The sequence below is a fragment of the Streptomyces sp. NRRL F-2664 genome, assembly GCF_000719345.1.
Classification (GTDB): domain Bacteria; phylum Actinomycetota; class Actinomycetes; order Streptomycetales; family Streptomycetaceae; genus Streptomyces.
In genome coordinates, this window is sequence record NZ_JOFX01000002.1 from 1 (window position 1) to 111,329 (window position 111,329).

Here is a 111,329-nt window from a genome sequence, read left to right on the forward strand (position 1 = left end):
ACGCATCCGAAGCGAGAAAGGCATTCGCTGGGGCGGCAGACCGCTACCGGCCGCGGCCTGACCACCCAACCCGGCAAACCTTCCCGGTCACGGCACTAGACACCTCCACCACACCGGAGGTCTCCGCCATGATCAAGACCCAGCCCTGTTAACAACGCTCGTGATCAATACAGCTAGGCCGCGGGCCGGCGGACTCCCCGGGCCCGTGCCCGTCTGCGGCGCCGTTGCCGGGGGCGCTGCCCCGGGCCCCCGGGTCTCGAACGCCGGCGGGTGGCTGGATGGTGCTGCGGGGGAGGCGTGGTCGGCGGGGTCCGGGCGGGGCGGGGGCGGATAGATTGAGCGGGTGCTCTCTCGTCTCACACGTCTGCCGCGTCCCGCCGCCCTGGCCGTCTGCGCCGCGCCCGTGATCGGGCTGTTCGCCGTCGCCGCCCTCGCGCCGCTGCCCTTCGTGGTCGCCGTGCCCGGGCTCACGGCCGACGTTCTCGGGTCCGACCAGGGGAAGCCGGTCATCACCATCTCCGGGGCCCCGGTCCGGGACACCACCGGCCAGCTGCGGATGACGACCATCCGAGCCACTGGACCGTCCTCGACGATGACCCTGCCCGAGCTCGTCGGCCACTGGTTCAAGACCGACCAGGCGGTCCTGCCCCGGGAGGTCGTCTACTCCACCGGCGGAAGCGACAAGGAGATCGAGCAGCACAATCTGGAGGAAATGGCCAGGTCGCAGTCCGCTGCCGCCGATGCCGCCCTCGGCTTCCTGCGCAAGGACCCCAAGGACGTGAAGGTCGAGCTCAACCTCGCCGACGTCGGCGGTCCCAGCGCCGGCCTCCTCTTCTCGCTCGGCATCGTCGACAAGCTCGACGGCGACGGCAGCGGCGGCGACCTCACCGGCGGCCGCACCATCGCCGGTACGGGCACCATCACCGCCGACGGCAAGGTCGGAGCCGTCGGCGGTGTGGCCCTGAAGACCCAGGCCGCGCGGCGCGACGGGGCCGGCGTGTTCCTCGTACCGCGGGACGAGTGCGCGGACGCGCAGTCTCAGCTGCCCGAAGGGCTGCGGCTGGTGCCCGTCACTTCGCTGACCGATGCGGTGAACGCCCTGCGGGCGCTGAACCGGGGAGAGCCCGCCCCGTCCTGCTGACGTCCCGCCCGGGCTCCATGGCGCGCCAGGCCGGGAAGACCAGCGGGGCGAGCGTGGTGACCAGGTACGTGCCGCCGAAGAGCAGCAGTGCCGTACCCACCCCGAAGCCGTCGACGAGCAGGCCCGCCGCCAGTCCTCCCATCGGCATGGTCAGCTCGCAGCCCGCCGTGGTCACCCCCGCGACCCGGCTGCGCAGCTCCTCCGGGACCTGCTCGTACATCACCGTGGACAGGATCGGATTCAGCATGCCCACGCCCAGCCCGGCCAACGCCATCGTCACCGCGAGCGGCAGCGTCGTGTCGGTGACGGCGGCTACGACGTACCGGGTGGCGCCGGACACCAGGAAGGCCGCCGCGAACACCGTCCGGCGTGGGAACCGCTCGCCCCACGCCCCGTACAGCAGGGCGCCCAGCAGGGCGAAGCCTCCGAAGAGGGAGATCATCAGGCCGATCGTGGTGGCGCCGCCGAGGACGTCGCGGCCGTGCACGGGCAGCAGGACCGAGGACCAGCCCTGGTCCAGGCCGTTGGTCATCATGACCATCACGGTGATGCCCAGCAGCAGCCGTGACCGGGTGAGGAACGCCCAGCCCTCGGCGAGTTCCGCGCGGTAGGCGGCGAACGAGGCCTTGCCCGCGCTCCGTTGCGGCTCGGCGGCCGGTACCCCGCGCAGGAAGGCGGACACGAGCAGCGCCGACACTCCGAAGGTGGCCGCGTCCAGCAGCAGCACCGTCTCGGCACCGAACACCGCGATCAGTACGCCGGCCACGGCCGCCCCGATCATGCGGGCTCCGCGCGAGACGGCGTCGTAGAGGCCGGCGGCCCGGGCGACGGTGGTGCCGGCGTGCTCGGCGAGGTTCGGCAGGAGTACGCCGCGGGCGGTCAGGCCCGGGGTGTGCACGAGGCCGCCGACGGCCATCAGCGCGCACAGCATCCAGAACTCCAGCACACCCAGGTGGTGCAGCAGCGGGATCGCGCCGACCGACAGGCCGCAGACCAGGTCGGAGGCGACGGATACGCGGCGGCGGCCGATCCGGTCGATGACCGGCCCGCCGACCAGGGCGGCCACGATGACGGGCAGCGTGGCACAGAAGGCGACGACGCCGGCCCGGCCGGCGCTCCCCGTGGTCTGCAGCACGAACCACGGGACGCCGATCAGGGTGAGCGAACTGCCGGCGGTGGACACGGCGTTGGCGGCCAGGACGCCGGTCAGCGGACGGCGGCTCATGCGCCGCGGCCCCGCCCGCCGCGGCCGTGGCCGGCGTCGTGGGAGGCGCTGTGGTCGTGGTCGTGGCCGGTGCCGCGGTGGCCGGCGCCGCCCGCTGCCTCGGCGGAGCGGCGCGGGAGGGCATGCGTGTGGAGGCGGACCGTCTCGGTGCCCTCCTCGGCCGGCAGGTCGCGGTAGCTGTTGATCACGTCGTGCAGCCGGTGGACCAGTTCGTCGGTCTGTGCGGCGGTCAGCCGCAGCGTGAAGTCGCTGAAGTCGGATCCGGTCCGCCACTGCGCGGGCCAGGTGTGCGAGGTGGCCAGCCAGGTGTCGACCTCCTGCGCGTGGGTCGCGGCGATCTGGCGCAGGAAGACGTCGGCGGCGGCGCGCGTGGCCTCGTCGCCTTCGTCCACCAGCGTCTCGTCGAAACGGGTGCCGTCGTGGGCGGCCCGCCACCAGCGCTCGCGGCCCTTGCCGTGCTCGGGCGCGTCCTCGACGAAGCCGTGGGCGGCGAGCTGGCGCAGGTGGTAGCTGGTGGCCCCGCTGGATTCGCCGAGGCGCTCGGCCAGCCGGGAGGCGGTCGCGGGGCCGTCCTGGCGCAGGGCGGCCAGGAGGCGCATGCGCAGGGGGTGGGCCAGGCCGCGCAGGGCGCGGGCGTCGAGGGCCCGGACGTCGGGCCGTGCGGACGGCGGGGAGTCCAACGGCTCGGTAGGGGTGGGGGATTGGGCCTTCCTGTTCCGGGTCATGGCGCCACCGTAGAGTTGCAAAGAAATCTATGCAAGGGTTTCTTTGCAACTACTTCCGGAGCGTCTTCTTCCGGCCTCACGTCCGTGTGTCGTCCTCCGCGGCCTGCTGCACCAGCGGGATGATCCGGAACGGCACCGGGTTCTCCATCACGATCGCCGTGGAGGCCCTGACGATGCCGTCGAAGCCGACGACGCGGTCGATCACCCGCTGCAGGTCGGCGTTGGAGCGGGCCACCAGCCGGCACAGCATGTCCCCGTGGCCGGTGGTGGTGTGCAGCTCCAGCACCTCGGGGACCCCGTCCAGGTGGGCCCGTACGTCCGCCCCCTGCCCCTGCTTGATCTCCAGCGTGGCGAACGCCGTCACCGGATACCCGAGGGCCGTCGGATCGACCTGGGGACCGAAGCCGCGGATGACCCCGCTGGACTGGAGTCGGTCCAGGCGCGCCTGCACCGTCCCGCGCGCCACCCCCAGCCGCCGCGAGGCCTCCAGCACCCCGATCCGCGGCTCGCGGGCCAGCAGGACGATGAGCCGGCCGTCGAGTTCGTCGATCCCCATGGGGCCTCCGGTGCCCACGCGTACGCGCGGGTGGTCATAGTGCACAGATGTCTCAGCCAGGGTCGGGCTTCACTGGGCAGTTTGTACAGTCAATCAGGAAACTATTGCGCAGCTTGTGGATCGGCGGGACTCTGCGCTCATGACTGAGTCTCTGGCGAACCTCGAAACCACCCCGCACACCGCGCGTGAGGCAGACCCCTTCCCGGTGAAGGGCATGGACGCGGTCGTCTTCGCCGTCGGCAACGCCAAGCAGGCCGCGCACTACTACTCGACTGCCTTCGGCATGAAGCTCGTGGCCTACTCCGGACCGGAGAACGGCAGCCGCGAGACGGCCAGCTACGTCCTGACCAACGGCTCCGCGCGCTTCGTGCTGACCTCGGTCATCAAGGCGACGACCGACCACGGCCGCTTCCTCGCCGAGCACGTCGCCGAGCACGGCGACGGCGTGATCGACCTCGCCATCGAGGTCCCCGACGTCCGCGCGGCGTACGCGTACGCCGTCGAGCAGGGCGCCCGCGGCCTGGACGAGCCGTACGAGGTCAAGGACGAGCACGGCACCGTCGTCCTGGCCGCCATCGCGACGTACGGCCAGACCCGCCACACCCTGGTGGAGCGCGGCGACTACACCGGCCCCTACCTGCCCGGCTACGTGGCCGTCGAGCCGATGGTTGCGCCCCCGGCCAAGCGCACCTTCCAGGCCATCGACCACTGCGTCGGCAACGTGGAACTCGGCCGCATGAACGAGTGGGTCGCCTTCTACAACAAGGTCATGGGCTTCACGAACATGAAGGAGTTCGTGGGCGACGACATCGCGACCGAGTACTCGGCGCTGATGTCCAAGGTGGTCGCGGACGGGACCAAGAAGGTCAAGTTCCCGATCAACGAGCCGGCGATCGCGAAGAAGAAGTCGCAGATCGACGAGTACCTGGAGTTCTACAACGGCCCCGGTGTCCAGCACATCGCGCTGGCCTCGAACGACATCGTCGCCACGGTCCGCTCGATGCGCGCGGCGGGCGTGCAGTTCCTGTCCGTCCCGGACACCTACTACGACACGCTGGGCGAGTGGGTCGGCGACACCCGCGTGCCGATCGACGAGCTGCGCGAGCTGAAGATCCTCGCCGACCGCGACGAGGACGGCTACCTGCTGCAGATCTTCACCAAGCCGGTCCAGGACCGCCCGACGGTCTTCTTCGAGATCATCGAGCGCCACGGTTCCATGGGCTTCGGCAAGGGCAACTTCAAGGCGCTGTTCGAGGCCATCGAGCGCGAGCAGGAGAAGCGCGGCAACCTCTGACGCCGCCCGCGCGCCTTCAGGCCCCCGGCCCCGGCCGGGGGCCTCGGGCTGCCGTCGGCCCGGTGCGCGCGCGGAAGCGCCGCCGCGTGGTGCCCTCCGGAGGGGAGTGGGCCGACGCGGCGCCCGCCCGTGCACCGGGCCGCACGCGCAGCCCCACCCCCCCCGCGGTGGTGCCGTGCGGCCGCGCCGCCGCCCTTCCGGGCCTGCGGCCCGCGGGTGTCCGCCCGGGCCCGCCCGGGCCGGGTGCGTCAGCGGCGGCCGGACGGAGACGGCTTCGGCGTCGGCGTCGGCGTCGGTTTCGGGAGTTCCGGCTCCACCCAGGGGGTCACCGGCTGCAGGTGCTCCGGACCGCCCGGCGGCGGCTGGCCGATCGCCGCCAGCGCCGCCTTCGCCAGCGGCCCGCGCACCGGCGAGAAGTACGGATTCGTCCGCAGCGCCTCCTGCAGGTGCCGCCGCGCCCCCGCCTCGTCGCCCAGGGCCTGTTCGATCATGGCCCGGTGATAGGCGAAGTCGGCGCTGCGCAGTCCCGGTTCCGTCGCCTTCTTCGCATACTCCAGGGCCGCCGTGTGCTCTCCCGCCCGGTGCAGCGCCCAGCCCAGCGCGTCCGCCGCCTGCATGCTCTTGTTCCGCTCCCACTCCGCCGACAGCCTGCGCACCGCCGCCGCGGGATCCCCGTGGTCCGCCTCGTACAGGCCCACGACCACGTCGTCGTCCACGCCGTTCGCGCCGTCCCGGACCGCCATCGCCGCCACCGCGTCGTACTGCGCGCGCGCCTCCTGGTCGCGGCCCAGCGACTCCAGCAGCTCGCCCAGCTCCCGGGCCAGCTGCGGCACCGGGGTCCGCCCCAGCGCCATCCGGTAGTCCCGCACCGCCTCGCCGGAGCGCCCCAGCCCCGCCAGCGCCCGCGCCCGGCCGGCCAGCGCCTCCGCCAGCGCCGGATCGGTCCGCAGCGCCCCCTCGTACTGCCGCAGCGCCTCCGCCGCGTCCCCCCGCTCCCAGGACAGCTCCCCGAGCCGGTACAGCGCGTACGCCTTCTCCGCGGGCGCTTTCGCCGCGGCCGCCGCGGACTCCATCGACACCACCGCGTCCTCGCGCCAGCCTCGGTCGCGGTACACCTGCGAGGCCTTCATGTGCGCGACCAGCCCCGGCCGCAGCTCCAGCAGCTGCTCCATCGCCTTCTGCGCACCCTTGTAGTCGCCGAGGCCGGTGTACGCGTCCACCAGCACCGGGTACGCCGACCACCGCCGCGGCGAATGCGCCCGTACCAGCTCGCCCCATTTCCGGGCGGTACCGAAGTCCCGCCGGGCATTGGCCAGCGCGCCCATGCCCGTCATCGCGTCGAGGTTGCCCTTCTCCGCCGGGCGCACCTCCAGCGACCGCTTCAGTGCCTTCTCCGCCTTCGGGTACCAGGTCGAGTCCGCGGTGCGCCGCGCCTGTTCGAGGTAGGCGGAGCCCAGCACCGCCCACGAGGCGTCGTCGTCGGCGTGCGACGCCACCCACTTCTCCCGGTCCGCCACCAGCGCCACCACGTCCGCCGCCGAGGCGGGCGCGCCCATCCCCACCGCCGAAGCGGCGCGTTCGCTCGGCCCGGGCGGCCGCGCGTCGTCACCGGTCCGGGCCGGCCGGATCAACAGGGCCCCGGCGATCAGGACCACCGCCACCCCGGCGGCCACGAGCGTCTTGCGGCCGGTGAAGGTCACGGGCGGCGCCGGCGTCTGCGAATCGTCGTCGATACGGTCCATGGGGTCACTGTGCGTCAATATGAAGAGCATGCCGGGGTGTCCGCAGGCGGGCGCGGTCGTGTTCACACCGATGGCCCCGGCTGCCACGCTGGCCCCATGGACGATGACCTCTCCGCACGTCTGCGAGCGAGCCTCCTCGAAGGGCTCCCCGCCGACGCCCTCCTCACCGACCCCCAGGTGACCGCCTCCTACGCCACCGACATGGCAAGCTTCTGCGCCGCCGGCACCCCGGCGGCCGTCGTTCTCCCCCGGACCGTCGAACAGGTCCAGCACGTCATGCGCACGGCCACCGCCCTCCGGATCCCCGTCGTCCCGCAGGGCGCCCGCACCGGCCTGTCCGGCGGCGCCAACGCCACCGACGGCTGCATCGTGCTGTCCCTGGTGAAGATGGACCGGATCCTGGAGATCAGCGCCGTCGACCGGATCGCCGTCGTCGAGCCGGGCGTCGTCAACGCCGTCCTCTCACGGGCCGTCGCCGCACAGGGCCTCTCCTATCCGCCCGACCCCTCCAGCTGGGAGCAGTGCACCATCGGCGGCAACATCGGCACCGCGTCCGGCGGCCTGTGCTGCGTCAAGTACGGGGTCACCGCCGAATACGTCCTCGGCCTCGACGTCGTCCTCGCCGACGGGCGGCTGCTGCGCACGGGCCGGCGCACCGCCAAGGGCGTCGCCGGATACGACCTCACCCGGTTGTTCGTCGGCTCCGAGGGCAGCCTCGGGATCGTCGTCCAGGCCGTTCTCGCCCTCAGGCCCGCGCCACCGCGACACCTGGCCCTGGCCGCCGAGTTCCCCTCCGTCGCCGCCGCCTGTGAGGCCGTGTGCGCCGTCATGGAGGCCGGACTGACGCCCTCCCTGCTGGAGCTGATGGACCGTACGACCGTCCATGCCGTCAACGCCCTCGGCAGAATGGGGCTGCCCGAGGCCACCGAGGCCCTGCTGCTCGCCGCCTTCGACACCGCCCACGCGCCCGAGGACCTCGCCGCCGTGGGGGAGCTGTGCACCGCCGCCGGAGCCACCGCCGTCGTGCCCGCCGAGGACGAGGCGGAGTCGGAACTGCTGCTCCAGGCCCGCCGGATGGCCTTCCCCGCCCTGGAGGCGCTCCGGCCCGCCACGATGATCGACGACGTGTGCGTGCCGCGCTCCCGGCTCGGGGAGATGCTCGACGGGACCGCCGCCATCGCCCGCGCGCAGAGCCTCCTCATCGGCGTCTGCGCGCACGCCGGCGACGGCAACACCCATCCGATCGTCTGCTTCGACCCCGCCGACGAGGACGAGGCGCGGCGGGCCCGCGAGTCCTTCGGCGCGATCATGGAACTGGGCCTCTCCCTCGGCGGGACCATCACCGGCGAACACGGCGTCGGCGTGCTGAAGAAGGAATGGCTCGCCCGGGAACTCGGCCCGGTCGGCGTGGAGATGCAGCGCGCCGTCAAGCAGGCCTTCGATCCACTCGGACTCCTCAACCCCGGCAAGGTCCTCTGACCGTACGAGGCGCAGGCCGCCCGGGTTCCGCAGGGCGCGCGGTATCCGGCGCCCGCCCGGCGTCCGCGCACCGCGCGGCTTCCGGGGACCGCCCGGCTTCCGGGGGCCGTGCGCCATCACAGGTCACCGTCCGCCGACTCGTCCGACGGCCACGGGTCGCGCAGCCACAGGTCGTCGGCCGGGGTCGGGGTGAGCAGCTCGGCCAGCGCCGCGTCCAGGCCGAGCCGCTCGGCCTCGCTGCCGGGCGGGACCGCGCACAGGGTCCGCTCCAGCCAGGCCGACACCGTCGGCGCCGGGGCCTCCAGGAGGGCGTCGCCGTCGGGGGAGCTGAGTGCCATGCAGAGCAGGGCCTCGTTGTCGACCTTCGTGGGCCAGATCCGGACGTCGCCGTGGCCGCACGGGCGGAACACGCCCTCGACGAGCAGCTCGCGGGCGAAGGTCCAGTGCACCGGGGTGTCCGAACCGGTGTGGAAGGTGATGTGGACGGCGTACGGGTCTTCCGCGAGGTAGAGCAGGCGCGCGGGGACCGGGATGCTGCGCTCGGGTGACAGGACCAGCTTCAGTTCCAGCGCGCGCTCGACGGCGGGGTGGTGCATGACGGCCTCACTTCGGTTCGGTGCGTGGGGCCGGATGGCGCCCCGCACCCGCAGAGAGCTCCCATGTGCCCGGGTATGACGCCACTTTCGGCAGCGAACGCGGAATTGGCCGAATCTCGTCGGCTGACCGAAATCCGTCGTGTGGAGTGACGTTCGCTCAATGGCTTGGATTCTCCCGTTACCGGACCTGTCGGCCCACGGTTCTTGGCTATGGTCCTCCCCTTGCACAAGCCTCAAGCCACGATCGGAGTTGGGGACATGACGGCCTCCCCTGGTGACGGCGAGCACGCGGCCCGCGAGGGCTACTACCCGGATCCGTCCATCCCGGGGTACATCCGGTACTGGAACGGCGCGGCCTGGGTCCCGGGCACGAGCCGCCCTGCCCCGGCGGCTCCCGCGCCCGTCCCCGCCCCCGTCCCTGCCCCCGTCCCGGCATCCGCGGCGGCTCCCGCCCCCGCCGTCCGCCCGCCTGCCTCCCCGGCCCCCTCTCCCGTCCCGGACCCCGTCGCCGCGCCCGCCGTCCGCGCCGACGAGACGGGGCCCGTGTTCCTGGACGAGACCTCCGCCACCGAGGCCCTGCCCGAGCCCGCGCCGGACCGGAAGCCGGCGGTGTGGCAGGCCGACCCCGTGCACCAGGCCGGCTTCGGCGGGCCCCGCGACCGCCGGGTGTCCTGGGGCAGCCCGCAGGAACCCGAAACCGAACCGGAACCCGACCCCGCCCCGGCTCCGGCACCCGCCGCCCCCGCCCCTGACGCCGGGCAGCCCTCCGCCCGGCCCGCGGGGGTCTCCCTGGCCCGTACGCCGTCCGCCGCGGCGGCGCCCGCGCGGCTCCACGCACCCTCCACCCCGGGCATCCTGTCGGCGCGCTCCCCGGCCGCGCAGGCCCCCGCGGCGCCGGCCGCGCCGGCATGGCCCGACGCCCCCGGAGCGGGGGGCACCGGCCCCACCGGGGTGACCGCGTCCTGGCCCGAGGCGACCCCCGCTCCCGCCCCGGCCGCCGCGTCCGCCCGGACCCCGGTCGCCGAGCCCCGGCGGCGGGAACCGGAGCCTGCACCGGCCGCCCGGCCCGAGGTGTGGGAACCCCGGACCGCCGGAGTGCGCCCGACGGCCCCCCAGCCCGCCGCGGACGCCGCCCCCGCGGCACCGGAGCCCGGGGGCCGGGCGCCGCGCGGATCCGAGGGGGGCCGCCCGGCCGCCGGTACGGGCCGTACCGGCACGCCCCGGGAGGTCTTCGAGCGGATGGCCGAGCGGGCCGTGCGCCCCGCCGGGGTCGCCCGCCGTGCCCTCGCCCGCGCCGTGGACTGCCTCGTGTACGGCTCTGTGGCCGCCGCCGCCACCCGGCCGCTGCTGCCCGCGGCCACCGCGCACGTCCAGGCCAAGGTGGACACCGCCCGGGCGAGCGGGCGCACCACCACCGTCTGGCTGCTCGACCCCACCATCGCCGGCAGCCTCGCCACCGTCTTCGGCGCCGTGGTCCTCTTCGGCCTCTTCTACGAGGTGCTGCCGACCGCCCGCTGGGGCCGCACCCCGGGCAAGAAGCTGCTGGGAGTCCGGGTGCTGGCCACTGCCACCCTGCGCCCCCCGTCCTTCCGCGCGGCCCTGGGCCGCTGGCTCGTCCACGCCTTCCTGGGCCTGCCCGGCAGCCTGTGGTGCCTGGTCGACCGCCCGCGCCGACAGGCCTGGCACGACAAGGCGGCCGGCACGTACGTGGCCCGCTAGGGGGTGTTGCGAAAGTCCCGCACGGCGCCCACGGCGCCCGGCACGCACTCTCGCCGCACCGGCCGAAGCCCCGAGTACGCCCCGTACGAGGGCCTTCGCCCGGCACGCCGAGAGCACGCACCGAACACCGCGGGCACCGCACAGGACTTTCGCAACACCCCCTAGGGCGCGTCTTTCGGATCATGACGGGCTCGCGGGCGGGTGCGTGCCACGAATGGACGCCGTCCCGTTGCGGGGGCGGCGGGCCCGGGTTCGACTCGGGCCATGAGTACCGACCAGCCGCCGCCGGGCCAGCCGCCCGAGGAAGACCCGTTCCGCAAGAGGCCCGGTGAACCGACGCCTCCGTCGGGCGGTTCGCCGTACGGACCGCCGCCCCCCGGGAGCGGCGGTCCGCCGCCCCCGGGCGGTCCTGGCCCCGGCGGCGGGGGATACCCGCCCCCTCCGCCCCCGTACGGCGGCGGAGGCGACCCGTACGGCGGCGGAGGCGGCTACGGCATGCCCGACCCGCTGGCCGGGATGCCCCCGCTCGCCGACTTCGGCAAGCGGCTCGCCGCACGCGCCATCGACGTGGTGATCGTCGCCGTCCCGCTGTTCCTCATCCAGCTGGCCTTCGGCACGAACCGCTACGTGGTCGAGACCGATCGGGGCGAGGACGTCAGCGAGGTCTTCACCAAGTCGTACAGCGGCAGCGGCCTGTGGATGACCCTCATCTCGATCGTCTTCTACCTCGGCTACGACTGGTTCTTCACCAAGAAGGACGGCCGGACGGTGGGCAAGAAGGCGATGGGCCTGCGCGTCGCCATGCTCAACGACGGCACCGCGCCCGACTCCGGTGCCTCGCTGACCCGGGCCGCCGTGCTCTGGCTGCCGACGCTGATCTGCTGCTTCTGCCTGTGGCCGATCGCGCTGATCGTCTCGATCCTGGTCGACAAGCCGTACAAGCAGGGCCTGCACGACAAGGCCGCCAAGACGGTCGTGGTCCGGGCGACGCCCTAGCCGACGCACCCGCGCACCCGCGACGCGGACGGCCACCCCCGGGGCGGCCGTCCGCGTCGCTGCGTGCCCGCACGGCGGGCGGAGCTCAGTGGTGGACGGGGTGTTCGGCCGAGGCCGTCCGCGCCCCTGCCCTCCGGGCACCCGGCGCCGCCTCCGCCTCGGACGCGGTCGGCGCGCCGGCGCCCGTGCGCGCCGCGTGGCGGCCGCGGTGCCGGGGGACGGGCACGGTGAGGGCGACGAGCAGACCCAGGGCGAGCGCGGCGGCGGAGATGACCGCGACGCCGAGCCCGGTACTCGTCTGCGAGAGCAGCAGCATGGCGATCGTCGACACGATGACCGTGGCGGACCCGTACGCGAGCTGTGCGGCAGTCGGACGCGGCATGGCGATATCCGTCCTCGGTGAGGGGGAGGGGGAGTCGGCTCAACCAACGTCGCGCGTCAAGTGACTCACTGACGGGGATGCCCGGGGCGGGCCACCGGTAAGCGTGACCCAACACACGGTGCCGGAGCACAGGGGGCGCACGGGGTCACTTTCGCGCCCCGACAGGGGGAGAAAGGGGACGGTACGGACGCGTGCGGGGGTCGGGAAGCGCCCTTCGCCCCGTATGGCAGCGGAACGTCCGGATAGCGGAACTCCCAAACCGCATAGTGCAGTTGTAAGGTTCAAGTCAAGGTCTGTCTTTTCTCGCGTCTCTCCGGTCAAATGTCGTCACTTGAGACGCGCGCCGCGCGGAACCCCCCGCTCCTATGGAGAAGTTCCGAACTCAGACGTTGCGGCCGCGGGAGGGGAACACATCAAGTGACCAGCAATTCCGCCAGAAGGCGTGCGATGCGCGCTGCCGCCGTCGCCGTGACCATGGCTGCGTGCGCAACCAGCGCGACCTTCTTCACGGTCACCGCGGCACAGGCCGAGGGCAAGGCCTCGGCCGCCCCGGTGGCCGACCGGCAGGACCCGACCACTCCGGCCAAGGTCGTCGAGCACGACCTGAAGGGCCCGTTCAGCGAGCAGCAGGCCCAGCAGCGCAAGGCCGCCCTGGACCAGGTCCTCCAGGGCAAGAAGGACGTCGAGCAGCGCGGCGCCTCCAAGGTCGTCAAGCTGGACGACAAGAAGTACGTCGAGCTCGGCCGCGAGAAGACCGACAAGATCTTCACGATCCTCGTCGAGTTCGGCGACCAGGTCGACAGCACGACCATGCACGACCCGGACGGCCCCGGCCCCAAGCCGGCCGTGCCGAAGTACGGCGGCACCCCCGGTCCGCTGCACAACACGATCGCCCAGCCCGACCGTGCCAAGGACAACAGCACGGCCTGGCGCAAGGACTTCAGCCGTCAGTACTTCCAGGACCTGTACTTCGCCACCGGCGAGGGCAAGCACTCCCTGAAGACGTACTACGAGAAGACCTCCTCGGGCCGCTACTCGGTCGAGGGCGAGGTCGCCGACTGGGTCAAGGTCCCGTACAACGAGGCCCGTTACGGCTCGAACTACTGCGGCCAGTCCAACTGCTCCAACGTCTGGGACACCGTCAAGGACGGCGTCACGGCGTGGGTCGAGGCGCAGAAGAAGGCCGGGAAGACCGACGCCGAGATCAAGGCGAAGCTGGCCCAGTACGACGTCTGGGACCGCTACGACTTCGACGGCGACGGCAACTTCAACGAGTCCGACGGCTACATCGACCACTTCCAGATCGTCCACGCGGGCGAGGACGAGTCGGCCGGCGGCGGCGTGCAGGGCCCCGACGCCCTGTGGGCGCACCGCTGGTACGCCTACGGCACCTCGGCGGGCAAGACCGGCCCGGACAACAACAAGGCCGGCGGCACCCAGATCGGCAACTCCGGCATCTGGGTCGGCGACTACACGATGCAGCCCGAGAACGGCGGCCTCGGCGTCTTCGCCCACGAGTACGGCCACGACCTCGGCCTGCCCGACCTCTACGACACCTCCGGTGGCGGCGAGAACGGCGTCGGCTTCTGGTCCCTGATGTCGGCCGGCTCCTGGCTCGGCACCGGCAAGGACTCCATAGGCGACATGCCGGGCGACATGACCGCCTGGGACAAGCTCCAGCTGGGCTGGCTGAACTACGACACGGCCAAGGCCGCGACGAAGTCCACCCACAAGCTCGGCGTGTCGGCGTTCAACACCAAGGACAAGCAGGCCCTGGTCGTCGAGCTGCCGAAGAAGAAGGTGCAGACGGACGTCGTCGCTCCCGCCGAGGGTTCCACCCAGTGGTGGAGCAACATGGGTGACGACCTCAAGAACACCCTCACCCGCTCCGTCGACCTGACGGGCAAGACCTCCGCCGCCCTGTCCCTCAAGGGCTGGTGGGACATCGAGGCCGACTACGACTACCTCTACACCGAGGTGTCCACGGACGGCGGCGCCAACTGGACCGCCCTCGCCGGCACCGCCGACGGCACGGCCATCCCGGTCGACGCCGCCGGCAGCCCGTCGCTCACCGGTGTCTCGGGTGCCTGGAAGAACCTGAACTTCTCGCTCGACGCCTACGCGGGCAAGAAGGTCGACCTCCGCTTCCGCTACCAGACGGACGGCGGCGCGGGCGGCAAGGGCTTCACGGCCGACGCCCTCACCATCACCGCGGACGGCTCCGCGCTGTTCACCGACGGCGCCGAGAACGGCGACAACGGCTGGACCGGCAAGGGCTTCTCCCGGATCGGCGCCAACTTCACCAAGGAGTACGCGCAGTACTACCTGGCCGAGAACCGCCGCTACGTGTCGTACGACTCCACCCTCAAGGTGGGCCCGTACAACTTCGGCTTCGGCAACACGCGTCCGGACTGGGTCGAGCACTACCCGTACCAGGACGGTCTGCTCATCTGGCAGTGGGACACCAGCCAGAAGGACAACAACACCAGCCAGCACCCGGGCCAGGGCCTGATCCTGCCGGTCGACGCCAACGCCAAGCCCATGAAGTGGGCCGACGGCACCCTGCTGCGGAACAAGATCCAGCCGTACGACGCGACCTTCAGCGCGTACTCCACGGACGCGTTCACGCTGCACAAGAACGGCGAGGAGCTGTTCCTCAAGCCGAAGCCCGCGAACCTCGTCTTCGACGACCGCAAGGGCAAGTACTACTACGACGAGAACCCGACCGGATCGGTGAAGGTCACTGACACCAACACCAAGATCAAGATCCTGAAGGAGTCCTACGACGGTGAGGTCATGACCGTCGAGGTCGGCCCCTCGAAGTAGTTTCTCGGTAAAACCGCAGGTCAAAGCATGATCGGCCGTCGCCCTCTAGCGGGCGGCGGCCGATCGCGTTTAGATGCCCCGGTACGAGGTTCTTATTGACGGGGGAGATGACATTCATGCCCGGTGGAGGTTTCGTCAGATTGCCAGGCGGCAGCGTGGTCGTCGCGCTCACGCTGCCGAGGCCGTCCGGTGACGGCGGAAACGTCCGGGTGCTGGTGCACGCCGCGAACCGGGCCCGCGCCCTGACCAGGCTGCGGAACCTCGGGATGCGGGCCGTGTACCTGCGGGGCAACGCAGAGCCGCCCACGCCCGACGAGGTGACCGCCGTCCTGCACCACCCGGACGGCCTGCTGTGGCGCGGCGCCCCGGACGCTGCCCAGGAGCTGTGGCACCCCATCCGCGCCCTGCTGGGCACCTCCTAGCCCGCTTCCGGGCCGGGTCCCCGGCCCGCAGCTCCGGCCCGGGCTACGGCCGGGGCCGGACCGTGCCCACGAGGGTCACACCGGCCGTGCGGAGCTCCTCCAGGGCCCGCTCGGTGGTGTGCGGGGCCACCGCCGCCGTCAGGTCCAGCAGGACGCGTGTGGTGAAGCCGGCGCGGGCGGCGTCCAGCGCGGTGGCCTTCACGCAGTGGTCGGTGGCGATACCGACCACGTCGACCTCGGCCACGTGCCGCTCGCGCAGCCAGGCGGCGAGACCCTCGCCGTTCTCGTCGGCGCCTTCGAAACCGCTGTACGCGGCCTCGTAGGCGCCCTTGTCGAAGACGGCGGCGACCGAGCCGGAGGCCACGGCGGGCGCGAAGTTCGGGTGGAAGCCGACGCCCTCGGTGCCGGCCACGCAGTGGACCGGCCAGGAGGTCTCGTAATCCGGCTCGGCCGGCGGGTGCGCGAAGTGCGACCCCGGGTCGACGTGGTGGTCGCGGGTGGCGACGACGTGCCGGTAGCCGGCGGTGGCCTGGCCGATCAGCTCGGTGATGGCGGCGGCGACGTCGGCCCCGCCGGTGACCGCGAGGCTGCCGCCCTCGCAGAAGTCGTTCTGTACGTCGACGACGATCAGTGCGCGGTGCATGTCGCGTGCCCTTCGGCTTGATGGTTGCTGCGGCGGCCCTGTGGTGGGCTCTTCCCCACCCCGCCCCTTCCCACTGTGGTGCACGGCGGCTGCGCCGCGTGGGGGCTCTGCCCCCGGACCCCCGCGCCTCAAACGCCGGCGGGCCGGGATTGCCCGACCGCGCCGCACGGGCTCGCTGCCGAGCGTGCCCGCAGGGCTATACGTACTCCGTGGGGATCACGGCCTCGCCCCGCGACAGCTGGGTCGCCGACAGCGGCAGACCCGCGCGCGCCGCGCGATGCCGGTCCCGGGCCGCCTCCAGCGGCTCGCGGGCGACGACCTCGCCCGCCTTGACCAGGGGGGTCAGCAGCTGGTGGTCGGCCAGGGCCGCGGGAACGGGCCCCACGCCGACGACCTCCGCCTCGGCCACCCCGTCGGCGTCCCGGCGGCGGGCCGCCCACTTGCGGCCGCCGATCGAGGTCTTCCCGCCCGAGGACTTCTTCGCGACCGGCGCCAGCGCCGCCTTCGGGTCGGCCGAGGTGGCCCGCGCCACCAGCTTGTAGACCATGGAGCACGTCGGGTGCCCGCTGCCCGTCACCAGCTGCGTGCCCACCCCGTACGCGTCCACCGGGGCCGCCGCCAGCGAGGCGATGGCGTACTCGTCCAGGTCCGAGGTGACCACGATCTTCGTCGAGGTCGCCCCCAGCTCGTCCAGCTGCTGGCGCACCCGGTGCGCCACCAGCAGCAGGTCCCCCGAGTCGATCCGCACCGCGCCCAGGTCGGTGCCCGCCACCTCCACGGCGGTGCGCACCGCCTCCGCCACGTCGTAGGTGTCCACCAGCAGGGTCGTACCGCGCCCCAGTGAGGAGACCTGCGCGGTGAAGGCGTCCCGCTCGCTGTCGTGGACCAGGGTGAAGGCGTGGGCGCTCGTGCCGACGGTGGGGATGCCGTAGCGGAAGCCGGCCGCCAGGTCCGAGGTGGAGGCGAAGCCGCCCACGTACGCGGCCCGCGCCGAGGCGACGGCCGCCAGCTCGTGCGTGCGCCGCGCGCCCATCTCGATCAGCGGGCGGTCACCGGCCGCCGAGGACATCCGGGAGGCGGCCGCCGCGATCGCCGAGTCGTGGTTGAGGATCGACAGGATCACCGTCTCCAGCAGCACGCACTCGGCGAAGCTGCCCTCCACCCGCAGGATCGGCGAGCCGGGGAAGTACACCTCGCCCTCCGGGTAGCCCCAGATGTCGCCGGAGAAGCGGTACGAGGCCAGCCGGTCCAGCGTCCGCATGTCGACGACGGCCCGCTCGCGCAGGAACTCCAGCACCGCGCTGTCGAAGCGGAAGTTCTCCACCGCGTCCAGTACCCGCCCGGTCCCCGCGACGACCCCGTAGCGGCGCCCCTCGGGGAGCCGGCGGGTGAACACCTCGAAGACCGAGCGGCGGTCGGCGGTGCCGTTGGCCAGGGCGGCCTGCAACATCGTGAGCTCGTAATGGTCCGTGAAGAGCGCTGTCGACGGCACGTCCACCGGCAGGCCCAGGTCCGCAGGGTTCATGGCGGCGATGCTAGCGCACATCTCGTCAAAGTGACGAGATGTGGGTCCCGTTTGTGCAACGGGCCCGCCGCGGTGGCAGCATGGGACGAGTGAGTGTTGCTCCCCTTGAGATCGAACGCACCGAGTCGGCCGAAGAGACCTTCGTGGTCCCGGAACCTGACGTCCCCTGGGTGACCCTGGTGCACAACGACCCGGTCAACCTCATGAGCTATGTGGCCTACGTGTTTCAGGCGTACTTCGGCTACTCGAAGGACGTCGCGCACAAGCTGATGCTCGATGTCCACCACAAGGGGCGGGCGGTCGTCTCGAGCGGCACCCGCGAGGAAATGGAGCGCGACGTGCAGGCCATGCACGGCTACGGCCTGTGGGCGACCCTCTCCCAGGACCGCACCTGATGGGGCGGTCCACCGGGATGTTCGAGTCCCTGAAGGGCGGCGGCGCCGCCATCGCGCTGGACGAGATCGAGATCTCCATCCTGCGCTCCCTGGCGGTCCAGATGCTGGAGCTGATCGGCCCCGGCGAGCCCGAGCCCGCCGAGGACGCCGATCCGCTCGCCGCGCTGTTCGCCGAGGGGCCCAGCGAGCCCCCGTCCGACCCCGCACTGGCCCGGCTCTTCCCCGACGCCTACGGATCTCCTGACGGCACGGGCGACGAGGGCGTGGACCCCGCGGAGCTGCAGGCCCGCTCGGCGGAATTCCGCCGCTACACGGAGAACGACCTGCGCACCCGCAAGCGCGAGGACGCCCTCGCCGTCGTGCGCAGCCTGGACGCGCTCACTCCGGCCGGCGACGGGGCCGCGGTGCTGGAGCTGACCGGCGAGCTGCCGCTGCGCTGGCTCGGCGGGCTCAACGACCTGCGCCTGACCCTCGCCGCCCGGCTCGACATCACCGAGGACGACGAGGGCGCGGCGCTCTTCCGGCTGCCGGACGGCGACCCGCGCAAGCCGATGGTGATGGCGTACCTGTGGCTGGGCGGACTGCAGGAGTCCTTGATCGAAACCCTCTGAGGAACCTCAAGGACGGGCATCGTTCGCTCAGCGGACGCTCAAATCCGGATAACGATCAGATCACCGCCATGCGGTGATCTGTCATGATCGCCGCCCTTTGTCCGGAAATTATGATGCCGTGCGCCACATTTCTCCCCCTCGGGCACCCGTAAGCACGTGATAAATCTTCACGACCGCCGAAGGGACGCCACCCATGTCTCCCGGCCCGCTTGAACCGGCAGACCGCCGGGTGCAACTCCATCCGTATCCGGGGGGATCGAGGACCCGATCCGCAGCCAGCCAAGGCGCGGGTCGGCAGTGGAGAAAGGCGCACCAGACATGACCTCAGTGCAGGTCGAGCAGCACGGCAACACGCCCGGCGAGGGCACCCAGGGCGACAGCGGCGAGGGCTACCACCGCACACTCGGCGCCCGCCAGATCCAGATGATCGCCATCGGCGGAGCCATCGGCACCGGCCTCTTCCTGGGCGCCGGCAAGGCGATCTCCAAGGCCGGACCCAGCCTGATCCTGGCCTACGCCATCGCGGGCCTGGTCATCTTCTTCATCATGCGGGCCCTGGGCGAGCTGCTCATGTACCGGCCCGTCTCCGGCTCCTTCTCGGACTACGCCCGCGAGTTCCTGGGACCGTTCTGGGGCTACGTCACGGGCTGGACCTACTGGCTGTTCTGGGTGGTCACCGGCATCACCGAGGTCACCGCCGCCGCCCAGTACATGGCGTACTGGACGCACGACAGCTTCCCGCAATGGGCCTACGCGCTGATCTTCACGGTCATCCTCTACGGCGCCAACCTGATCTCCGTGAAGCTCTTCGGCGAGCTGGAGTTCTGGTTCTCCATGGTCAAGGTCACGGCCATCGTCGGCATGATCCTGATCTGCGCCGGCATCCTCACCATCGGCTTCTCCGACGCCGCCGACACCGCCACCGTCTCCAACCTCTGGAACGACGGCGGCTTCTTCCCCAAGGGCATCGGCGGCACGCTGATGACCCTGCAGATCGTGATGTTCGCCTTCCTCGCGGTCGAGCTGGTCGGCGTCACCGCCGGCGAGTCCAAGGACCCCGAGAAGACCCTGCCCAAGGCCATCAACACCGTGCCGTGGCGCATCGCCGTCTTCTACGTCGGCGCGCTCATCATGATCCTCTCCGTGGTCCCGTGGACGCACTTCCAGCCGGGCGTCTCGCCCTTCGTCGCCGCCTTCGAGCGCATGGGCCTGGGCGTCGGCGCCGCGATCGTCAACTTCGTCGTCCTGACCGCGGCCCTGTCCTCCTGCAACTCCGGCATGTACTCCACCGGCCGCATGCTGCGCGACCTCGCGCTCAACGGCCAGGGCCCGAAGGTCTTCACCCGGCTCACCAAGGCCGGCACCCCGCTCATCGGCACCACCTTCAGCGCCTCGCTGATGCTGGTCGGCGTCTGGATCAACTACGTCGCCCCCGGCAAGGCCTTCGACTACGTGGTCTCCTTCGCCACCATCTCCGGCATGTGGGCCTGGATCATGATCCTGGTCTGCCAGATCCGCTACCGGGCCAAGGCCGAGCGCGGCGAGCTGCCCGCGTCGAAGTTCAGGGCGCCCGGCGCCCCGTTCACCAGCTGGTTCGCCCTCGCCTTCATCGGCATGGTCATCGTGATGATGGGCGCCGACAAGGACGCGCGCGTCTCCCTGTACTGCGCCCCGCTGTGGGGCGCCGTCCTCGGTGCCTCCTACCTGGTCATGAAGAAGCGCGACCCGCGCGGCGCGGCCTTCACCAAGGCCTCCTAGCAGCCGGTTCCGGCCCACCACCGCGGCCGGGAACCCTGCTCCCGCGGACCTCGCGTCCAGCATGCGGGCCCTTCCGTACCACTCCTCGGTACGGGAGGGCCCGTCTGCTTATCCTGTCGCTCATGCTGACCCTCACCCAGGCCCTGTACGACCGGATCGTCGAGCACGCCCGCCAGGACCACCCCGACGAGGCGTGCGGTGTCGTGGCCGGCCCGGCGGGCACCGGCCGCCCCGAGCGGTTCATCCCCATGCTCAACGCGGCCCGCTCGCCCACCTTCTACGAGTTCGACTCCAAGGACCTCCTGAAGCTCTACCGCGAGATGGACGAGCGGGACGAGGAACCGGTCATCGTCTACCACTCGCACACCGCCACCGAGGCCTACCCCTCGCGCACCGACGTCACCTACGCGAACGAGCCCGGCGCCCACTACGTGCTCGTCTCCACCGCCGACAAGGACGGCCTCGGGGAGTTCCAGTTCCGGTCGTACCGCATCGTCGACGGCGTGATCACCGAGGAAGAAGTGCAGGTCGTGGCCGCCTACTGACCACCATGCGAGCGGGCCGCGTCCACCATGCGGGATCACACTCCAAAGCGGGGACCGGGAATCGTTAACATGACCGCATGGTTCCCCACGACGTGAGCATCGAGACGCCCGGCAGGCTGCTGCTCGTGGCGCGGCTGCACGTCGACCTGTGCCGACTCGCCAGCGCCATCTGTCCTGCTGCCTGAGCACCAGAGCCCCCTCGCGCGGGGGCCGACGAACCGCGCGCCCGCTTCTCCCCCCGCACGCACTTACGCCTACGTCCTGACGACTGGAGCCCAGCCATGGCCATCGAGGTCCGCATCCCGACCATCCTCCGCACCTACACCGACGGCGAGAAGGCCGTCAACGGTGAGGGCGCCACCCTCGCAGACCTGTTCGCGGACCTGGAGACCCGGCACAAGGGCATCGAGGAGCGCATTGTCGACGGCGGCCAGCTGCGCCGCTTCGTGAACGTCTACCTCAACGACGAGGACGTCCGCTTCCTCGACGGCATCTCCACCGCCCTCAAGGACGGCGACAACGTCACCATCCTCCCGGCCGTGGCCGGCGGATCGAAGTAATGCGCTACGACTCCCCGCTGGCCGCGGTCGGCAACACGCCGCTGGTCCGCCTGCCCCGACTGTCCCCGTCGGACGACGTCCGGATCTGGGCCAAGCTGGAGGACCGCAACCCGACCGGCTCGATCAAGGACCGCCCCGCGCTCCACATGGTCGAGCAGGCCGAGAAGGACGGCCGGCTGCAGCCGGGCTGCACCATCCTGGAACCCACCTCGGGCAACACCGGCATCTCGCTGGCGATGGCGGCCAAGCTCAAGGGCTACCGCATCGTGTGCGTGATGCCGGAGAACACCAGCCAGGAGCGGCGCGACCTGCTGGCCATGTGGGGAGCCGAGATCATCTCGTCGCCGGCCGCCGGCGGCTCCAACACCGCCGTCCGGGTGGCCAAGGAACTGGCCGCGGAGCACCCGGACTGGGTGATGCTCTACCAGTACGGCAACCCCGACAACGCGGGCGCGCACTACGCCACCACCGGCCCGGAGATCCTCGCGGACCTGCCGTCGATCACCCACTTCGTGGCCGGCCTCGGCACCACCGGCACCCTGATGGGCGTCGGCCGCTACCTGCGCGAGAACGTGCCCGGCGTGAAGATCGTCGCCGCCGAGCCGCGCTACGACGACCTCGTGTACGGGCTGCGCAACCTCGACGAGGGCTTCGTCCCCGAGCTGTACGACGCCTCGGTGCTCACCACCCGCTACTCGGTGGGATCGGCCGACGCGGTCACCCGGACGCGGGAGCTGCTCCAGCAGGAGGGCATCTTCGCGGGCGTCTCCACCGGAGCCGCCCTGCACGCGGCGATCGGCGTGGGCCGCAAGGCGGCCGCCGCGGGCGAGACGGCCGACATCGTCTTCGTCGTCGCCGACGGAGGCTGGAAGTACCTCTCGACCGGCGTCTACACCGCGGCAACGACGGACGAGGCCATCGAGGTCCTCCAGGGCCAGCTCTGGGCCTAGGGGTCACGGCTCACCCGGGGGCTCCGCCCCCGGGACCCCCGCGCCTCAATCGCCGGCGGGGCTGCAATGCAGCCCGCCCGGCGTTCGAGGACCGGGTCCGGGCGGAGCCCCGGCAGCGCCCGGTCAGTGCGACAAGCGCTCCGCGAGGATCGCCGCATGGCTGGACCCCGGTTCCTTGACCGCGGTCAGCAGCGTCACCGGCCCGCCCCCGACCAGCCCCCGCAGGCGGTCCAGCTCCGCCACCGCCTCCGGCTCCGCCAGCTCCGCCTCGTACCGCCGCCGGAACTCCCCGGCCGACCCCCCGTCGTGGAACCACCTGCGCAGCTCCGTCGAGGGGGTGAGCGCCTTCGGCCACTCGTCGACCGCAGCCGCCGCCTTCGCCAGGCCCCGCGGCCACAGCCGGTCCACGAGGATCCGCAGCCCGTCCGCCTCCGGCTCCGGCGGGTCGTACACGCGCCGCAAGCGGATCTCCGGCATCACCGACCGCCTCCCAGTCCCTTGACCTCGTCCCACACCGCCGGGTCCAGCACCCCCAGCCGCGTCCGGAAGTCCCAGAGCGACACCTCGTCCGGCCGGTCCGCCTCCAGGAAGCCCGCCCGGCCCTGCGCCCCCGGCGTCCCGGGCGGCAGGGGGATCACACCGGCCCGCCGGTCGTCGTACTTGGCGGTGATCCACGCGACCCGCGCCCGGTGCTCCCGTACCGGCCCCACCGCCAGGACCAGACAGGCCCGGCCGTCCACCACAGCCCACAGCTCACCCGCCTGCGGGCGCGGCGGCCGGCCGGTGCCGTGGGCGGGCGGCGCCCGGCGGGGGACGCCCAGCCGCCCCCCGGCGATCAGCATCAGCAGGGCCAGGGCCACGACCGCGGCCACTGCGGGCCACCAGGACGTGTCCATGTTTCGACCGTAGCCGCGCGGGAAGGCCCCGGCACGGCAACGCCCGTGCCAACCGTCGCTCCCCCGGGTGACAGCGCAGGTGATTCCCCCCACAACGGCCTGCCGCGGAGGAGCGACCGGACGTTTCGCGCCTTACGCTCGACCCACGCACGGCCCGCATTCCGTCCACGGACCGTCCACGGAGGTTCACGCTCCATGAAGCTCACCGTCGTCGGCTGCTCGGGGTCGTTCCCGTCCGCGGAATCGGCCTGTTCGAGCTACCTCGTCGAGGCCGACGGCTTCCGGCTGCTCCTCGACATGGGCAACGGCGCCCTCGGGGACCTGCAGCGCCACTGCGGTCTCTACGACCTCGACGCGATCTTCCTGAGCCATCTGCACGCCGATCACTGCATCGACATGTGCGCGTACTTCGTCGCCCGCTTCTACCGCCACGAGGGCGGCCGCTGCGGCACCATTCCCGTCTTCGGCCCCGAGGGCACCGAGAAGCGCCTGACCACCGCCTACGACGACGTTCCCGACGAGCGCTCGATGAGCGAGGTCTTCGACTTCCGCACCCTGAAGCCGGGGACCTTCGAGATCGGCCCCTTCCAGGTCCGCACCGAGCGGGTCGCCCACCCCGTCGAGTCGTACGCCATCCGCATCGAGCACGGCGGCCGCTCGCTCACGTACTCCGGCGACACCGGCGTCTGCCCCGAACTGGGCCAGCTCGCCCAGGGCGTCGACCTCTTCCTCTGCGAGGCGTCCTTCACCCACGGCAAGGAGGACATCCCCGACCTCCACCTCAACGGCCGCGAGGCCGGCGAGTACGCGCACGGCGGCGGCGTCGGCCGCCTCGTCCTCACGCACATCCCGCCGTGGACGGACCCCGCGCAGAACCTCGCCGACGCCCGCGCCGTCTACGACGGCCCCGTCGACCTGGCGTACGCGGGTGCGGTCTACGAGGTCTGAGCCCCCGCACATGCGCAAGCCCCCGCCCTCCCTTCCGGGAGAGCGGGGGCTTGCGCGCGGAGCGGGGCTGCCTACTTGGCCTCGGCCTTCTGCAGCTCGGCGAGCTCCTCGTCGGACTCGCGGCCCGGGGTCGGGAGGTTCCACTTGATGATCGCGAAGCGGAAGATCGCGTAGTACACCGCCGCGAAGCACAGGCCCACGAGGGCGAGCATCCACGGCTTCTCCGCGATGCCCAGGTTCAGCAGGAAGTCGACGAGACCGGCCGAGAAGCCGAAGCCGTCGCGCATGCCCAGGGCCCAGGTGAGCGCCATGGAGACACCGGTCAGCACCGCGTGGATCGCGTACAGCACCGGGGCGATGAACATGAAGGTGAACTCGATCGGCTCGGTCACACCGGTGACGAACGAGGTGAGCGCGAGGGAGAACATCATGCCGCCGACGACCTTGCGGCGCTCGGGGCGGGCGCAGTGCACGATCGCGAGGCAGGCCGCGGGGAGGGCGAACATCATGATCGGGAAGAAGCCGGTCATGAACTGTCCGGCAGTCGGGTCGCCGGCGAGGAAGCGGCCGATGTCACCGTGGACGGCACCGGTGGGGGTGTCGAACGAACCGGCCTGGAACCACGGGAAGGAGTTCAGCAGGTGGTGCATGCCGATCGGGATGAGCGCGCGGTTGGCGACACCGAAGATGCCCGCACCGACGGCGCCGGAGCCGGTCAGCCACTCACCGAGGTTGTGCAGACCCGTGCCCAGGACCGGCCAGATGAGACCGAAGACGATGCCCGTGACCAGGCCCGCCAGGGCCGACAGGATCGGGACGAGACGCCGTCCGCCGAAGAAGCCCGCCCAGTCCGGCAGCTTGGTCCGGTAGAACTTCTGGTACAGCAGCGCGGCGATGAGGCCCATCACCACACCGCCCAGCACGCCCGCGTTGACCGGCGCGTCCACCATGACGATCTTGCCGCCGACGACCTTGGCGACCTGGGGCAGGTTGCTGTCGGTGAAGGTGGCGAGGACCTTCTGGAAGACCAGGTAACCGGTGACGGCCGCCAGCGCGGTGGAGCCGTCCGACTTCTTGGCGAAGCCGATCGCGATCCCGACGGCGAACAGCAGCGCCATGTTGTCGAGGATCGCGCCACCACCGGCGGCCATGTAACCGGCGATCTTCAGCACGAACGTCGGGAAGACGTCCTTGTCGCCGAGCATGTCGTCCGCGCCCAGGCGGAGCAGGAGCGCGCCGGCGGGCAGCACGGCAACGGGGAGCATGAGGCTCCGGCCGATGCGCTGCATGACGGCCATCACGCCAGCGCCCTTCTTCTTCTCCGCCGCGGGGGCGGTAGCCGTGGACACAACTTCCTCCAGTGGGCAAGGCGACGCCGACGGGGAAAGACGGGGGACGGCGACGTCTCAGAAATGGGGGTACACGGGGGCTCTGACAGGCCCGCGTGGTCTACACCAATCGTGGTGTAGACCAGTTGTAGCACGGTGAGGGATAGATAAGGAACCTTCGTTTTCCTGTGGTCTACGCCACACGGAACGGGCGGCGCCGCACCCGCCCCGGCGCCCGCACCTGCGGACAGGGCCAAGGCCCCCGGATCCCTGATCCGAGGGCCTCTCCCGCCCGGGCCCAACGACCCTGCGGGGCAGGCTGCTTACGCCCTGGTGTTGTCCGCCTGCATCGCCGCGATCTCCTCGTCCGACTCCCGTCCCGGCGTCGGGATGTCGAACTTCGTGATCGCGAAGCGGAAGACCGCGTAGTAGACGACCGCGAAGCCCAACCCGATCGGAATGATCAGCCACGGCTTCGTCGCCAGCCCCCAGTTGATGACGTAGTCGATCAGGCCCGCCGAGAAGCTGAAGCCGTCATGGACCCCGAACGCCCACGTCACCGCCATCGACACACCCGTCAGCACCGCGTGGACCGCGTACAGCGCCGGCGCCACGAAGAGGAAGGAGTACTCCAGCGGCTCGGTGATCCCCGTGACGAACGAGGTCAGCGCCACCGACAGCATCAGCCCGCCCACCTCCTTGCGCCGCTGCGGCTTCGCACAGTGCGTGATCGCCAGCGCCGCCGCCGGAAGGGCGAACATCATGATCGGGAAGAAGCCCGTCAGGAACAGGCCCGCGTCCGGGTCACCGCTGAGGAACATGTTGATGTCCCCGTGGACCACCTCACCGTCCGGCTTCGTGTAGCTGCCGAACTGGAACCACACCGGCACGTTCAGGAACTGGTGCAGGCCGATCACCAGCAGCGCCCGGTTCGCGACGCCGAAGATCCCCGCACCCCAGTAGTCCAGGCCCACCAGCCAGTCCGAGAAGCTCTCCAACGCGCCACCGATCGGCGGCCACACCCACAGGCAGAGCCCGGCGAAGCCGATCGCCACGAAGGCCATGATGATCGGGACGAGCCGGCGGCCGTTGAAGAACCCGAGCCAGTCCACCAGCTTCACCCGGTGGTAGCGCTGCCAGAACCACGCGGCCAGCAGCCCCATGACGATGCCGCCGAACACCCCCGGATTCTGGAAGGTGTACTGCGCGAACGTGTCGTCCGGCCCCAGGCAGCCGCCCCCGACGTCCCGCGTCCCCTCGGGGCACGGCACCGGGAACGCGCGCAACACGCTGCGGTACACCAGGAAGCCGACCACCGCCGCCAGCGCCGTCGACCCGTCCGCCTTCTTCGCCATCCCGATCGCGACGCCGACGCAGAAGAGGAGCGGCAGACCGAGATCCGCGTTGAGCAGCGCGCCGCCCGCCGCCGCCATCACCTTCGCGATCTGCGGCCAGACACCCGTGCCCTCGGCGTCGATCAGCCCCAACCGGTTCAGGATCCCCGCCGCCGGCAGCACCGCGATCGGCAGCTGCAGGCTCCGCCCCATCTTCTGCAGACCCTGGTACAGGCTGTTGCGCCGGGACGGCCCTGGTACTGCGGCGGCGCTGCTCGCACTCATCGGCGTCTCCCTGACCGGCCCGGATTTTTGGAAGCGGCAGCACTTGCATGCACACTGGTGTAGACCAGTTGTGGGCAGGTTGCTGCTGATCGTCATCATTCGGCAGGAACCGGACACGCGCCCGCGTAGATGGGCCAACCGTGCGTTACCGTGACAACGCGGGCCGTGCGGGTGGATATCCACGATCCGGCCGCCGAGACTCGTTCTTCGCATCACTCAGGGAGAAACACATGGCCACCAAGGCTGAGAAGATCGTCGCCGGGCTCGGCGGCATCGAGAACATCGAAGAGGTCGAAGGCTGCATCACCCGCCTGCGCACCGAGGTCGTCAACCCCGACCTCGTCGACGAGGCCGCCCTCAAGGCCGCCGGCGCCCACGGCGTCGTCCGCATGGGCACCGCCGTCCAGGTCGTCATCGGCACCGACGCCGACCCCATCGCCGCCGACATCGAAGACATGATGTGACCCGCACCCCCTGAGCCCGGCCCGCCGGCCGGCCAGCACACCGACGGACCCCGTCCCGCACCCCGGACGGGGTCTTCGCGTCGCCGGCCACCCACTAGGCTCGGACACATGTCTCGCATCGACGGCCGTACGCCCGAACAGCTCCGCCCCGTCACCATCGAACGCGGATGGAGCAAGCACGCCGAGGGCTCCGTCCTCATCTCCTTCGGAGACACCAAGGTCTTCTGCACCGCCTCCTTCACCGAAGGCGTCCCGCGCTGGCGCAAGGGCAGCGGCGAAGGCTGGGTCACCTCCGAGTACTCGATGCTGCCCCGCTCCACCAACACCCGCGGCGACCGCGAATCCGTCCGCGGCAAGATCGGCGGCCGCACCCACGAGATCTCCCGCCTCATCGGCCGCTCGCTGCGCGCCGTCATCGACTACAAGGCCCTCGGCGAGAACACCATCGTCCTGGACTGCGACGTCCTCCAGGCCGACGGCGGCACCCGCACCGCCGCCATCACCGGCGCCTACGTCGCCCTCGCCGACGCCGTCGCCTGGGGTCAGCAGAAGAAGCTCATCAAGGCCGGCCGCAAGCCCCTCACCGGAACCGTCGCCGCCGTCAGCGTCGGCATCGTCGACGGCGTCCCGCTCCTCGACCTCTGCTACGAGGAGGACGTCCGCGCCGAGACCGACATGAACGTCGTCTGCACCGGCGACGGCCGCTTCGTCGAGGTCCAGGGCACCGCCGAGGGCGAGCCCTTCGACCGCAAGGAACTCAACGCCCTCCTCGACCTCGCCGCGGGCGGCTGCGCCGACCTCGAAGCCATCCAGCGCAGCGCACTGGGACTCTAGGGGGACTCCCCGTCCAGGCCGGGAGCGCCGGAGCGCCGGAGCGCCGGGCCGCCTCGGGCAACCGCCCGACGCCCCCCGGCGTCCCTACGGACAACGGGCGCACGGTCCAACAGCCGTGCGCCCACCCGTGCCCACCCGCGCCAACCCTGTCAGTCTCGTACACGTCCTCTCGGGAGAACCGCATGAAGCTCCGCACAGCGGCCATAGCCCTGGCAGCCGTCCTCACCGTCCCGGCCCTCACCGCCTGCGACGCCATCTCCACGGCCATGGACTGCGCCAACACGGCGGTCGCCATCACGGACGGCGCGAACGACCTCCAGCAGGCCGTCTCCCAGGCAGGCAACAGCCCGCAGGACGCCAAGAACGCGCTCGACCAGATCGACGCCAACCTCAAGAAGATCGGCGACCAGACGGACAACGCCGACCTCGGCAAGGCCATCGAGTCGATGAACACCGCCGTCAAGAACGTCCGGGCCTCCCTCGACAGCGGCAACACCGTCCCGGACATCAAGCCGGTCGCGGACGCCGCCGGCGAGATCTCCAAGGTGTGCACCCCGGGATAATGGGGGCATGACCTCGACGCCCAGCCGCCTGATCCTCGCGACCCGCAACGCGGGCAAAATCTCCGAACTGCGCGCCATCCTCGCCGACGCCGGCCTGCCCCACGGGCTGGTCGGCGCGGACGCGTACCCGGAGATCCCCGACGTCAAGGAGACCGGCGTCACCTTCGCCGAGAACGCCCTCCTCAAGGCCCACGCCCTGGCCCAGGCCACCGGCCTGCCGGCGGTCGCCGACGACTCCGGCCTCTGCGTGGACGTCCTGCACGGCGCCCCCGGCATCTTCTCCGCGCGCTGGGCCGGCCGCCACGGCGACGACAAGGCCAACCTGGACCTGCTCCTGGCGCAGCTCGGCGACATCGCCGACGAGAACCGCGGAGCCCACTTCGCGTGCGCGGCCGCCCTGGCCCTCCCGGACGGCACCGAGCGCGTCGTCGAAGGCCGCCTCCTGGGCACCCTGCGCCACACCCCGGCGGGCACGGGCGGCTTCGGCTACGACCCGATCCTCCAGCCCCTGGGCGAGTCCCGCACCTGCGCGGAACTGACCCCGGCCGAGAAGAACGCCATCTCCCACCGCGGCCAGGCCTTCCGCGCCCTGGTCCCCTTCATCCGCGCCCTGCTGCCCTGACCGTCCCGGAGACGCCGACGGGCGGTGCTCCTCCTGCGAGGAGCACCGCCCGTTCGTCGTGGGCCCGGTGGGACTCGAACCCACGACACACCGGACCTAAACCGGCGCCCTCTTGCCAGCTGGGGTACGGACCCGTGCGACCACCTTACTGGTCGCCGACGGCGGTTCGTTGCGAAGGGACGGCCTTGCCCGACCGCTTGGCGAAGGTCGGAGTCTGGCTGTGGCACGAGGGGCACAGATAACGCAGGTTCGCCCGCCGGTTGTCCAGCCGGTCGCCGTTCACGTGGTCGATCTCCAGGACGAGTCTCCGGCCGCGCCAGATGTCCCCGATGCCGCATTCGGCGCACCTGTGAGGGACTCCGATGTCGTCGAGGGCTCGGCGGAGGGTAGCCGTCTTGGTGCGTGCGGATCCGTCTTCGAGCCGCCTGAGGATTTCCGCGGCGGACCTGCGGGCGGGGGAGCGGCTGCCGCGGGTGTGGCCCTGGCCCGTGAAGTGCGCGGTCGACAGCCCGTACTCCTCGATGCTCCGCCGTGCCTTGGCACGTCCGGCGCCGTCGAACGGGTGGTGGCCGAGCGCGCGCATGACATCAGCCATGCTCTTCGAGCCGAGGACGGCGGGGGCGATCGCGTCGCGGGCGAACAGGCGCCGCGACATCGGAGTGTCGCGGCGCCGAAAATGCGACGTGTCGATCCCGAACCGTTCGAGAAGCTTGCCGATGTGGACGTGCGCGCTGTTGTAGGGCTCGACGCCCATGGAGGAGAGCATCCCCGCGATGCTGTCCGTACGGGCTGCCGCCTCCCGCAACCGCTCCTCCGTGTAGTGCTGTCGGACCCTCGCGGGGAGCGGCTCGTCCACGAAGTGCGAGGTGTCGATCCCGTAGTGGGCCAACCTGTCACGGAGATACCGGCGGGGGCCTGCCAGGAGCGGGACGTCCAGCAGTCTCAGCAGGTCGACCAGGCTGGTGGCCCGTGGCGCGGTTCGGCTCAGCAGGTCCCTGGTAAACCTGACCTTGCTCACGCCGCCCTCCTCGTCCTGCGGCCGCGGTAGGTGTCTGTGGTCGCGTGACAGTTGGGGCACAGGAGCCGGAGGTTCTCCCGTCGGCTGTCCCACCATTCGCCGTTGACGTGGTCGACCTCGTGCCGGAGGGGCTTGCCGTTCCAGTGGGGACCGACCCCGCACTCGGCGCACTCCTCCGGCACGCCGGCCTTCAGTAAATGCCTCCGCAACCGCTCGCCCGGCACCCTGCCGTCCTCCGGCCTTCTGAGGGACAGCGTCGGTCCCAGGGCCCCTTTGGGCCGGGGAATCCGCGTGGCGGCGAAGTGCGACGTGTCGATGCCGAGGGCTGCGATCCGCCGGGCGATGTGCGTCTGGTTGCCGCCGACGTTGCTGATGCCGAGGCGGTTGACCACGTCGGCGAAGGATGTGGACTCGGCCACCACGTCACGGAGTCGCTCCTCGGTGTGTCGCGCCCATTTTATGGGGAAGTGCGAGTAATCGACCCCGCTCTCCCGCATCTTCGCCCGCACATAGCGTCTGCTGCCCGCGCTGGGCGTGCCCCCGCACCATCGGACGGCGTCGTCCCAGTTGTCCGTCTCGCGAGCCGCGGCTTCCAGCAACTCCCGTGTGAACCTGACCGCCATCTCTCTCCCCTCCCGGCCGCGTGTGCGGCGCTCGTACGGAGCAACGAGGTGATAGTCGGGACGGTCACGGGTGGGGTCGTCCGATAAGCGGAGCGGGGCGTCCCCCCTCAGGGACGACCCGCTCCGGGGGCGGCGGTGTCAGAGGCCGAGGTCCTTGATGATCTTGGCTACGTGGCCCGTCGCCTTCACGTTGTAGAAGGCGTGCTCGACCTTGCCCTCCTCGTCCACGACCACCGTGGAGCGGATGACGCCCGTGACCGTCTTGCCGTACAGCTTCTTCTCGCCGAACGCCCCGTACGCCGCCAGCGTCTCCTTCTCCGGGTCGCCGACCAGCGTGACCCTCAGGCTCTCCTTCTCGCGGAACTTCGCCAGCTTCTCCGGCTTGTCGGGGGAGACGCCGATGACGTCGTAGCCGGCCGCCGCGAGGGCGTCCAGGTTGTCCGTGAAGTCGCAGGCCTGCTTCGTGCAGCCCGGGGTCAGGGCGGCGGGGTAGAAGTACACGATGACCTTGCGGCCCTTGTGGTCGGCGAGCGAGACCTCGTTGCCGTCCGCGTCGGGCAGGGTGAAGGCGGGGGCGGTGTCGCCCGGCTGGAGTCGCTCGCTCATCTGACAGTCTCCTCGGGAGGGGATCGGTACGTCACGAGACTAAGCTGACAGACTGTTCACGGCGGACTACGCCCCCACACGATCACGACCACGACGACGGAGGCAGCGCGGTGTCGGAAGCCAGGACCCCCGCACAGATCGAGGCGGACATCGTCCGCCGCCGCGAGCAGCTCGCCGAGACGCTCGACGAGATCGGCGTGCGCATGCACCCGCAGACGATCATCGGGGACGCGCGGGCCCGGGTCGCCTCGACCGTCGACCGGACCGCCGGGCGTGCCGTCGCCTCCGTGAACCGCCTCGTGACGGACGTGAGCGACGGTCTGCGGCACGAGGACGGCAGCCCGCGGCTGGAGCGTGTCGTCCCCGTCGCGCTGCTCGCGGTGGGTGTGGTGGGGCTGCTCGTGGTCTCGGCGCGCCGCAGGCGCGCATGACCCTGCGGGGTGCGGGGCGCCCTTGGACAGGTAGGTTCGGGGCGTGAGCGAGAACACCACCCACGACAAGCTGCCCATCCGCATGCTGCACGACCGCGTGCTCGTGAAGTCCGACCTGCCCGAGGGCGAGCGGCGCTCCGGCGGCGGCATCCTGATCCCGGCGACGGCCGCCGTGGGCAAGCGGCTGGCCTGGGCCGAGGTCGTCGCGGTCGGGCAGAACGTCCGGACCGTCGAGCCCGGTGACCGGGTGCTGTACGACCCCGAGGACCGGGCCGAGGTCGAGGTGCGCGGGGCGACGTACGTGCTGATGCGCGAGCGGGACCTGCACGCCGTGGCCGCGGAGCGGCTGGAGGGGTCGGAGGACTCGACGGGGCTGTACCTCTGATCCGCTGTCCGATGACCGATGGATGACGACGAGGGCCGGTGGCGGAGGTCACCGGCCCTTCTCGCTGCCGTTTGCTACGGTGGGGAGACCCCCGACGAGACGCGCCGTACCGGGTACGACAAGACGACGCACCCCGTATCGACCGATGTCTCGGAGGTGCCGTCATGGCCTGGGTCCTTCTTCTTCTCGCCGGTCTGCTCGAAGTGGGCTGGTCGATCGGCATGAAGTTCACCGACGGCTTCACCCGGCTGTGGCCCAGTGTGTTCACGGGCGCCGGGATCGTGGCGAGCATGGTGCTGCTGTCCTACGCCGCGAAGACCCTGCCCATCGGTACGGCGTACGGGGTGTGGGTGGGCATCGGTGCCGCGGGTGCGGCCGTGCTCGGTATGGCGGTGCTGGGTGAGCCCGTCACCGCCGCCCGGATCTTCTTCATCTGTCTGCTGCTGGTCGCCGTGGTGGGGCTGAAGGCGACCTCCGGTCACTGACCGCGGGTCGGTGACCCCTGCCCCCGGTCGCTGCCGGCTGCTGCGTCGGCTACTCCAGGAACGCCGACGGGGGGCGGGGGCCTCCGGTCGTCCCGCCGCCGTCCCAGCCGCCTCCGCCGGTGCCCGTGCCGCCGCGGGTGTCGGCGGTGGCGCCGCCGTCGTCGCCCTGGGTGGTGCCGCCGTCGTCCTGGCCGCCCTGGGTGCGGCCTGCGGTGTCCTGGCCGCCTTGCGTCCGTCCGCCGTCGCTGCGGCCGCCGCCGTCCTGGCCTGCGCTGTCGCCGCCTCCGGTGTCGCGGCCGCCCTGGGTGCGGCCGCCTCCGTCCGGTCCGCCGTTGTCCTGGCCGCCGGACGGCGGCGTCGGCCGCCGGGAGGGGGACTGCGTGTCCTCGTCCGGTGTCTGCGGCGGCTGGTTCGACTCCGAGGAGGGGGGCGGGGGCGGTGCGGCGCCCTGCTGGAGGTCGAGGTCGAAGTCGACGGGGTCGGTGGCCTCCAGGGCGCTCTTCGTGTACGCGGCCCAGATGCGGGCCGGGTAGCCGCCACCGCCGATGCGGGGCTCGCCGAGGGCCCCGTACAGGGATTCCAGGCTGCCGGTGTCCGGGTCCTGGCCCATCATGGCGACGACCGTGACCAGGTTCGGGGTGTAGGCGGCGAACCAGGCCGAGCGGTCCAGTTCTCCGGTGCCGGTCTTGCCGGCGGCGGGGTGGCCGGCGGCGAGGGCGGCCGTTCCGGTGCCGTTGTCGACGACGCTGACCAGCATGGAGGTGGTGGTGTCGGCGGCCTCGCGGCTGATGGCCTGGACGGGGGTGCGTTCGGGGAGGGGGATCCTGTCGTCGCCCTTCGCGATCTCCTCCAGGAAGGTGTAGGGGGTGCGGCGGCCGTGGTCGGCGAGGGTCGCGTACGCCTGGGTCATGTCGAGGACGCTGGCCTGGAGGGTGCCGAGCGCCATGGCCGGGCCGACGGCGAAGTTCGGGGTGTCCTCGGGGATGCCCAGGTCGATGGCGGTCTTCTTGACCCTGGCGGTTCCGACGTCGACGGCCATCTGCGCGTAGACGGCGTTGACGGAGAGGTCGGTGGCGGTGTTCACGGTGATGTTCCCGTAGGAGATGCGGCCCTCGTTCTCCGGGGCGAAGCGGATCCGGCCGCCGACGACGGGGCGTCTGTCGTCGCCGTTGTAGAGCGTGTGGGGGGTGATCCGGCGGCCGTCCTGGGTGCGGGAGTCGTTCTCGACGGCGGCCGCGAAGACGAACGGTTTGAAGGTGGAGGCGACCTGGTAGTCGTGCCGGGTCGCGTTGTTCACGTACTGCCGGGTGTAGTCGACGCCGCCGTACATGGCGACGACCTTGCCGGTGGCCGGGTCGATGGAGACGCCGCCGGCCCGCACCACCCGGTCCGCCGTGCGGGTCTGGGGGTCGAGCCTGCTGAGCATCCGGTCGTCGACGGCTTCGACGAAGTCGGCCTGGCGGCGCCGGTCGATGGTGGTGCGGATCCGGTAGCCGCCCTCGGCGAGGGTCTTGTCGTCGAGGATGCCGCGGTCGAGGATGAAGTCCTTGATCGCTTCCACCAGGTAGCCGCGCTGGCCGGACAGACCGGGGGCGGCCCGTACCTTGCCGGGCTCGGGGAACGTCGTGGTCGTGCGTTGTGCGGCGGTCAGCCAGCCCTTCTTGACCATGCCGTCGAGGACGTAGTTCCAGCGGGCGAGGGCGCGGGTGCGGCTCTGCGGGTGGGAGACGACGTCGAAGGCGCTGGGGGAGTTGAGGAGGGTGGCGAGGTAGGCGCCCTCGGCGGTGGTGAGGCCGCCGACATCCTTGCCGTAGTAGGCCTGGGAGGCGGCCTGGATGCCGTAGGCGTTGCGTCCGAAGTAGCTGGTGTTGAGGTAGCCCTCCAGGATGTAGGCCTTGGACTTCTCGCGGCCCAGCTTGACGGCGATGAAGAACTCCTTGGCCTTGCGTTTGATGGTCTGTTCCTGGCCCAGGTAGTAGTTCTTGACGTACTGCTGGGTGATCGTCGAGCCGGACTGGGTGCCTTTGCCGGTGGCCGTGTTCCAGGCGGCGCGGACCATCGCCTTGGGGTCCACCGCCCGTTCGGAGTAGAAGTCCCGGTCCTCCGCGGCCAGTACGGCTTCCTGGACGGTCAGCGGGATCTGCGAGAGGGGCACGTTGACGCGGTTGACCTCGCCGTCGCGGGCGAGCTGGGAGCCGTCGGAGTAGAGGTAGACGTTCGACTGGGCGGTCGCGGCGGCGTTGGCCGGCGGGATGTCGACGAGCAGGTAACCGGCCACGAGGCCGCCGCAGATCAGGAGGGCGAGGAGCAGTGCGGCGCCGAGGAGCGTGCGCCAGGTGGGGAGGAGGCGGCGTGGGCCGGTCCGCCGGGGGCGGGTCTGCTTCCCGGGGCGGTCGGGGCGGCTCGGGCGGCCGGTGCGGTGCGGTGCGCCGGGGTCGCCCCCGCCGTGGGGCGGGGTGTCCGGGTCGCGAGGGGTCCAGCCCGCGGGTGGTGACGGGTCGCTCATCTCCAGGACTCCTCGCCGCTGTTCGAAATATCCACTTCTGTACCTCATGGTGTCTACCCGATGGCCGGTGCCCACCGCCCCGGACGGGGATAAATCGGTCGCGTGGCTCGCCCCTCCGCACTAAGCTCGCGCGCTTTGGCCGACGTAGGAACGACGCGTAAATCGGAGGGGATACGGTGCGCCAGAGAGTGCGCCAGAGAGTGCGCCAGAGCACGCGCCGCGAAGGGCGCGACGGCCTGCGCCAGGACGTACGCGATGACCTGCACCATGACGTGCGCCCGGGAGTGCGGCAGGAAGCACGCCGGAGAGCGGCCCTCTATGCGGCGGTCGCGGCCGGCGGGTTCCGGCGCTACGCCACCTACGGGACGGCGACCGCGGCGGGCGTGTTCACCAACACCGTCTTCGGGTTCATCGTCGCGTTCACGTACATCGCGCTGTGGGAGCAGCGCCCCGGCCTGGGCGGATACGACCAGGCCCAGGCCCTGACCTTCGTCTGGGTGAGCCAGTCGCTGCTGGCCGCCGGGGCGTTGATCGGCGGCGGTTTCCAGGAGGAGCTCCAGGAGCGCGTCCGCACCGGCGACATCGCGGTCGACCTGTACCGGCCCGCCGACCTGCAGATGTGGTGGCTGGCGGCCGACCTGGGCCGCGCCGCCTTCCAGCTGCTGGGGCGGGGGCTGGTCCCGATCGTTGCGGGGGCGCTGTTCTTCCGGCTGGCGCTGCCCACGGACCCGGAACGCTGGCTGCTGTTCCTCGTCTCCGTGGCGCTCGGGCTGGTGGTGAGCTTCGCGGTGCGCTACCTGCTGGGTCTGCTGGCCTTCTGGCTGTTGGACGGGGCCGGGATCAACCTGATGGCGACCGTCGTCTCGATCTTCTTCTCGGGGATGCTGCTGCCGCTGACCGTCTTCCCGGGCGCCTTCGGCGAGTTCGTGCGCGTCCTGCCGTGGGCGGCCATGCTCCAGGTCCCGCTGGACGTACTGCTGGGTGAGCACGCGGGCGCCGGGGACGCGGCAGGGGCGCTGGCCTTCCAGGTCTTCTGGGTCCTCGTACTGCTGTGTGCGGGACGGGTGTTGCAGTCGGCGGCGACGCGGAAGGTGGTGGTCCAGGGTGGCTGAGGCGGTACTGGAGAGGGAGTTCGCGGGCCTGGAGGTGCCGCCGGCGCCGGGCCGGGTACGGGAGGGGCTGCGCGGCTACGGCCTGATCGCCGCCATGTGGATCCGGTCGACGATGACGTACCGGACGTCCTTCATCCTGTCGACGCTGGGGAACGCGGCGATCACGCTCCTGGACTTCGTCGCGATCTCCATCATGTTCTCGCACGTGGACGTCCTCGGCGGGTTCACGCTGCCCGAGGTCGCGTTGCTGTACGGGTCGTGCTCGGCGTCGCTGGGGCTGGCGGACCTGCTGCTGGGGAACACCGACCGGATCGGCGCCAGGATCCGCGACGGTTCGCTCGACACGATGCTGGTGCGGCCGGTGCCGCTGCTGGCGCAGGTCGCGGCGGACCGTTTCGCGCTGCGCCGGCTGGGCCGGATCGGGCAGGGGCTGGGGGTGCTGGGCTGGGCGCTGTGGTCGCTGGAGGTGGACTGGACGGTCGGCAGGGTGCTGCTGGTGCCGGTGATGCTGCTGGCCGGCGGGTCGATCTTCGCGGCGGTGATGGTGGCCGGGGCCGCCTTCCAGTTCGTGGCCGGGGACGCGGCGGAGGTGCAGAACTCCTTCACCTACGGCGGCTGCACGATGCTGCAGTACCCGCCGACGGTCTTCACGACGGACCTGCTGCGCGGGGTGACCTTCATCGTCCCGCTGGCCTTCGTCAACTGGCTGCCCGCGCTGTATGTGCTGGGGCGGCCCGATCCGCTGGGGCTGCCGGGGTGGGCCGCGTTCCTGAGCCCGTTGGTGGCCCTGGCGGTGTTCGTACCCGCGTCGCTGGCCTGGCGTGCGGGAGTCCGTTCGTACCGGAGTACGGGGAGCTGAGCCGTGGTGGATGATGCGCTGATCTCGCTGGACGGGGTCGAGAAGGTCTTCGACGTACGACGCCGGGTGGGTCTGGTGCGCCGGGAGAAACGCCGGGTCAGGGCGGTGGACGGGATCAGTTTCGAGGTCGGTCGGGGCGAGGTGGTCGGCTATATCGGGCCCAACGGCGCCGGCAAGTCGACGACGATCAAGATGCTGACCGGGATCCTGACGCCGAGCGGCGGCCGGCTGCGGGTCGCGGGCATCGACCCGGCGCGGGAGCGGGTGCGTCTGGCGCAGCGGATCGGGGTGGTGTTCGGGCAGCGCACCACGCTGTGGTGGGACCTGCCGCTGAAGGACTCGTACGGGCTGATGCGGCGGATGTACCGGGTGCCGCGGGCACGGTTCGAGGAGAACCTGGAGCGGTGCGTGGACCGCCTCGACCTGGCGGAGCTGCTGGACGTGCCGGTACGGCAGCTGTCGCTGGGGCAGCGGATGCGCGGGGACATCGCGGCGGCGCTGCTGCACGATCCGGACGTGCTGTACCTGGACGAGCCGACGATCGGACTGGACGTGGTGAGCAAGGCGAAGGTACGCGGCTTCCTGCGGCAGTTGAACGAGGAGCGCGGGACGACGGTGCTGCTGACCACGCACGACCTGCAGGACATCGAGCAGCTCTGCGAGAGGGTGATGGTGATCGACCACGGGCGGCTGATGTACGACGGGCCGCTGGGCGGGTTGCATGCGGCGGGGTCGGTGGGGGAGAGCGAGCGGACGCTGGTGGTGGACCTGGAGCGGGAGGTCGCGCCGATCAGCGTGCCGGGGGCGCGGGTGGTGAAGGTGGAGGGTCCCCGGCAGTGGCTGGCCTTCCCGGCCGGGGCGTCGGCGGCGCCGCTGGTGTCGGCGGTGGCGGCCCAGTACCCGCTGGTGGACCTGTCCGTGCGGGAACCGGACATCGAGGACGTGATCGCGCGGATGTACGCGGGGCGTGGTTGAACGGATCCGGCCCGCAGGGGTAGGGGCGGTCTCAGGGTCCGGTCGGGGACGGTCTCAGGGGCGGGACCATACAACTCCCGTCCCTCGGTGCATAGTCTGGTCCGCATGAGTGACGAGAAGCCGTTGCCGGAGTTGAGGGCGTCGGACGCCGACCGGGACCGGGTGGCGGAGCGCCTCAGGGACGCCGTCGCCGAGGGCCGGCTCGACATGGAGGAGTTCGAGGAGCGGCTGGAGGCGGTGTACAAGTCCCGGACGTATGCGCAGCTGGAACCGCTGACGGCGGACCTCCCCGCGGCCGCCGCCCCGGCCGCGGCCCCGTCGGCGGCACCGGCGGTGCCGGCGGCCGGCGCGGCCTGGCCGGGCCGGATCGGCGGTACGGGCACGTCGGCGCTGGCCGTCGCGGTGATGTCGGGCTTCCAGCGCAAGGGGCGGTGGACGGTCCCGGCCCGCTTCGACGCGGTCGCGTTCTGGGGCGGCGGGGAGCTCGATCTGCGCCAGGCGGACTTCGCGCAGCGCGAGGTGGTGATCAACTGCGTCGCCGTCATGGGCGGCATCGAGATCACGGTGCCGCCGGGGGTGGACGTCGATGTCCGGGGCTTCGGCTTCATGGGCGCGTTCGACCAGCGCGACAGCCCGGGCCCGACGGAGCCGGGCGCTCCGCGGGTGGTGGTGACGGGCTTCGCCTTCTGGGGCGGGGTGGAGGTCAAAACCAAGCGCCCCTAGGCTCCCGCCGGGGGTGGCGGTGCGGGTCGGTGGTGCTGGGGCTCCGCCTTGTGGCTCCCGCCCGGGGTGGCCGGTGGTTGCCGGGGCGCTGCCCCTCGGCTGCCGCCGGGGGTGGCGGTGCGGGTCGGTGGTGCTGGGGCTCCGCCCCAGACCCCGCGCCTCAAGCGCCGGCGGGGCTGGGGTGTGCCTGGTCGGGGGTGTGGCTGTTGGGGCGAAACACGGTCATGGCGCGGCGGAGTCGCGGTGCCGGGCAGGGGTGTCTCCTCGGCTCGGCGGGTGCCGTACTTCGCGGTGGTGCTCGGGGGTGACGCCTCGTCCTGCGGGGACACGGACACGGCGGAGTGTCCCCGCAGGACGAGCGCGCGACCTCCGAGTACCGCCGCGATCGCCCGAACGCGCCGAGCCGAGGAGACATTCCGGCGGGGCACCGCCCCACACAGCACCGACACCGAGCAGCAAAATCCAGCCCCGCCGGCGTTTGAGGCGCGGGGTCCGGGGCGGAGCCCCAGCAACCACCGGCCACCCGGGCCCGGGCCCGGACCCCGGTCGGCTGCCCCCGCGGGAGCGGAAGGGTGGGCGCCGCCCCAGCGGGCAGACGGGCCCGGGGGCCGCCCCCGCCGGTCTGCTGCCCCCGCGGGAGCGGACGGGCGTGGCGGGAACTCCACCGGCCCTCCAGGAGTCGGATGCTATGCAGACAAAACCGGCGCCCGGCGCCCCGGGGGAAGGCAGGAGCACGTGGACGACCGCAGCACAACCGGCGGCACAGCCGGAGCCACAGGCGGCGGCACCGCCGCGCCGGCGGCCGCACCGCCCCCACCACCGCCCCCCACCCGCGGAGCGTTCGTGTTCAACGCCACCGACGAGGAGCGCCGCCAAGGCGTGCGCCGGATGAAGGCCACCGCCACCGGCCTGCTGCTCCTCGTCGCGCTGGTCTACGTACTGGCCACGTACGCCGAGCACGCCTGGGGCGCCGGCGCCTGGGCCGGCTACGTCGCCGCCGCCGCGGAGGCCGGCATGGTCGGCGCGCTCGCGGACTGGTTCGCCGTCACCGCCCTCTTCAAGCGGCCGCTCGGCCTGCCCATCCCGCACACGGCGATCATCCCGACCAAGAAGGACCAGTTCGGGGCCACCCTCGGTGAGTTCGTCGGCGAGAACTTCCTCTCCTCCGAGGTGGTCCGCACCCGCCTCCACGCGATCGGCATCGGCGGCCGCCTCGGCACCTGGCTGGCCGAGCCCGCGCACGCCGACCGCGTCACCGCCGAACTCGCCACGGCCCTGCGCGGAGCGCTGACCGTCCTGCGCGACTCCGATGTGCAGGCCGTCGTGGGCGAGGCCATCACCCGGCGCGCGGAGACCGCGGAGATCGCACCGCCCCTCGGCAAGACCCTGCAGAAGATCGTGTCCGACGGCGGTCACCGCCGCGCCGTCGACCTCGTCTGCGCCAAGGCGCACGACTGGCTGGTCACCCACGCGGACTCGATCACGGACGCCGTCCAGGGCGGCGCCCCCGGCTGGACGCCGCGGTTCGTGGACCGCAAGGTGGGCGAACGCGTCTACAAGGAGCTGCTCCGCTTCGTCACGGAGATGCGGGACATGCCGGAGCACCCGGCCCGCGCGGCCGTGGACCGCTTCCTGCGGGACTTCGCGGCCGACCTCCAGTCGGACACGGCGACGCGGGCCCGGGTGGAGCGCCTGAAGTCGGAGATCCTGGCCCGCGACGAGGTCCAGGACGTCATCGCCTCCACGTGGTCCGCCATCCGTTCGATGATCATTTCGGCTGCGGAGGACGAGCAGAGCGAGCTGCGCCTGCGGGTCCGCGCCTCGCTGATCTCGCTGGGGACGCGCCTCGCCACGGACGGGCGGCTCCAGGCGAAGGTGGAGGGCTGGATCGAGGGCGCGGTCGTCTACGTCGTCACCACCTACCGGAGGGAGATCACCTCGCTGATCACCGACACGGTGGCGGGCTGGGACGCCGAGCACACCTCCCGCAAGATCGAGGCCCACATCGGTCGCGACCTGCAGTTCATCCGTATCAACGGCACGGTGGTCGGCGCCCTCGCGGGCCTGCTGATCCATACGGTCTCCCGCGCCTTCGGGGCGTAGGGCTCACGGGAGCGGCAGCTCCAGCTGTGCGTGGCCCCGGGCCGTGACGCGGGGCGGGCGGGGGCGGGCGGCGCCCAGGGCGAGGAGGGTGCGCAGCGCGCCGACCGGTTCCGCCGGCTCGTCCCGCAGGATCCCGGGGGTCGTGCTGACGACGAGGACGCCGCGGGCCTCCAGGCGCAGTCGGCGGCGCAGCGTGGCCTGCCAGGCGTCGCGCGTGTAGTGGTACTCCGCGGAGTCGATCTCCAGGGCCACCCCTTCGTCGGGCCAGTACGCGTCGGGGCTGGCGAGGAAGGCTCCGTCGGGTCCGTAGAGGCGGGCGTTCCAGAGCGGAGTGGGCAGGTCCGTGGCCGCGAGGGCCTCGCGTGCGCGGCCCTCGGCGAGCGAGTGGACCCCGGCGAGCAGTTCGGCGGCCGCCGTCCGGACGGCGGGACGGTGCCGGATGCGGCCCGCGCGCAGCTCCGCGTGCAGGTCGTGGGGGTGGCACCAGCCGCCCTGGACGACGTTCGCGAGGACGGACCGCACCAGGTCCGCGTCGGCGGTGCGGGCCGCGAAGTCGGTGGCGGCCCGTACCGGACGTGTGCTGGGCACGCCGGTGATGGTGATGGTGGGCGGCCAGCGGGTGGTCGAGCAGGGGCGGACGCGGCCGGTGGCCGTCACCGAGCGGGGTGCGCGGACGAGGACGTCCAGTGGGTCGGGTGGTGCGTCGCGGATGCCGAGGAGTGCGAGGGCCGCGCCGCCGGTGAGTGCGGCGGCGGTCCCGGAGAGCGGGTCCGTGGCGGGCGGGGCGGCGTACAGGACGGCGGAGAGGGCCTGCTGCCGGTGGTCGGGCGGGCCGGTCTGCAGGAGGTACACCCTGGGCAGGAGCCGCTGCCAGGGTCCTCCGCGGCGGCTGCGGCCGCTGATGGTGGCGGCCGGGATGCCGGCCTGGCGGAGCTGGTGGTGGGTGGCCAGGTTGAGCTGGCGGTGGGCGATGCGTGTGATCATGCCCCCGGTATGCCCGGTGGCGGGCGGCCGACGCTCACGCCGAGGGGTGGTTCGGGGCGAGGAAGACGACGACGGCGTTCTCCGTGCCGGGCAGCGGCTTCACCTCGTGCCAGCCGAGCCGGTGGTAGGTGGCCACGGTGTCGGTGGCGACGCGTGCGGTCAGCAGCCAGGCCCGGTCGTCGGGGGCGTCGGCGGTGATCTCCGCGAGCAGGGCGCGCCCGGTGCCGTGGCCGCGCGCGTGCGGGCGTACGGCGAGCTCGTCGATCTCCAGGGCGCCGACGAGGAGTTCCCGTACGCGCCGGCGGCCGAGCTGCGCGGCGACGTGTCCGTAGGCGCGGTCGGTGGGGAAGGCGCGGGGGGTCAGCCAGGCGGTGGCGAAGCCGTCGACGCCGAGGGCCGACTGGGCGAAGGCGGTGCGGAAACCGGGGCGCCGGGTGTCGGCGTGCAGCCGTACGGCGAACTGACGAATGGTTTCTGCATCCTCGTTCCACGGCGGCGCGGAGAAGACCTCGCCGTAGGCGTCGGCGAGTTCGTCCGTCAGGTCCAGGACGGCCGGTCCGTAACAGATCACGTGTGCAGCTCCTTGGGCCGGCTCGGGAGGCTCGGGTCGCGAGCGGGTCGCTCGGGGGCGGATCGTCCCCGCCGTGGGGGCGGATCGTTCCTGCCGAGGCCCGAATCTACGCCTGCGCGGTACGGAAGCGGGCATGTCCACAGATCCGGAGGGTGTGCGACAAATCCGACTTCCGTACGGTGTCGTGGACCCCCGTGTCGACCCGCCCCGGCGCGCGTTGGGCCGGGCGTGCGCAACAACCTCCTCAGCCGGGCCCTGATGGGCCTCGCCGCCTGCGCGGTGGCGTTCTTCGTGATCCTGGGGGTCATGGCCGTGCTCCCGCGCCCACTCCAGGACGCGCTTCCGGACAACGTCCTGGGCGGGGCCGCCGTGGTCCTGGCGGTGGCGGCCGCGCGCCGGTTCGCCCGCCGGGCGCGTTAGCCTCGTCCGGTGACGTCCGAACGGCTGGAGGCCCCCACCATGGCGCAGCTCCCCACCTCGCTCGTCGCCGCAGGCGGCCTCGTCGGCGGGTACGCCGCGGCCCGCTGGACGGGGAACCGCCCGCTCGGCGGCGTGGTCCTGGCGGCGGCCGGCACCGTCGCCGCGCGCGCATGGCACCGCCGCACGTCCCCGACGACGACGGCCCTGCTGGGCGCGGCCTACGTCGCCGCCTTCGCGGGCTCCCACCCCCTGGCCAAGAAGATCGGCGCCTGGCCGGCGGTCTTCACCGCGGCCGCCGCCGTGGCCGCCACCACGTACGCCGCCGCGGACCGCTAGGCGGAGGTCCACGGGTCGCGGAGCCGCCGCTAGGGAGAGGCTCCGCCACTGGCGGTGCAGCGACCATAGGTGGTTGCCCAGCCCCGGCGATCGCCCGGGCCGCCGTGCCCGGGCCAGGGGGGCACTGACGACTTCCCCTGTTCAAGCGAATGCTGCGGAGGGCTAGAATCCGAGCCGTTATGACGAACAAGCTGCCCGAGCCCGAGGAGTGGACCCCGCCGGCTGGATCATGGGCATCGTCAGCCGCCAACCGCCGGAGCATGCTCGGCAACAGGAGCCGGGACACATCCCCCGAGCGGGCGCTTCGCTCGCTTCTGCACGCGCGGGGGCTTCGCTACCGTGTGGCCGCCAAACCGCTTCCGAAAATCCGCCGCACCGCGGACCTCGTGTTTGGGCCGACAAAAGTCGCGGTGTTCGTGGATGGGTGTTTCTGGCACGGCTGTCCCCAACATTTTGTCCCACCGAAGACCAACCCCGACTACTGGCGCGAGAAGATCGGCGGCAATATGCGCCGCGACAGGGAGACCGACGCACAACTGGCTGCTGAAGGGTGGCTCGTCCTGCGCTTCTGGGAACATGAAGAAGCGGCTGACTGCGCCGCCGTTGTATGGGACGCAGTCACATCGCGCCGCTCCGGAGCTGGACGGTAGATCCGCTTCCAGCTCAGGCAGGCACGTCGGCAGGTACCGCCATCTCGGCTGCGCGGGGACGGCTGACTCGTGCTGCAGGGGCGAACAGGGTGCCCTCCTTGGCGAGGAGTGAGGAACCAGCGTCCGGATCGTCAGCCATCTGGTAGCCCGAGAGGAGCGAGTCCCGGTGCTCCGGTCGCAGGACAGCTGCGACGGCTCGGCCCACTGCCTCGGCCACCGGCGGTGGGAAAGCATTGCCCACCTGGCGATAGCGTGCGGTTTTGCCGCCGCCTGCGAACGTCCAGTCGCGGAAGCCCTGAACGGCGGCTGCCTGGTCGACCGTGAGCATCGGACCGTCCTTGCGGAACAGATCCCGCTCAGGGACGGTTTGATCCTCGTCATTGGCGACGCCCTTGGCATCCACGCCCAGCGCAGCCCACGCCTTCTTGGCGCGCGTGGGCCCGAGGTCCGCCCCCCCGTGCTTTCGAGAGCCTCCCACGAGCGTGGGTGCAACCAAGAGGCCGCGAGACTGTGCTGTCAGGGCGTTCCGCTCCCAATCGTCGTATGCCTGCGCACCCGTCCGCGTAACACCGTCGGCCGTGTACTCGACGTCCCAGTAAGGTGTGTACCGCTTGCGCATGCTGCTCTGGAGAGTTTCCATCAGCGTTTCTGCCGGCAGGGCGTCCCGAACCGGCCAAACGAAGGCCCCGCTGTTTGCCACGTCCTTGTGAAAAGCGACCAGAATGGCGCGTGGGCGAAGCTGCGGGACGCCGAACGCGTTCGCGTCCATGCGGCGCCATACGCTCCGCATCTTCCGGTCCTGCTGCTGGGGGGTCATAGCGGCGGAGATTTCGGGCACGGAGTATCCGAGACTCTTCAAATCGTTGATGATGGAGCGCCTGTAGTCGATGAAGACCTCAGGCGGCTCCAGGATGCCGCGGACGTTCTCAATGAGGATGGCGCGAGGCTGGAGATCTTCAACGATTCGGAGCATGTCCGGGAAAAGATCCCGCTCATCGTCTTTTCCGAGCTGCTTTCCTGCCAGAGAGAACGGGGGGCACGGTACCCCGCCAGCGAGGAGGTCGATCTTCCGGCCGTGAAGTTTTTCCATCTCTTTTAGCTGCTGGTGCTCAGCGGAGCCGAGAAACTCCCGCACATCGGATGGGCGTAGCGCGTCGACCTTCTCTTGCGTCCAGCCAGGCCAGGTGCCGACGTTTGCCTTCAGAGTCTCGACGGCGTGCCCGTCCCACTCGACCAGTGCCGCGTGGTCGAATCCAGCCTGGTGGAGGCCCGAGGCCTGGCCGCCCGCGCCAGCACAGATTTCAACAGATACCAGTGGATCGTCGAAGTGGGGGCGGGGTCGCCGCGCGGTCATCCCTGGTCTCCTCATGTGTGGCGCGAAACATCCAGTGTGGCAGGTACGCCAGGATGCATCCTCACATGGACCGCCCACATCGGGCGCCAGATCACCTTTTACAGCGACTGGCGCCCGCCTCCCGCTAGGGAGTCCTCACTGCTCGTGCCGAGCCGACCTGATCGGCCCGGCCCTAACGCCGCCTGAGGTGCCGGAGCAGTGCGGCTACATCTGCCGGAGCCAGCCCGGCCGCCACCGAGGGCTCTTCCTGCAGGTCGGCCAGCTGCTGCACAGTCGGGTCGTCAAGGATCTTGCCCATGAACTCCAGCTTCTGGTCAAGGCGGGCCTCCACAACCTCGTCAATCGTCCCGCGGGCCGCCAAGACAGTGACGCGGGTCTCAACGTCAGGCGCCAGCCCCAGGCGGTGGATGCGGTCCAGGCTCTGCAGGTACCTGCCCCCGACGAAGTCGCGGTCCACGTACACCGCGTCGTGGCAGACGTGATGGAGGCTGATCCCTTCACCCAGGGTGGCCGGGTTGGAGACCAACACGTGGCAGTCCTTGCTCTCGCGGAACCTCCGGATCTGGTCATCCCGGTCCGGCGTCCCCCCGTGGACGATGGCGGGCGAGAATTCGGAAAGCAAGCGCTCCAGGGTCCTCAGGCTGCGCACGAAAGTTGACCAGACGAGTGTCTTGCGCCCGTCCTGGGCGTTTTTTCCGATGATCGCTGCAGTTTCTTGGTACTTCGGTGACAGTTCATAGTCGGGTAGATCACGCATAAGCGTGTACAGCGAGTGGCTCCGGGGGATCTCCAGGGGAGGCAGCTGGTAGGCAAGGGGTTCATATCGGCTGCCACCGTCCAATAGGAGGGCCGGGCTGGTGGCTGCCATCAGGAGGCGCAGCGCTGTTTTGCCCAGTGCACTCAAGTCGTCCTGACCCGAACGTGGATTCTGGCTGCCGACCAGGGCCTCGTAAATCTCGGTGTGTAGGGGGGGCAGGTCGACGTAGCGGACGCGGGGCTCCATCGGCGGAAGCCCGAGTTCGAGCTTGGTCGTCCGGGTGAACAGCGGGCGGAGCGTGCGACTGGCCTCTGCCAGGTCGCCTCCGGCCACTGCGCGTGCTACTGCCCGCTGCCCGTGGCCGGGCCAGACGAAGCCGAGAAGGTTTTCCAGGTCCTTCCGGCCATTGGGCGCTGGCGTGCCCGTGAGGATGAGGCGGCGACGGGCCAGCGGCCCCAGCGCCATGCAGGCGGCGCCATAGGTCCCGCGGACGCCGAGTTTCATCCGGTGGGCTTCGTCAAGGATGAGCATGGCAGGTTCGGATTGGAGCCACGCTGTCAGGACCGGGAGCGCGCGGTCGAGACGCTCGTAGTTGACGATGAGGACTTCGGCGTAGTCGTCCATCGTTCCATCGACCACGTGCGGCCGCAGACGGTGGCGGAAGCAAACGGCGGTTTCATATTTCCACGATTCGTAGGCCGACTTGGGGCAGACCACAAGAAGGCGGGAGACATTGCCGCGCGCCTTCTCCGCCGCGTACACCCCAAGTGCTGCGCGGGTTTTGCCCGCCCCCGGCACGCTGAAGTTGGCGCCGTGCTGCAGCGACAGCAGCTTGGCGATGTCCCGTTTCTGGAACTCCCCCAGCTCGGCCTGCCACTCGTCGCCCAGCAGGGGGGGCACATCGTCGGCAGCCATCTCTGCGGCAGCTGCTGCTTCAGGGTCTGCCAGCCGCTGCTCGACCCTGGCCGCATCTTGGATGCTGCCGACGACGAGCTGCTGTAGGTCCGTGGCCCACTCCACGCCGGCCTGGTCCGGCCAATGGGCCAGCTGGTCCACCCGGGTCAGCACGTCGTCAACGTCGGCAACGGCAGTGGTGGGGCTCAGCTGGCCGGCGGTACGGAACCGGGCGGTCAGCTGGACCAGGGCATCGGCATACTCTGCGGACGCTTTGAAGACCACCTTGGTGCGCGACTCGTCGAACTCCAGGCGCAGCGAGGCGCTAGTGGTGCTGCTGCCGGTCACGACGTGCCCCCAGAGACCGCGTCAATCAGCCAGGAGACGCCATCGCCGGGGGCATCGCTGATCTTCTCCGCCTGTGAGGACAGCTTGGCAAGGCTGGCGCGCAGCACGACCAGGGCATCGTCGAAGGCCTGCGCATCGAGGCTCCGGGCGGCACGCGCCTGCACGAGGTCCACCGTGCACTGGTCGATTGCGGAGCAGGCGTCCGCGAGGCGGGCAGGAGCCAGCTGCTTGCGCTTGCGGACCCGGGCGTCACGGCCGGCGTCGTCAATGGCCCTGTCGAAGGCGTTCTTTGCCGCGGAGACGGTCTCGCGAGCAGCCGCCTTCTCCCCCTCCGGGACCTCGGAGCTGTCAGCAACCGCCTTCGCCCGCAGTACGCGGTCGTTGAGTGCCCTGGCAGCGGAGACCTTGGACGCAGTGCCCTTGACGGAAAGCCCGAGGCCAGGGATAGCGATGGCTTCTCCTGCCGTCTGTTCCTCCATCAGCTCCGGAGGAAGGGAACGGGGCAAGTATCCCGCTTTGGCGAATTCCTCATCGATGTGACGGACATCCGTCTTTGAGAACCCGAGCAGGATGGCGCACAGACGCCACTCCTTCAGGACGTCGGCCTCGTCGGCCTCGACTTCGGAGAGGTTCTTGTAGAGCCGCTCCAGTTCTTTCAGCTTCTCCTGGTCCATTTCAAAGTCGATCAGGCTGAGTGAAGCCGCACCAGTCCGGCTGCGCTCAATGAGCTCGCGGATCGCAGCGAGGATCCACCGCTCCTGGTGGTAAGTCTTCGTCTGGATCCGGAACTCCCGGGCGATGTCCTCAGGGGTTCGGCCCAGCTGCGCCTGCTCTTCCATGGCGAGCAGCCGGTTAATGTAGGAGTAGTCACGACGGTGGTCCTTTCGCAGCTGCAAGGACAGCTCGACGGCGTTGATGTCCGCCCAGGTGAAGGATGCTGGGAGGACGCCGACCCGCATGGAAGTCTTTCCAGCCTCCCGCAATGCCGCGGCGCGAGTGTTCCCGTTGACGAGCACACCGTGGTGGGTGACGAGTCCGGGCTCGTTCTGTCCGTACTGGAGAAGGCTTTCCTTCAGCTTGTCGAAGGCCGTGTCGCGGACACGCGGGTCTGACGGGTCCGCTTTCAAGAGGTCGGCGAGGTAGCTCTGGCCGTCCGCGCTGTACGGATCTGCTTCGAGCTGGCGGTCCCGAGCCGGATTGTGGCTCCGCTGCGCGCGGATGCGGTGTGTTCCTGGGTTGAAATAGAGGCTGTCAAGAGGCAGCTCTACTACTTCCACATGGATGGTATTGCCGTTCCAGTCGACACTGACGGTCTCACGGGTTCCACCGGCAGCCTTGACATCCTCAAGCCGCTTGCGGATCAGCTCGCTGAACTCCTCAGCGCGCGGCGGCGGCGCGAATTCCTGGAACACAGTCCACTCCTCTTTTCGGTCGTCTCTTGCGGTATTCGTGCTGCTTCGTGCGACTCGGCTGCTACTCCCGCTCCAAAGCAGCCCGGACGGTGTTCCGCGACGCCCCCGGAAGCGTCTGGAGGACGCCCCACACCCTCTCGAGGGCTCCGCGCGTACGCTGGCCGGCGTCGATATACGAGACCAGGGCGTGCTTTTCGAGCGGGCTCAGGAGGGCGACTTCGGCCAGCACTCCGGCCAGGTCCACCTCGCTCGTGTTGCTGGCCACGCACCTGCCGCAGACGGTCACGAGCTGTTCTTCACCGGTTCCGTCTGCCAGCAGCACCCAGCGGCGGGCAACGGCGAGTTGCGAGGTACCAGACGTCCCATCCGGGTACTTCTCGCCCACGCCGATTCCGCAGGTGCGGCACAGGAAGCTGTCGTCACTCCACACCTTCGCCCGCTGAGTAGAGGTGAGGCTGGCCTTCTGCTTCGAAGCGGTGGCCTGGCCGGGCAGCCAGATGTCGGCTCCCCGGGACACGTACTTCTGCTCCTGCTGCTTGAGCGCTGGATCCTCCCGGTGGGTGTCGATCTGCCAGTTGTGATCCCGGAGTTCGCGTACACGCCGGTCGATCTGGGCAACGTCCGGGAAGGCCTGGCGCAGTTCGGCCTTTGTGAAGACACCGCCGACGCCCACCTGTGTCTCCAGCCAGAGCGCGGCTCGCACCTTTGCCCCGAACTTCAGATCCTGCCAAGAGGGCAGCGCAGTGCTATCAGTACTGTCAGTCATTCCATACTCCGTCCAAAAAAGTGGAAAGTGGAACGAACGGGCTGAATCGGCCGGAGTTCCTCAGCCGACGGAGGTCGACTGGTTGAGAGGGGCAGGACGATGTCCTGGGTGGCCAGCTGACGACTCGGTCATTGTCGCTTGGTGCATGCGGATGCCCGGTAGCTCCTGTGCTCCCCGGGGTCTGCGGTGCCGGATCCGGGAAGCTGCCAACGTTATTTCACATGGCGTCTCGGCTTGTCCAGCCACTTCGGTATTGCCAAATAAATGGCAATGAACCCTTGCCATTTATTTGGCAAGTGCTGGGATCTCGTATTCCGCTGATGCCGGTTCAGTTGAGAAGTTATGGTTCGGGAGGGCGGCAGTTGTGACATGAGCCGCGGGCCGTCTGGGCGCCTCCGCGGAGCAGGAGACTGGCGGCAGTAGGAGGTCTGCATGCTTGAGGGGTGGAGCGAAGTGAGGCAGGGGGATCCGGGGGCGTTGCCCAGCGGCAGTGCGGGACGCGGTGGGTACGCGGCGCGCTATCTGAAGCCGCTGGCCGAGACGGCACGGCGGGGGAGTGCCGGACCGCCAGCTTCTCAGCGCTATGTAGCCCAGATGCTGGCCGAGCGCGGCTTTGAAGTGAGTGAGAGCAGCATGACCCGGTACCTCAAGGGTGACAGACGCCCAGATCTGGCGTTCGTGCGCGCCCTTCACCGTCTGGCGGTAGAGCGCAGCGGGTCGGCCAGGCCAGCCGGAATCGCCTGGGCTGCTGCTGCGGAGGCATACGAGCGCGTCGTCTGGTGCAAGAACTGCGCTGACCTGGACGACGAGCTTGCCGAGCTGCGCAGGGCGGATGAGGCGAGGGCGCAGTCGCTGGCCCGTCTGGCGCAGGAAGTAGCCGGCCTGCGGAAACTCTCAAAGGCCGTGCGGCGGCGAGCGGCGCACCCGCCGGTCCCCCCTTCTGTGGGGGACCGGCGCCGCGAACCATCCGATGTCGACGCAGCTCGGAGCTTCGCCGCTACAGCGTCAGACCTCTACTCCAGCGGCCGGCGGGAGGAAGCTGTGACGGCGTTGGGGGAGGCCGTCAGGTTCCTGACTCCTGAGGAGGCCGTGGCCGTCCTGGAGTTCCTTCACGCCGGGTTGCACACGCAACTCAGGCAATCCCTCACCCAGATGATTGCCCGCGAGCGATCGGCAGGGACAGTGATCGAGGTCGCAGTCGAGCTGAAGGGGCGCCATATGGCCGACCTTGCCGATGGCATCCTGGCGGCGGCGGCCGCCGGTGCGTCTCTGCGCGGCGGATGGGCGTAGGCCGGCCCCGGCTGTGGCCTCTACCAGCGTCGGTAGGGGCAGAAGGGCGGTAACCAAGGGCCGGCGGTCTGACGGTTGGCTGTCGCTTGATCAGGGGGCGGGTTCCCCGTGGCACTCCGCGTACGGCTTGCCCGAGGTGCACCAGCAGGGGGCGGTGGGGGTCGGGGGCCAAGGGGTGGCTTTGCCGCGGGCCGCGAGGGTCGTGGCGTATTCGGCCAGGAGGCTCGGGGAGGCCGGGGAGGTCTTCTCGGAGGCGGCGAAGGCCTCGTACGAGGGGACGCTCGCGGTGACGATCCCGAGATTGGTGGTGCCCGAGGCGGCGAGGGCGCGCAGGGACGTCTCGATGTCGCGCAAATGGGCCTCGTGCGAGGCGTACTCCGATCCGAGCGTCGGGTAGCTGGTCAGCAGCTCGGACAGTTCGCGCTGCGGCCAGTGCAGGATCGCCACCGGGAACGGGCGGGAGAGGGCCGCGCGGCGGTCGCCCAGCTCGGCGCGCAGCCGGGCGATCTCGGCACGCAGCTCGGCGGGGTCGTCGGAGCCCAGGGCCCAGATGCGCTTGGGGTCGTGGAGCTCGTCGAGCGGGATGGGGCCGATGTGGCGGGTGTCGGCGACCATGTCCCAGTCGTCGTGAGGGCGCCCGAGGAGGCGGCGTACCCGGTGGCGGCCCGTCAGGAGGGCGGTGGTGGCCCGGGTCAGCGGGGTCGAGTCCGCGATGAGGAGCGTCGCGGCCTGGGTGAAGCAGTCCTCGGCGGCCTCCAACTCGTCGTGCGCCTCCAGGGCTTCCGCGATGACCTCCCACGGGGCCGGGTCCTTGGGGGAGGCGGCGCGGATGCCGGAGATCAGGGCGCGGGCCTCGGGCTCGTGGCCGTACTCCCACAGGTTCGCCGCCTGGAGGGCCTTGATCAGGTGGGGGTCGGCGGGGGAGGAGGAGAGGAGGCGGTCGTAGAGGGCGCTCGCCCGGTCCCGTTCGTCGGCCAGTTCGAGGTGGGCCGCGGCCTGGAGGAGCAAGGGCTCCTGGTCCTCGGGGTAGCGGGTCGCCGTGCGGATGAGGCGCTCGGCTTCGGCGATGTGCTCGGCAGGCGTGTCGGGGCGCATGGTTCACACCGTACTGCTGCTGGTCAGTTGACGGGGGAGGTCTTAAGGTGCCGCGCGTGCGGGATCGGATACCGGTGGTGGTTCAGGGGCGGGGCCGGCGGGCGCGCCCCGGTCCGGTGGGGGCCCTGTGGGCGGCCGCGGAGCTGGCCGTCACCGTGGGCGTGGTGGTGTTGTTACTGGTGGTGCACCAGGTGTGGTGGACCAACCGGCAGGCCGCCGCCGCGGCGCGCGAGCAGGTCCGGGCCCTGGAGCGGGCCTGGGAGGAGGAGCCCCCCGCTCCCGCACCGCCCGCGCCTTCGTGGCCGACCGACGCCGCCCCCGCGGCCGGGGCGGCTCCGTCCGCCGATCCGGCTGCCTCCCCGTCCCCTCCCTCCCGGCCCGCTCCCGCCGGGTCGCCGTGGGCCGGGCGGGAGCGGGCGTACGCCGTCCTGCGCATTCCGCGGCTCGGCCTGGTCGTGCCCGTCGCGCAGGGCATCGACAGGCGGACCGTCCTCGACAAGGGTTATGCCGGGCAGTATCCGGGGACCGCCGCGCCGGGGGCGCTGGGGAACTTCGCACTGGCCGGGCACCGCAACACCCACGGCGAGCCGTTCCGGTACATCAACCGGCTGCGGGCCGGCGACGAGCTGATCGTCGACCTGCCGGGGCGCCGGTACACGTACGTGGTGGGGCAGACCCTGAGCGAGACGACGGAGCGGGACACCGGGGTGATCGCGCCCGTGCCGCGGAGCGTGGTGAAGCCGGGGTACGGGTACGGCGAGCCGGGCGCGTACATCACGCTGACCACCTGCACGCCCGAGTACAGCTCGAAGTACCGGCTGGTGGTCTGGGGCACCCTCAGGTCCTGACTGCCGCCCAGGTCCCTTGTCGGTGCGCCCGGTTACCCTCGATCGGGAACGGGTGTCGAGGACGAACAGGTCCGAGACGAACAGGTTTCGAGGGGAGGGGGTCCTGTGGTCGGGTCGCGACGCGACGGCATGCCGTCCGCCCGGATCGCCCGGGCCCTCTCCGTGTTCCTCCCGCTGCTGGTGCTGGTCGGGGGTGCCTTCGGCCTGTTCGCCGGTGAGGCCGGGCTGGGTGCCGTGGCCGTGGCCCTCGCCGCGACGGTCGCCGCCGTCGCGGTCGGCGCCGAAGCGATGGCCGCCGCCGCGCGGCTCGTACGGCCCGTACCGCCGCACCGCATACGCACCGCGATCCGTGATCGCGAGCAGCGCACGGCGTTCCTGCCGCAGCGTGATCCCGATGCCTCGGGCCGGTCGCGGCCCAGGGCGCCCGGCCGTCTCGTCCCGACGGCCGCGTAGGGGCGCGCAGTACGCCTTGCCTTCGCCGACTGACCACTGTTGCCGCCCCTCGTGGGTCGTCACGCCGAAATGCACCTCTTTCGACGTTCGACGAGACCCTCCGGAGGGCCCGCGTGTCCGTTTTCAGCCACCTTGTTGCCGAGCTGGGCCGGTTCTTGGAACCGGTACTGGCCGAGTCCGCGACCGCTGCCGCGATCGTGCTGTTCACCGTGCTCGTACGGCTCGCCCTGCACCCGCTGAGCCGGGCCGCCTTCCGCGGGGCGACCCCGGCGGCGGGCTGCCTGCCCCTGCTGCTCCAGCTGCCCGTGTTCTTCCTCATGTACCAGGCGTTCTCGTCGGGCGGTGAGCTGCTGGAGCACCGGCTCTTCGCGGCGCCCCTGGGTTCCCGGTGGACCGAGGCGCTCGGGGAGGGCGGCCCGTTCGGGGCGCAGGGGCTGGTGTTCCTCGCGCTGTTCGGGGCGATCGCGGCGGTGGCCGCGTGGAGTGCCGTGCGCGGACGCCGGACGGCGTCCGCGGCCGCGGCGCAGGCCGCCGTGACCACGGCGACCGCCGGGGGCGCCGTTGCGCGGCGCAGGCCCGCCGGCGGTCCGGCGCTGCCCGAACTGAGCGCCGAGCAGCAGGAGGCCGTGCGCAGGCTGGGCGGCGTACTGCCCCTGCTGTCCTTCGGGACGCTGATCACCGCCGCCGTGGTGCCGCTGGCCGCCGGACTCTACCTGCTGACCGCCACCGCCTGGTCGGTGGCGGAGCGGGCCTGGCTGGAGTACCGCAGGGGGCGTGCCGCCGGGCGGGCCTCCGACCAGCGGCGGGCCGGCGGAGCCGCGCGTTCCAGTCTGTGAACAGGGTCTTGCGGATTGGTCGGGCATCTTGGAGGATCGACCAATCCTCCGATGGCCGCAACCCATCGTCCGGCCCGGGGCATGCCCATGGGCCGACCACCCACGACCACGGGAGAATGCCCATGAAGCTGCTGCGTGTCGGACCGGTCGGATCGGAGCGCCCCGCGCTGCTCGACCAGGACGGGACCCTGCGGGACCTGTCCGGCGTGATCACGGATGTGGACGGCGCCCTGCTGGCCGACGAGTCCGTGCTGTCCCGGGTGCGGGACGCGGCGGAGTCGGGCGGGCTTGCGGCCCTCGACGCCGAAGGGCTGCGGATCGGCGCACCGGTCGGTCGCATCGGCAAGATCGTGGGCATCGGCCTGAACTACTTCGGGCACGCGGCGGAGATCGGCGCGGAGCCGCCGGCCGAGCCGATCCTCTTCCTGAAGGCCGCGGACACCGTGGCCGGCCCCGACGACACCGTCCTGATCCCGCGCGGCAGCGTGAAGACCGACTGGGAGGCCGAGCTCGGCGTCGTCATCGGCAGCACCGCCCGCTACCTCGACTCCGCCGAGCAGGGCCTGGCCCACGTCGCCGGCTACGTGCTGGTCAACGACGTCTCCGAGCGCGAGTTCCAGATCGAGCGCGGCGGCACCTGGGACAAGGGCAAGAACTGCGAGACCTTCACCCCGCTCGGCCCGTGGCTGGTCACGGCCGATGAGATCCCAAACCCGCAGGACCTGGACGTGAAACTGTGGGTCAACGGGGAGCTGCAGCAGCACGGGAACACGTCCGACCAGATCTTCCCGGTCGGCGAGGTCGTCCGGTACCTGAGCCGGTTCATGACCCTGTACCCGGGCGACGTCATCGTCACCGGCACGCCGGCCGGTGTGGCCATGGGCCGGCCCGAGCCGAAGCCGTACCTGCGCGCCGGCGACGTCGTGGAGCTGGAGATCGAGGGGCTCGGCCGCCAGCGCCAGGAGTTCAAGAGCGCCTAGCGAGGACGGGCGGGACGGCCCTCGCGGCGGTCCCGCCCGTTCCGCGTGTCCGCGCCCCTGCGGGTGCGGATGCCGCGGCGGGTAAGGGTGGGGATGCCCCGCGCGTCACGCGATCCCGTGCTCCGGGCTCACGGTGAGCTCGACCGCCACGCCCTCCTGGGAGGACATGCGGGCCGCCTCCAGTACGTCCAGGCAGTGCGCGGCCTCCAGCGCCGTGACCGGGGCCGGCCCGCCCGTGCGCAGGGCCGCCTCCACCGCCGCGTAGTACGCCGGGTAGTCGCCCTGCTCGGTCGGTACCGGGGCGCCGCCGCCGGTCAGCGGGGACTCGCCCGAACCCACCCGCCCCCACAGGTGCGGGGGTTCCTCGCCCCAGGGCAGCCGCCCGTCCGGCCGCAGCCCCTCCCGCAGGGCGCCCTCCTGGGGGTCCAGGCCGTACTTCACGTAACCGGCCCGGGAGCCGAGCACGCGGAAGCGCGGCCCGAGCTGGGCCGCGGTCGCGCTCACGTAGAGGTGGGAGCGGACGCCGTTCGCGTGGGTGAGGGCGATGAAGGTGTCGTCGTCCGTCTCGGCGCCCGGGCGCCGCGTGTCGGTCTCCGCGTAGACCCGTACGGCAGGGCCGAACAGGACGAGGGCCTGGTCGACGACGTGGCTGCCGAGGTCGTAGAGCAGGCCGCCGATCTCCTCCGGGGCACCCGACTCGCGCCAGCCGCCCTTCAGCTGCGGGCGCCAGCGCTCGAAGCGGGACTCGAAGCGCTGGATCTCGCCGAGTTCGTCGCCGGCGAGGAGACGGCGCAGGGTGAGGAAGTCGTTGTCCCAGCGGCGGTTCTGGAAGACGGACAGGAAGGTTCCGCTCCGCTCCGCGAGGTCTGCGAGCGCCCGGGCCTCGGCGGCGGTCGCGGCGAGCGGCTTGTCCACGACCACCGGGACGCCGGCTTCCAGGGCGGTGGTGGCGAGCGGGACGTGGGTCTTGTTGGGCGAGGCGACCACGACGAGGTCGAGGTCGCGCTGCCACAGCTCCTCGGCGGTGGGGGCGGTGTGGACGTCGGGGAACTCCGCGCGGGCCTGGGCCTGCCGGGCCGGGTCGGAGGTGACGACCGTGTCGAGGACGAGGCCCTCCGTGGCGGCCACGAGGGGGGCGTGGAAGACGGAACCGGCGAGTCCGTAGCCGATGACGCCGACGCGGAGCGGTGCGGATGGTGCGGTGGGGGCGGGGGTGCTCATGGTGCCCACTTTGGCAACAGCGTTGCCGAAGTGCAAGGAAGGTGGACAATGGGCCTGTGAACAGGGCTAGCGGGAACCACAACGGCCACACCGGTCACGGGGATGCGCACGGTCGGCGCGGCGGGGTGAACCTGCCCGCGCTGCGCGGCCACAACGACGCCCTGGTCCTGGACCTGCTGCGCGGCGCCGGACCGGCGGGTCTGGGCCGTACGGAGCTCGCCGCCCGCACGGGCCTCACCCCCCAGGCCGTCAGCAAGATCACGGCGCGGCTCGGCGCGGACGGCCTGGTGGCGGAGGCCGGGCGGGCGGCGTCCACCGGCGGCAAGCCGCGCACCCTGCTGCGGCTGGTGCCCGACGTACGGTACGCCGTCGGCGTGCACCTGGACCGCGACGAGCTCAGGGCGGTACGGGTGGACCTGGCGGGCCGCGTCGTCGCCGAAGGCGGCGGCCCGCTGGACTTCGCGGCCGGACCGGAGATGGCGGTGGAGGCGGTCGTACGGGCCGTCGCGCGGGTCGGCGATCCGTCCGGGCCGCCGCTGCTGGGTGTCGGGGTGGCCGCGCCGGGGCCGCTGGACCACCGGGCCGGGGTGATGGGGCGGGTGACGGGCTTCCCGAGCTGGAAGGGCTTCCCGTTGCGGGGGGTGCTGGAGGGGCGGCTCGGCCTGCCGGTGCTCCTGGACAAGGACACCAATGCCGGTGCGGCGGCGGCTGCGGGGGCGTGGCTGCGGGCGCAGTGGTCGGACGCGGACGCGGATGCGGGTGCCGGTGCCGATGTGTACGCGGATGCGGGTGTGGATCGGGATCCGGATCCGTATCCGGGTGCCGAGGGGGGTGCGGGGGTCGTTGCGGGCGGCCGCGCGGGGCGTGGCGCCGTTCTGTATGCGGATGCGCAGGCCGGGCCGGGCGGGGACGTCTACGGCGGTGGGCCGTGGACCTGTGTGTACCTGCATGTCGGGACCGGGCTCGGGGCGGGACTGTGGCTGGGCGGCGGGGTCTACCGGGGTGCGCGGTCGGCGGCGGGGGAGTTCGGCCACCAGGTGCTGCTGCTGGACGGCCCGCCGTGCCGGTGCGGGGCGCGCGGGTGCGTGGAGGTGTTGTGCCTGGAGGCGGTGGCCCGGGGCGATCTGCCGGAGGCGGCGCGGATCGTGGGAGAGGCTGCGGCCAACCTGGTCGCGCTGCTGGATGTGGACCGTGTGCTGCTCGGTGGGCGCGTGGTGGCGGCGGCGCCGGACGTGTTCGTGGCCGGGGTAGGAGCCGTTCTCGCGGCCCGCGCGCTGGATCCGGCCCGGCCGGTGGTCGCCCTGGCGGGGGCGGGGGTGGCGGAGGGGGCGGCGGAGATGGCGCTGGCGCCGTTGTTCGGGCGGGGGTAGCCGTAACCCCAGGACAATCCGGCCTGCGCGCCGCTTCCACGGGCACAGCCCCCGAACCCCGCGCCTCAAACGCCGGCGGGCTGGAGTGGTGCGGGGCGAGGCTGGATCGGGGCGCGCATGGTGCGGCGGGGCCGGGTGCGTGGCGGGTGCGAGATCGGGGCTCCGCCCCGCACCCCGCGCCTCAAACGCCGGCGGGGCTGGAGTGGTGCGGGGCGGGGCTGGAGTGGTGCGCGGCCGGGCTGGAGTGGTGCGGGGCGGGGCCGGGGTGTGCGCGGCTGGGTTGGAGGTGTGGCGGGGCTGGAGTGGGGCTGGATCAGTGCCAGGGTTGACGTCTGGACCGTATGGGCGTAAACCGGGACGGTCCAGGCGTGGTGTGCAGAGGGTCTGCTGGGGGCGTGGGAGGGTGCAGGCAGGCCGGGGTGATTGTCACTTCGTCCGATCATCGTCCTGTCCGGCGAGCAGTGAAGGCCTTCCATGCGACTGCGCCGCAAAGCCCTTGCCCTCACCGTCTTCTTCGCCGCCGCCCTAGCCGCCACCGCCGTGTCCCCCGCCGGCGCGGACATCGGCACCGGCGGGGGTGCCCGCCCCGCGCCCGCTTTCCCCTCCCGCGTGCAGGCCACGTGCGGAGACGGCAAGAGTTCCGCCTTCCCCATCGGCGCACGTATCCGCGGTGGCCCGTCCGTGTACCGCACCGGTGGTGAGCCGCAGACCTGGTTCCTGGACCTGACCAACACCACGGACTCCGAGTGCACGGCCATCCATCCCGTCGTCGTCCTCACCGACAAGGCCCGTGCCCTGCGCCCCGCCCACCTGCGGATGGAGTTCGAGGCCCCGGCCGGCATCCTGCCCGCCGGACTGGAGCGCAGCGACCGGGACGAGATCATCGCCGTCTTCGACGGCGGGGAGGCCTTTCCCGGCTTCACCGTCGGCCCCGGGGGCACCCGCACCGTCAAGGTGAGTCTCGCCTTCGCCCCCGACGCGCCCACGGGTGAGGTCGTCGCCGACGCCGCCCTCGTCCAGCGCAAGGGCGACGACGGGGACTGGATCGGGGAGGCCGGCGGTTACCGGTTCTCCGTCGAGGAGTCCGACGATTCCTTCGAGGGCGGCTCCCTCGCCCACACCGGTCCCCGCGAGTGGACGTACGGTGCCGGTGCCGCGGCCGCCCTCCTCGCCGGGGGCGGTCTGCTGCTGGGCGCCCGCCGGCTGCGCACCGGCGGCCGTGCCCGCACCTCCACCCCCGCCGCTGCCACCCGTACCGGCGGACGAGCCTCCTGACACCGCCCGCGCCCGGAGTCCCGTACGGGGGTTCGGCCGCCCGGCATAGAGTCGCGTCGTGGACAAGAACCTCCAGGACCACCGCCCCGGCTCCCCCGTGCGCTCCGGCATCCCCGAGCACGGCCGCATTCCCAAGTACTACGCCGTCAGGGCGCGGGTCGCCGAACTCCTCGACGACCTCGGCGAGGGCGGGACGCTGCCCACCGAACGGGATCTGGCCGAGCGGTACGAGGTGTCCCGCGAGACCGTCCGGCAGGCCCTGCGCGAACTGCTCCTGGAGGGCCGCCTGCGCCGCTCCGGCCGCGGGACCGTCGTCGCCGGCCCCAAGCTGGAGCAGCCGCTCTCCCTCGCCAGCTACACCGAGGGCGTACGCCGCCAGGGCCGCCGCCCCGGCCGGCAGCTGATCGGACTGGAGCAGTTCCCCTGCCCGCCCGACCTCGCCCCCGGCATCGGGGCCGAGCCGGGCGAGCCCGTCTGGCACCTGGAACGGGTCCTGCTCGCGGACGACGAGCGCGTCGGCCTGGAGAGCACGTACGTCCGGGTGGCCCGGGCACCCCGCCTGGACATCGATTTCACGCCGGACTCCTCCTTCTACGGCTACCTGCGCGACAGCCTCGGCATCTCCTTCGGGGAGGCCGACGAGAAGCTGGAGACCGTGCTCGCCACACCCCGTGAGGCCCTGCTGATCGGCACGCCGCCGGCCCTGCCCATGCTGCTCATCCACCGCTTCTCGCGGGACCAGGACGGTCGGCCGCTGGAACGGGTGCGTTCGCTCTACCGTGGCGACCGGTTCAGTTTCACGGCCCGTCTCGCGGCCGAGTAGTCCAGCAGCAAACCACCCGGAACGACCGAAAAGGTGCGCATTGCAGTCACGGAAAGGTAACGGGTCTGGTCCAAACGTCGGGGGCTGTTCACCGACGAGTCGCCGCGCCGATCCTTCGGAGCCACGGTCCGCGCCCACCGTTGGCGGCGTGAGAGTCATAGTCGTCGGAGGCGGCGTGGTCGGCACCATGCACGCCTGGCAAGCAGTCGAACGCGGCCACCAGGTCGTCCAGATCGAGCGGGAGGCCGAGGCCCGCGGCGCGTCACTGCGCAATTTCGGCCAGATCTGGGTCAGCGGACGGGCCGGGGGAGAGGAGCTCGACACAGCCCTGCGGGCCCGCGAGCTGTGGGAGCGCATCGGCGCCGAGGTGCCCGGCGTGGGCTTCCGGGCGATCGGCTCCCTGACACCGGTCCGCACCGCCCGCGAGTACGCCGTCGCCGAGGCGGCCCTCGCCCGCCCGGACGCCGCGGCCCGCGGCTTCGAGCTGCTCGATGCCCAGCAGGCCCGTACGGTCAACCCGGCACTGCGCGGCGCCTTCGAGGCCGCCCTGTGGTGCGAGCGCGACGCGGCCGTCGAACCGCGCACCGCCCAACTGCACCTGCGCCAGGCCCTGACCACCCGGGCGGCCGGCCGCTACACCTTCCTCCCCGGCCGCGAGGTCCGCGAGGTCACCGGCCCCGGCGCCGTCCGCGACGACCACGGCGACGTCCACCGGGGCGACGCGGTGGTCCTCGCCACCGGAGCCTGGCTCTCCGGGCTGGTCCGCGAACTGGCCCCCGACCTGCCCGTGCGCCGGGTCCGCCTGCAGATGATGCAGACCGCCCCGCTCGGCGAGGCGCTCACCACCTCCGTCGCGGACGCCGACAGCTTCCGCTACTACCCCGCCTACCGGTCCGCCGCACTCGACGAACTGAACGCCGCACAGGCGCAGGCGGCCACCGCCGCCGCGCACAGGATGCAACTGCTGATGGTCCAGCGCCACGACGGCGCATTGACCATCGGTGACACCCACGCGTACGAGCACCCCTTCGCCTTCGACACGCTCGAAGATCCCTACGAGCACCTCACCGAGGTGGTCGAGTCCTTCCTGGGCCGCCCCCTGCCGAAGATCAGGCACCGCTGGGCGGGCGTGTACGCGCAGTGCACCGACACCTCCCGCGTCGTCCACCGCCAGCAGGTCGCCGACGGCGTCTGGCTGGTGACCGGGCCCGGTGGGCGCGGCATGACGTGCGCGCCCGCCATCGCCGAGACCACCGCGAACGAACTGGGCTGGTAAGTCTGATGACCGACACCACCAACACCCCCGACACCACCCACGGCCCCGGGTCCACCGGGACCCCCACCCCCACCGGCACCGGCCAGCTGGTCGTCCTCGACATGGCCGGCACCACCGTCGCCGACGGCGGCCTCGTCGAGCGCGCCTTCGAACGGGCCGCCGAGCACCTCGGCGTAGCGCCCGGAAGCCCCGACCACGCCGAGAAGCTCCAGTACGTGCTCGACACCATGGGCGAGTCCAAGATCTCCGTCTTCCGCCACCTCTTCGGTACGGAGGAGCTCGCCCGGCGCGCCAACGCGGCCTTCGAGGAGGCGTACGGAGAACTTGTCGACGCAGGGCTCGTCACCGCGGTCCCCGGCGCCCGCGCCGCGATCGAGAAGCTTCGCGCCGAGGGCCGGACGGTCGCCCTGACCACCGGCTTCGCCCGCGTCACCCAGGACGCCGTCCTCGACGCCCTCGGCTGGCAGGGCCTGGCCGACCTGACCCTCTGCCCCGCCGACGCGGGCGGCCGCGGCCGGCCCTGCCCCGACATGGTGCTGACCGCGTTCCTGCGCACCGGCGCCGTGGCCGACGTCCGCGACGTCGTCGTGGTCGGCGACACCGCCTACGACATGCTCAGCGGGCAGCGCGCCGGCGCCGGGACCGTGGCGGGCGTCCTCACCGGCGCGCACGACCGCGCGACACTGGTCCGCAACGGCGCGACCCACGTCCTGGACTCCGTCGCCGCGCTCCCCGACCTCCTCCTGGAGTCGGCGTGAGCGGCATCCGCTTCGACGGGGTCAGCGTGGCCTACGACGGCAGCACCGTCCTGGACCGCCTGGACCTCACCGTCGAACCGGGCGAGGTGATGGCACTCCTCGGCCCCTCCGGCTCGGGCAAGACCACCGCCCTGCGCGCCGTCGCCGGCTTCGTACGGCCCGTCGCGGGCCGGGTCCTCATCGGCGGCCGGGACGTCACCGCGCTCCCGCCGCACAAGCGCGGCATCGGCATGGTCGTGCAGCAGTACGCGCTCTTCCCGCACATGCGGGTCGAGGACAACGTCGCCTTCGGCCTCAAGGCCCAGAAGGCACCGAAGGCCGGCATACCCGGCCGGGTGATCGAGGCCCTGGAGCTGACGGGCATGGCCGCCTACGCCCGGCGCTACCCGCGCGAGCTGTCCGGCGGCCAGCAGCAGCGCGTCGCCATCGCCCGCGCCCTCGCCATCCGCCCCGGTGTGCTCCTGCTGGACGAGCCGCTCTCCGCCCTCGACGCGCAGCTGCGCTCCGGGATGCTCGCCGAACTGGCCCGGCTGCACCGCGAACTGCCCGACGTGTCCATCCTGTACGTCACCCACGACCAGGTGGAGGCGCTCACGCTCGCCGACCGGATCGCCGTCATGGACCGGGCCCGACTCCAGGACTGCGGCACTCCGCAGGAGCTGTACCGGGCTCCGCGCACCGAGTTCACCGCGTCCTTCGTCGGCAACGCCAACCTGCTGCCCGTCACGGTGGCCGAGAGCGGCGCGGTCTTCGAGGGCCGCACGCTGGCGCTCGACCGCGGGAGGGCGGCGCCGGGCTCCACCGCGACCCTGTGCGTACGCCCGCACCTGCTCGGCCTCGGCGCCGGCCCGAACGCGCTGAGCGGCACCATCGCCGAAGTGCAGTGGCGGGGCTCGACGCACCGCCTGTACGTCGATGTCGCCGGCCACCGGGTGAAGGCGGACCTCCCCGAGCTGCGGGAGACGCCCGCGCTGGGGGACCGGGTCACGCTGCACTTCGAGCCGCGGGACGCGGTTCTGCTCGCTGCGGGGGTGGCCCGTGCCTGACGCCTCGCGGCGAGCCCTGCCGCCCCTCCCGCCGGAGGATCGGGGCTCCGCCCCGGGCCCCGCGCCTCAAGCGCCGGCGGGGCTGCATGATCGGGGCTCCGCCCCGGGCCCCGCGCCTCAAACGCCGGCGGGGCTGGGAGGGCGGGGCTCCGGCCCGGGGGTGGTGGGTGTCGGCGGGGGGTGGAAGGGATGGGTGGTGCCGCGCAGCGTATGGGCGCTGCCGCCCGTCGCCGTGCTCGCGGTGCTGTTCCTCCATCCGCTCGCGCTCGTCGTGCAGCAGTCCCTCACCCCCGACGGTGGCGGCGGCCCCTTCGACGCCTACGCCCGGGTCTTCGCGTCGCCCGCCTTCCTCGACGCCCTGGGGACCACCGTCCTGCTGGCCGTGGGCGCCACCGCCGGCTGCCTGCTCCTCGGGTTCACGCTCGCACTGATCATCGCCTTCGTGCCCTTCCCCGGGGCCCGGGCCGTCGCGAAGTCCATCGACGTCTTCCTCTCCTTCCCCTCCTTCCTCATCACCCTCGCCCTCCTCTTCGTCTACGGCACCGTCGGTATGGCCAACGGCCTCGTCACCGAGCTCACCGGCGCCGCCGAAGGGCCCTTCCGCTTCCTGGCCACCCCCTGGGGCGTCCTGCTCGCGGAGATCACCTACTTCACGCCCTTTGTGATCCGCCCCCTCCTCGCCGCCTTCTCCCTACTGGACTCCGCCCAGCTGGAGGTCGCCGCGGGCCTCGGCGCCCGCCCCGCCCGCATCGTCCGGCAGGTGATCCTGCCCGAGGCGCTCCCCGCCCTCGGCGCCGGCGGCAGCCTCGTCCTCGTCATGTGCCTCAACGAGTTCGGGATCGTCCTGTTCACCGGGGCCAAGGACGTCACGACCCTGCCGATGCTGATCTACGGCAAGGCCATCCTCGAATCCGACTATCCGGCCGCCTGCGTGGTCGCCGTCGTCAACATCGCGATCTCCGTCGGCCTGTTCGGCCTCTACCGGGTGGTGAGCAGACGTGCTGGTGCATAGCAAGGCCGGCCGCTGGGCGGCATGGTGCCTCTTCGGCCTCCTCTTCCTGCCCCTCTTCGCCCTTCCCCTGCTCGTCGTGGTCGCGGCGTCCTTCGCGACCCACTGGTCCGGCGCCCTCCCCTCCGGCCCGACCACCGCGAACTACGCGGCCGCCGTACGCGGCGAATCCCTCCAGGCGCTCACCACCAGCCTGGTCACCGCCGTCACCGCGAGCCTCCTCGCGCTCACCCTCGGCACCTGGGCCGCGCTGGCCGGCGCCGCACTGCGCCGACGCGGCAGACGCCTGCTCGACGCGCTGTTCGTGCTGCCCGTCGCCGTGCCGTCCGTGGTGGTCGGCCTCGCCGTGCTCGTCGCGTTCAGCCGCCCGCCCGTCCTGCTCAACGGCACCGGCTCCATCGTCGTCCTCGCACACACCGTCCTCGTCACCGCGTTCGCCCACCAGTCGGTCTCGGCGGCGATCGTCCGCCTCGACCCCGCCTACGAGCAGGCGGCCGCCTCCCTGGGCGCCCGCCCCGCGTACGTCCTGTGGCGGGTCCGGCTGCCCCTGCTGCTGCCGTCCCTCACGGCCGCGGCCGGCCTCTGCTTCGCCCTGTCCATGGGCGAGCTGAGCGCCACGATGATGCTCTACCCGCCGGACTGGATGCCCCTGCCGGTCCGCGTCTTCACCGCCACCGACCGCGGTTCGCTCTTCAGCGGCTCCGCCGTCGCCGTGGTCCTGATGGCCGCCACCCTGCTGGTGCTGCTGGCCGTCTCCCGCGTCCGCACCAGGGCCTCGTACCGCTGATACCCGCCGACCCCCCTTCCCCGTAAGGAAGTTCCATGCCCAGAACGCTCGTCCTGCGCACCGCCGGCGCCGTCACCGGCAGCCTCGCCCTCACCGTCTCCCTGACCGCCTGCGGCGGCTCCTCCGCGGCGGACTCCAGGGCCGCCGAGAAGGTCGTCACCGTCTACAGCGCGGACGGCCTCAAGGGCGAGAAGGGCGACGGCTGGTACGACCGGGTCTTCGCCGACTTCACCAGGAAGACCGGCATCGAGGTCAAGTACGTCGAAGGCGGCTCCGGCGAGATGGTGCAGCGCGCCGTCCGCGAGAGGACCAACACCCAGGCGGACGTACTGATCACCCTGCCGCCCTTCATCCAGCAGGCCGACGGCAAGGGGCTGCTCCAGTCCTATGTCCCCCGGGGCGCCGACCAGGTCAACGGCGCGGACAAGTCCACCGAGGGGAAGTGGACCTCGGTCGTCAACAACTACTTCGGCTTCGTCCACAACAAGAAGGAGCTTCCCGAGGCCCCCAGGACCTGGGAGGAGCTCCTGGACGCCCGCTACAAGGGCAGGCTCCAGTACTCCACCCCCGGTGTCGCGGGCGACGGCACCGCCGTCCTCATCAAGGCCATGCACGACTTCGGCGGCAAGGAGCCGGCGATGGACTACCTGAAGAAGCTCCAGGCCAACAACGTCGGCCCGTCCTCCTCCACCAGCAAGCTCGCGCCGAAGACCGACAAGGGCGAGCTGCTCGTCGCCAACGGCGACGTCCAGATGAACTTCGCGCAGTCCAAGTCCATGCCGAACCTGGGCATCTGGTTCCCCGCGAGACAAGGCGGCAGGCCCACCACCTTCGCCCTGCCCTACGCGGCGGGCCTGGTCGACAAGGCCCCGCACGCCGAGAACGGCAGGAAGCTCCTCGACCACCTGCTCGGCGAAGAGGCGCAGAGGCTGGTCAGTGAGGTGGGCGGCGGCTTCCCGGCCCGTACGGACGTCAAGCCCACCGACGCCAACGCCGTCGAACTCACCAGGCTCATGAGCGGAGTGGAGGTCTTCGAGCCGGACTGGGCCGACATCGACAAGAACTTCACCGCGTACGTCGACGCGTGGAAGTCGGCCACCGGAAGCTGACCGGTCGCTTCCCGGTCACCCGGGACCGGCAGAGTCTTCCCTGCATAACGGGTCTGGACCGAGGACCGCACCCTCGGTCCGGGCCCGGCGCATGTCCCCAGCGCCTTCCACGACCACTCCCGGAGGAGTTCGTGTCCCCAGCCGTTCCCGTCGGACGCACCCCCGTCGGACGCACCCTCGCCGTGGCCGCCACCGCCACCGCCCTGCTCGCCACCGCCCTCGGCACCCACCTCGCGACCGCCGCCGCCCTCACCGGCAAGGTCCTCGTCATCGGTGTCGACGGTGCGGTCCTCGACCGCGTCCGAGCCGCCGACGCCCCCCACCTGAAGGGCCTGATGGCCCAGGGGCTGACCGCCCGCAGCACCCTGTACGCGAGCCCGATGGCCGCCACCTCCTCGGGCCCCGGCTGGTCCACCGTCGCGACCGGGGTCTGGCCCGACCGGCACGGGGTGAAGGACAACTCCTTCATTGGCAAGAACTACGCCGCCCACCCCGACTTCCTCACCCGGATCGAGAACGCCCGGCCGACGCTCAACACCTACGCGGCCGCCGACTGGGAGCCCATCACCTCCACCGACCAGAACGGACCGATCTTCTCCGCCAAGGTCGACAAGCGCCTCTCCCTCAAGGGCGACCGCGACGGCTACCGCAACGAGGACCCGAAGATCGCCGCCGCGGCCGCAGCCGAACTGCGCGACCGGAACCCGGATGCCGCCTTCGTCTACCTCGGCGAGATCGACGCCGCCGGGCACTCCCACGGTGCCGCCAGTCAGCAGTACCTCGACGCCGTCGGCCGGGTCGACGCCCTGGTCGGGCAGCTCCTCACCGCGGTGCGGAACCGCCCGACGTACGGCCAGGAGAACTGGAAGATCCTGGTCACCACCGACCACGGCCACGTCCCCTCCGGCGGCCACGGGGGCTCGACCCTCGCCGAGCGGAGCACCTTCGTGATCGCCAAGGGCGCTGGAATCCCGGCCGGTTCGGTCCGCGACGACGTCAAGCTGTCCGACGTGGCCGCGACCGTCCTCGCCCAGGTCGGCGTCAGCACCGCCGGCCTCGACGGAGTCCCGCTCGGCGCCCCGGACGCCGACCCGTTCGACACCGTACGCCCCGCCCTGCGGGGCCGCGTGGACGAGACGGGCATCCCGGCCGATGTGAAGGGCTTCACGCACACCCCGCCGGCCGGCTGGTCCGTCGACAACTCCCGGATGGGCACGGGTGGCGTCACCGAATGGGCCGGGTGGGCCTTCGCGACCGACGAGTTCTGGACCCAGTCGCAGCGCGACCAGTGGCGCGAGCTGAACGTGCGCTCCCGTGACGTCTTCGCCGTCGCCGACTCCGACGAGTGGGACGACAAGGCCCACACCGGCACCTTCGACTCCACCCTCGTCACCCCCAAGTGGCCGGTCACGGGCGGCAGTACCCGCACCCTCGCCTTCCGTACGCACTACCGCCACGAGGCCGGCCAGACCGCCCAGGTCCTCGTCTCCTACAACGGCGCCGCCCCGGCGGTGGTGAAGACCTACACCGCCGACGCCCTGGCCAAGGCGGAGTCCCTGAACCTCCAGGTCCCGGCCGGCGCCACCGACGTCCAGGTCCGCTTCCGCTACAGCGGCGACAACAACTGGTTCTGGACCGTCGACGACGTCCGTCTGGGCTGACCCGCCCCGGCCCCGCCCCGGCCGCCCGCCCCATCGGCCGGGCGGTGCCAGGGCGCCCCGGAGTCCGGGCCGTGGACGTCCCTCCCGTCCACGGCCCGGCCCGGATAGGGTGGAGAAACAGGTGGTACAGACCAGAAGTCGGGGTCGCAGGCACGCGAGAGCGGAGAGCAGTCCAGTGGCAGAGCGCAAGCCGATCGAATCGTGGCTCACCGACATGGACGGGGTCCTCATCCACGAGGGCACCCCGATCCCGGGCGCGGATGCCTTCATCAAGCGGCTGCGCGAGTCCGGCAAGCCCTTCCTGGTGCTCACCAACAACTCCATCTACACCCCCCGGGACCTCCAGGCCCGGCTGTCCCGCATGGGACTGGCCGTCCCCGTCGAGAACATCTGGACCTCCGCCCTGGCCACGGCGAAGTTCCTGGACGACCAGCGCCCGGGCGGCACGGCGTACGTCATCGGCGAGGCCGGCCTGACGACCGCCCTGCACGACATCGGCTACGTCCTCACGGACCACGAGCCCGACTACGTGGTCCTGGGCGAGACCCGCACCTACAGTTTCGAGGCGATGACGAAGGCGGTCCGCCTGATCAACGCGGGCGCCCGCTTCATCTGCACCAACCCCGACGAGACCGGCCCCTCCACCGAGGGCCCGCTCCCGGCCACCGGCGCCGTCGCCGCGCTGATCACCAAGGCGACCGGCAAGCAGCCGTACTTCGCGGGCAAGCCGAACCCGCTGATGATGCGCACCGGGCTCAACGCCATCGGCGCGCACTCCGAGACCAGCGCGATGATCGGCGACCGGATGGACACCGACGTGCTGGCCGGTCTGGAGGCGGGCATGCAGACCTTCCTCGTCCTGACCGGCCTGACGACCGAGCAGGACACCGAGAGGTTCCCGTACCGCCCGACCAAGACGGTCGCCTCGATCGCGGACCTGGTCGACCTGGTCTGACGGGCCTCGGTCGGCGGGCCCCGCGGCCGTCCGCGCGTACTGCGTTCGGGGCGTACGGCTGACACGTACGGCGCCGCTCCGGATGCGCGGCGGCGTGCCGCGCGTGAATCTCCTTGTCGAGGAGGTTCACCATGCGCAGTGTTCCGATCGCTGTCCGCACCGCGACCGTCGCCGCCGTCCTGGCGGCCTGCTCCGCGGTGGCCGCGCCGACCGCCCTCGCGGGCGAGGAGGACCGCGGCGGCCGCGGCAGCATCACCGTCGACCCGAGCCCGGCCCACCCCGGGGCGCAGGTCAAGCTGCGCGTCCACGGGTGCGAGGGCAGCCGCGGAATGGCCAAGTCCGCCGTCTTCGTGGCGGACGCAGCCCTCTACGGGCGGGACGGCGGGCGCCACAGCCCGCTCCACGGTGACGCGATGATCAGTTCGCACGCCTCGCCCGGCCGGCACGCCGTCCGGGTGTACTGCGACGGCGACGAGAAGTTCACCGGTTCCGTCCAGGTGTCCGCCTACCGGCACCCCTCCCACCACGCCTCCCCGATCTGGCCGGTCCACGCCGGCGGCGGCGGTATGGCGGACCGGCCCGCACAGGCCCCCGGCCTGGTCACCGCGGCGAAGAAGGAGCACGACGGCGGCGGCCCCGGCATGCCGCACACGCTGGTCGGCGCGGTGCTCGCCGCGGTGGCCACGCTGGCGGTCGCGGGCCGGGCGCTGACGCTGCGCCGCCGCCGCAGCGGTGAGTGAGGGGACGGGTGCCGCGTGAGCGAGTGGCGGACGGACGACGAGGCCGCCAGGGCCTCCGCCGGCGGTCGGCTGCTGACCTTCGCGGCCTGGTCGGTGTTGGTGCTGGGCCTGTGGCTGTGGGGTCGTGAGCTGACGGTGGCGCCGGCCGCGTCCCCCGGTCGGGCCGGCGGGACGGTGGGCGCGGGCCTTCCGGCCGCGCACGCCCCCCTCGCCGCGTCCCCGCCGCAGCGTGTCGACGTGCCGTCCATAGGCGTCCAGGCCCCGGTGGTCCCGCGGGGCCTGGACAAGGACGGCGCGATCGATCCGCCGCCGTACGACAGCCCGGGCACGGTGGGCTGGTGGGGGCAGGGCGTCCAGCCGGGCGCGGCGGGGACGGCGCTGATGGTGGGGCACGTGGACACGCGCTCCAAGCCGGCGGTCTTCTACGGTCTGAGTTCCGCCCAGCCGGGTGACGCCGTGCGGGTGGTCCGGGCGGACGGTTCGGTCGCCGAGTTCACGATCGAGGACGTACGGGTCTACGAGCGCACGGCCTTCGACGCGCACGAGGCGTACGGTCCGCGGGTCGCGGGCCGCGCGGAACTGCGGCTCGTGACCTGCGGGGGAACGTACGACAAGGCGGCCAAGGCGTACACGGCGAACGTGGTGGTCTCCGCCTACCTGACGGGCGTCGGAGTCCGCCCCGGCACGGCGGCGTGACACCCGGCGCAACGAAGAAGCCCCTCACAGCTTTCACTGTGAGGGGCTTCCTCCGTCTGTGCGCCGCCAGGGACTCGAACCCCGGACCCGCTGATTAAGAGTCAGCTGCTCTAACCAACTGAGCTAGCGGCGCTTGCTGACAGGGAAAACTCTACCCCACCTGTGTGGGTGCTCGTGACCAGCCACGCCCGCCTTGTCCGATTAACCCATGTTTGAGCGGTTTATCGTGCACGATATGTCTGCGCCGACCGCATCTGATGCTTTATCAGGTGCGGCCCCGGTCGACCACCGGAACAGCAGGGGAGTGGACGGAACCGCATGACGATGCAGCCCCCGACGCGTGAGCAGATGCCGATGCCCGCCTTCGAGGAGTACGAGCCCGCGGGCGACTGCGCGTGCCGGGGATGCGCCGAGCGCCGGCGCGCCCTCGCCCGGGCCCGCGCCATACCGCTCCGGGACGGGGGGCACCCCGCGGCGCGCGGCGCCCGGCGGGCGCTGGTCCTCGCCACCGCCGCCGGTGTGGTCCTCGGCGGTGGCGGCGCCACCGCGGTCGCCCTGACCGCACCGGCCACCGGGCCGGTCGCCCTCGACGACCCCGGCAGCCCGCAGGGCGGGCGGACCCCGCTGCACGGCCCGAAGGGCAAGCAGGGCAGCCCCGGGGCCCCCGGCCGGCCCGGCGCCGTGAAGCGGATCGACCGGACGACGATCATCAACCGGGCGAAGCTGTGGCTGGACGCGCAGGTCCCGTACAGCATGTCCGCCTACTGGACGGACGGATACCGGCAGGACTGCTCCGGCTACGTCTCCATGGCCTGGAACCTCGGCTCGAACGAGTGGACCGGCAGCCTCGACAAGTTCGCCACCAGGATCACCAAGGACGAGCTGCTGCCCGGCGACATGCTGCTCTTCCACAACCCGGCCGACCCCACCAACGGCTCGCACGTGGTCCTCTTCGGCGGCTGGGTCGACCGCACGCGCACGCACTACGTCGCCTACGAGCAGACGCGGCCCACGACGCGGAAGCTGGCCACGCCCTACGGGTACTGGGCCAACGCGGCGAAGTACGTCCCCTACCGGTTCAACGGTGTGGCGGGCGGCGTCGTCCCGGAGGCCCCGGGAACCGTCCCCGCACCGCCGGCGGGACCGAAGCCGGGCGACGCCGCGAAGACCTTCCCCGGTGCGGACAAGTTCGCCCCGGGCGCGACCAACGACCACGTCGCCCAGCTGGGCCGGATGCTGATCGAGCGCGGGGCGTACCGCTTCTACCCCAAGGGGGTCGCCGACCGGACGTGGAGCGACCACGACCGGCTGGCCACCCAGGCCTTCCAGCGGGCCCAGGGCTGGACGGGCGCCGACGCCGACGGCGTCCCCGGCGCGCACACCTGGCGCCTGCTCGTCGACAAGCAGGGCAGGAACATCCCGCCGACGGTGGGCGGGGCGCCCGGGCCGGGCGGCGTACGGGCCTGGCCCGGGGCGTCGGTGTTCCGCCCGGGCCAGTCCCACCCGGCCGTCGAGGCCCTCGGCCGGCAGCTGGTGAAGAAGGGCTTCGGCAAGCACTACACATCGGGCCCGGGCGCCCGCTGGGGCGAGGCGGACCGCCGCAACGTCGAGGCCTTCCAGCGCGCGCAGGGCTGGCGGGGCGCCGCGGCCAACGGCTACCCGGGCCCGGAAACCTGGCGCCGGCTGTTCGCATGACGGAGGTAACGATGTACCCCACGCGCACCACGACGACGACGGGCACCCTCCGCGTCCCGGCCGCCCCCGCACCCGCCCCGACCACCTTCGGCTGGGCCACCACGACCCCCACCCTCTCCCTCCGCCTCCCACCCCCGCCGGACCCCACCACCCCGGCGCCGACCGGCGGGGCGCTGCCGGGGGCGAGTGCTCCGCAGTTCGCCCCCGCCGACGCCGCCCGTTCCGGTCGAGCTCTGCCCGGGGTGGCGGCCCCGGAGCCGGCTGCCGCTGCCGCGCCCGCCGTGAGGGCGTCGACGGATCGGGATGCGTCTTCGGCGGGAGCCCCGGAGGCCGCCCCGGCCTCGGTTCTGCGTGCCGTCCCGGCACCCGCCGGGGAGGTTGCGCCCCTCGCGGCAGACCGGTGCGCCGCGCCGCAGGACGAGGCCGGGGCCGGTGCCGAGCTGGACGTCCCGGCCTGGTGCGGCCCGGCAGCGGCACCTGGGCCGCGCGCCGCGTCCGCTTCGACGGGCCGGGCCGGCTCCCGTGCCGGTGCCCCCGAGGTTCCGGCCTCCGTGCCGGACGCCTCGCCGGCGCCCGCCGGGGAGCGTGCGCCGCTCGCGGGAGACCTGCGCGCTGCGCCGCAGGCGCCGGGCCGGGAGGTCGTGCCGTCGTCTGCGGCGGGGCCGGTGGACGGGGCCGAACGGGTCGCCGCCTCCGCGCCCCCCGCCGCCTCGACCCCGGCCGGGGCGGCTTCGCCCTCCGTGGAGGGTCGCCGCGCCGCGCCGCAGGCGCCGGACGGGGCCGGTGCCGAGTTGGACGTCCCGGCCTGGTGCGGCCCGGCAGCGCGCGGCGCATCCGCGTCGACCGGTCGGGTTCCGTCCCGTGCGGGGGCCCCTGCCCGCACGCCGGACGCCGTTCCCTCCCCGGCCGGGTCGCGCGCCGCATCCCCGGCCGGGAATGCGGACGGCGTCGCAGGAGGGTCGCAGGGGGCCGAGGCCGGGCCCGGCCTCGGCCCGGCGCCCGTGGCGGAGCCGGTCGAGGGCGAGGCACGCGCGGGTGCCGCCGCGGTGCAGCCCCGGCGGCCCGTTCCGCCCGGCCCGTATGCCGCGCCGGCTGCGCCGGCGCAGGACGCGCCCGCCGTGGTCCCGGCGCCGGCCGGTGAGGTTCCGGCGCCGGGCCGGGCGGCGGAGCGGGAACTGAGGCCGGCGGGATACGGCACCGGCGCGCCGGCCGCGCCCGTACCGCACGGTGTCGAGCCGACGGTGCCCGCTGCCCGGGAGCAGTCCGAGTGCGAGTCCGACTCCGGGACCGGCGGTCCGGACCTCCCGAACTCCGGCGTGCCCGGCCCCGGGGTGGCCGACATCGTCGCCCTGGCGGTGGCACGCGGCATGGGCACGGCGGAGGAGGACGACGACACGCTGGACCTGCCGAAGGTCACCGCCCCGCACCGCGGCACCGCCGTCACCGAGGTGCCCGTGCACTTCCCGTTCCACGCCGACGCGCCCGCCCCGGCCCCGGCTGCGACTTCGGCCCGGATCCACACCAAGGCCACCGCCCCGGCCGACGGCCTCCCCGCCCGGCCCCGCCGGGCAGCCGCCCCCGGCCGCCGGGTGCCCCGCGGCGACGACCGGTTGCGCGAGCACCGCGGCCCCGTGCTGCCCGGCTGGGTCGGCGTCGCCGTCGGAGGCCTCGCCCTCGCCGGCTGCACCGCCGTGCTCTGGCGGGCCGGCGTCGTCCCCGCCCCCCTCCTCGCCGCCTTCGGCGCGGCCCCCCGCGCCTACCGCGGCCTGCACGCCGTGCACTGGCCACCGCTCGCCTTCCTCGGCATCGTCGCCCTCGTGGCGCTCGGCGGTCTCGGCCGGGCCCGGGCCGGCCACGCGTGGGTGCTCACCCTCTTCGGCCGCTACCGGGGCACCGTCCGCCGTACCGGCCTGACCTGGGTCAGCCCGCTCCTGCTGCGCCGCCGGGTCGACGTACGCCTGCGCCACTGGCGCAGCGACCCGATGCCCGCCGTCGACTCCGGCGGCCTCGCCCTCCAGGTGGTCGTCCAGGTGGTCTGGCAGGTCAAGGACACCGCCCGGGCCACGCTCGCCGTCGCGGACCACACCGAGTACCTCGCCGAGCAGGTCGAGTCGGCCATGGCCCGGGTCCTGTCCCAGCTCCCCGCGGACGCCTTCCACGAGGACGCGCCGAGCCTGCGCGACGCCGAGGCCGTCGGCGACGCGCTGACCCGGATGCTGGCTGCCGAGACCGAGGCGGTCGGGATCGACGTGTTCTCGGCCCAGCCGACGCGCATCGAGTACGCACCCGAGGTGGCCGAGGCCATGCGCCGCCGCCGGGTCGCCGCGATCGACGCCAAGCACCGGGACGCCGTGCTGACCTCGGTGGTGGACGCCGTGGACGACACCGTGCACCGCCTGACCTCCCGCGGTCTCGTCGAACTCGACGACTACGAGCGCAAGGCCCTGGTGAAGGACCTCACGGTCGCCTTCTGCACGGGGCGCACCGAGTAGGCGGGCACATCGGACACGCACCGCAACGGGAACGGGTGGCCGGAAGCGACCGGACCACCCGTTCCCCCATTGGTATGGACATGGCCAACTCCCGTCCATAGTCTGGAACTTGGTCTAGACCTGAATGACCCGCCCTCCCCAACTCGCGCGCGCTCTAGCCGAACTCCCCCCACGTTCAAGGAGCATCATGCGTCCCATTCGCATGCCCGGAAGGGCCGGTGTCGCCGCCCTCGGCCTCGGCCTCGTCGCCGGCGTCACCCTCATCGGCGCCCCCACCGCCAGTAGTCACGGCTACACCGACACCCCCATCAGCCGCCAGAAGCTCTGCGCCAACAGGGCTGTCTCCGACTGCGGCGCGATCCAGTGGGAGCCGCAGAGTGTCGAGGGCTTCAAGGGCTTCCCGGCCGCCGGCCCTGCCGACGGCCGGATATGCTCCGGCGGCCTCCCGCAGTTCGCCGAGCTCGACAACCCGCGCGGCGGCGCCTGGCCCACCACCAAGGTCACCAGCGGGCAGAGCTACGCCTTCCGGTGGCAGTTCACGGCCAACCACTCCACCACCGACTTCAAGTACTACGTCACCAAGAACGGCTGGACCGGTACCAAAGCCCTCACCCGCGCCGACCTCGAACCCCAGCCCTTCCTCACCGTCGCCTACAACGGCGCCCGCCCCGCCATGACCACCGTCCACCAGGGCGCCATGCCGAGCGGCAGGACCGGCCGGCACCTGATCCTGGCGGTCTGGACCGTGAACGACACCCCGATGGCCTTCTACGCCTGCTCGGACGTTCAGTTCTGACGACACGTCAGCTACCCTCCGGCGGCATGCGGACGACCACGACAGCACCCGGAACCGTCGCGGAGCTCATCGCGCGCCCCTGGGGCGACCCGCGGCCCGGCCTGATGTACGAGGACGGCGAACGGCACGTCCTCAGCCACCACCGGACCGCCCGGGAAGCCGCCGCGCGCGCCGCGCTCCTCGTGGACCTCATGCCCGCCGGGGCCGAGCCGCACCTCGGGGTCCTGCTCGACAACACCCCCGAGTTCCCGTTCTGGCTCGGCGCGGCGGCCCTCGCCGGGGCCGCCGTCGCCGGGATCAACCCGACCCGGCGCGGCCCCGAGCTGGCCCGCGACATCCTGCACACCGACTGCCGGCTCCTGATCACCGAGGCCGCCCACCTGCCGCTGCTGCGCGGCCTGGACCTGCCCGGTGTGCGCGTCCTGGTCACCGGCACCGAGGAGTACGCGGCCCTGCTCGCGCCGTACGCCGACGCCAAGCCCGGCGAAGCCGTCCTGCGCGTCCCCGCCCCCGACTCCCGCCTCCTCCTCTACTTCACCTCCGGCTCCACCGGCGCCCCCAAGGCCGCCATCTGCAGCCAGGGCCGGCTCGCCGCCGCCGGTGCGGCACTGGCGCACCGGTTCTCCGTCGGCCCGGCCGACGTGCACTACGTCTGCATGCCCCTCTTCCACGGCAACGCCGTCATCGCCGACTGGCTGCCCGCCCTCGTCGGTGGCGCCGCGGTGGCGCTGCGCCGCCGCTTCTCCGCCTCCGCGTTCCTGGACGACGCACGGGCCTACGGGGCCACGTACTTCACCTACGTCGGCCGTGCGATCCAGTACCTCCTGGCCACCGAGCCGCGCCCCGAGGACCGCTCGCACCGCCTGCGCCTCGGCTTCGGTACCGAGGCCGGGGCCGTGGATGCCGCCCGCTTCGCCGAACGCTTCGGCGTGCGCCTGGTCGAGGGCTACGGCGCCACCGAGGGCGGCGCCTCCGTCCAGCACACCCCGGACACGCCGCCGGGTGCCCTGGGCCGGGCGGGCGCGGGGGACGACCTGGCCGTGATCGACCCGAAGACGGGCCGGGAGTGCCCGCCGGCACTCCTGGACGGGGACGGCCGCCTGCTCAACGGCTCCGCCGCGATCGGCGAGCTCGTCAACCGCGGCCGCAGCTTCTTCGAGGGCTACTGGCGCAATCCGGACGCGGAGGCCGACCGCATCCGGGACGGCTGGTACTGGACGGGCGACCTCTTCTTCCGCGACCCCGCCGGCTTCCTCTACTTCGCGGGCCGCACCGACGACCGGCTCCGCGTCGACAGCGAGAACCTCGCCGCGGCGGTGATCGAGAACATCCTGGCCCGCTGGCCGGACGCGACGGCGGCGGCCGTCTACGGCGTCCCGGACGAGGTGGCCGGCGACCAGGTGATGGCGGCCCTCGCCCTCCGCGACGGCGCTGTCTTCTCCCCGGAGGCCTTCGAGGCCTTCCTCTCCTGCCAGCCGGACCTGGGCACCAAGGCGGCCCCGCGCTACGTCCGCGTCGTCCCGGAGATGCCCGTCACCGCGACGAACAAGGTCCACCGGGTGGCCCTGCGCCGCGCCGGCTTCCGCTGCGCCGACCCGGTCTGGCACCGCACCCCGGCCGGCGGCTACACCCTCCTGACCGGGCCGGCCCTCGACACCCTCCTGGCCCGCTACCGGGCCCAGGGCCGCCTCGACCTGCTTGAGCGCTGAGCCTGCACCGCCCCTCAGGCTTCCCGGCTAGTGGTTTGGAGCACCCCTGCGGACCAGGTAGTATTTTCTCTGTCAGCAGGCGCCGCTAGCTCAGTTGGTTAGAGCAGCTGACTCTTAATCAGCGGGTCCGGGGTTCGAGTCCCTGGCGGCGCACCTGTCCTTCGGGCGGTTTCCGGTTCACCGGGAACCGCCCGAAGTGTTTTCTGGGCCCGGGCCCGGGCCGACCCGAGGTCACCGGCCTGTCGGCTCCGCTAGAGCGTGAGCGACAGCAGCAGCGGTGCGGCCTTCCGGTTCAGGGTGTCGGCCGCGGCCCGCAGCCGGTGCGCGTGCTCGACCGGCATCGACAGTGCCAGGCAGCCGACCGAGGCGCCCGCCGTGATCGGGACCGCCGCGCAGACCGTGCCCACGGCGTACTCCTGCAGGTCCAGCATGGGGACGGTGGCCGGCTGGGAGTCCAGTTTGGAGAAGAGGACCCGCTCGTTCACGATCGTCTTCGACGTCAGCCGGGCGATCTTGTGCCGGGACAGGTGGTCGCGCCGCCCGTTCAGGTCGAGCTGCGTCAGCAGGCACTTGCCCACCGCGCTGGCGTGCGCGGCCGACCGGAAGTCGACCCACTCGTGGACCTTCGGGGTGCGCGGGCTGTCCGCGAACTGCGTGATCTTGACCTCGCCGTCCACGTACCGGCTGATGTAGACGGCCGCGCCGACCGAGTCGCGCAGCCTGTCGAGGGTCTCCTGGAGCTTGTCGGTCAGAGCCTGCTGGCGGTCGGTGCCGGACCCGAGCAGGACGAGGGAGTCCCCTATGGCGTAGGCGCCGTCCGCCACCTGCAGGACGTATCCCTCCCGGCGCAGCATGAGCAGCATCGGGGCGAGGTGCACTGCGGGCAGGCCGGTCTCACGCGCGATCTGCACGTCGGTCACCCCACCGGTGTGACGTGCGATCGTTTCGAGCACGCGCAGGGCGTACTGCACCGAGTGGAACGGCGCGGTCGGCTCGGGCTTCAGCGCCACGGTTTCCCCCTAGCAGGTTGTTACCGCTTGCCCTACCACGATAGCCATCAAGAGGCGCATGTGGAGCGCCTGTTGGGGAGATTGATGGCTCGATCACGTCTGCCGGCCAGGATTTATGCCAATGGCATATGCCAAGGTCACGGGCGCTTCCCTGTGACACCGGGAATGCGACACGTCCGCTCACGGTTCGAGTTCTTCGTACGGTGTCGCACGGACGTCGTGCGGACGGGGACAACGGGACGGGAGCGACGATGAGTGACACCGGAGGCGCGGGCAGGACCGCGCAGCAGGACCGCGACGGCGACGGCATCAGCAACGGCAACGGCATCCGGGGCGCCGCCCTCGGCCGGGCGCCCGTACCGCTGTCCGTCCTGGACCTCGTCACCGTCGGCGCCGGCAGCACCGCACGCGCATCCCTGCGCACCAGCGTGGCCATCGCCCGCCTCGCCGAGTCCCGCGGCTACCACCGGCACTGGGTCGCCGAGCACCACTCCATGCCCGGCGTCGCCAGCTCCTCACCGGCCGTGATCCTGGCCCACCTCGCCGCGCACACCTCCCGCATCCGGCTCGGCTCCGGCGGTGTGATGCTGCCCAACCACGCCCCGCTCGCCGTCGCCGAGCAGTTCGGCACCCTGGAGGCGCTCGCCCCGGGCCGGATCGACCTCGGGCTCGGCCGTGCCCCCGGCACCGACGGCCGCACGGCCGCCGCGCTGCGCGGGCCCGGACGCCTCGAAGAGGGCGCGGACGAGTTCCCGCGCCGGCTGGCCGAGCTGACCCGCTTCCTCGACGACGACTTCCCCGACGGCCACCCGTACGCCCGTGTCCACGCCGTCCCCGGACCGGTGCAGGGCCCGGCCGGCCGGCCGCCGCTGTGGCTGCTCGGCTCCTCCGGCTTCAGCGCGCAGCTCGCCGGCGAGCTCGGGCTGCCGTTCGCCTACGCCCACCACTTCTCCGCCGCCGGCACCCTGCCCGCGCTCGACCTGTACCGCCGCAGCTTCCGGCCCTCGGCCGTCCTCGACGCCCCCTATGCCGTCATCGGGGTCTCGGCGCTCGCCGCCGACACCGACGAGGAGGCGCGCGCCCAGGTGCGCACCGGCGCGCTGTCGATGCTGCGGCTGCGCACCGGGCGCCCGGGACTGGTGCCCACGCCCGAGGAGGCGACGGCGTACCCGTACACCCCGCTGGAGCGGGAGTTCGTGGACGGCTGGCTCGCGAACATCGTCCACGGCACCTCCGACGCGGTCGCCGAGGGTCTCGACGCCCTCGCGAAGCGCACCGGCGCGGACGAGTTGATGCTGACCGCCAACGCGCACAGCGGGGCGGCCCGGCTGCGTTCCTACGAGCTCGTCGCGGACGCGTACGGCATGCCGACGGAGATACCCGACGCCGACTGACCGCGTGAGAACGGGGTTTGGCTGGTTCCTTGCCGAAACCTTGCGGGAGCGTGTCTCAAGGGAACCTTAAACCGCTCGTCACCCGGGGTGGCGGGCGGTTTCTGATGTGCGCTCAGGTCTCTGACTTGGGGAAATGTGTCGGGAGTGGTCTAGTCCTTCTTTGGTCCGAACCATTGACGGGGCGTTGCGGTGATCGCTATCACTGCTTCCACCTGAACTTCCGCACTCTCCTCCCACCCCCCCGGAGGCAGTTCATGCCCATCCGTAAACCCCTCGTCGCGGCCGCCGCCACGGCCGCGCTGGCAGCCGGAGCGCTTGCCTCCTTCGCGGGACTCGGCACGGCCCAGGCCGCCGGCACCGCCACCGGAGCGGCGGCGGGCGGCGTCCGTATCGCCTACTACGACCAGTGGAGCGTGTACGGCAACGCCTTCTACCCCAAGCACCTCGACACCCGGGGCATAGCGGGCAAGCTGGACGTCATCAACTACTCGTTCGGCAACATCCACCCCACCGAGCTCACCTGCTTCGAGGCGAACAAGGCGGCCGGCGACGACAACAACCCCAACGCCGGTGACGGCGCGGGCGACTCCTACGCCGACTACCAGAAGTCCTTCGGCGCGGCCGACAGCGTGGACGGCGTCGCCGACACGTGGAACCAGCCGATCGTGGGCGTCTTCAACCAGTTCAAGGAACTGAAGGCCAAGTACCCCCACCTGAAGATCAACATCTCTCTCGGCGGCTGGACGTACTCCAAGTACTTCCACGACGCCGCCAAGACCGACGCCTCCCGCAAGAAGTTCGTCGCCTCCTGCATCAAGCAGTACATCAAGGGCGACCTCCCGGTGGAGGGCGGCTTCGGCGGCCCCGGCACCGCGGCCGGCATCTTCGACGGCATCGACATCGACTGGGAGTACCCGGGCTCCGCCGGCGGCCACCTCGGCAACCACTACGGCCCCGAGGACAAGCAGAACTTCACCCTGCTGCTCCAGGAGTTCCGCAAGCAGCTCGACGCCGAGGGCGCGGCCGCCGGCGGCAAGAAGTACATGCTGACCGCGGCCCTGCCGGCCGGCCAGGACAAGATCAAGTACATCGAGACCGACAAGATCGGCCAGTACTTGGACTACGCCAACATCATGACGTACGACATGCACGGCGCCTGGGACGGCGACGGGCCGACGTACCACCAGTCGCCGCTGTACCCGTCCGCGGCCGACCCGACCGACCCGATCGCGCCGGGCACCGAGAAGTACAGCATCGACAATGCCATCGACTCCTGGATCGACGGCAATCCGGCCTACGGCATCGCCGGCGGCTTCCCGGCCAACAAGCTGACGCTGGGCTACGAGTTCTACTACCGCGGCTGGAAGGGCGTCCCGGCCGGCACCACCCACGGCCTCGCCCAGACCGCGACCGGCGGCTCCGCCGCGCGACCGCTCAGCCAGCAGGCGGGCATCGCGCACTACAAGGAGCTCGGCGGCATCGTCGACAACGCGGCGACCACCTTCTGGGACGACCAGTCGAAGTCCTCGTACTTCTACAAGGACGGCGAGTTCTTCACCGGCCTGAACCAGAAGTCCATCCAGGCCCGGGTCGACTACGGCAAGCAGCGCGGCCTGGCCGGCGCGATGATGTACTCCCTGCTCGGCCTGGACAACAACGCCACGCTGCTCGGCCAGATCTCCGACGCCCTGGGCGGCACCACGGTCCCGCCGACCACGCCTCCCACGACGCCGCCGACCACCCCGCCGACGACGCCTCCCACGACGCCGCCCACCACGGGCTGCGGCTCGACCCCGGCCTACGTCGCGGGCACGGTCTACACCGCCGGCAACGAGGTCTCCCACAACGGCCGCAAGTACCGGGCCCAGTGGTGGACGCAGAACGAGACGCCGGGCACCACCGGTGAATGGGGTGTCTGGAAGGACCTCGGCGCCTGCTGATCTCCCCCCACCCCGCGCCGAGCGACGCCCCCGCCCCGTCCCCTCTCCCAGGGGCGGGGCGGAGGTGTGTGACATGGTTGCCGAATTCCGGACACCGGGCCGCAGCGGTGTCGTTACGCTCGGCCACAAGCCCGTTTCCCGCTCGGGGGTGCCGTCCCATGGTCCTGGCCCGCGACATCGATCCCAGCGCCTCGCCGCTGGACTACTACAGCTACGAGCTGCGCCGCCTGAGAGAAGAGGCGGGCCTGAAGCAGGCCGAGCTGGGCGCGATCATCTTCTGCACCGGCTCGCTGATCGGCATGGTCGAAAACGGCCGCCGCGTCCCGACCAGGGATTTCTCGGAACGACTGGACGCCGCCCTCGGTACGGACGGTCACTTCTCCCGCCTGGTCGGCCTCGTCCTGCGCAGCGTCCTGCCGACGTGGTTCCAGGCGTATGCGGAGATGGAGGCGCGGGCCGCGTTCATCTCCACCTTCCAGGCGCAAGTGGTCTACGGGCTGCTCCAGACGGAGGCGTACGCGAAGGCCCTTCTCAGCGTGGAGTACCCGGAGCGGGTCGACGAGATCGTGGCGGCGCGCATGGATCGGCAGCGCATCCTCGCACGCGCAGTGCCACCCGTACTGCTGGTGGTCCTGGACGAGGCGCTGCTGCACCGCAACGTCGGCGGTCGAGAGGTGATGCGGGAGCAGCTGGCGCACCTGCTGACGTTCACCGACCGGTCCTGGATCCAGCTCCAGGTCCTGCCCTTCACGGCCGGTGAACACGCTGCCATGACCGGCTCGTTCAACCTGCTGCGCTTCGACAACGACCCGGATCTCTTCTACACCGAGAGCTACGACTCGGGCCGGATGACCGCCAATCCGCAAGTGATCAGGGAACGTTCCTTCGGATACGCTCGATTGCAAGCCGCAGCCCTCTCACCTGAGGATTCGGCCCTTCTGATCGCACGCGTAATGGAGGAACGCTATGGGGACCAGTGTGAACCTGGGCGTGCAGTGGCGTAAGTCGTCCTACAGCAGCACCAACGGCGGGGACTGCGTCGAGTGCGCGCCCCTCGGCAGAGCCGCATGGCGCAAGGCTTCGTACAGCGGTAGCCACGGCATGCCCGGCAGGGTCGCGGTGCGGGACTCCAAGCATCCCGACGGGCCCGCCTTCACCGTCGGGGCGGAGGCCTTCGCCGCCTTCGTCCGGAGCGTCTGACTCACAGCCAGCCCTGCTGGGCCGCCTTGAGGCCCGCTTCGAAGCGGCTCGTGGCGTGGAGGCGTTCCATCAGTGCGGACATCTGCCGTCGGACGGTGCGCAGCGACACCCCGAGCCGCTTGCCGGCGGCTTCGTCGGTCATGCCGGAGGCCAGCAGCTTCAGCAGCTCCAGTTCGGCCGCGCTCGGGCGGGAGCCGTCCGTACGGCCCCGGTCCGCGCCCAGCGGTACGGCCGCCTGCCACGTCTGCTCGAACAGGGTGACCAGGGACGCCACGATCCCCGGAGCGCTCGTGCACAGGGCGCCCAGGCGTGAGTTCGCGGGGTCGATCGGGACGACGGCCACCGTGCGGTCGAAGACCAGCAGGCGCGGCGGCAGCAGCGGGCTCGTGCGGACCTGGCCGCCCTGCTCGGTGAGCCAGCGGGCGTAGGCCAGGGTCGCCGGATCGTTGCGGGCGCTGTCCTGGTAGACCGAGCGCATCTCGATGCCGCGGCCCAGCGCCCGCTCGTCGAGGGGCCGGGAGGACTCCAGGCTGGCCTCGGACAGGGCGCCGCCCGGCAGGATCGCCAAACACTCGCGCTCCAGCCCGTGGGCGAGCTGTTCGAGCCGGCTCTGGATGGCGTCCATGCCCACCAGGCGTTCCGCGCCGTCGACTTCGGTGTTCGGGCGCAGCTCCGCGAACTCGGACACGACCTGTGCCGCCGCCGCCTTGCTGCGGGCCAGCTCCTCCTGCTGCCGGGCGAGTTCCTCCTCCTGGCGGCGCAGCAGCAGCTCCAGGCCCAGCTCCGGCCGGACCGCCCGCAGGGCGCCCGGACAGTCGCGGGACGGTCTCAGCAGGTCCAGGTCGACCAGCCGGTCCAAGCCGTCGCGTACCTGCGCCTCGGTGAGGCCGAGACGGGCGGCCAGCTCGGCGACCCCGCCCGACGGGTCGGCCAGCATCCCCCGGTACACGGTTTCCACCTCGGCCCCGAGACCCAATGCCTGCAGCAAGTCCACGCCCCCCAGCGCTACTTCGGCCGCCCCGGCGGGCCGCCGCCACCGTGATCGTAGGCGATGCCTGGCACCAAGGTGCCAGGCCTTTTGGTGCCAGGTGGAAACCCTTCTTCACCGCCCGCCCGGGCAGCAACATGGTGATCACCGGAACGGCGGGGGCAAGAGCCCCCGGCTCGGGCCAGAGCCTCAAGGACGATCCGGTACAGCGCGCAGCACACCGCACCGCCCGGACCACCACCAGCACCTGACCTCGGGGGAAACCATGTCCCGCACCGCCCGCCTCGCCGCTGCCGCCGCCGCCTTCGCCGCACTCTGCGCCGCCGCCGTCACCGTCACGGTCGCTCCCGCCGAAGGCAGCCGCACCAGCGTCGCCGGCATCGGCGCAGACGCGCTCCCGGCGGGCGCCGCCGGCAGCATCAACTGGGACTAGCCCCCGTGCGCGTCGTCCGGGCTGCCCTCTCCGGCCCGCGCCAGGATCCCGACCACCGCCGCGGCGGGCTCGCGCTCCTCTCCGATCTGATCTGGGCCCACGCCGAGGCCGCACACGGGTTGGAGCACGTACGGGCCAAGGCCGCCGACCACGGCGTCGACCTCTACCTCTTCCTGCGTGCCGCCACCGAGGCCGCCGCCCTGGACCAGGCCCGCGCCCTCCTCTCCGGCGCCCGCGGCCCCCTGCGCGCCCACGGCTACCGCGCCGCCGAACCACACCGCTGACGCCCTCACGAAGGAACACCGTGACCACCACCCTCCGCCGGGCCGCCCGCACGACCGCGGCCGCCGCCCTGTCCAGCGCCCTCGGAGCCGGACTGCTCACCGCCGCCGCGGTCGCCGCCGCCCCCGCGGCGCAGGCCGCGACCACGTGCAGCGGTACCGCGTCCCTCTACGGCGTCCTCCCCGACGGCCGGTTCACCTTCAGCACCATCACGCCCGCCACCGGCGACCTGAAGAAGGTGCTCGTCGGGGCCGACCTGGGCTTCGAGCCCAAGGCCATGGCCACCCTGAACTTCAACACCGTCCTCGTCACCTCGACGACCGGCGCGCTCTACCGCCTCGACGTGCTCACCAACAACACCTCGCTCGTCCTGGAGCGCCCGCCCGTCAAGCTCTTCGACAGCGGCTGGACCCACGACAAGCTCACCTACGACGGTCACGGCCACCTGTACGGCACGGCCGGGGGCATGCTGCTGCAGTACCTGGTCTCCCAGCCCAAGCCGACCGGCTCGGCGCACATCGGGCAGCGCAAGGAGATCGGCACCGGTTTCGTCCTGAAGACCCTCACGGCCGCCGGGGACGACCGGCTCCTGGCGACCACTTCGGCCGGCGCCCTGCACTCGTACAAGATCAACGGTGACGGCAGCTGGGACCGCGACGACCTCAAGTCCTCCGGCTGGTCCGCCTTCGACCAGGTCGTCTCACCCGGCGGCGGCCTCTACTACGGCCGGATCGCCACCACCGGCGCCATGTACTGGTACAAGGACGCCGACCCGGCCGACGGCTCGGGCACCGACATCGCCCACCACAACGACAGCCCCGTCAACACGGGCGGCTGGACCCAGCAGTTGCTCTCCGCACAGCCGGCGACCTTCCACTGCACCACCACCGCGGACCCGCTCGACGGCCGGGACATCCCCGCGGTGAAGGCGGCCGGGCGCGACCTGATGAACAAGCACGACGGCGGCGCCTGGAACAGCTCCACCCAGTGGAACTGCCTGGAGCAGCTGTGGGACAAGGAGAGCGGCTGGCGCTACTGGGCCGACAACCCGAACTCCACCGCCTACGGCATCCCGCAGGCACTGCCCGGCTCCAAGATGGACGCCTTCGGCGACGACTGGCGCACCAACCCCGTCACGCAGATCAAGTGGGGCCTGTCCTACATCGACGGCCGCTACGGCACGCCCTGCGGCGCCTGGAACCACTTCCTGAACAACAACTGGTACTGAGCCGCAGTTCCCGCCGCGCCGTACCGACCCTTCCTTCCCGACTTCCTCCAGCCCGACGCGCGTACGTCCGGGCTGCCCCGAACCGGAGACACCCATGCTCTCGTCGTCCCTCAAGCGCCGCCTCGCCGCCGCCCTCGCCGTCGGTGCCACCACCGCCGGCCTGGTCACCGTGTCCTCGGCGCCGGCCCAGGCCGCCGCCATCTGCGGCGGCGACGTGTCCGTCTACGGAACCCTCCCCGACGGACGGCTCACGTACACGGCGATATCCCCGAACACCGGAGACCGCGTCAAGACGCTGATCGGCGCGAACCTCGGCTTCACGCCGAAGGCCATGGCCACCCTCAACTTCAACACCGTCCTGGTCACCTCGACGGCAGGCGAGCTGTACCGCGTCGACATCCAGACCAACGACAACGCCCTGGCCCTGGCCGGGGTCACGAAGATCTGGGACGGCGGCTGGACCTTCGACAAGATGACCTACGACGGCGCGGGCCACCTCTACGGCACCGTCGACGGTCAGCTCCACCGGTACAACGTCTCCCAGGCCAAGCCCAGCGGACCCGACCACATCGCCAAGCACGTGGTGATCGACGACGGCTTCGTCCTCAAGACCCTCGCCGCGGCCGGCGACGACGTCCTCGTCGCCAGCACGGCGGACGGCAGGCTGCTCTCGTACCAGATCAACGGCGTCGGCGACTGGGAGAGTTCGCAGCTCAAGGGCAGCGGGTGGTCGGCGGTCGACAGCCTGGTCTCGCCCGGCGGCGGCCTCTACTACGGCCGGACGAACGGCGGCATGTACTGGTACCACGACGCCGACCCGACCGACGGCAAGGGCGACGACATCGCCTACCACCCCGGCGACCCGGTCGACGCGAGCGGCTGGACCCAGACCCTGCTCTCCGCCTTCGCGGGCGACTGCACCTACCGCCCGCCGGCCCCGCCCACCCCCACCCCCTCCACCAGGGGCGGCCAGATCACCCGCAGCGAGATCATGAGCCGCGCCGTGAACTGGCTGGGCCGCGACATCCCCTACAGCCAGAGCGCGTACGCCTCCGACCCGGACGGCGACCACACCTACCGCACCGACTGCTCGGGCTTCATCTCCATGGCCTGGCACGCCGCCAGCAGCTACACGACCGCCAGCCTGCCGAGCGTGAGCACCACCATCTCCAAGTCCGACCTCCAGCCCGGTGATGCGCTGAACACCTCCAGCGGGCACGTGGTGCTCTTCGAGAAGTGGATCGACAAGGGCGCCGGGAAGTTCTCGTACATCCACGAGTCCAACCCCAACGACGACATGATGCGCGGCCAGGACTACCTCAACGGCGGCAGCGACGGCCGCATCGCCGGCCACGCCGCCTCGGGCTACGTCGCCCTGCGCTACGACAACGTCGTCAGCGGCTGATCCGTACCGCTCCACCCGCACGGCGAAGGCCGGCCCGCCCCGAGCGGTCCGGCCTCCCGGCGTCGTCGCCGGTCAGACCAGCGGGTGCGGGGCCGGCTCGTCGGGCAGAGGGGCCGCGGTCGGGCCGGCCTCCACCCGGCGGCCGATCATGCGGGCGATGACGTCCGGAGCCACCGCGCGGGAGTACAGCCAGCCCTGGCCCGTGTCGCAGCCGACGCGGCGCAGGCGGGCCGCCTGGCCCGCGGTCTCCACGCACTCCGCCGTCACCGTGAGGCCCAGCCGGTGCGCGAGCTGGACCAGGGCCTCGACGATGGTCTCGTCGGCCGGGTTCGGGTGCGCGCCGTCGTCGTAGCGGAAGCCCCGGACGAAGGAGCCGTCCAGCTTCAGCACCGAGACCGGAAGCCGGCTGAGGTAGGCCAGGTTCGAGTAGCCGGTGCCGAAGTCGTCGATGGCGATGCGGACCCCCATGTCGCTGAGCGCCTGGAGGGCCTGCAGGGGCCGTCCGGCCGAGCCCATCACCGCCGATTCGGTCAGTTCCAGCTGGAGCAGCTGCGGCGCAAGGCCCGTCTCCGCGAGGATCTCCGCGACGTCGCCGACCAGGTCGGAGTCCCACACCTGCCGGACGGCGACGTTGACGGACACGAAGACCGGTGCGTCGCTGGGCTGTTCGATCTGCCAGCGCCGGGCCTGCCGGCACGCGGTGCGCAGCACCCACTGGCCCAGCTGGACGATGGACCCGTCCTCCTCGGCGATACCGATGAACCGATTCGGCGTGAGCGTGCCGAACTGCGGGTGGTTCCAGCGCACCAATGCCTCGACCCCGCGCAGTGCACCGCTCTCCAGGTCCACCAGCGGCTGGTACTCCAGCGCGAACTCGTCCCGTTCCACGGCCGGCCGCAGCGTCGAGGACAGGGCCTGGCGGGTCATGCGGTGCGCGTTGCGCTCCGGGTCGAAGAGGGTCCAGCGGGCCTTGCCGTCCGCCTTGGCCCAGTACAGGGTCGTGTCGGCGGCCTGCATCAGCCCGGTCGCCGAGGTGCCCTCCGCGGCCCGTTCCACCACGCCGATGGACGCGGACACCGACAGCCGCTGCCCGGCCAGGTCGAACGGCTCCTGCACGGCGGCCAGTACGCTGCGCGCCAGGTCGGCGAGCTGCTCGGTGCCGGTGGAGTCCTCCACGAGCAGGGCGAACTCGTCGCCGCCGAGCCGTGCGACGAGGTGGCCGCCGGTGCGCCCGTAGCCGGACTGGTCGGCGCACTGGGTGAGCCGGGCGGCGACGGCCGTCAGCAGCCGGTCGCCGACGCGGTGGCCGAGGGTGTCGTTGACGGCCTTGAAGCCGTCGAGGTCCAGGTAGCACAGGCCGATCCGGCCGGTGCCGCCGCCGTGCTCGTAGGAGGACGCCTCCAGGGCGGCGGAGAGCCGCTCGAAGAACAGCGCCCGGTTCGGCAGGCGCGTGACCGGGTCGTGCATCTGGAGGTGGCGGAGGCGGGCCTGGAGGTCGCGCCGGTCGCTGATGTCGGAGACGGAGAGCAGGACGTTCCCGGTGCCGGGGACGGGCCCCAGCGTCACCTCGGTCCACAACGAGTGCCCGTCGGGGTGCTTCAGGCGGCGCGTGCAGCGCAGGCGGGCCTGCCGGCCGCGCAGGACCTCCTGGTACGCGGCCCAGGTGCGGGCCTCCGCGGCCAGGTCCACCAGGTCGGCGGCGCACCGGTGGACCAGGGCGTGCGGCTCGCTGCCGAGCAGGCCGGCGAAGGCCTGGTTGGCGGTGACGACGTGGCCCTCGCGGTCCACGACCGCCATGGCGAGGTGGGCCGCGTTGAACGCGGCCCGGTAGTCGCGCAGATCGGAATCGGCGCGAGGGGATGCCGACGGCCCTGCCGGCACTGACGGGTGACGCTCCGTAATGGCCGATCGGATGCCGTCGGCCGCCGAACCGGTTCCTTCTGAGGTTCCGCTCACCGTTGGCCCCGCAGTGTTCGTGAGTGTCCGTGCAGGAAAGTGTGCCGATCATAGAGGCTGCCGGGAGGCCCTATCCAGCGGCGTCACCGGTTGGGACGCGGCAGTTCGGCGTGATGACGGATCGTCGGACGAAGATCGCGTGATCGTTTCTGCGCGGCTGTGAGCGGGAGAACACCCCTGCTGATCTCGGGTGATCGGTCGTGACGTTCTGTAGGCAGGCGCGTGAAGCCCGGGGGTCACCGGCTTGCCGCAGTGCTCACTCGTGTGGGGCACCGGAACAGGGCATTAGTAAGACAATCGCCTCAAGGTGGCTAAACAGGTACGAATCCACCACCGGAGGTCGATGTGACGCGACAGCAGACACCCGGGGGAGTGGACCGCTCTCGCGTCCGAAGTACCGCCGCGGCCCTCACTTCCCTCACGGCGCTGGCCGCCATGTCGCTCGTCGCGGGTCCCGCGGTGGCAGACTCCGGCGCCGGGCCCTGCGCGCTGACGCGCACGGGAGCGCACCACTCACTCGGTCTGGACACCTGGAACGGCGCCTATCCCAAGCCGGAACGCACGCTCGACGCGGTCATGGTCTTCCTCTCCTTCCCCGACCACCGCAGCACGGTGACGCCGGAGCTGCTCACCCGCGACTACTTCCCGGCCACCAGCGATTTCTTCGAGCAGGCCTCGTACGGGCGGTTCCGCCTCGTCCCGCACCCGCAGAAGCAGTGGGTCCGGATGCCGCGGCCGTCCACCGCGTACGGGATAAAGCGCGACTGGGCCCCCGGCGACCGGGCCGCCTACCTGCGCGACGCCGTCGCCGCCGCCGACGCGCAGGTGGACTTCGGCAAATACGACATCGTCTACTTCGTCGCCGACCCGGACGCGCCCGGGGTGGACTCCGACGCCACGAAGGTCGTGAACTTCGACCGTCCGATCGCCGCGGACGGTGCCGAGCTGCGGCGGATCGTCACCGTCTTCGAGCGCCACCCCCCGGACCGCAACGTGCTGGCCCACGAGACCGGGCACGTCTTCGACCTGCCGGACCTCTACCACCGGCCCACGGACGGCAAGGGCGACTGGGACACCTACGTCGGGGACTGGGACGTCATGGGCAGCCAGTTCGGCCTGTCGCCCGACCTCTTCGCCTGGCACAAGTGGAAGCTGGGCTGGCTGGACGCCTCCCAGGTGGACTGCGTGCAGTCGGGCTCGTCGCTGCACACCCTGCAGCCGCTGGGCCAGGCCCCGCCGAGCGGCGGCACGGGCGGCACCCGCCTCGCGGTGGTCCGGACCGGGCCCGGCAGCGCGATCGCCGTCGAGGCACGGGGCTCGTCCGGCAACGACGGCGACACCTGCACCGAGGGCGTCCTCGTCTACCGGGTACGCAACGAGGCGGCCTCCGGTGGCGGCCCCATCGAGGTGCTGGACGCCCACCCGGCGACGGAGGCGTGCTGGGACCGCTCGGTCTACCCGCCGCTGGCGGACGCGCCGCTGGACGTCGGCGAGACGTTCACGGTCCCGGGGGAGCGGATCACCATCGAGGTCGCCGACCGCACGCGGTCCGGCGCGTACACGGTGAAGATCACGACGTGACGGCGTGACGCAACGGCGCAACGAAGAAGGCCCCCCACTCGCGTGGGAGGCCTTCTTCCGTCTGTGCGCCGCCAGGGACTCGAACCCCGGACCCGCTGATTAAGAGTCAGCTGCTCTAACCAACTGAGCTAGCGGCGCTTGCTGACGAGGAAGACATTAGCAGGAGGACCCGCGGAACGAAAAATCGATATCCCCAGGTCCTGCCGGTGCTGCGGTGCGGGCCGCCCGTACGAAGGCCCAGAGCAGCGCCTCGGGCCCCGGGAGCCAGGGCTCCCGGGCGTCGGGGGCCACCAGCCATCGGGACGGGCCGGGACCGGCGGCGAGCGGCGGCACCGTGACCGCGTCGCCGCGGCCGTGGCACAGGGGCGCCGGGGCGGACCGGGCGGCGCCCCACTCCTCCCACGCCAGCAGGACGGGCAGCCGGTGCGCGGTGCCGGGGGCGGCGAAGAGCAGCATCCGACCGCGGTGCACGGCCACCGGGCCGGAGCCGGGGCCTTCGGACCACAGCAGGTCCAGGACGCGCCGGCCGAGGACGAGCGGGACGTTGACGACGTCGAAGGCGCGCCCGCAGGGCAGGGTGGCCTGCAGGCCGGGCCGGGCCTCCCACAGCGCGAGGGTGCGGCGCGGGTGGGCGGAGGCCGAGGTGAGCCAGGCGGCGCCCTGCGGGGTGACGTGGGTGGCGGGCGCGGTGCGCGGGTGCTGCACACGCGGGGTGCGGGCGGTGCAGCCGTGGGCCGTCGTCAGCGTCGTCATATGCCAAGGTCTACCCGCCGTAGCGGACCGAACCCTGCGAGTTACCGAAAATCGGGACAGGCGGGTCCCGCCTGGAGTATCTTGCGCCCCGCATATGCCGCTTTCGCGCAGACCGCTCCGCCGCACCCGGGTGCGCGGCGCCGGGCCTACGCCAGGTCGGCGCGGCCGTGCTGGAGGCTCTGGCCGAACTCGATCATCTTGCGGGCGTAGTCCTCGGTCCACTCCGCCCGGTCGGCGATGGCCGCGGGAGTGAGCCGGTCGAAGCGCCGCGCGTCCGCCAGCTGGGCCGCGGCCAGGGCCTGGAACTCCATCGCCCGCTCCTGCGCCGCCCGGAAGGCGACGGTCAGCTCGGTCGCACGCGCCAGCAGCTCGCGCGGGTCCTCGATGGACTCCAGGTCGAAGAAGTGCTCCGGGTCCGCCACGGCCTCCGAGGGCTCGAAGAGCAGCGGCGCCGGCCGCAGCCGCCGCTCGGTCCGCTCGGGCTCTGACATCCCTGTCCTCCTGCTGCGCGTGCGAAAGCGTTCCCGGCCACCGTCCATTGTCCAATGCCCCGCAAGGGCGCGCGCCGACGGCCTGGAACACCTGTACGGCCGGTGAGGTGCGCGGGCAGCCGGGCGGGCCGAGTGGCGGGGGAGTCGCTCACGCGCTCGGGCGGCGCCGGTTGGCTGCCCGGCGGCCGCGCTGACCGGCCGTCAGCCCCGCTCCGGCGCACGCCCTCCCGGCCGCAGGTCGCGCCCCCGCGCGCGAGGGCCGGTGGCCCGCTCAGACGGTGACGGCCTGCGCCGCGCGCTCCTCGGCGCGCTGCGCCGCCAGTTCGGCCACCTCGGCCAGGACGGCGGCCAGCTCGTCCGCGAGCGTCTCGGGGGCCTCGAAGCCCTCGGCCCCGATGAGCTTCGGAATGCCCGGGATCGCGACGGAGTGCTCGGCGGGCAGCATCCCGAGGCGGGTCAGGACCGGCAGCAGCATCTCGGCGGCCGGGGCGCCGCCGGTGGGGCCGGCGCTGTAGCTGACGATCCCGACCGGCTTGCCCTTCCACTCGTTGTAGAGGAAGTCGAGGGCGTTCTTGAAGGGCGCGGTGAACCCGCCGTTGTACATCGGCATCACGAAGAGGAAGGCGTCGGCCGAGTCGACCAGCGCGCTCCAGTCGCGGGTGTGCTGGTGGGCGTAGTTGCCGGTGGAGGCGTATTCGGGCTCGTCCAGGAAGGGCAGCGCCACCTCGGCCAGGTCGACGGCGGTGACGTCGAAGCCGCCGTGGGCGCGGGCCCGGTCGGTGACCCACTGGGCGAGCGGGCGGCCGGACGAGGTGGGGCGGGTGGCGGCGGAGACGACGTGCAGGCGGGTCATGGTGTCGGGTTCCCCGTTCGGTGTGCTTGTTGATGTGTCACCTAAGGAAAGCGTTATGTGAGTGACGTGTCAACCAGGTAGGTGATGTGTCATCGATCTGGCTAGAGTGGCAGACATGACCCCCGCATCCGAGCCCGAGCCCCGCTGGCTCACCGAGGCCGAGCAGGACGCCTGGTACACGTGGCGACGGATGTTCCCGCTGGTCAACGCGGAGATCGCCCGCGATCTGAACCAGGACAGCGGGCTCTCCGAAGCCGACTACGACGTGCTGTCCGTGCTCGGCAGCACGGACGGCCACCGCATGCGCATCAGCGCTCTGGCAGAACTGATGCGCTGGTCGCGCAGCCGGCTGTCCCACCAGCTCACCCGCATGGAGCAGCGCGGCATCGTGCGACGCGAGGAGGTGGCCACCGACGGCCGGGGCGCCGAGGTGGTCCTCACCGACACCGGAATCACCGCCATCACGGACGCCGCACCGCTCCACGTGGAATCCGTACGGCGCCACCTGATCGACTTCCTCACCCCGGACCAGCTCCGGACCCTCGCCGAGATGGGCGAGGCGCTCCGCCACCGCTTCGGCGCCGACCGCAAGGGCAGGGACTGAGCGCAGCACCCGACCCGTCAGGGCCGCCAGCGCACCCGGTGCTCGGCGAGGTGCGCCAGCACCGAGTGGTTCGCCTCCCAGCCGTCCGGGAACTTCACCGTCACGCCCAGCTGCACCGGCTCCGTCGACGGATGGTCGTCCAACAGCTCCGCTATCCCGGCCCGGGCCACCACCACGCACGCGTGCCGGTGCCGCGAGGCCAGCACGCACAACCGGCCCGTCTCCAGATGGAAGGCCGTCGCGTCCGGGCGGCCCGACAGCGGGTGCAGGACCACCGTCAGGTCGTACTCGCGGCCCTGCAGCCGGTTCGCCGTGTCCACCGTGACCCCGCCCACCCCGAGCGACGCCAGCGCCGCGCGCACCGCGGCCGCCTGGTCGCGGTGCGCGGTGCCGACCGCGATCCGGTCCGGCGTCAGCGGGGCCGGCTCCGGGGACTGCTCGTCCGAGGCCACCGCCCCCCGGTCCAGGGCCCGACGGACCACCAGGGCCACCGCGCCCACCGCCTCCGGGTCCGTACGCGGAGTGTGCCGCGCCGGCAGCTCCAGCAGGCCCCAGCCGGCCTCCGCGGCCTCGTCCAGCACCCGGTCCGGGCCCGACCCGTCCGAGGCCACCCCGTACGACAGCCTCCGCTCGCCCGGGCCCGTACCGCTGCGGAACTGCGTGTACGGGTAGAACGCGCGGGAGACCAGCGGCGCCGCCGTCGCCGGGAGCCGCCACGACACCGGCAGGCGGTGCTGCGGCAGCTGCGGATTGTGCGCCAGCAGCGTGCTCACCGCCGACGCCGAAGGGTCGTAGGACAGCCCTGCCCACTGCTCCGCCCCGACCACGCTGAAGGGGTCCAGCTGCCCCGGATCGCCCACGAACAGCGCCCGCTCGAACAGCCCGGCCACCGCCAGCAGCGCGTCCGAGCGCATCTGGTACGCCTCGTCGACGATCGCGTGCTGCCAGGGCTCGACGTCCTTGACGAACGCCCACTTCGCCGCCGTGGAAATGGTGATCGGCAACTCCGCCAGGTCCCCCGGTTTCGCCGACAGCGTCACCGACGGCAGCTCCCGCAGCGCCGGGTCGTAGGCGTCCCCGTCGCTGCTGTGCAGCCGGCCGACCCGCAGCTGCGGATCCTTGGCGGCGAGGCGCAGCACCAGGTCGTCGACCTGCGCGTTCGTCTGCGCCACCACCATCAGCCGGCGCCCCGCCGCGGCCAGCTCCCGCGCCGCGCGGACCACGAGCGTGGACTTGCCGGCCCCCGGCGGGGAGTCGACGACGACCCCCCGCTCGGTCCCGTGCAGCGTGTCGTGCAGGATCTCCGCCGTCGCCCGCGCGGCAGCGGCACCCGGGTCGAAGACGGCGGGAGCGGTCACAGGAGTCACAGGATGTCCTCGTCGGTGACGGCGTCGGGAAGGTGGACGGCGGCAGCGGACCCGGGCGGCCCGCCGTGCGTCCACGGCGTCTGCTCCGGATCCGGGAGCTTCGGACCGCCGCGCGCGTCGTGCTCGAAAAGCGTCCAGCACACGCGGTCGCCCTTCTCCGGCACGGAACCGGGCTCCGGGTCCCGGCCGCGCCCCATCTTGTCGAGCAGCCGCAGCACCACCTGGCCGTCCTCCTCGAAGCGCACGAACTGAGCGCTCTGCGGCCGCCCCTCCACCGAGCGGTACACCTTCACGACGCCGCCGTCCCCGAGCTGCGGCCGGTCCTCCGTGGACACCGTCACCAGCGGTCGCGGGCTCGGCCGCTTGGACTCCGTCCACTCCATCACCACCTCGGTGACCTCACCGGCGAAAGCCTCCCCCGCCAGCCGCCGGCCGGCCATGACCAGGGGGTCGTCCAGCGCCTCCTGCGCGTCCAGGCGCACCTGCTCCGTCTCCCGCGTGGCGAGCTTCTGCGCCGCCGTCACCGCGTCGTCGCGGCGCGGCTGCGGCGGCTCCCCCGCCCGTACCCGGTCCCGGTGTCCGGTGTAGGACCAGCGGTCACGCGTCCAGCGCTCCTCCGCCCGCTCGCCCGCCGGCAGCGCGCGGACCAGGTCGATCGCCTCCCACGTGGCCCACCAGGTGCTGGTCATCTGGCCCACGACCAGCCGCCGCACGGCTTCCTCCGCCGCACGGACCTCGCGGTCGCCGTCGCCGGGCCCGGCCGCACGGGCCGCGCGCGCCGCGTCGTACCGGGCGATCGCCGGGGCCAGCAGCTTGTTGTCGAAGGCCGGATCGGTGGCCGGACCGGCCGGCGGACACAGCAACTGGCCGGACCCGTCGCGGCCCAGCTCCGCCCGCAGGGCCGCCTCGGCCCCCGATCCGCCGCCCGACGGCGCGATCCAGGCCAGCAGCGCGCCCAGGTGCTGGTCCTCCAGGTTGCTCTGGCCGGTCGCCCAGTGCCGCGACAGCAGGTCCGTCGCCGACAGCAGCATCGAGGACCCGGGCACCCGCGCCCGCTCGCCGAGGTGCGTGAACCAGCGGCCCAGCAGCGGCACCCGCGACGGCGCCGGATGCGGTTGGTCCGGATCCTCCTCCGCGGTGCGCCGGAAGCGCATCGACCGCCCCAGCAGCCGCACGTACTCGATGCCCGCCCGGCTCGGCACGATCACCTGCGGGGCGTCCACGCACAGCTCCGTCTCGACCTTGACCCGCTTGCCCGTCTCCGGGTCGGTCTCGGTGCGCTCGGCCGGCTCGACGGCGTCGGCGTACGCGTCGATGTGGGCGAGCACGTGGACCGCGAGGTCCGCGAGGAACGCCCAGCGCAGGTCCCGGTCGCGGGGCTGGGGCACCACGAAGACCCGCGGCTCGTTCCGGTCGGTGCCGACCATCGCGCCCAGCGGCGCCCCCGCCTCACCGGCCGTGGTCAGCGGTACGAAGACCAGCGGACTGCCGCTCAGATGCCGGTGGCGCACCGTCGCGAGCGGCTGGGCGTGACCGGCTCGGACGGCCTCCAGCCGGGCCAGGGTGCTCAGCAGGGGCATGCGGGGGACTCCGGGACGTGCGGGCGGGGACGGGGGAGGTCGGCAGCCGGCGCTGCGTCGCGGGCACTCCCCAGCGCCTCGGCGCGCAACCGGGCCGCGCGGTGCAGGGCGGCGGCCGTGGGGTCCTCGGCGCAACCGGCCCCGGAAGCCGCCGCGAGGGCCGCCTCGACGGTGGTCAGCGCGCCCAGCTCACCCCGTACGGAGCGGCCCAGCGCCGTCACCTCGCCCGCGGAGCGGGCCCGCTCCCGGCAGTGGAAGGCCAGCTCGCAGGCGGCCAGGCACTCCGGGGCGTAGGCGGCGTCCACCGCCGCGACCGCCTCGGCCAGTTCCTCGGGGGTCCGCTCCGGATCGAAGGTCAGCCCCTCGGGCAGCGTGGCGGCCAGCTCCTCGACCCGGGTCAGCCGGTCCAGCTGGCGCCGGGTGACCGAGCGCTCGCGGCGGATGTCGACGGCGGCGGCGGTGGGCAGGTTCGAGAAGTCCTTGGGGCACACCAGCAGCACGCTGTGCCCGACCTCGGCGCCGGCCAGCTTCTGCGCGGTCCGCTCCAGCGCCAGGACGTACACGGCGGCCTGGCGTGCCGCCGCACCCACCTTCGCGGCGTCCGCGGCCGCGTCGATCATGGGGAACGACTTGATCTCCACCACGGTCCAGCGGCCGTCGGGGTGCACGACGACGGCGTCCGGCTCCAGGTAGGCCGGGGATCCGGCCACCTCCAGGGCCAGCATCGGGTGGTCCAGCAGGGTCCAGTCCTTCGCCGCGGTCGCCTCGCGCAGGGCGAGGGCGGTACGGGCGGCGCGGCCCTCGGGCCCGGCGGCGGTGAGGTCGGGGACCCGGGCGCCGGCGCCCGGCGGCTCCGCGCCCGGATCGAGGTGGCCGTGGACCAGCCGCAGCAGCTCGGCGCCGCCGTCGCCCTTGACCTTCGCCTCGAAGGAGTTCCCGCGGACGATGGCGAACTGCGACTGCCCGAACGCGGCGGGCGAGCCGAGGGCCGTGGCGAGGGCGTGCTTGTCCACGCCGGCGCCGTCGAGCAGTGCGCGTCTGCCGCAACCGGGGTTGGCGGCGAGGGCCGCCAGCGCCCGGGCGTCGAGCGGGCGGGGCTGCACGGAGGGGCCTCGCAGGCCGGCGAGCCGCTGACGCAGCGTGGTGGGCTGCGGGGGGCTGCTGGGCGGGTAAGAGCTCACCCGCGGAAGTGTCCCATCCGCCACTGACAATCGTGTGCGGAAGCGGGGAAACGGGCCGGTGGGAGAGCCGACCGGGGGCGTGATGGATGATGGACGGACGAGGAAACGCACTGATCGGGAGATTCGCATGGCCCCCCGCATCCTGCTGGCGCGCCACGGCCAGACGGCGTGGTCCCGGCTCGGTAAGCACACGGGACGCACGGACGTACCGCTGCTGGAGGAGGGCCGACAGGGCGCGAAACTGCTCGGCGACCGCCTGGCCCGCGCCCCGTGGCAGGGGCTGCCCGACCTGGAGGTGCGCACCAGCCCGCTGGTCCGCGCGAGCGAGAGCTGCGAGCTGGCGGGCTTCGGGGTGCGGGCGGAGCCGTGGGACGCCCTCCTGGAGTGGGACTACGGCGACTACGAGGGCATGACCCCGGCCGAGATCCAGGCCGTCCGACCGGGCTGGCTGATCTGGCGCGACGGCGTCCCGGGCGGGGAGTCCGTCGCCGACATCTCGGCGCGCGCCGACGAGGTGGTGGCGTGGGCGCGCTCGGCGGAGCGGGACGTACTGGTCTTCGCCCACGGACACATCCTGCGGACGCTGGCCGCGCGCTGGCTGGGCTTCGACGCGTCCTTCGGGGCCCGGATCCGCCTGGAGCCGACCTCCCTGTCGGTCCTTGGCTGGGCCTACGGCGCGCCGGCCCTGGAACGCTGGAACGACACGGGGCACCTCGACGCCGATCCGCTCCCGCGGGGGTAGCGGTCCCAGGGGCGCTGCCCCGGACCCCGCGCCTCAAGCGCCGGCGGGGCTGGGGTGTGCCTGGTCGGGGGTGTGGCTGTTGGGGCGAAACACGGTCGCGGCGACGGCGGAGTCGCGGTGCCGGGCAGGGGTGTCTCCTCGGCTCGGCGGGTGCCGTACTTCGCGGCCGTACCCGGCGGTGACGCCTCGTCCTGCGGGGACACCCCTGCCCGTCCCCGCTCCGGATGCGACGAGGAGGGTTCCCCAAGCAGGCCGGCTCCGGCGGGACACCACCCCCACACAGCACCGACACCGAGCAGCAAAATCCAGCCCCGCCGGCGCTTGAGGCGCGGGGTCCGGGGCGGAGCCCCGGCAACCACCGGCCCGCACCGCCGCCATGCGGCCGGGCGCTACGTGGAGGCGTGCCGGCTCAGGAACGCACCCACCCGCGGCGACCGCTGATGCGGCACGAGGACCCCGGCCGTCCCCGCGAGCAGCGCCCGCACCCGAGTCGACTGCACCTCCCCCAGCAGGTCCAGCACCCGCGACCCCGCCCACGCCGCCTCGTCCGGTGCGTCCGCCCGCGCCAGGTCGCCGGCCAGCTCGGCGGTGTAGAGCGCCACGTTCCGTGCGAAGTGCGGGTCCTGCAGGTCGGCCGCCCGCCGCGCGTGCCGCGCCGCGCGGGCGTGCTCGCCGAGCGCCGACCAGCACCGCGCCTCCAGCGACTCCAGCTCCGCCTCGCCGAAGAAGGACATCCATTCGGGATCCGCCTCCGCCGGCCCCCGGGAGAACTCCCGATGGGCCCGCGTCAGCGACTCCTCGCACGCCTTGCGGTCGCCCAGCCCCGCCCACCCGCCGGCCTCCCGCAGCGCGAGCAGCGCCAGCAGCCTCGGCGAGCCGAGGGAGGCCGCCGCGCGCCTGCCCGCCTGGGCCGCCCGTACCGCCTCGCGCGAGCGGCCGGTGTCCCGGGCCAGGAAGGACATGTTGCTGAAGGCGTGCGCCTCCAGGCCGGCGTCCCGTACCACCCGGGCCGTGGCCAGCGCCTCCGCGTAGTGCGAGCGGGCGTCGTCGAAGCGGCCGGAGTCGTGGGCCAGCCAGCCGACCGAGACGGCCAGCTCGCCGGCGCCCGAGTGCAGCCTGTCCTCGGTGGACTGCCGCGTGGCACCGACGTCGAGCAGGGCGTAGGCGGTGCGCAGGGGTTCGGACGCCCGGCGGTAGAGGGCGTCGGCCCCGTGCCGGTCGTCCAGCAGCCGGATCCGGCGTACGGCGTCCTCGACGGCCGCGGCCTCGGACTCGCCGACGCGTGCGGGCAGTCGGCGGGTGTCACCGAGCAGGGTGAGGCCGAGCGTCGCGGCCGCAACGGTGGCGGAACCGCCCGCCATGAACGCGCGACGCAGCACGTCGCTCTCCTTGGCACTGGTAGGGGGACAGGGGACAGGGGCGGGATGGTGCGGGCCCCGCTGCGCCGAGCGCCCGCGTACGCTCTCGCGCGGGGAGAAGCCCAGGTCGGCGAGGGTGTGGCCGGGGTACATGTGGAGGAAGACCCGCTCGTAGGCGTAGTTGGGGCAGCGGATCTCGCCGGACTCGACCCGGCCGATGTAGCGCGCGTCGCAGGAAACCGTTTCTCCGATCTCCTTCGCCGCCCGTCGTACCAGGGCCGCGAACTCGGCGGGGGAGCGCTGCCCACGCAGCCGCCGGAACGTGGAGTTGGGTGAGTGGGGGAACGCCGCCATGGACGTGACCTCTCTGGCAAGGAACGCAGCGCCGATGCGGTGGCCGGTGCAGTGGGGGCCGGCGCGCATGAACGTACCGCCGGCGAGGGGGCGTTCACGCGATGTTTAGCTACAAAACGGATATCTCACCCGCGATCCGCCATGAAGTGCCATCCTTTGCGGCGTCTTGGTGCCGCACCCGTTGACGTCCCCGTGCGTTGAACCCATGCGCAGACGGATCGAGGAGGGGTTCCCTTGGTGGAGGCCGGCATGCAGAGCACTGGAACGAACACCGCACCCGAGCCCGGCGCGGCCCCGGACCTGGACCTCGACCTGGTGACCGTGCCCACCCGCCAGGGCCTGGAGGCGGTGGACATCATCCGCCGCGCCGCCGGCGGGTCCGGCCCGGTGGGGCCCGTCCTCCACGACGGGTCCGGTGACACCCTCGGCTTCCTCGTCCCGCCCGGCACCGCCGACGCCTGGGACCTCCCGGGCAGCGCGTGCACGCAGACCGACGGGCGCGGGATGCGCTTCGGCGACGCCGTCTCGCCCACGGCCGGCGCCACGGGCTGGCTGCTCCCGCCGGACGCCGTCGGGCCGGTCACGGACCCCGAGGTGCTGCGCGCGGCGCTCGGCGAGGCGGCCCGGCTGATCGAGGCCGCGGACAACTGCCGCTGACCGCTCCCGGCCCGCCGGACCGCACAATGGGGTGGTGGCGGGCAAGGACAGGAACAAGCACAGGCAGCGCGGGCGGGGCGGCGCGGAGGCGGTCGTCGGGCAGGTGGACGGCGGCCGGGCGGAGCTGGAGCCGGACCGCGAGCGGCCCGGCGCCTGGACCCTGCTGATCGACGGTGCCCCGCAGTCGCACGTGGACCTGGGCGATCCCGCCCACCTGGACTTCGCCTACCAGCGGCGGATCGGCCACCTGATCGACCTCGCCGCGCCGGACCGCCGGCCGCTGAACGTGCTGCACCTGGGCGGCGGTGCCTTCACCCTGGCCCGCTACACGGCGGCGTCCCGCCCGCGCTCCACGCAGCAGATCGTGGAGATCGACGCCGCCCTGGTGGCCTTCGTACGGGAGCACCTGCCCATGGACCCGCAGGCGCGGGTCCGTATCCGGGCGGTGGACGCGCGGGCCGGCCTGGCGAAGGTGCCGGACGGCTGGGCGGACCTGGTGATCGCGGACGTGTTCAGCGGGGCGCAGACCCCGGCGCACCTGACGAGCACCGAGTTCCTGGACGACGTACGGCGGGCGCTGGCGCCGACCGGGTGGTACATCGCGAACCTCGCCGACGGCCCGCCGCTGACGCACCTGCGCGGCCAGATCGCGACGGCGGCGTCCCGCTTCGCGGAGCTGGCGCTGGCCGCCGACCCGGTGGTGTGGCGGGGGAAGCGGTTCGGCAACGCCGTTCTGGTGGCCGCCGACCGCGAGCTGCCCGTCTCGGAGTTCACCCGGCGGGTCGCGAGCGACCCCCACCCGGGCCGGGTCGAGCACGGCCGCGCCCTCGCGGACTTCGCCGGAGGCGCCGCCCCGGTCGCGGACGCCTCCGCCGCCGCCTCCCCGAAACCCCCGCCCTCCGTCTTCCGTTAGAAAGATCAACGCATTCACTTCCGGAGGGCGTTGGCGCTGCGTAGCCTGTGAACCCCTCGGAGGGCCACCCCCTCCCACGGCACCTTCCGGAACGGCGATCGATGTCTGACATCCCCGCATCTCCTGGTGCTCCGCAGCCGAGCACACCCAGCACCGCGACCGCGGACTACACGCGCCGGCTGGCCCGCCTCGAACGGTCCGGGATCAAGCGGCTGCTGCCCACGCAGGCCCCCTACCGCTGGAACCTGCGGCGGCTGCGGTTGGGCCGGGTCCTCGACATCGGCTGCGGGCTGGGCCGCAACCTGGTCGACTGCGAACCCGCCAGCGTCGGCGTCGACCACAACCCGCACTCGGTGCGGACGTGCCGTGAGCGCGGGCTGACCGCCTACACGCCCGACGGGCTGGCAGCGGCGCCGGACTGCGGCCCCGGCTCCTTCGACAGCCTGCTGGTCGCGCACGTGCTGGAGCACGTGGAGGAGGAGACGGGCGCCGGGCTGCTGGAGCGGTACCTGCCCCTGGTCAGGCCGGGCGGTTCGGTTGTCATGATCACCCCGCAGGAGGCGGGCTACCGCTCCGACGCCACGCACATCCGCTGGGTCGGCTTCGAGGAGCTGCGCGCCCACGCCGCGGAGGCCGGGGTGGCGGTCCGCCGGACGTACTCCTTCCCCTTCCCCCGTGCGCTGGGCAAGGTCTTCCCGTACAACGAGTTCGTGCTGGTGGGCACGGTCCCCGTCTGATCCCGGACGGGGTCGGCCTCGCCCTGGGGACCGTTCCGGCGGGGGCGTCAGGGGTCGACGATCTCGACCACCGGCGGGTGGTTGTGCCAGGTGCAGAAGACCGACACCTCGCGGCCGTCGAGGGTGAAGGTGACCCGGATCCAGAAGTCCTGCTTCCACACCTGCATCCGCCAGCCGGCCGCCGGGGTCGCGGAGACCAGTTCGGCCGAGGACGTGCCGAGGGAGAAGGTGACCCTGCCGCCGGAGACCGGATACGCCTTCACCTTCCCCGCGTCCTGACCGACCGGCTGCTGCCGGCCGTCCGGCGAGGCCGAGGGTTTCTGCGCCGGCCCGCCGACCGAGGGCCCGGCGGTCGGTGACGCGGACGGGCCGGGCGACGGGGACCCCGAAGCGGACGCGGACGGCGACGGCGACGGCGAGTGGGAAGGCTGCGCGCTGCGGGTCGGGGAGGACAGCGGCTGCGTGGCCAGGGGCACCGCGAGCGGTCGGTCGTAGGCCGTGCCCGACATGACGGTGTGGACGCCCCACCAGCACAGCGTCACCGCCGCCCCGGTCGCGAGCATCCACGCCATGGCATGCACAAGTCCTCTTTGCATCACGGCACATACTGCACCACGCGTCACAGAAGTGTCCCGACACCCCGTGGGGTCGCCCGGATGGACTACGGTGCGGCCCATGGCAAGTGTGCTCGTGGTCGAGGACGACCAGTTCGTACGTTCCGCCCTCATCCGGCACCTGACCGACGCCTCGCACACCGTGCGGAGCGTCGGCACGGCCCTGGAGGCCCTGCGCGAGGTCGCGCACCACCGCTTCGACGTGGTCATCCTCGACCTCGGACTGCCCGACCTGGACGGGTCCGAGGCGCTCAAGATGCTGCGCGGCATCACCGACGTGCCCGTCATCATCGCCACCGCACGCGACGACGAGGCGGAGATCGTCCGGCTGCTCAACGACGGCGCCGACGACTACCTGACCAAACCTTTCTCCGTCGAACACCTCTCCGCCCGCATGGCCGCCGTCCTGCGCCGTGCCCGGGCCGCCGCCGGGGCCGAACCGCCCTCGCGCGTCCTGCGCGTCGGAGGCCTCGCCATCGACCCGCTGCGCCGCCAGGCCGAGCTCGACGGGGTGGTCCTGGACCTCACCCGCCGCGAGTTCGACCTGCTGGCCTTCCTCGCCGGCCGGCCCGGCGTGGTCGTGGCCCGGCGCGAACTGCTCGCCGAGGTCTGGCAGCAGTCGTACGGGGACGACCAGACGATCGACGTCCACCTCTCCTGGCTGCGCCGCAAACTCGGCGAGACCGCCGCCCGGCCGCGCTACCTGCACACCCTGCGCGGCGTCGGCGTGAAGCTGGAGCCGCCGCAGTGATGCCGCGATGAGATGGGCCCTGGTCAAGGTGTGCCTCGCGGTCACGGCCATGGTCGTCGTGGCTTTCGCCGTACCGCTCGGGCTCGTCGTCCAGGAGATGGCGAGCGACCGGGCCTTCTCCAACGCCGAGCGGCAGGCCGCCAGCATCGGCCCGACCCTGTCGATCACCACCGACCCGGTGCAGCTGCGCAAGGCGGTGGAGTCCACGCAGATGGGCGCCGCCCGGCGGATGGCCGTACACGTACCCGCGCTCGGTGACAGCCCGCCGGTGAGCATCGGCGAGGGCCGGGCCGAGGAGCGTGCGGTAGCCGAGACCCGGCGGATGGGACGAGCCACGACGGCCGAGGTCGCCGGCGGGGGTTCCGCGCTGCTCCAGCCGACGGCGCTCGGCTCCGGAGACATCGCCGTCGTGGAGATCTTCGTACCGGAGCGCGAGGTCAGCAACGGCGTCGCCACGGCCTGGCTGGTCCTGGCAGGCGTCGGCCTGGCCCTCATCGTCGGCTCGGTCGCGGTCGCCGACCGGCTCGGCGCCCGGCTGGTCCGGCCGGCCGAACGGCTCGCCGACGCCGCGCACCAGCTCGGCGAGGGACGGCTCGGGGCGCGGGTGCCCGAGGCCGGGCCGAAGGAGCTGCGCTCGGCGGCGCTCGCCTTCAACGCGATGGCGGACCAGGTCGTCGAGCTCCTCGCGAACGAACGCGAACTCGCCGCCGACCTCTCGCACCGGCTGCGCACCCCGCTGACCGTGCTCCGGCTCAACGCGGCCTCGCTCGGCGACGGCCCGGCCGCCGAGCAGACCCGGGCGGCGGTGGAGCAGCTGGAGCGCGAGGTCGACACGATCATCCGGACGGCCCGGGAGCAGCGCCCGGCGACCGGCCTGGCCGGGGCGGGGGCGGGGGCCGGATGCGACGCCTCCGAGGTGATCCGCGACCGGATGGACTTCTGGTCGGCGCTCGCGGAGGACGAGGGCCGCGAGGTGCGGCTTGCGGGGGTCGACCGTACGGTACGGATCCCCGTGGCGCGGCCCGAACTCGCCGCGGCCCTGGACGCCATGCTCGGCAACGTCTTCCGGCACACCCCCGAGGGCACCCCCTTCGCGGTGGACGTCCACGACGCCGGCGACGCGGTGATCGTGCTCGTCTCCGACGCCGGCCCCGGCATCTCCGACCCGGACGCGGCCCTGCGCCGCGGCAACGACGGCGGCCGCGACGGATCGACGGGGCTCGGGCTGGACATCGTGCGCCGGGTCGCGGAGTCGACCGGCGGCGACGTACGGCTGGGGCGTTCTGTCCTCGGCGGCACGGAGGTCCGGGTGTGGATCGGCCTGGACGGCCGGAGCGCGGGCGGACCGGGTGGGAGGCGGGCGGGCCGCGGCCGACGGGGCGGCCGACGCGACCGGCGACGGCAACCGACGTAACCAGGGCGCGCCACGCCGTGACCGGGGGCGCGCCTAGCAGGCGGGATGTGCTCGCCTCGGTACGGTCCGCGGCATGGACACCCTCATCTTCGGCGGGCTCCTCGCCACGCTGATCGCCATGTACCGGGAGACGTCCCGGATGGTCGTGCTCGGGGCGTGGTGGGTCATGCTCATCGCCGTCACCCTGCTGATGGCACACCACGTGACCGGCAGCCTGGCCCTGACGCTGAGCTGGTGACGATGGCCACGATCGAGAGCCTCGTCCCGGAGCGCACGCCCGAGGCCACGCAGCCGGGCAAGGTCCAGTACTGGTTCGCCTGCTTCTTCGCCGTCGGCTGGGCGGGCGTGGTGGGTGCCGGCCTCTTCCACCAGTTCGGGGCGCGGGAGTTCCCGTCGCCGCTGTGCCTCGTGCAGCGGATGTTCATGCTGCTCGCGGCGATGGGAGCGGCGTACATCATCCGCACCGCGCTGCTGCGCGGCTCGGTGACGGGACGCCACTACATGACGGGCTGGGGTCTGACGCTGATCGCGCTGATGGGCGGCTCCTTCGCGTCCTGGCGGCAGACGACGCTGCACATCCTGCCGGGGGCCAAGGGATACGGGGGCGAGGTGTTCGGCCTCCACCTCTACGTGTGGGCGCTGATCCTCTTCCAGGTCTCCGTGGTCGTCGTGGGCATCGCCCTGGCCACCGCCCACACGACGGCGGAGCACGGCGTTCCGGCGACCGGGCCGGGGCTGCTGCGCACAGCGGGTCTGGGCGTCCTGTGGCTGCTGGGTGCGGTCATCGCCGTGAGCATGGCGGCCGCCTTCTTCGAGGAGGGCTTCCACTGGTTCCTCCCGGACGCCCCTGACCGGTACCGGTTCTTCCACGACATCGGGGTGCTGGGCCGGCCGTGAGCCGGTCCGGACCTCCGTGAGGTCGCCGCGGGCGAGGGCCTCCGCGGCGCCTGTCGTCAGCCGGGTTCGCCCGACGCCAGCCGCTCGGCCTGGGCGCGACCCACCTCGGCGGCGCGGTGCAGGTAGTCGGCGATGACGGCGAGTTCGGAGTCGGAGTAGCCCTCCAGTACGGCGCCGAAGGCGCGGCCCGGGGTGTCCCACGCGGCGGCGATGCGCCGGCGTGCCTCGGGGGAGAGGGCGACGAGGGAGCGGCGGCGGTCGTTCGGGTCGGCCTGCCGTTCGACGATGCCCGCCTTGACCATCCGGTCGACAAGACGGGTCGCCGAGCCCGAGGTCAGGCCGGTGAGGCGGGCGATGTCGCCGGTGCTGACGGGGCCGGGCTCCCTGTCGAGGAGGACGACGCACTGCAGGTCGGTGGGGTGCAGGCCGACGGAGTCGGCCATCGCCTGGTTGAAGAGGGAGTAGTCGGTGTAGTGGCGCCGGCTCTCGGTCACGATGCGCGCCAGCAGCTCGGCGCGGCTCCACTCATCACCCGTACGGGGGGAATCGGTTGACATCGGATTCTCCGTGCTCCAAATTTATCTGTGTGACGCAGAGAGTGTGTGGTGCGGAATCTGCGTCGCGTAGTCATCGTAGCGCGAGTCCACCCCCCTTTCGCGGAATGAGGATCCGTCATGTTCGTTCTTGTGACCGGCGGCGCCGTCGCCCGGCCCGGTGCGGTCCACGGCGACCTCACCGGTCGGGCGGGGAAGGCCGAGGTGGACGGCACCATACCCGGCCCGGACCTACCGCACCCGGGTCGAGGACCACGCCGACCTCCTCGCGTGACCTCGCCCCACGGACGGTCGGACGGTCAGAGGGCTCCCTTCCGGGCCAGACGGGCGTACCAGTGGGCGCTGGAGCGCGGTGTGCGGACCTGGGTGTCGTAGTCCACGTGCACGATGCCGAAGCGCTTGCTGTACCCGTAGGACCATTCGAAGTTGTCCAGCAGCGACCAGAGGAAGTAGCCGCCCACGGGGGCGCCGTCCGCCAGCGCGCGGTGGACGGTGGCCAGGTGGGCCTCCAGGTAGGCGATCCGCTGCGGGTCGTGCAGGTCCGGGGCGTAGGCCGCGCCGTTCTCGGTGACCATCAGCGGCAGGCCGGGCGCCTCGCGGGTGAAGCGCATCAACAGGTCGTACAAGCCGGTCGGGTCGATGGACCAGCCCATGTCGGTCTGTTCGCCCGGGGGCTGGTGGAAGGCGACGGTGTCTGCGGCGGGCCAGGGGGAGTGGGCCGTGGCGCCGTGGCCGTCGGCGCGCGGGCCGTTGCCGTCCGGGGCTGCCGATACCACCGCCGGCGTGTAGTAGTTCACGCCGAGGAAGTCCAGCGGCTGGTGGATCAGCGCCTCGTCGCCGGTACGGACGAACGACCAGTTCGTCAGGGCGGCTGTGTCCTCCATCAGGTCCTGGGGGTAGGCGCCGTGCAGCAGGGGCCCGGTGAAGACGCGGTTGGCGAGCGCGTCGATCCGGCGGGCCGCGTCCAGGTCGGCGGCCGAGCCGGTCAGCGGGCGCACCGCGCTCGGGTTGAGTGCGATGCCGACCCGGGTGCGGGCCGGCAGGGCCGCTGCGGCCAGGCCGTGGGCGAGGTTGAGGTGGTGGGCGGCCCGCAGCGAGTCGACGGGCGAGGTGCGGCCGGGGGCGTGCACGCCGGAGGCGTAGCCGAGGAAGGCGCTGCACCAGGGCTCGTTGAGGGTGGTCCACAGATCCACGCGGTCGGCGAGGGCGTCGGCGACCTGCCCTGCGTACTGGGCGAAGGCGTAGGCCGTCTCCCGCTCGGGCCAGCCGCCCGCGTCCTCCAGCTCCTGCGGGAGGTCCCAGTGGTAGAGGGTCACGCAGGGCCGGATGCCGTGGGCGAGCAGCTCGTCGACGAGTGCGTCGTAGAAGCCGAGCCCGCCGGCGAGAACGCGCGGCCAGGACACGGAGAACCGGTAGGCGCCGAGCCCCAGTTCGGCCATGAGTGCGACGTCCTCGCGCCACAGGCGGTGGTGGTCGACCGCGACGTCGCCGGTGTGGCCGCCGTACACCTTGCCCGGGGTGCGGCAGAAGGTGTCCCAGATGGACGGCCCGCGCAGGGCGGCCGCGCCCTCGATCTGGAAGGCCGCCGTGGCCGTGCCCCACAGGAACCCGTCGGGGAAACGGAGTTCTCCGCCGCCCGGGTCCGTCGCGTTGGCCGTGTGCGCCGCGGCGGAGGCGGGTGATGTGTGCGCCGCGTCCGCCGCGTGCGTCGGGGTGTCAGTCATCCCTTTACCGCTCCCTGCATGATGCCGCCGACGATCTGGCGGCCGAAGACGAGGAACACCAGCAGCAGCGGGAGCGTGCCCAGGAGCGCACCCGCCATGATCACCGACTGGTCGGGGATGTAGCCCCGGCCCAGCCCGGTGAGGGCCACCTGCACCGTCGGGCTGCCGTTCTGGGTCAGCGCGACGATCGGCCAGAAGAAGTCGTTCCAGGACATGACGAAGGTCAGCATCCCGAGCACCGCCATCGCCGGCCGGGCTGCGGGGAAGACCACGTGCCACATGACCCGCAGGGAACTCGCCCCGTCGGTGCGGGCGGCCTCCACCAGTTCCGTCGGCAGCGCGTGCACCAGGTACTGGCGCATGAAGAACACCCCGAAGGCGCACACCAGCGACGGCAGGACCACCGCCTGCAGCCGGTCGGTCCACGACAGCTTCGCGATCAGCATGTACAGCGGCACCACGCTCAGCTGCGGCGGGATCAGCATCGTCCCCACGACCAGCGCCATCAGCATCCGGCGGCCGCGGAAGCGGAGTTTGGCGAAGGCGAAGCCCGCCAGCGTGGAGAACAGGACCGTCCCGACGGTGACCGTGCCCGCCACGATCACCGTGTTCAGCAGGGCCGTGCCCATGTTGGCGTCGGTCCAGGCGATCTGCAGATTGCGCCCCAGGTTCCCGCCGAACCAGAACGGCGGCGGGGTCTGCGCCAGGCGCGTGTTGGTGCGGGACGCCGCGATCGCCGTCCACACCAGCGGGAAGAGCGAACCGGCCGTGAAGAGGGCGAGCACCACATAGGTGAGCCGGCCCGCGCGCAGCGATCTCATCGCGCATCCCCCCGTCCGCGCAGCAGCCGCGCCGCCCCCGCGATCAGCAGCAGGATCAGGAACATCGCCCAGGCGATCGCGGAGGCCCGCCCCAGGTGCAGGTTCACCCAGCCCTGCTCGTACAGGTACAGCCCGAGCGTCTGGAACTGGTGGTCCGAGCCGCCCGTCGCGCCCGCCCCGCCGTTGAACAGCAGCGGCTCGCCGAAGAGCTGGGTCGCCCCGATCGTCGACACCACGCACGTGAAGAGGATCGTCGGCCGCAGCGAGGGCACGGTGACGTGCAGGAACTGCTGCCAGCGCGAGGCGCCGTCCAGTGCGGCCGACTCGTACAGCTCGCCCGGTACGGCCTGCATGGCCGCCAGGTAGATCAGCGCGTTGTAACCCGTCCACCGCCAGATGACGATGGTCGAGACCGCCAACTGGGAGGCGAAGGTGCCGTTCTGCCAGTCCACCGGCCCGAGGCCGACCCCCGACAGTACCCAGTTGATCATCCCGTAGTCCCGGCCGAAGAGCAGCACGAAGACGAGCGTGGCCGCCGCCACCGAGGTGGCGTACGGGGTGAGCACGGCGACCCGGAAGAACGCCGAGCCCCGCAGTCGGTAGTTGAGCAGATGGGCCACGCCCAGCGCGATCGCCAGCTGCGGCACCGTCGACAGCAGGCCGATCGTGACGGTGTTGCGCAGCGCGTTCCAGAAGAACTCGTCGTCCCACAGGCGGGTGAAGTTGCGCAGGCCCACCCACGTCATGGCATCCGGATCGGTGAGCTCCACCTGGTGCAGCGCCGCCCAGCCCGTGTACAGCAGCGGGAACAGCCCGAAGGCGGCGAAGAAGAGGAAGAAGGGCGCCACGAAGGCGTACGGGCTCCAGCGCAGGTCCCAGCGGTAGCGGCGCGAGCGCCACACCTGGCCCCGGCGGCCCCGGCCGCCCCCCTCCGCCGCCGGCCGCTCGGGCGCGGCGGCGGAGGGGGGCAGGAGTGCCGTCTCGTCCGTCACCGGCGCCTCACTGGTCCAGGGCGTTGTCGATGGCCTTCACCGCGGCCTCCCAGCCCTCCTGCGGGCTGCGGCCCTTCTGGTCGACCTGGAGCATCCCGATGTCCGCCAGGTTCTGCGCGATCACGAGGTCCTTCGGGCCGACCACCGTCACCGGCACCCCCTGGGCCGCCTTGGAGAAGATCTCCCCGATCGGGGCCCCGCCGAAGTACGCGTGCTTCGCCCCCGACACCGCCGGCAGCTTGTACGCGGCGCTCGCGCTCGGGAAGCTGCCCCGCTTCTCGAAGAGCTTCGCCTGCTGCTCCGGAGCCGTCAGCCAGGCCGCCAGCTTGGCCGCCGCCTCGGCGTTCTTGCCGGCCTTCGGGACCACCAGGAAGGAACCGCCCCAGTTGCTGGGCTTCGGTGCCTGCGCCACGTCCCACTTGTCCTTGCCCGACGGGCCCGCCTTGTCCTGGATGTAGCCGAGCATCCAGGCCGGGCAGGAGACCGTGGCGAAGGCGCCGTTGGCGAAGCCCTGGTCCCAGCCCGGGGTGAACTGCTGCAGCTTGGCGCTGAGCCCCTCGGTGGCGAAGGACGCCGCCAGGTCGAACGCCCCGCGCACCGCCGGGTTGGTCTTGTAGACGACCTTGCCCTGCTCGTCGTAGAAGCGCTGGGCGCTGCTGCCGGTCACCGCGGCCATGACACCCGACGCCGAGTCCACGAAGGCCTTGCCGTCGCCCGCCTTGGCCTTGTACGCCTTGCCGGTCTCCAGGTACTTGTTCCAGTCGCCCGCCCACAGCGCGCCGACCGCCTCCCGGTCCGAGGGCAGCCCGGCCGCCTCGAACAGGTCCTTGCGGTAGCAGATGCCCTGCGGGCCTATGTCGGTGCCGAGGCCGACCGTGGCGCCGCCCTTCGCGGCGGGCGCCGTGCCCTGCGCCCACTTCCAGGGCAGGTACGCGGCCTTGTCCACGCCGGCCACCTTGCCCAGGTCCACCAGCTTGTCGGCCTGGGTGGCGGTGATCTCGGCGATGTTGTTCACCTCGACGGCCTGGATGTCGGCGAGCCCGCTGCCCGTCCCCAGGTGCGTCAGGAGCTGGGGGTAGTAGTTCTCGTTGCGTTCGATGGAGGTCTGCTCGATGCGGATCCCCGGGTTCTGCGCCATGTACTCGTCGTAGAGCCCGGCCTCCTGAAGGCCGAAGGCCCCGAAGACGCCCACGGTCAGGGTGGTCCCTCCCTTTCCGCCGGCGGAGGCGCCCGGCTTCGGGTCCGTCTCGGGGTCCTGCGCGCACCCGGCGAGCAGCAGTGCGGCGGCGCCCATCGAGGCGACGGCCGTGACGAGGGTTCTTCGGGCTCGCGCTCGGGCGGGGGGCTGGGCTCGCATGGTTCCTCCCTGAAGGGGTGGGCGACAACGTGGGGGTGTCGTGTGACACAGTGTGGGAGCGCTCCCACAGTAGTCAAGGGGTAGATTCACAACCGGGAGGAAGCCATGAACGGGCATGGGCGCAGTGGGGGACGGCCGACGCTGGAAGAGGTCGCGGCACGCGCCGGCGTCGGGCGCGGCACCGTGTCCCGGGTGATCAACGGGTCCTCCAAGGTCAGCGAGCGGACGAGGGCCGCCGTCGAGGCCGCCGTGACCGAGCTGGGGTACGTACCGAACCGGGCGGCCCGGGCCCTCGCGGCCAACCGCAACGACGCCATCGCGCTCGTGATCCCCGAGCCCGAGGCCCGCTTCTTCGCGGAGCCGTACTTCTCCGAGGTGGTCCGCGGCGTCGGGGCCGCCCTCGCGGAGACCGACATCCAGCTCGTCCTCACCCTGGCCGGGAGCGACCGGGAGCGGCGCCGCCTCGCGCAGTACCTGTCCGGGCACCGCGTCGACGGCGTCCTGCTCGTCTCCGTCCACGCCGGGGACCCGCTGCCGGAACTGCTGGCCGAGCTCGGCATCCCCACCGTGATCAGCGGCCGCCGCTCCGCCGCCGA

At 72.3% G+C, this 111,329-nt stretch carries 110 protein-coding genes, 4 tRNA genes, 1 pseudogene and 1 riboswitch (1 of these 116 running past the window's edge); of the genes and pseudogenes, 72 read left to right on the forward strand and 43 right to left on the reverse strand.

Features of this window, described 5'->3' with window-relative positions; all coding sequences use genetic code 11:
- Positions 1-343 precede the first annotated feature (343 nt).
- Entirely contained in the window at positions 344-1,141 is a 798-nt protein-coding gene (locus IF89_RS0102235; protein ID WP_030760231.1) for a S16 family serine protease, read from the forward strand.
- Here the strand turns inward: IF89_RS0102235 and IF89_RS0102240 are convergent.
- The 3 genes from IF89_RS0102240 to IF89_RS0102250 all read right to left on the reverse strand — a co-directional run bounded on the left by IF89_RS0102240 (position 1,071) and on the right by IF89_RS0102250 (position 3,647).
- Entirely contained in the window at positions 1,071-2,366 is a 1,296-nt protein-coding gene (locus IF89_RS0102240; protein WP_030760233.1) for an MFS transporter, read from the reverse strand. The two genes, IF89_RS0102235 and IF89_RS0102240, sit on opposite strands and share 71 nt — an antisense overlap.
- A complete protein-coding gene (locus tag IF89_RS0102245) occupies positions 2,363-3,091 on the reverse strand; it encodes an ArsR/SmtB family transcription factor (protein WP_078628047.1) in 729 nt (242 codons plus the stop codon). The genes IF89_RS0102240 and IF89_RS0102245 overlap by 4 nt, the downstream gene beginning before the upstream one ends.
- Positions 3,092-3,167: 76 nt before the next feature.
- A complete protein-coding gene (locus IF89_RS0102250; protein WP_030760239.1) occupies positions 3,168-3,647 on the reverse strand; it encodes an Lrp/AsnC family transcriptional regulator in 480 nt (159 codons plus the stop codon).
- A 139-nt stretch (positions 3,648-3,786) separates the two neighbouring features.
- On the opposite strand from IF89_RS0102250, the gene hppD reads away from it, so the two are divergent.
- The gene (gene hppD / locus IF89_RS0102255; protein ID WP_030760241.1) at positions 3,787-4,941 is read left to right on the forward strand and encodes a 4-hydroxyphenylpyruvate dioxygenase; all 1,155 of its coding nucleotides are present in this window, start codon (positions 3,787-3,789) and stop codon (positions 4,939-4,941) included.
- A gap of 248 nt (positions 4,942-5,189) precedes the next feature.
- Here hppD and IF89_RS0102260 read toward each other — a convergent pair whose 3' ends face one another.
- Entirely contained in the window at positions 5,190-6,683 is a 1,494-nt protein-coding gene (locus IF89_RS0102260; RefSeq protein WP_234327640.1) for a tetratricopeptide repeat protein, read from the reverse strand.
- A 96-nt stretch (positions 6,684-6,779) separates the two neighbouring features.
- Here IF89_RS0102260 and IF89_RS0102265 point away from each other — a divergent pair, with 96 nt between their 5' ends.
- The gene (locus IF89_RS0102265) at positions 6,780-8,162 is read left to right on the forward strand and encodes an FAD-binding oxidoreductase (protein WP_030760249.1); all 1,383 of its coding nucleotides are present in this window, start codon (positions 6,780-6,782) and stop codon (positions 8,160-8,162) included.
- A gap of 116 nt (positions 8,163-8,278) precedes the next feature.
- Here the strand turns inward: IF89_RS0102265 and IF89_RS0102270 are convergent, their stop codons facing one another.
- A complete protein-coding gene (locus IF89_RS0102270) occupies positions 8,279-8,758 on the reverse strand; it encodes an SsgA family sporulation/cell division regulator (protein WP_030760253.1) in 480 nt (159 codons plus the stop codon).
- 258 nt (positions 8,759-9,016) lie between these two features.
- On the opposite strand from IF89_RS0102270, the gene IF89_RS0102275 reads away from it, so the two are divergent.
- Both IF89_RS0102275 and IF89_RS0102280 read left to right on the forward strand, forming a co-directional pair.
- Positions 9,017-10,477 carry an RDD family protein gene (locus IF89_RS0102275; protein WP_030760256.1) on the forward strand — a complete coding sequence of 487 codons (1,461 nt, stop codon included), beginning with the start codon at positions 9,017-9,019 and terminating at the stop codon, positions 10,475-10,477.
- Between the two features lie 264 nt (positions 10,478-10,741).
- Positions 10,742-11,473: an RDD family protein gene (locus IF89_RS0102280; protein ID WP_030760259.1), complete on the forward strand. Its 732-nt coding sequence runs from the start codon at positions 10,742-10,744 to the stop codon at positions 11,471-11,473.
- 85 nt (positions 11,474-11,558) lie between these two features.
- Here the strand turns inward: IF89_RS0102280 and IF89_RS0102285 are convergent, their stop codons facing one another.
- Positions 11,559-11,855, reverse strand: coding sequence for a hypothetical protein (locus IF89_RS0102285; RefSeq protein WP_030760262.1), 297 nt, complete (start codon positions 11,853-11,855; stop codon positions 11,559-11,561).
- A 447-nt stretch (positions 11,856-12,302) separates the two neighbouring features.
- On the opposite strand from IF89_RS0102285, the gene IF89_RS0102290 reads away from it, so the two are divergent.
- Both IF89_RS0102290 and IF89_RS0102295 read left to right on the forward strand, forming a co-directional pair.
- On the forward strand, positions 12,303-14,681 hold the full coding sequence (locus IF89_RS0102290) for an immune inhibitor A domain-containing protein (protein WP_030760265.1): 2,379 nt from the start codon (positions 12,303-12,305) through the stop codon (positions 14,679-14,681).
- Positions 14,682-14,797: 116 nt separating this feature from the next.
- Positions 14,798-15,103, forward strand: coding sequence for a hypothetical protein (locus IF89_RS0102295; protein WP_078628048.1), 306 nt, complete (start codon positions 14,798-14,800; stop codon positions 15,101-15,103).
- A 43-nt stretch (positions 15,104-15,146) separates the two neighbouring features.
- Here the strand turns inward: IF89_RS0102295 and IF89_RS0102300 are convergent, their stop codons facing one another.
- Both IF89_RS0102300 and IF89_RS0102305 read right to left on the reverse strand, forming a co-directional pair.
- Complete coding sequence (locus IF89_RS0102300) at positions 15,147-15,746, reverse strand: nicotinamidase (RefSeq protein WP_030760270.1); 600 nt, start codon at positions 15,744-15,746, stop codon at positions 15,147-15,149.
- 196 nt (positions 15,747-15,942) lie between these two features.
- Complete coding sequence (locus tag IF89_RS0102305) at positions 15,943-17,271, reverse strand: nicotinate phosphoribosyltransferase (RefSeq protein ID WP_030760274.1); 1,329 nt, start codon at positions 17,269-17,271, stop codon at positions 15,943-15,945.
- An 80-nt stretch (positions 17,272-17,351) separates the two neighbouring features.
- Between IF89_RS0102305 and clpS the strand changes: the two genes are divergently transcribed.
- The 7 genes from clpS (at position 17,352) to IF89_RS0102340 (ending at position 22,090) form a co-directional block, all read left to right on the forward strand.
- The gene (clpS, locus tag IF89_RS0102310) at positions 17,352-17,666 is read left to right on the forward strand and encodes an ATP-dependent Clp protease adapter ClpS (RefSeq protein ID WP_030760277.1); all 315 of its coding nucleotides are present in this window, start codon (positions 17,352-17,354) and stop codon (positions 17,664-17,666) included.
- Complete coding sequence (locus IF89_RS0102315) at positions 17,666-18,277, forward strand: DUF2017 domain-containing protein (RefSeq protein WP_030760280.1); 612 nt, start codon at positions 17,666-17,668, stop codon at positions 18,275-18,277. Before clpS ends, IF89_RS0102315 begins: the two co-directional genes overlap by 1 nt.
- Positions 18,278-18,595: 318 nt before the next feature.
- Positions 18,596-20,035: an amino acid permease gene (locus IF89_RS0102320; protein WP_030760283.1), complete on the forward strand. Its 1,440-nt coding sequence runs from the start codon at positions 18,596-18,598 to the stop codon at positions 20,033-20,035.
- A gap of 122 nt (positions 20,036-20,157) precedes the next feature.
- The gene (locus IF89_RS0102325; RefSeq protein WP_030760286.1) at positions 20,158-20,580 is read left to right on the forward strand and encodes a Mov34/MPN/PAD-1 family protein; all 423 of its coding nucleotides are present in this window, start codon (positions 20,158-20,160) and stop codon (positions 20,578-20,580) included.
- Positions 20,581-20,657: 77 nt separating this feature from the next.
- Positions 20,658-20,765 (forward strand): putative leader peptide, encoded by a 108-nt coding sequence (locus IF89_RS49280; RefSeq protein WP_310941867.1) that lies wholly within the window; start codon positions 20,658-20,660, stop codon positions 20,763-20,765.
- Positions 20,766-20,861: 96 nt separating this feature from the next.
- The gene (locus IF89_RS0102335) at positions 20,862-21,140 is read left to right on the forward strand and encodes a MoaD/ThiS family protein (protein WP_030662661.1); all 279 of its coding nucleotides are present in this window, start codon (positions 20,862-20,864) and stop codon (positions 21,138-21,140) included.
- Positions 21,140-22,090, forward strand: a complete 951-nt coding sequence (locus IF89_RS0102340) for a PLP-dependent cysteine synthase family protein (protein ID WP_030760289.1) — start codon at positions 21,140-21,142, stop codon at positions 22,088-22,090. Before IF89_RS0102335 ends, IF89_RS0102340 begins: the two co-directional genes overlap by 1 nt.
- Positions 22,091-22,213: 123 nt before the next feature.
- Here the strand turns inward: IF89_RS0102340 and IF89_RS0102345 are convergent, their stop codons facing one another.
- Positions 22,214-22,567, reverse strand: a complete 354-nt coding sequence (locus IF89_RS0102345) for a DUF488 domain-containing protein (RefSeq protein ID WP_030760292.1) — start codon at positions 22,565-22,567, stop codon at positions 22,214-22,216.
- A complete protein-coding gene (locus IF89_RS0102350; RefSeq protein WP_030760295.1) occupies positions 22,567-22,986 on the reverse strand; it encodes a hypothetical protein in 420 nt (139 codons plus the stop codon). Before IF89_RS0102350 ends, IF89_RS0102345 begins: the two co-directional genes overlap by 1 nt.
- Positions 22,987-23,181: 195 nt before the next feature.
- Here IF89_RS0102350 and IF89_RS0102355 point away from each other — a divergent pair, with 195 nt between their 5' ends.
- Positions 23,182-23,934: an MBL fold metallo-hydrolase gene (locus IF89_RS0102355; protein ID WP_030760298.1), complete on the forward strand. Its 753-nt coding sequence runs from the start codon at positions 23,182-23,184 to the stop codon at positions 23,932-23,934.
- A 71-nt stretch (positions 23,935-24,005) separates the two neighbouring features.
- On the opposite strand, the gene IF89_RS0102360 is transcribed toward IF89_RS0102355, so the two are convergent.
- Positions 24,006-25,232: a PTS transporter subunit EIIC gene (locus IF89_RS0102360; RefSeq protein ID WP_199820460.1), complete on the reverse strand. Its 1,227-nt coding sequence runs from the start codon at positions 25,230-25,232 to the stop codon at positions 24,006-24,008.
- Positions 25,233-25,585: 353 nt separating this feature from the next.
- Positions 25,586-26,881: a PTS transporter subunit EIIC gene (locus tag IF89_RS0102365; RefSeq protein ID WP_030760304.1), complete on the reverse strand. Its 1,296-nt coding sequence runs from the start codon at positions 26,879-26,881 to the stop codon at positions 25,586-25,588.
- A gap of 140 nt (positions 26,882-27,021) precedes the next feature.
- Here IF89_RS0102365 and IF89_RS0102370 point away from each other — a divergent pair, with 140 nt between their 5' ends.
- From IF89_RS0102370 to rdgB, 4 genes are all read left to right on the forward strand, one after another.
- Positions 27,022-27,345, forward strand: a complete 324-nt coding sequence (locus IF89_RS0102370; protein WP_324605289.1) for a PTS glucose/sucrose transporter subunit IIB — start codon at positions 27,022-27,024, stop codon at positions 27,343-27,345.
- 108 nt (positions 27,346-27,453) lie between these two features.
- The gene (rph, locus tag IF89_RS0102375) at positions 27,454-28,179 is read left to right on the forward strand and encodes a ribonuclease PH (RefSeq protein ID WP_030760307.1); all 726 of its coding nucleotides are present in this window, start codon (positions 27,454-27,456) and stop codon (positions 28,177-28,179) included.
- A gap of 182 nt (positions 28,180-28,361) precedes the next feature.
- Positions 28,362-28,742 (forward strand): hypothetical protein, encoded by a 381-nt coding sequence (locus IF89_RS0102380; RefSeq protein WP_030760309.1) that lies wholly within the window; start codon positions 28,362-28,364, stop codon positions 28,740-28,742.
- Between the two features lie 7 nt (positions 28,743-28,749).
- Positions 28,750-29,364 (forward strand): RdgB/HAM1 family non-canonical purine NTP pyrophosphatase, encoded by a 615-nt coding sequence (rdgB, locus tag IF89_RS0102385; RefSeq protein WP_030760311.1) that lies wholly within the window; start codon positions 28,750-28,752, stop codon positions 29,362-29,364.
- 59 nt (positions 29,365-29,423) lie between these two features.
- Here rdgB and IF89_RS0102390 read toward each other — a convergent pair.
- The 4 genes from IF89_RS0102390 to bcp form a co-directional block, all read right to left on the reverse strand.
- A tRNA-Leu gene (locus IF89_RS0102390) sits at positions 29,424-29,498 on the reverse strand.
- A gap of 11 nt (positions 29,499-29,509) precedes the next feature.
- Positions 29,510-30,382, reverse strand: coding sequence for an HNH endonuclease (locus IF89_RS0102395; RefSeq protein ID WP_030760313.1), 873 nt, complete (start codon positions 30,380-30,382; stop codon positions 29,510-29,512).
- The gene (locus IF89_RS0102400; protein ID WP_030760316.1) at positions 30,379-31,005 is read right to left on the reverse strand and encodes a hypothetical protein; all 627 of its coding nucleotides are present in this window, start codon (positions 31,003-31,005) and stop codon (positions 30,379-30,381) included. Before IF89_RS0102400 ends, IF89_RS0102395 begins: the two co-directional genes overlap by 4 nt.
- Positions 31,006-31,143: 138 nt before the next feature.
- Complete coding sequence (bcp, locus tag IF89_RS0102405; RefSeq protein ID WP_030760319.1) at positions 31,144-31,611, reverse strand: thioredoxin-dependent thiol peroxidase; 468 nt, start codon at positions 31,609-31,611, stop codon at positions 31,144-31,146.
- Between the two features lie 110 nt (positions 31,612-31,721).
- Here bcp and IF89_RS0102410 point away from each other — a divergent pair, with 110 nt between their 5' ends.
- The 3 genes from IF89_RS0102410 to IF89_RS0102420 all read left to right on the forward strand — a co-directional run bounded on the left by IF89_RS0102410 (position 31,722) and on the right by IF89_RS0102420 (position 32,912).
- On the forward strand, positions 31,722-32,042 hold the full coding sequence (locus IF89_RS0102410) for a DUF3618 domain-containing protein (RefSeq protein ID WP_030760321.1): 321 nt from the start codon (positions 31,722-31,724) through the stop codon (positions 32,040-32,042).
- Between the two features lie 43 nt (positions 32,043-32,085).
- Positions 32,086-32,427, forward strand: a complete 342-nt coding sequence (locus IF89_RS0102415; RefSeq protein WP_030009035.1) for a GroES family chaperonin — start codon at positions 32,086-32,088, stop codon at positions 32,425-32,427.
- 69 nt (positions 32,428-32,496) lie between these two features.
- Positions 32,497-32,560: riboswitch (guanidine-III (ykkC-III) riboswitch) on the forward strand.
- A gap of 31 nt (positions 32,561-32,591) precedes the next feature.
- The gene (locus IF89_RS0102420; RefSeq protein WP_030760324.1) at positions 32,592-32,912 is read left to right on the forward strand and encodes a DMT family transporter; all 321 of its coding nucleotides are present in this window, start codon (positions 32,592-32,594) and stop codon (positions 32,910-32,912) included.
- 49 nt (positions 32,913-32,961) lie between these two features.
- On the opposite strand, the gene IF89_RS0102425 is transcribed toward IF89_RS0102420, so the two are convergent.
- Positions 32,962-35,418 (reverse strand): transglycosylase domain-containing protein, encoded by a 2,457-nt coding sequence (locus tag IF89_RS0102425; RefSeq protein WP_043192732.1) that lies wholly within the window; start codon positions 35,416-35,418, stop codon positions 32,962-32,964.
- 284 nt (positions 35,419-35,702) lie between these two features.
- Between IF89_RS0102425 and IF89_RS0102430 the strand changes: the two genes are divergently transcribed.
- From IF89_RS0102430 to IF89_RS0102450, 5 genes are all read left to right on the forward strand, one after another.
- Complete coding sequence (locus tag IF89_RS0102430; protein WP_030760330.1) at positions 35,703-36,530, forward strand: ABC transporter permease; 828 nt, start codon at positions 35,703-35,705, stop codon at positions 36,528-36,530.
- Positions 36,523-37,389: an ABC-2 family transporter protein gene (locus IF89_RS0102435; protein WP_030760333.1), complete on the forward strand. Its 867-nt coding sequence runs from the start codon at positions 36,523-36,525 to the stop codon at positions 37,387-37,389. Before IF89_RS0102430 ends, IF89_RS0102435 begins: the two co-directional genes overlap by 8 nt.
- A gap of 3 nt (positions 37,390-37,392) precedes the next feature.
- Positions 37,393-38,364, forward strand: coding sequence for an ABC transporter ATP-binding protein (locus IF89_RS0102440; protein ID WP_030760335.1), 972 nt, complete (start codon positions 37,393-37,395; stop codon positions 38,362-38,364).
- A gap of 105 nt (positions 38,365-38,469) precedes the next feature.
- On the forward strand, positions 38,470-39,087 hold the full coding sequence (locus tag IF89_RS0102445; protein ID WP_030760338.1) for a DUF1707 SHOCT-like domain-containing protein: 618 nt from the start codon (positions 38,470-38,472) through the stop codon (positions 39,085-39,087).
- Positions 39,088-39,822: 735 nt separating this feature from the next.
- Positions 39,823-41,190 carry a DUF445 domain-containing protein gene (locus tag IF89_RS0102450; protein WP_078628049.1) on the forward strand — a complete coding sequence of 456 codons (1,368 nt, stop codon included), beginning with the start codon at positions 39,823-39,825 and terminating at the stop codon, positions 41,188-41,190.
- A gap of 3 nt (positions 41,191-41,193) precedes the next feature.
- On the opposite strand, the gene IF89_RS0102455 is transcribed toward IF89_RS0102450, so the two are convergent.
- The gene (locus IF89_RS0102455; RefSeq protein WP_051806729.1) at positions 41,194-42,174 is read right to left on the reverse strand and encodes a hypothetical protein; all 981 of its coding nucleotides are present in this window, start codon (positions 42,172-42,174) and stop codon (positions 41,194-41,196) included.
- A 34-nt stretch (positions 42,175-42,208) separates the two neighbouring features.
- The gene (locus IF89_RS0102460) at positions 42,209-42,745 is read right to left on the reverse strand and encodes a GNAT family N-acetyltransferase (protein ID WP_234327641.1); all 537 of its coding nucleotides are present in this window, start codon (positions 42,743-42,745) and stop codon (positions 42,209-42,211) included.
- A gap of 228 nt (positions 42,746-42,973) precedes the next feature.
- Between IF89_RS0102460 and IF89_RS0102465 the strand changes: the two genes are divergently transcribed.
- From IF89_RS0102465 to IF89_RS41685, 3 genes are all read left to right on the forward strand, one after another.
- Positions 42,974-43,165 carry a hypothetical protein gene (locus IF89_RS0102465; RefSeq protein WP_030760350.1) on the forward strand — a complete coding sequence of 64 codons (192 nt, stop codon included), beginning with the start codon at positions 42,974-42,976 and terminating at the stop codon, positions 43,163-43,165.
- Positions 43,166-43,204: 39 nt separating this feature from the next.
- Positions 43,205-43,501: a hypothetical protein gene (locus IF89_RS0102470; RefSeq protein WP_030760352.1), complete on the forward strand. Its 297-nt coding sequence runs from the start codon at positions 43,205-43,207 to the stop codon at positions 43,499-43,501.
- Positions 43,502-43,680: 179 nt separating this feature from the next.
- Positions 43,681-44,151: a very short patch repair endonuclease gene (locus tag IF89_RS41685; protein ID WP_078628050.1), complete on the forward strand. Its 471-nt coding sequence runs from the start codon at positions 43,681-43,683 to the stop codon at positions 44,149-44,151.
- A 13-nt stretch (positions 44,152-44,164) separates the two neighbouring features.
- Here IF89_RS41685 and IF89_RS0102475 read toward each other — a convergent pair whose 3' ends face one another.
- The 4 genes from IF89_RS0102475 to IF89_RS0102490 form a co-directional block, all read right to left on the reverse strand.
- Positions 44,165-45,505, reverse strand: coding sequence for a DNA cytosine methyltransferase (locus IF89_RS0102475; RefSeq protein ID WP_063831238.1), 1,341 nt, complete (start codon positions 45,503-45,505; stop codon positions 44,165-44,167).
- A 172-nt stretch (positions 45,506-45,677) separates the two neighbouring features.
- Entirely contained in the window at positions 45,678-47,504 is a 1,827-nt protein-coding gene (locus IF89_RS0102480; RefSeq protein WP_030760357.1) for a DEAD/DEAH box helicase, read from the reverse strand.
- Positions 47,501-48,916, reverse strand: a complete 1,416-nt coding sequence (locus tag IF89_RS0102485) for a ParB N-terminal domain-containing protein (RefSeq protein ID WP_030760360.1) — start codon at positions 48,914-48,916, stop codon at positions 47,501-47,503. The genes IF89_RS0102480 and IF89_RS0102485 overlap by 4 nt, the downstream gene beginning before the upstream one ends.
- A gap of 61 nt (positions 48,917-48,977) precedes the next feature.
- Positions 48,978-49,682 (reverse strand): hypothetical protein, encoded by a 705-nt coding sequence (locus IF89_RS0102490; protein WP_030760363.1) that lies wholly within the window; start codon positions 49,680-49,682, stop codon positions 48,978-48,980.
- A gap of 594 nt (positions 49,683-50,276) precedes the next feature.
- Between IF89_RS0102490 and IF89_RS0102495 the strand changes: the two genes are divergently transcribed.
- On the forward strand, positions 50,277-50,972 hold the full coding sequence (locus IF89_RS0102495) for a hypothetical protein (protein WP_030760366.1): 696 nt from the start codon (positions 50,277-50,279) through the stop codon (positions 50,970-50,972).
- 90 nt (positions 50,973-51,062) lie between these two features.
- Here the strand turns inward: IF89_RS0102495 and IF89_RS0102500 are convergent, their stop codons facing one another.
- Positions 51,063-52,067 carry an SEC-C domain-containing protein gene (locus IF89_RS0102500; protein WP_030760369.1) on the reverse strand — a complete coding sequence of 335 codons (1,005 nt, stop codon included), beginning with the start codon at positions 52,065-52,067 and terminating at the stop codon, positions 51,063-51,065.
- 56 nt (positions 52,068-52,123) lie between these two features.
- Between IF89_RS0102500 and IF89_RS0102505 the strand changes: the two genes are divergently transcribed.
- The 4 genes from IF89_RS0102505 (at position 52,124) to IF89_RS0102520 (ending at position 55,184) form a co-directional block, all read left to right on the forward strand.
- On the forward strand, positions 52,124-52,915 hold the full coding sequence (locus IF89_RS0102505) for a class E sortase (RefSeq protein WP_051806730.1): 792 nt from the start codon (positions 52,124-52,126) through the stop codon (positions 52,913-52,915).
- Positions 52,916-53,044: 129 nt separating this feature from the next.
- Positions 53,045-53,368, forward strand: coding sequence for a DUF6412 domain-containing protein (locus IF89_RS0102510; protein ID WP_030760374.1), 324 nt, complete (start codon positions 53,045-53,047; stop codon positions 53,366-53,368).
- A gap of 113 nt (positions 53,369-53,481) precedes the next feature.
- Positions 53,482-54,204 carry a YidC/Oxa1 family membrane protein insertase gene (locus tag IF89_RS0102515; RefSeq protein WP_051806731.1) on the forward strand — a complete coding sequence of 241 codons (723 nt, stop codon included), beginning with the start codon at positions 53,482-53,484 and terminating at the stop codon, positions 54,202-54,204.
- A gap of 122 nt (positions 54,205-54,326) precedes the next feature.
- Entirely contained in the window at positions 54,327-55,184 is an 858-nt protein-coding gene (locus IF89_RS0102520) for a fumarylacetoacetate hydrolase family protein (protein WP_030760380.1), read from the forward strand.
- 105 nt (positions 55,185-55,289) lie between these two features.
- Here IF89_RS0102520 and IF89_RS0102525 read toward each other — a convergent pair whose 3' ends face one another.
- Positions 55,290-56,405, reverse strand: coding sequence for a Gfo/Idh/MocA family oxidoreductase (locus IF89_RS0102525; RefSeq protein ID WP_030760383.1), 1,116 nt, complete (start codon positions 56,403-56,405; stop codon positions 55,290-55,292).
- 56 nt (positions 56,406-56,461) lie between these two features.
- Between IF89_RS0102525 and IF89_RS0102530 the strand changes: the two genes are divergently transcribed.
- The 13 genes from IF89_RS0102530 to IF89_RS0102590 all read left to right on the forward strand — a co-directional run bounded on the left by IF89_RS0102530 (position 56,462) and on the right by IF89_RS0102590 (position 69,910).
- The gene (locus IF89_RS0102530; protein WP_420706857.1) at positions 56,462-57,775 is read left to right on the forward strand and encodes an ROK family protein; all 1,314 of its coding nucleotides are present in this window, start codon (positions 56,462-56,464) and stop codon (positions 57,773-57,775) included.
- Between the two features lie 474 nt (positions 57,776-58,249).
- Positions 58,250-59,050, forward strand: a complete 801-nt coding sequence (locus tag IF89_RS0102535) for a hypothetical protein (RefSeq protein WP_051806732.1) — start codon at positions 58,250-58,252, stop codon at positions 59,048-59,050.
- 58 nt (positions 59,051-59,108) lie between these two features.
- The gene (locus IF89_RS0102540; RefSeq protein ID WP_030760391.1) at positions 59,109-59,873 is read left to right on the forward strand and encodes a GntR family transcriptional regulator; all 765 of its coding nucleotides are present in this window, start codon (positions 59,109-59,111) and stop codon (positions 59,871-59,873) included.
- A 148-nt stretch (positions 59,874-60,021) separates the two neighbouring features.
- Positions 60,022-61,149, forward strand: a complete 1,128-nt coding sequence (locus IF89_RS0102545; protein ID WP_030760395.1) for a TIGR03364 family FAD-dependent oxidoreductase — start codon at positions 60,022-60,024, stop codon at positions 61,147-61,149.
- 5 nt (positions 61,150-61,154) lie between these two features.
- Entirely contained in the window at positions 61,155-61,907 is a 753-nt protein-coding gene (locus IF89_RS0102550; RefSeq protein ID WP_078628051.1) for a phosphonatase-like hydrolase, read from the forward strand.
- Positions 61,904-62,953: an ABC transporter ATP-binding protein gene (locus IF89_RS0102555; protein WP_030760407.1), complete on the forward strand. Its 1,050-nt coding sequence runs from the start codon at positions 61,904-61,906 to the stop codon at positions 62,951-62,953. The genes IF89_RS0102550 and IF89_RS0102555 overlap by 4 nt, the downstream gene beginning before the upstream one ends.
- Positions 62,954-63,149: 196 nt before the next feature.
- The gene (locus tag IF89_RS0102560) at positions 63,150-63,965 is read left to right on the forward strand and encodes a 2-aminoethylphosphonate ABC transporter permease subunit (RefSeq protein ID WP_420706858.1); all 816 of its coding nucleotides are present in this window, start codon (positions 63,150-63,152) and stop codon (positions 63,963-63,965) included.
- Entirely contained in the window at positions 63,952-64,749 is a 798-nt protein-coding gene (locus tag IF89_RS0102565) for an ABC transporter permease (RefSeq protein WP_030760413.1), read from the forward strand. The genes IF89_RS0102560 and IF89_RS0102565 overlap by 14 nt, the downstream gene beginning before the upstream one ends.
- Before the next feature lie 35 nt (positions 64,750-64,784).
- Positions 64,785-65,858: a 2-aminoethylphosphonate ABC transporter substrate-binding protein gene (locus tag IF89_RS0102570; protein ID WP_030760415.1), complete on the forward strand. Its 1,074-nt coding sequence runs from the start codon at positions 64,785-64,787 to the stop codon at positions 65,856-65,858.
- 131 nt (positions 65,859-65,989) lie between these two features.
- Complete coding sequence (locus IF89_RS0102575; RefSeq protein ID WP_030760418.1) at positions 65,990-67,519, forward strand: alkaline phosphatase family protein; 1,530 nt, start codon at positions 65,990-65,992, stop codon at positions 67,517-67,519.
- 175 nt (positions 67,520-67,694) lie between these two features.
- Positions 67,695-68,474: an HAD-IIA family hydrolase gene (locus IF89_RS0102580; RefSeq protein WP_030760422.1), complete on the forward strand. Its 780-nt coding sequence runs from the start codon at positions 67,695-67,697 to the stop codon at positions 68,472-68,474.
- A 131-nt stretch (positions 68,475-68,605) separates the two neighbouring features.
- Positions 68,606-69,214, forward strand: a complete 609-nt coding sequence (locus tag IF89_RS0102585; protein ID WP_030760425.1) for a hypothetical protein — start codon at positions 68,606-68,608, stop codon at positions 69,212-69,214.
- 15 nt (positions 69,215-69,229) lie between these two features.
- A complete protein-coding gene (locus tag IF89_RS0102590) occupies positions 69,230-69,910 on the forward strand; it encodes a class F sortase (protein ID WP_030760427.1) in 681 nt (226 codons plus the stop codon).
- A 59-nt stretch (positions 69,911-69,969) separates the two neighbouring features.
- Here the strand turns inward: IF89_RS0102590 and IF89_RS0102595 are convergent.
- Positions 69,970-70,043, reverse strand: a tRNA-Lys gene (locus IF89_RS0102595).
- Positions 70,044-70,258: 215 nt separating this feature from the next.
- Between IF89_RS0102595 and IF89_RS0102600 the strand changes: the two genes are divergently transcribed.
- The 5 genes from IF89_RS0102600 (at position 70,259) to IF89_RS0102620 (ending at position 76,755) form a co-directional block, all read left to right on the forward strand.
- Positions 70,259-71,605, forward strand: coding sequence for a peptidoglycan-binding protein (locus tag IF89_RS0102600; RefSeq protein WP_030760429.1), 1,347 nt, complete (start codon positions 70,259-70,261; stop codon positions 71,603-71,605).
- A gap of 11 nt (positions 71,606-71,616) precedes the next feature.
- Positions 71,617-74,097 (forward strand): SPFH domain-containing protein, encoded by a 2,481-nt coding sequence (locus tag IF89_RS47430; protein WP_234327643.1) that lies wholly within the window; start codon positions 71,617-71,619, stop codon positions 74,095-74,097.
- 202 nt (positions 74,098-74,299) lie between these two features.
- On the forward strand, positions 74,300-74,893 hold the full coding sequence (locus IF89_RS0102610) for a lytic polysaccharide monooxygenase auxiliary activity family 9 protein (RefSeq protein WP_030760435.1): 594 nt from the start codon (positions 74,300-74,302) through the stop codon (positions 74,891-74,893).
- 26 nt (positions 74,894-74,919) lie between these two features.
- On the forward strand, positions 74,920-76,602 hold the full coding sequence (locus tag IF89_RS0102615; protein ID WP_030760437.1) for an AMP-binding protein: 1,683 nt from the start codon (positions 74,920-74,922) through the stop codon (positions 76,600-76,602).
- Positions 76,603-76,681: 79 nt separating this feature from the next.
- Positions 76,682-76,755: transfer RNA gene (locus tag IF89_RS0102620), tRNA-Lys, on the forward strand.
- Positions 76,756-76,853: 98 nt separating this feature from the next.
- Here the strand turns inward: IF89_RS0102620 and IF89_RS0102625 are convergent.
- Positions 76,854-77,612, reverse strand: coding sequence for an IclR family transcriptional regulator (locus tag IF89_RS0102625; protein WP_030760439.1), 759 nt, complete (start codon positions 77,610-77,612; stop codon positions 76,854-76,856).
- Between the two features lie 251 nt (positions 77,613-77,863).
- Here IF89_RS0102625 and IF89_RS0102630 point away from each other — a divergent pair, with 251 nt between their 5' ends.
- The 4 genes from IF89_RS0102630 to IF89_RS0102645 all read left to right on the forward strand — a co-directional run bounded on the left by IF89_RS0102630 (position 77,864) and on the right by IF89_RS0102645 (position 82,146).
- Positions 77,864-79,006 carry an LLM class flavin-dependent oxidoreductase gene (locus IF89_RS0102630; RefSeq protein ID WP_030760441.1) on the forward strand — a complete coding sequence of 381 codons (1,143 nt, stop codon included), beginning with the start codon at positions 77,864-77,866 and terminating at the stop codon, positions 79,004-79,006.
- 254 nt (positions 79,007-79,260) lie between these two features.
- Entirely contained in the window at positions 79,261-80,946 is a 1,686-nt protein-coding gene (locus IF89_RS0102635; protein ID WP_030760443.1) for a glycosyl hydrolase family 18 protein, read from the forward strand.
- A gap of 158 nt (positions 80,947-81,104) precedes the next feature.
- Positions 81,105-81,950, forward strand: a complete 846-nt coding sequence (locus IF89_RS0102640; RefSeq protein WP_030760445.1) for a helix-turn-helix domain-containing protein — start codon at positions 81,105-81,107, stop codon at positions 81,948-81,950.
- Positions 81,913-82,146, forward strand: coding sequence for a DUF397 domain-containing protein (locus IF89_RS0102645; RefSeq protein ID WP_030760446.1), 234 nt, complete (start codon positions 81,913-81,915; stop codon positions 82,144-82,146). Before IF89_RS0102640 ends, IF89_RS0102645 begins: the two co-directional genes overlap by 38 nt.
- 1 nt (position 82,147) lies before the next feature.
- On the opposite strand, the gene IF89_RS0102650 is transcribed toward IF89_RS0102645, so the two are convergent.
- Positions 82,148-83,134 (reverse strand): LuxR C-terminal-related transcriptional regulator, encoded by a 987-nt coding sequence (locus IF89_RS0102650; RefSeq protein WP_030760447.1) that lies wholly within the window; start codon positions 83,132-83,134, stop codon positions 82,148-82,150.
- A 265-nt stretch (positions 83,135-83,399) separates the two neighbouring features.
- Between IF89_RS0102650 and IF89_RS45785 the strand changes: the two genes are divergently transcribed.
- The 4 genes from IF89_RS45785 (at position 83,400) to IF89_RS37575 (ending at position 86,482) form a co-directional block, all read left to right on the forward strand.
- Entirely contained in the window at positions 83,400-83,567 is a 168-nt protein-coding gene (locus tag IF89_RS45785) for a hypothetical protein (RefSeq protein WP_158717788.1), read from the forward strand.
- A gap of 5 nt (positions 83,568-83,572) precedes the next feature.
- Positions 83,573-83,851 (forward strand): hypothetical protein, encoded by a 279-nt coding sequence (locus IF89_RS0102660; RefSeq protein ID WP_030760448.1) that lies wholly within the window; start codon positions 83,573-83,575, stop codon positions 83,849-83,851.
- 20 nt (positions 83,852-83,871) lie between these two features.
- Positions 83,872-85,077, forward strand: coding sequence for a peptidase S1 (locus IF89_RS0102665; RefSeq protein ID WP_030760449.1), 1,206 nt, complete (start codon positions 83,872-83,874; stop codon positions 85,075-85,077).
- A 94-nt stretch (positions 85,078-85,171) separates the two neighbouring features.
- A complete protein-coding gene (locus tag IF89_RS37575) occupies positions 85,172-86,482 on the forward strand; it encodes a hypothetical protein (RefSeq protein ID WP_043192740.1) in 1,311 nt (436 codons plus the stop codon).
- A 72-nt stretch (positions 86,483-86,554) separates the two neighbouring features.
- On the opposite strand, the gene IF89_RS0102675 is transcribed toward IF89_RS37575, so the two are convergent.
- Positions 86,555-88,438: a putative bifunctional diguanylate cyclase/phosphodiesterase gene (locus IF89_RS0102675; RefSeq protein ID WP_078628055.1), complete on the reverse strand. Its 1,884-nt coding sequence runs from the start codon at positions 88,436-88,438 to the stop codon at positions 86,555-86,557.
- Positions 88,439-88,783: 345 nt separating this feature from the next.
- On the opposite strand from IF89_RS0102675, the gene IF89_RS0102680 reads away from it, so the two are divergent.
- Positions 88,784-90,019, forward strand: a complete 1,236-nt coding sequence (locus tag IF89_RS0102680) for a M6 family metalloprotease domain-containing protein (protein WP_030760453.1) — start codon at positions 88,784-88,786, stop codon at positions 90,017-90,019.
- A gap of 64 nt (positions 90,020-90,083) precedes the next feature.
- On the opposite strand, the gene IF89_RS0102685 is transcribed toward IF89_RS0102680, so the two are convergent.
- The 4 genes and pseudogenes from IF89_RS0102685 to IF89_RS0102700 all read right to left on the reverse strand — a co-directional run bounded on the left by IF89_RS0102685 (position 90,084) and on the right by IF89_RS0102700 (position 92,116).
- Positions 90,084-90,157: transfer RNA gene (locus tag IF89_RS0102685), tRNA-Lys, on the reverse strand.
- A pseudogene (locus tag IF89_RS37580) lies at positions 90,148-90,772 on the reverse strand (bifunctional DNA primase/polymerase). The gene IF89_RS0102685 and the pseudogene IF89_RS37580 overlap by 10 nt, the downstream one beginning before the upstream one ends.
- Before the next feature lie 146 nt (positions 90,773-90,918).
- A complete protein-coding gene (locus IF89_RS0102695; protein ID WP_030760456.1) occupies positions 90,919-91,263 on the reverse strand; it encodes a hypothetical protein in 345 nt (114 codons plus the stop codon).
- 271 nt (positions 91,264-91,534) lie between these two features.
- Positions 91,535-92,116, reverse strand: a complete 582-nt coding sequence (locus tag IF89_RS0102700) for an NADPH-dependent FMN reductase (RefSeq protein ID WP_030760459.1) — start codon at positions 92,114-92,116, stop codon at positions 91,535-91,537.
- 115 nt (positions 92,117-92,231) lie between these two features.
- Here IF89_RS0102700 and IF89_RS0102705 point away from each other — a divergent pair, with 115 nt between their 5' ends.
- On the forward strand, positions 92,232-92,720 hold the full coding sequence (locus IF89_RS0102705; RefSeq protein ID WP_030760462.1) for a MarR family winged helix-turn-helix transcriptional regulator: 489 nt from the start codon (positions 92,232-92,234) through the stop codon (positions 92,718-92,720).
- 17 nt (positions 92,721-92,737) lie between these two features.
- Here the strand turns inward: IF89_RS0102705 and IF89_RS0102710 are convergent, their stop codons facing one another.
- Genes IF89_RS0102710 through IF89_RS0102720 form a run of 3 tightly spaced genes read right to left on the reverse strand, consistent with a single transcriptional unit; the run spans position 92,738 to position 96,848 of the window.
- Entirely contained in the window at positions 92,738-94,087 is a 1,350-nt protein-coding gene (locus IF89_RS0102710) for an AAA domain-containing protein (RefSeq protein WP_078628056.1), read from the reverse strand.
- A complete protein-coding gene (locus tag IF89_RS0102715; RefSeq protein WP_030760468.1) occupies positions 94,084-95,667 on the reverse strand; it encodes a hypothetical protein in 1,584 nt (527 codons plus the stop codon). The genes IF89_RS0102710 and IF89_RS0102715 overlap by 4 nt, the downstream gene beginning before the upstream one ends.
- Positions 95,655-96,848, reverse strand: coding sequence for a hypothetical protein (locus IF89_RS0102720; RefSeq protein ID WP_107047200.1), 1,194 nt, complete (start codon positions 96,846-96,848; stop codon positions 95,655-95,657). The genes IF89_RS0102715 and IF89_RS0102720 overlap by 13 nt, the downstream gene beginning before the upstream one ends.
- Before the next feature lie 127 nt (positions 96,849-96,975).
- Between IF89_RS0102720 and IF89_RS0102725 the strand changes: the two genes are divergently transcribed.
- Positions 96,976-97,590: a histidine phosphatase family protein gene (locus tag IF89_RS0102725; RefSeq protein ID WP_030760472.1), complete on the forward strand. Its 615-nt coding sequence runs from the start codon at positions 96,976-96,978 to the stop codon at positions 97,588-97,590.
- A 389-nt stretch (positions 97,591-97,979) separates the two neighbouring features.
- On the opposite strand, the gene IF89_RS0102730 is transcribed toward IF89_RS0102725, so the two are convergent.
- Entirely contained in the window at positions 97,980-99,302 is a 1,323-nt protein-coding gene (locus IF89_RS0102730) for a hypothetical protein (RefSeq protein WP_030760474.1), read from the reverse strand.
- A 249-nt stretch (positions 99,303-99,551) separates the two neighbouring features.
- On the opposite strand from IF89_RS0102730, the gene IF89_RS0102735 reads away from it, so the two are divergent.
- The 3 genes from IF89_RS0102735 (at position 99,552) to IF89_RS0102745 (ending at position 101,609) form a co-directional block, all read left to right on the forward strand.
- Complete coding sequence (locus IF89_RS0102735) at positions 99,552-99,959, forward strand: hypothetical protein (protein ID WP_030760475.1); 408 nt, start codon at positions 99,552-99,554, stop codon at positions 99,957-99,959.
- Between the two features lie 34 nt (positions 99,960-99,993).
- Positions 99,994-100,872, forward strand: coding sequence for a spermidine synthase (locus IF89_RS0102740; RefSeq protein WP_030760477.1), 879 nt, complete (start codon positions 99,994-99,996; stop codon positions 100,870-100,872).
- A 101-nt stretch (positions 100,873-100,973) separates the two neighbouring features.
- A complete protein-coding gene (locus tag IF89_RS0102745) occupies positions 100,974-101,609 on the forward strand; it encodes a class I SAM-dependent methyltransferase (protein WP_051806736.1) in 636 nt (211 codons plus the stop codon).
- Positions 101,610-101,656: 47 nt separating this feature from the next.
- Here the strand turns inward: IF89_RS0102745 and IF89_RS0102750 are convergent, their stop codons facing one another.
- Positions 101,657-102,205, reverse strand: coding sequence for a hypothetical protein (locus IF89_RS0102750; RefSeq protein WP_030760481.1), 549 nt, complete (start codon positions 102,203-102,205; stop codon positions 101,657-101,659).
- A gap of 79 nt (positions 102,206-102,284) precedes the next feature.
- On the opposite strand from IF89_RS0102750, the gene IF89_RS0102755 reads away from it, so the two are divergent.
- From IF89_RS0102755 to IF89_RS0102770, 4 genes are all read left to right on the forward strand, one after another.
- Positions 102,285-102,974 carry a response regulator transcription factor gene (locus tag IF89_RS0102755; protein WP_030760484.1) on the forward strand — a complete coding sequence of 230 codons (690 nt, stop codon included), beginning with the start codon at positions 102,285-102,287 and terminating at the stop codon, positions 102,972-102,974.
- Positions 102,975-102,981: 7 nt separating this feature from the next.
- The gene (locus tag IF89_RS0102760) at positions 102,982-104,388 is read left to right on the forward strand and encodes a sensor histidine kinase (protein ID WP_030760487.1); all 1,407 of its coding nucleotides are present in this window, start codon (positions 102,982-102,984) and stop codon (positions 104,386-104,388) included.
- 73 nt (positions 104,389-104,461) lie between these two features.
- Positions 104,462-104,626 (forward strand): DUF5993 family protein, encoded by a 165-nt coding sequence (locus IF89_RS46875; protein ID WP_199820457.1) that lies wholly within the window; start codon positions 104,462-104,464, stop codon positions 104,624-104,626.
- Between the two features lie 2 nt (positions 104,627-104,628).
- A complete protein-coding gene (locus IF89_RS0102770) occupies positions 104,629-105,285 on the forward strand; it encodes a disulfide bond formation protein B (protein WP_051806737.1) in 657 nt (218 codons plus the stop codon).
- Between the two features lie 56 nt (positions 105,286-105,341).
- Here the strand turns inward: IF89_RS0102770 and IF89_RS0102775 are convergent, their stop codons facing one another.
- From IF89_RS0102775 to IF89_RS0102795, 5 genes are all read right to left on the reverse strand, one after another.
- Positions 105,342-105,842, reverse strand: a complete 501-nt coding sequence (locus IF89_RS0102775) for a MarR family winged helix-turn-helix transcriptional regulator (protein WP_051806738.1) — start codon at positions 105,840-105,842, stop codon at positions 105,342-105,344.
- Positions 105,843-106,138: 296 nt separating this feature from the next.
- Positions 106,139-107,563, reverse strand: a complete 1,425-nt coding sequence (locus tag IF89_RS0102780; RefSeq protein WP_078628058.1) for a GH1 family beta-glucosidase — start codon at positions 107,561-107,563, stop codon at positions 106,139-106,141.
- The gene (locus IF89_RS0102785; protein ID WP_030760502.1) at positions 107,560-108,384 is read right to left on the reverse strand and encodes a carbohydrate ABC transporter permease; all 825 of its coding nucleotides are present in this window, start codon (positions 108,382-108,384) and stop codon (positions 107,560-107,562) included. The genes IF89_RS0102780 and IF89_RS0102785 overlap by 4 nt, the downstream gene beginning before the upstream one ends.
- Complete coding sequence (locus IF89_RS0102790) at positions 108,381-109,376, reverse strand: carbohydrate ABC transporter permease (RefSeq protein WP_030760504.1); 996 nt, start codon at positions 109,374-109,376, stop codon at positions 108,381-108,383. Before IF89_RS0102790 ends, IF89_RS0102785 begins: the two co-directional genes overlap by 4 nt.
- A gap of 7 nt (positions 109,377-109,383) precedes the next feature.
- Positions 109,384-110,733: an ABC transporter substrate-binding protein gene (locus IF89_RS0102795; protein ID WP_030760505.1), complete on the reverse strand. Its 1,350-nt coding sequence runs from the start codon at positions 110,731-110,733 to the stop codon at positions 109,384-109,386.
- A 105-nt stretch (positions 110,734-110,838) separates the two neighbouring features.
- On the opposite strand from IF89_RS0102795, the gene IF89_RS0102800 reads away from it, so the two are divergent.
- Positions 110,839-111,329: the beginning of a LacI family DNA-binding transcriptional regulator gene (locus IF89_RS0102800; protein ID WP_030760507.1), read on the forward strand. It continues 553 nt past the right edge of the window; only the first 491 of its 1,044 coding nucleotides appear in the window; the start codon lies at positions 110,839-110,841; its stop codon lies off the right edge, out of view.

Bases quoted from the DNA above. Each gene is read 5' to 3' on its own strand.
- IF89_RS0102240 (WP_030760233.1), bottom strand. From the start codon at position 2,366: ATGAGCCGCCGTCCGCTGACCGGCGTCCTGGCCGCCAACGCCGTGTCC.
- IF89_RS0102245 (WP_078628047.1), bottom strand. From the start codon at position 3,091: ATGACCCGGAACAGGAAGGCCCAATCCCCCACCCCTACCGAGCCGTTG.
- IF89_RS0102250 (WP_030760239.1), bottom strand. From the start codon at position 3,647: ATGGGGATCGACGAACTCGACGGCCGGCTCATCGTCCTGCTGGCCCGC.
- hppD (WP_030760241.1), top strand. From the start codon at position 3,787: ATGACTGAGTCTCTGGCGAACCTCGAAACCACCCCGCACACCGCGCGT.
- IF89_RS0102260 (WP_234327640.1), bottom strand. From the start codon at position 6,683: ATGGACCGTATCGACGACGATTCGCAGACGCCGGCGCCGCCCGTGACC.
- IF89_RS0102265 (WP_030760249.1), top strand. From the start codon at position 6,780: ATGGACGATGACCTCTCCGCACGTCTGCGAGCGAGCCTCCTCGAAGGG.
- IF89_RS0102270 (WP_030760253.1), bottom strand. From the start codon at position 8,758: ATGCACCACCCCGCCGTCGAGCGCGCGCTGGAACTGAAGCTGGTCCTG.
- IF89_RS0102275 (WP_030760256.1), top strand. From the start codon at position 9,017: ATGACGGCCTCCCCTGGTGACGGCGAGCACGCGGCCCGCGAGGGCTAC.
- IF89_RS0102280 (WP_030760259.1), top strand. From the start codon at position 10,742: ATGAGTACCGACCAGCCGCCGCCGGGCCAGCCGCCCGAGGAAGACCCG.
- IF89_RS0102285 (WP_030760262.1), bottom strand. From the start codon at position 11,855: ATGCCGCGTCCGACTGCCGCACAGCTCGCGTACGGGTCCGCCACGGTC.
- IF89_RS0102290 (WP_030760265.1), top strand. From the start codon at position 12,303: ATGCGCGCTGCCGCCGTCGCCGTGACCATGGCTGCGTGCGCAACCAGC.
- IF89_RS0102295 (WP_078628048.1), top strand. From the start codon at position 14,798: ATGCCCGGTGGAGGTTTCGTCAGATTGCCAGGCGGCAGCGTGGTCGTC.
- IF89_RS0102300 (WP_030760270.1), bottom strand. From the start codon at position 15,746: ATGCACCGCGCACTGATCGTCGTCGACGTACAGAACGACTTCTGCGAG.
- IF89_RS0102305 (WP_030760274.1), bottom strand. From the start codon at position 17,271: ATGAACCCTGCGGACCTGGGCCTGCCGGTGGACGTGCCGTCGACAGCG.
- clpS (WP_030760277.1), top strand. From the start codon at position 17,352: ATGGGACGAGTGAGTGTTGCTCCCCTTGAGATCGAACGCACCGAGTCG.
- IF89_RS0102315 (WP_030760280.1), top strand. From the start codon at position 17,666: ATGGGGCGGTCCACCGGGATGTTCGAGTCCCTGAAGGGCGGCGGCGCC.
- IF89_RS0102320 (WP_030760283.1), top strand. From the start codon at position 18,596: ATGACCTCAGTGCAGGTCGAGCAGCACGGCAACACGCCCGGCGAGGGC.
- IF89_RS0102325 (WP_030760286.1), top strand. From the start codon at position 20,158: ATGCTGACCCTCACCCAGGCCCTGTACGACCGGATCGTCGAGCACGCC.
- IF89_RS49280 (WP_310941867.1), top strand. From the start codon at position 20,658: ATGGTTCCCCACGACGTGAGCATCGAGACGCCCGGCAGGCTGCTGCTC.
- IF89_RS0102335 (WP_030662661.1), top strand. From the start codon at position 20,862: ATGGCCATCGAGGTCCGCATCCCGACCATCCTCCGCACCTACACCGAC.
- IF89_RS0102340 (WP_030760289.1), top strand. From the start codon at position 21,140: ATGCGCTACGACTCCCCGCTGGCCGCGGTCGGCAACACGCCGCTGGTC.
- IF89_RS0102345 (WP_030760292.1), bottom strand. From the start codon at position 22,567: ATGCCGGAGATCCGCTTGCGGCGCGTGTACGACCCGCCGGAGCCGGAG.
- IF89_RS0102350 (WP_030760295.1), bottom strand. From the start codon at position 22,986: ATGGACACGTCCTGGTGGCCCGCAGTGGCCGCGGTCGTGGCCCTGGCC.
- IF89_RS0102355 (WP_030760298.1), top strand. From the start codon at position 23,182: ATGAAGCTCACCGTCGTCGGCTGCTCGGGGTCGTTCCCGTCCGCGGAA.
- IF89_RS0102360 (WP_199820460.1), bottom strand. From the start codon at position 25,232: ATGGCCGTCATGCAGCGCATCGGCCGGAGCCTCATGCTCCCCGTTGCC.
- IF89_RS0102365 (WP_030760304.1), bottom strand. From the start codon at position 26,881: ATGAGTGCGAGCAGCGCCGCCGCAGTACCAGGGCCGTCCCGGCGCAAC.
- rph (WP_030760307.1), top strand. From the start codon at position 27,454: ATGTCTCGCATCGACGGCCGTACGCCCGAACAGCTCCGCCCCGTCACC.
- IF89_RS0102380 (WP_030760309.1), top strand. From the start codon at position 28,362: ATGAAGCTCCGCACAGCGGCCATAGCCCTGGCAGCCGTCCTCACCGTC.
- rdgB (WP_030760311.1), top strand. From the start codon at position 28,750: ATGACCTCGACGCCCAGCCGCCTGATCCTCGCGACCCGCAACGCGGGC.
- IF89_RS0102400 (WP_030760316.1), bottom strand. From the start codon at position 31,005: ATGGCGGTCAGGTTCACACGGGAGTTGCTGGAAGCCGCGGCTCGCGAG.
- bcp (WP_030760319.1), bottom strand. From the start codon at position 31,611: ATGAGCGAGCGACTCCAGCCGGGCGACACCGCCCCCGCCTTCACCCTG.
- IF89_RS0102420 (WP_030760324.1), top strand. From the start codon at position 32,592: ATGGCCTGGGTCCTTCTTCTTCTCGCCGGTCTGCTCGAAGTGGGCTGG.
- IF89_RS0102425 (WP_043192732.1), bottom strand. From the start codon at position 35,418: ATGAGCGACCCGTCACCACCCGCGGGCTGGACCCCTCGCGACCCGGAC.
- IF89_RS0102445 (WP_030760338.1), top strand. From the start codon at position 38,470: ATGAGTGACGAGAAGCCGTTGCCGGAGTTGAGGGCGTCGGACGCCGAC.
- IF89_RS0102455 (WP_051806729.1), bottom strand. From the start codon at position 42,174: ATGATCACACGCATCGCCCACCGCCAGCTCAACCTGGCCACCCACCAC.
- IF89_RS0102470 (WP_030760352.1), top strand. From the start codon at position 43,205: ATGGCGCAGCTCCCCACCTCGCTCGTCGCCGCAGGCGGCCTCGTCGGC.
- IF89_RS41685 (WP_078628050.1), top strand. From the start codon at position 43,681: ATGACGAACAAGCTGCCCGAGCCCGAGGAGTGGACCCCGCCGGCTGGA.
- IF89_RS0102475 (WP_063831238.1), bottom strand. From the start codon at position 45,505: ATGACCGCGCGGCGACCCCGCCCCCACTTCGACGATCCACTGGTATCT.
- IF89_RS0102490 (WP_030760363.1), bottom strand. From the start codon at position 49,682: ATGACTGACAGTACTGATAGCACTGCGCTGCCCTCTTGGCAGGATCTG.
- IF89_RS0102495 (WP_030760366.1), top strand. From the start codon at position 50,277: ATGCTGGCCGAGCGCGGCTTTGAAGTGAGTGAGAGCAGCATGACCCGG.
- IF89_RS0102500 (WP_030760369.1), bottom strand. From the start codon at position 52,067: ATGCGCCCCGACACGCCTGCCGAGCACATCGCCGAAGCCGAGCGCCTC.
- IF89_RS0102510 (WP_030760374.1), top strand. From the start codon at position 53,045: ATGCCGTCCGCCCGGATCGCCCGGGCCCTCTCCGTGTTCCTCCCGCTG.
- IF89_RS0102520 (WP_030760380.1), top strand. From the start codon at position 54,327: ATGAAGCTGCTGCGTGTCGGACCGGTCGGATCGGAGCGCCCCGCGCTG.
- IF89_RS0102525 (WP_030760383.1), bottom strand. From the start codon at position 56,405: ATGAGCACCCCCGCCCCCACCGCACCATCCGCACCGCTCCGCGTCGGC.
- IF89_RS0102535 (WP_051806732.1), top strand. From the start codon at position 58,250: ATGCGACTGCGCCGCAAAGCCCTTGCCCTCACCGTCTTCTTCGCCGCC.
- IF89_RS0102550 (WP_078628051.1), top strand. From the start codon at position 61,155: ATGACCGACACCACCAACACCCCCGACACCACCCACGGCCCCGGGTCC.
- IF89_RS0102570 (WP_030760415.1), top strand. From the start codon at position 64,785: ATGCCCAGAACGCTCGTCCTGCGCACCGCCGGCGCCGTCACCGGCAGC.
- IF89_RS0102585 (WP_030760425.1), top strand. From the start codon at position 68,606: ATGCGCAGTGTTCCGATCGCTGTCCGCACCGCGACCGTCGCCGCCGTC.
- IF89_RS0102600 (WP_030760429.1), top strand. From the start codon at position 70,259: ATGCCGATGCCCGCCTTCGAGGAGTACGAGCCCGCGGGCGACTGCGCG.
- IF89_RS47430 (WP_234327643.1), top strand. From the start codon at position 71,617: ATGTACCCCACGCGCACCACGACGACGACGGGCACCCTCCGCGTCCCG.
- IF89_RS0102610 (WP_030760435.1), top strand. From the start codon at position 74,300: ATGCCCGGAAGGGCCGGTGTCGCCGCCCTCGGCCTCGGCCTCGTCGCC.
- IF89_RS0102615 (WP_030760437.1), top strand. From the start codon at position 74,920: ATGCGGACGACCACGACAGCACCCGGAACCGTCGCGGAGCTCATCGCG.
- IF89_RS0102630 (WP_030760441.1), top strand. From the start codon at position 77,864: ATGAGTGACACCGGAGGCGCGGGCAGGACCGCGCAGCAGGACCGCGAC.
- IF89_RS0102635 (WP_030760443.1), top strand. From the start codon at position 79,261: ATGCCCATCCGTAAACCCCTCGTCGCGGCCGCCGCCACGGCCGCGCTG.
- IF89_RS0102640 (WP_030760445.1), top strand. From the start codon at position 81,105: ATGGTCCTGGCCCGCGACATCGATCCCAGCGCCTCGCCGCTGGACTAC.
- IF89_RS0102645 (WP_030760446.1), top strand. From the start codon at position 81,913: ATGGGGACCAGTGTGAACCTGGGCGTGCAGTGGCGTAAGTCGTCCTAC.
- IF89_RS45785 (WP_158717788.1), top strand. From the start codon at position 83,400: ATGTCCCGCACCGCCCGCCTCGCCGCTGCCGCCGCCGCCTTCGCCGCA.
- IF89_RS37575 (WP_043192740.1), top strand. From the start codon at position 85,172: ATGCTCTCGTCGTCCCTCAAGCGCCGCCTCGCCGCCGCCCTCGCCGTC.
- IF89_RS0102695 (WP_030760456.1), bottom strand. From the start codon at position 91,263: ATGTCAGAGCCCGAGCGGACCGAGCGGCGGCTGCGGCCGGCGCCGCTG.
- IF89_RS0102700 (WP_030760459.1), bottom strand. From the start codon at position 92,116: ATGACCCGCCTGCACGTCGTCTCCGCCGCCACCCGCCCCACCTCGTCC.
- IF89_RS0102705 (WP_030760462.1), top strand. From the start codon at position 92,232: ATGACCCCCGCATCCGAGCCCGAGCCCCGCTGGCTCACCGAGGCCGAG.
- IF89_RS0102715 (WP_030760468.1), bottom strand. From the start codon at position 95,667: ATGCCCCTGCTGAGCACCCTGGCCCGGCTGGAGGCCGTCCGAGCCGGT.
- IF89_RS0102725 (WP_030760472.1), top strand. From the start codon at position 96,976: ATGGCCCCCCGCATCCTGCTGGCGCGCCACGGCCAGACGGCGTGGTCC.
- IF89_RS0102730 (WP_030760474.1), bottom strand. From the start codon at position 99,302: ATGGCGGCGTTCCCCCACTCACCCAACTCCACGTTCCGGCGGCTGCGT.
- IF89_RS0102735 (WP_030760475.1), top strand. From the start codon at position 99,552: ATGCAGAGCACTGGAACGAACACCGCACCCGAGCCCGGCGCGGCCCCG.
- IF89_RS0102745 (WP_051806736.1), top strand. From the start codon at position 100,974: ATGTCTGACATCCCCGCATCTCCTGGTGCTCCGCAGCCGAGCACACCC.
- IF89_RS0102750 (WP_030760481.1), bottom strand. From the start codon at position 102,205: ATGCAAAGAGGACTTGTGCATGCCATGGCGTGGATGCTCGCGACCGGG.
- IF89_RS0102755 (WP_030760484.1), top strand. From the start codon at position 102,285: ATGGCAAGTGTGCTCGTGGTCGAGGACGACCAGTTCGTACGTTCCGCC.
- IF89_RS0102760 (WP_030760487.1), top strand. From the start codon at position 102,982: ATGAGATGGGCCCTGGTCAAGGTGTGCCTCGCGGTCACGGCCATGGTC.
- IF89_RS46875 (WP_199820457.1), top strand. From the start codon at position 104,462: ATGGACACCCTCATCTTCGGCGGGCTCCTCGCCACGCTGATCGCCATG.
- IF89_RS0102770 (WP_051806737.1), top strand. From the start codon at position 104,629: ATGGCCACGATCGAGAGCCTCGTCCCGGAGCGCACGCCCGAGGCCACG.
- IF89_RS0102775 (WP_051806738.1), bottom strand. From the start codon at position 105,842: ATGTCAACCGATTCCCCCCGTACGGGTGATGAGTGGAGCCGCGCCGAG.
- IF89_RS0102780 (WP_078628058.1), bottom strand. From the start codon at position 107,563: ATGACTGACACCCCGACGCACGCGGCGGACGCGGCGCACACATCACCC.
- IF89_RS0102785 (WP_030760502.1), bottom strand. From the start codon at position 108,384: ATGAGATCGCTGCGCGCGGGCCGGCTCACCTATGTGGTGCTCGCCCTC.
- IF89_RS0102795 (WP_030760505.1), bottom strand. From the start codon at position 110,733: ATGCGAGCCCAGCCCCCCGCCCGAGCGCGAGCCCGAAGAACCCTCGTC.